Origin of the sequence: Rhodovulum sp. 12E13, from assembly GCF_003340565.1 — a bacterium.
In the GTDB taxonomy this organism is placed as follows: domain Bacteria; phylum Pseudomonadota; class Alphaproteobacteria; order Rhodobacterales; family Rhodobacteraceae; genus HLUCCA09.
Map to the genome: position 1 here is coordinate 112,200 of NZ_QPLK01000004.1, position 114,029 is coordinate 226,228.

General features: G+C 70.5%; 100 protein-coding genes, 1 tRNA gene and 5 pseudogenes (2 of these 106 cut by a window edge). 78 read left to right on the forward strand and 28 right to left on the reverse strand.

Translation table 11 applies throughout. The features are described 5' to 3' along the window. Positions 1–721 carry the 3' portion of a dTDP-4-dehydrorhamnose reductase gene (rfbD, locus tag DLJ49_RS05045; RefSeq protein WP_115392440.1) on the forward strand. Its footprint begins 146 nt before the window's first position, so the window shows 721 of its 867 coding nt (coding positions 147–867); its start codon lies beyond the left edge, outside the window; its stop codon occupies positions 719–721. Then, positions 718–1,587: a glucose-1-phosphate thymidylyltransferase RfbA gene (gene rfbA, locus DLJ49_RS05050; RefSeq protein ID WP_115392441.1), complete on the forward strand. Its 870-nt coding sequence runs from the start codon at positions 718–720 to the stop codon at positions 1,585–1,587. The genes rfbD and rfbA overlap by 4 nt, the downstream gene beginning before the upstream one ends. 21 nt (positions 1,588–1,608) lie before the next feature. On the opposite strand, the gene DLJ49_RS22790 is transcribed toward rfbA, so the two are convergent. The 5 genes from DLJ49_RS22790 to DLJ49_RS05075 are packed head-to-tail and all read right to left on the reverse strand — an operon-like array spanning position 1,609 to position 5,352. Next, positions 1,609–3,429 carry a DUF4384 domain-containing protein gene (locus DLJ49_RS22790; RefSeq protein ID WP_115392442.1) on the reverse strand — a complete coding sequence of 607 codons (1,821 nt, stop codon included), beginning with the start codon at positions 3,427–3,429 and terminating at the stop codon, positions 1,609–1,611. Beyond that, the gene (locus DLJ49_RS05060) at positions 3,426–3,836 is read right to left on the reverse strand and encodes a biopolymer transporter ExbD (RefSeq protein ID WP_115392443.1); all 411 of its coding nucleotides are present in this window, start codon (positions 3,834–3,836) and stop codon (positions 3,426–3,428) included. Before DLJ49_RS05060 ends, DLJ49_RS22790 begins: the two co-directional genes overlap by 4 nt. A gap of 11 nt (positions 3,837–3,847) precedes the next feature. Beyond that, the gene (locus DLJ49_RS05065; RefSeq protein ID WP_115392444.1) at positions 3,848–4,285 is read right to left on the reverse strand and encodes an ExbD/TolR family protein; all 438 of its coding nucleotides are present in this window, start codon (positions 4,283–4,285) and stop codon (positions 3,848–3,850) included. Position 4,286: 1 nt separating this feature from the next. Continuing rightward, a complete protein-coding gene (locus DLJ49_RS05070; RefSeq protein ID WP_115392445.1) occupies positions 4,287–4,910 on the reverse strand; it encodes a MotA/TolQ/ExbB proton channel family protein in 624 nt (207 codons plus the stop codon). Positions 4,911–4,914: 4 nt separating this feature from the next. Then, positions 4,915–5,352 (reverse strand): hypothetical protein, encoded by a 438-nt coding sequence (locus DLJ49_RS05075; protein WP_369932488.1) that lies wholly within the window; start codon positions 5,350–5,352, stop codon positions 4,915–4,917. Positions 5,353–5,627: 275 nt separating this feature from the next. On the opposite strand from DLJ49_RS05075, the gene tssA reads away from it, so the two are divergent. From tssA to DLJ49_RS05170, 19 genes are all read left to right on the forward strand, one after another. After that, complete coding sequence (gene tssA, locus DLJ49_RS05080; RefSeq protein WP_115392446.1) at positions 5,628–6,671, forward strand: type VI secretion system protein TssA; 1,044 nt, start codon at positions 5,628–5,630, stop codon at positions 6,669–6,671. Positions 6,672–6,733: 62 nt separating this feature from the next. Next, positions 6,734–7,252 (forward strand): type VI secretion system contractile sheath small subunit, encoded by a 519-nt coding sequence (gene tssB, locus DLJ49_RS05085; RefSeq protein WP_115392447.1) that lies wholly within the window; start codon positions 6,734–6,736, stop codon positions 7,250–7,252. A 5-nt stretch (positions 7,253–7,257) separates the two neighbouring features. Continuing rightward, positions 7,258–8,754 (forward strand): type VI secretion system contractile sheath large subunit, encoded by a 1,497-nt coding sequence (gene tssC, locus DLJ49_RS05090; protein WP_115392569.1) that lies wholly within the window; start codon positions 7,258–7,260, stop codon positions 8,752–8,754. Between the two features lie 83 nt (positions 8,755–8,837). Next, the gene (locus tag DLJ49_RS05095) at positions 8,838–9,344 is read left to right on the forward strand and encodes an Hcp family type VI secretion system effector (protein ID WP_115392448.1); all 507 of its coding nucleotides are present in this window, start codon (positions 8,838–8,840) and stop codon (positions 9,342–9,344) included. Positions 9,345–9,429: 85 nt separating this feature from the next. Then, positions 9,430–10,260: a type VI secretion system accessory protein TagJ gene (locus DLJ49_RS05100; protein WP_115392449.1), complete on the forward strand. Its 831-nt coding sequence runs from the start codon at positions 9,430–9,432 to the stop codon at positions 10,258–10,260. Next, complete coding sequence (gene tssE / locus DLJ49_RS05105) at positions 10,253–10,750, forward strand: type VI secretion system baseplate subunit TssE (RefSeq protein ID WP_115392570.1); 498 nt, start codon at positions 10,253–10,255, stop codon at positions 10,748–10,750. Before DLJ49_RS05100 ends, tssE begins: the two co-directional genes overlap by 8 nt. Then, positions 10,750–12,639: a type VI secretion system baseplate subunit TssF gene (tssF, locus tag DLJ49_RS05110; RefSeq protein ID WP_115392450.1), complete on the forward strand. Its 1,890-nt coding sequence runs from the start codon at positions 10,750–10,752 to the stop codon at positions 12,637–12,639. The genes tssE and tssF overlap by 1 nt, the downstream gene beginning before the upstream one ends. Next, positions 12,603–13,637: a type VI secretion system baseplate subunit TssG gene (gene tssG, locus DLJ49_RS05115; RefSeq protein ID WP_115392451.1), complete on the forward strand. Its 1,035-nt coding sequence runs from the start codon at positions 12,603–12,605 to the stop codon at positions 13,635–13,637. Before tssF ends, tssG begins: the two co-directional genes overlap by 37 nt. 16 nt (positions 13,638–13,653) lie before the next feature. After that, positions 13,654–16,359, forward strand: coding sequence for a type VI secretion system ATPase TssH (gene tssH, locus DLJ49_RS05120; protein WP_115392452.1), 2,706 nt, complete (start codon positions 13,654–13,656; stop codon positions 16,357–16,359). A 9-nt stretch (positions 16,360–16,368) separates the two neighbouring features. Further along, positions 16,369–17,592 carry a hypothetical protein gene (locus DLJ49_RS05125; protein ID WP_147277262.1) on the forward strand — a complete coding sequence of 408 codons (1,224 nt, stop codon included), beginning with the start codon at positions 16,369–16,371 and terminating at the stop codon, positions 17,590–17,592. 205 nt (positions 17,593–17,797) lie between these two features. Further along, positions 17,798–19,765, forward strand: coding sequence for a type VI secretion system Vgr family protein (locus tag DLJ49_RS05130; RefSeq protein ID WP_115392454.1), 1,968 nt, complete (start codon positions 17,798–17,800; stop codon positions 19,763–19,765). A gap of 10 nt (positions 19,766–19,775) precedes the next feature. Continuing rightward, entirely contained in the window at positions 19,776–20,384 is a 609-nt protein-coding gene (locus tag DLJ49_RS05135; RefSeq protein ID WP_115392455.1) for a DUF6931 family protein, read from the forward strand. Between the two features lies 1 nt (position 20,385). Beyond that, the gene (locus DLJ49_RS05140) at positions 20,386–20,694 is read left to right on the forward strand and encodes a PAAR domain-containing protein (RefSeq protein ID WP_115392456.1); all 309 of its coding nucleotides are present in this window, start codon (positions 20,386–20,388) and stop codon (positions 20,692–20,694) included. A gap of 7 nt (positions 20,695–20,701) precedes the next feature. After that, positions 20,702–22,126 carry a type VI secretion system-associated FHA domain protein TagH gene (gene tagH / locus DLJ49_RS05145; protein ID WP_115392457.1) on the forward strand — a complete coding sequence of 475 codons (1,425 nt, stop codon included), beginning with the start codon at positions 20,702–20,704 and terminating at the stop codon, positions 22,124–22,126. A 62-nt stretch (positions 22,127–22,188) separates the two neighbouring features. Further along, positions 22,189–23,529, forward strand: a complete 1,341-nt coding sequence (gene tssK / locus DLJ49_RS05150; RefSeq protein WP_115392458.1) for a type VI secretion system baseplate subunit TssK — start codon at positions 22,189–22,191, stop codon at positions 23,527–23,529. 16 nt (positions 23,530–23,545) lie between these two features. Then, positions 23,546–25,018, forward strand: a complete 1,473-nt coding sequence (tssL, locus tag DLJ49_RS05155; RefSeq protein WP_115392459.1) for a type VI secretion system protein TssL, long form — start codon at positions 23,546–23,548, stop codon at positions 25,016–25,018. Continuing rightward, positions 25,018–28,587 (forward strand): type VI secretion system membrane subunit TssM, encoded by a 3,570-nt coding sequence (gene tssM / locus DLJ49_RS05160; RefSeq protein WP_115392460.1) that lies wholly within the window; start codon positions 25,018–25,020, stop codon positions 28,585–28,587. Before tssL ends, tssM begins: the two co-directional genes overlap by 1 nt. 11 nt (positions 28,588–28,598) lie before the next feature. Further along, a complete protein-coding gene (tagF, locus tag DLJ49_RS05165; protein ID WP_158547394.1) occupies positions 28,599–29,294 on the forward strand; it encodes a type VI secretion system-associated protein TagF in 696 nt (231 codons plus the stop codon). After that, positions 29,291–30,013, forward strand: coding sequence for a PP2C family protein-serine/threonine phosphatase (locus DLJ49_RS05170; protein ID WP_115392462.1), 723 nt, complete (start codon positions 29,291–29,293; stop codon positions 30,011–30,013). Before tagF ends, DLJ49_RS05170 begins: the two co-directional genes overlap by 4 nt. A 10-nt stretch (positions 30,014–30,023) precedes the next feature. On the opposite strand, the gene DLJ49_RS05175 is transcribed toward DLJ49_RS05170, so the two are convergent. Together DLJ49_RS05175 and DLJ49_RS05180 are read right to left on the reverse strand one after the other, a co-directional pair. Further along, positions 30,024–32,207 carry a serine/threonine protein kinase gene (locus DLJ49_RS05175; RefSeq protein WP_115392463.1) on the reverse strand — a complete coding sequence of 728 codons (2,184 nt, stop codon included), beginning with the start codon at positions 32,205–32,207 and terminating at the stop codon, positions 30,024–30,026. A gap of 5 nt (positions 32,208–32,212) precedes the next feature. Then, positions 32,213–32,785, reverse strand: a complete 573-nt coding sequence (locus DLJ49_RS05180; RefSeq protein ID WP_115392464.1) for an OmpA family protein — start codon at positions 32,783–32,785, stop codon at positions 32,213–32,215. 173 nt (positions 32,786–32,958) lie between these two features. Between DLJ49_RS05180 and DLJ49_RS05185 the strand changes: the two genes are divergently transcribed. Beyond that, positions 32,959–33,822 carry a M15 family metallopeptidase gene (locus DLJ49_RS05185; protein WP_115392571.1) on the forward strand — a complete coding sequence of 288 codons (864 nt, stop codon included), beginning with the start codon at positions 32,959–32,961 and terminating at the stop codon, positions 33,820–33,822. A gap of 7 nt (positions 33,823–33,829) precedes the next feature. On the opposite strand, the gene DLJ49_RS05190 is transcribed toward DLJ49_RS05185, so the two are convergent. From DLJ49_RS05190 to fghA, 4 genes are all read right to left on the reverse strand, one after another. After that, positions 33,830–35,794 carry a caspase family protein gene (locus tag DLJ49_RS05190; RefSeq protein WP_233488750.1) on the reverse strand — a complete coding sequence of 655 codons (1,965 nt, stop codon included), beginning with the start codon at positions 35,792–35,794 and terminating at the stop codon, positions 33,830–33,832. 38 nt (positions 35,795–35,832) lie between these two features. Then, positions 35,833–41,175, reverse strand: coding sequence for a two-partner secretion domain-containing protein (locus tag DLJ49_RS05195; RefSeq protein WP_115392465.1), 5,343 nt, complete (start codon positions 41,173–41,175; stop codon positions 35,833–35,835). Beyond that, positions 41,120–42,835 (reverse strand): ShlB/FhaC/HecB family hemolysin secretion/activation protein, encoded by a 1,716-nt coding sequence (locus DLJ49_RS05200; protein ID WP_158547395.1) that lies wholly within the window; start codon positions 42,833–42,835, stop codon positions 41,120–41,122. The genes DLJ49_RS05195 and DLJ49_RS05200 overlap by 56 nt, the downstream gene beginning before the upstream one ends. Before the next feature lie 127 nt (positions 42,836–42,962). Then, the gene (gene fghA / locus DLJ49_RS05205) at positions 42,963–43,793 is read right to left on the reverse strand and encodes an S-formylglutathione hydrolase (protein WP_115392573.1); all 831 of its coding nucleotides are present in this window, start codon (positions 43,791–43,793) and stop codon (positions 42,963–42,965) included. Between the two features lie 175 nt (positions 43,794–43,968). Between fghA and DLJ49_RS05210 the strand changes: the two genes are divergently transcribed. Continuing rightward, entirely contained in the window at positions 43,969–45,252 is a 1,284-nt protein-coding gene (locus DLJ49_RS05210; RefSeq protein ID WP_233488752.1) for a UbiA family prenyltransferase, read from the forward strand. Between the two features lie 4 nt (positions 45,253–45,256). On the opposite strand, the gene DLJ49_RS05215 is transcribed toward DLJ49_RS05210, so the two are convergent. Continuing rightward, complete coding sequence (locus DLJ49_RS05215; RefSeq protein ID WP_115392468.1) at positions 45,257–46,105, reverse strand: LOG family protein; 849 nt, start codon at positions 46,103–46,105, stop codon at positions 45,257–45,259. A gap of 72 nt (positions 46,106–46,177) precedes the next feature. On the opposite strand from DLJ49_RS05215, the gene dapD reads away from it, so the two are divergent. Then, complete coding sequence (gene dapD / locus DLJ49_RS05220) at positions 46,178–47,008, forward strand: 2,3,4,5-tetrahydropyridine-2,6-dicarboxylate N-succinyltransferase (protein ID WP_115392469.1); 831 nt, start codon at positions 46,178–46,180, stop codon at positions 47,006–47,008. A gap of 99 nt (positions 47,009–47,107) precedes the next feature. Here dapD and ppsR read toward each other — a convergent pair whose 3' ends face one another. Together ppsR and DLJ49_RS05230 are read right to left on the reverse strand one after the other, a co-directional pair. Further along, complete coding sequence (gene ppsR, locus DLJ49_RS05225; RefSeq protein ID WP_115392470.1) at positions 47,108–48,520, reverse strand: transcriptional regulator PpsR; 1,413 nt, start codon at positions 48,518–48,520, stop codon at positions 47,108–47,110. Further along, the gene (locus tag DLJ49_RS05230) at positions 48,517–49,212 is read right to left on the reverse strand and encodes a cobalamin B12-binding domain-containing protein (RefSeq protein ID WP_147277263.1); all 696 of its coding nucleotides are present in this window, start codon (positions 49,210–49,212) and stop codon (positions 48,517–48,519) included. Before DLJ49_RS05230 ends, ppsR begins: the two co-directional genes overlap by 4 nt. Before the next feature lie 467 nt (positions 49,213–49,679). Between DLJ49_RS05230 and bchF the strand changes: the two genes are divergently transcribed. The 17 genes from bchF (at position 49,680) to DLJ49_RS05315 (ending at position 68,109) form a co-directional block, all read left to right on the forward strand. Then, positions 49,680–50,228 (forward strand): 2-vinyl bacteriochlorophyllide hydratase, encoded by a 549-nt coding sequence (gene bchF, locus DLJ49_RS05235; protein ID WP_115392472.1) that lies wholly within the window; start codon positions 49,680–49,682, stop codon positions 50,226–50,228. Beyond that, positions 50,225–51,508: a ferredoxin:protochlorophyllide reductase (ATP-dependent) subunit N gene (locus tag DLJ49_RS05240; RefSeq protein WP_115392473.1), complete on the forward strand. Its 1,284-nt coding sequence runs from the start codon at positions 50,225–50,227 to the stop codon at positions 51,506–51,508. The genes bchF and DLJ49_RS05240 overlap by 4 nt, the downstream gene beginning before the upstream one ends. Positions 51,509–51,578: 70 nt before the next feature. Next, complete coding sequence (gene bchB / locus DLJ49_RS05245) at positions 51,579–53,186, forward strand: ferredoxin:protochlorophyllide reductase (ATP-dependent) subunit B (RefSeq protein ID WP_115392474.1); 1,608 nt, start codon at positions 51,579–51,581, stop codon at positions 53,184–53,186. Then, positions 53,176–56,736 carry a magnesium chelatase subunit H gene (locus DLJ49_RS05250; protein ID WP_115392475.1) on the forward strand — a complete coding sequence of 1,187 codons (3,561 nt, stop codon included), beginning with the start codon at positions 53,176–53,178 and terminating at the stop codon, positions 56,734–56,736. The genes bchB and DLJ49_RS05250 overlap by 11 nt, the downstream gene beginning before the upstream one ends. 241 nt (positions 56,737–56,977) lie before the next feature. Next, positions 56,978–57,796: a ferredoxin:protochlorophyllide reductase (ATP-dependent) iron-sulfur ATP-binding protein gene (gene bchL / locus DLJ49_RS05255; RefSeq protein ID WP_233488773.1), complete on the forward strand. Its 819-nt coding sequence runs from the start codon at positions 56,978–56,980 to the stop codon at positions 57,794–57,796. Then, positions 57,796–58,536 carry a magnesium protoporphyrin IX methyltransferase gene (gene bchM, locus DLJ49_RS05260; RefSeq protein WP_115392476.1) on the forward strand — a complete coding sequence of 247 codons (741 nt, stop codon included), beginning with the start codon at positions 57,796–57,798 and terminating at the stop codon, positions 58,534–58,536. The genes bchL and bchM overlap by 1 nt, the downstream gene beginning before the upstream one ends. Further along, the gene (locus DLJ49_RS05265) at positions 58,533–59,957 is read left to right on the forward strand and encodes a PucC family protein (protein WP_115392477.1); all 1,425 of its coding nucleotides are present in this window, start codon (positions 58,533–58,535) and stop codon (positions 59,955–59,957) included. The genes bchM and DLJ49_RS05265 overlap by 4 nt, the downstream gene beginning before the upstream one ends. Before the next feature lie 79 nt (positions 59,958–60,036). Next, the gene (gene puhA, locus DLJ49_RS05270) at positions 60,037–60,813 is read left to right on the forward strand and encodes a photosynthetic reaction center subunit H (RefSeq protein ID WP_115392478.1); all 777 of its coding nucleotides are present in this window, start codon (positions 60,037–60,039) and stop codon (positions 60,811–60,813) included. An 80-nt stretch (positions 60,814–60,893) separates the two neighbouring features. After that, positions 60,894–61,562, forward strand: a complete 669-nt coding sequence (gene puhB / locus DLJ49_RS05275) for a photosynthetic complex putative assembly protein PuhB (RefSeq protein ID WP_369932489.1) — start codon at positions 60,894–60,896, stop codon at positions 61,560–61,562. Positions 61,563–61,574: 12 nt separating this feature from the next. Then, positions 61,575–62,078: a photosynthetic complex assembly protein PuhC gene (gene puhC, locus DLJ49_RS05280; RefSeq protein ID WP_115392479.1), complete on the forward strand. Its 504-nt coding sequence runs from the start codon at positions 61,575–61,577 to the stop codon at positions 62,076–62,078. A 66-nt stretch (positions 62,079–62,144) separates the two neighbouring features. Then, positions 62,145–62,441, forward strand: a complete 297-nt coding sequence (locus DLJ49_RS05285; RefSeq protein ID WP_115392480.1) for a hypothetical protein — start codon at positions 62,145–62,147, stop codon at positions 62,439–62,441. Beyond that, positions 62,438–63,601 (forward strand): magnesium-protoporphyrin IX monomethyl ester (oxidative) cyclase, encoded by a 1,164-nt coding sequence (acsF, locus tag DLJ49_RS05290; protein WP_115392481.1) that lies wholly within the window; start codon positions 62,438–62,440, stop codon positions 63,599–63,601. Before DLJ49_RS05285 ends, acsF begins: the two co-directional genes overlap by 4 nt. A gap of 80 nt (positions 63,602–63,681) precedes the next feature. Next, positions 63,682–64,500 (forward strand): putative photosynthetic complex assembly protein PuhE, encoded by an 819-nt coding sequence (gene puhE / locus DLJ49_RS05295; RefSeq protein WP_115392482.1) that lies wholly within the window; start codon positions 63,682–63,684, stop codon positions 64,498–64,500. Positions 64,501–64,520: 20 nt separating this feature from the next. After that, positions 64,521–65,732 carry a 5-aminolevulinate synthase gene (gene hemA, locus DLJ49_RS05300; protein ID WP_115392483.1) on the forward strand — a complete coding sequence of 404 codons (1,212 nt, stop codon included), beginning with the start codon at positions 64,521–64,523 and terminating at the stop codon, positions 65,730–65,732. A gap of 148 nt (positions 65,733–65,880) precedes the next feature. Then, positions 65,881–66,375: a plastocyanin/azurin family copper-binding protein gene (locus DLJ49_RS05305; protein ID WP_115392484.1), complete on the forward strand. Its 495-nt coding sequence runs from the start codon at positions 65,881–65,883 to the stop codon at positions 66,373–66,375. A gap of 193 nt (positions 66,376–66,568) precedes the next feature. Continuing rightward, positions 66,569–67,024 carry a c-type cytochrome gene (locus tag DLJ49_RS05310; protein WP_115392485.1) on the forward strand — a complete coding sequence of 152 codons (456 nt, stop codon included), beginning with the start codon at positions 66,569–66,571 and terminating at the stop codon, positions 67,022–67,024. Positions 67,025–67,170: 146 nt separating this feature from the next. Then, complete coding sequence (locus tag DLJ49_RS05315) at positions 67,171–68,109, forward strand: calcium/sodium antiporter (RefSeq protein ID WP_115392486.1); 939 nt, start codon at positions 67,171–67,173, stop codon at positions 68,107–68,109. 1 nt (position 68,110) lies between these two features. On the opposite strand, the gene bchO is transcribed toward DLJ49_RS05315, so the two are convergent. From bchO to crtA, 4 genes are all read right to left on the reverse strand, one after another. Next, positions 68,111–68,977 carry an alpha/beta fold hydrolase BchO gene (bchO, locus tag DLJ49_RS05320; protein WP_233488754.1) on the reverse strand — a complete coding sequence of 289 codons (867 nt, stop codon included), beginning with the start codon at positions 68,975–68,977 and terminating at the stop codon, positions 68,111–68,113. Positions 68,978–68,987: 10 nt separating this feature from the next. Next, entirely contained in the window at positions 68,988–70,664 is a 1,677-nt protein-coding gene (locus tag DLJ49_RS05325) for a magnesium chelatase subunit D (RefSeq protein WP_115392488.1), read from the reverse strand. Positions 70,665–70,797: 133 nt separating this feature from the next. Then, complete coding sequence (bchI, locus tag DLJ49_RS05330) at positions 70,798–71,760, reverse strand: magnesium chelatase ATPase subunit I (RefSeq protein ID WP_233488774.1); 963 nt, start codon at positions 71,758–71,760, stop codon at positions 70,798–70,800. Positions 71,761–71,834: 74 nt separating this feature from the next. Then, positions 71,835–72,602, reverse strand: coding sequence for a spheroidene monooxygenase (gene crtA, locus DLJ49_RS05335; protein WP_233488756.1), 768 nt, complete (start codon positions 72,600–72,602; stop codon positions 71,835–71,837). A gap of 100 nt (positions 72,603–72,702) precedes the next feature. Between crtA and DLJ49_RS05340 the strand changes: the two genes are divergently transcribed. The 11 genes from DLJ49_RS05340 to DLJ49_RS05390 all read left to right on the forward strand — a co-directional run bounded on the left by DLJ49_RS05340 (position 72,703) and on the right by DLJ49_RS05390 (position 83,722). Next, complete coding sequence (locus DLJ49_RS05340) at positions 72,703–74,313, forward strand: phytoene desaturase (protein WP_115392490.1); 1,611 nt, start codon at positions 72,703–72,705, stop codon at positions 74,311–74,313. Then, complete coding sequence (crtB, locus tag DLJ49_RS05345) at positions 74,310–75,491, forward strand: 15-cis-phytoene synthase (RefSeq protein ID WP_115392491.1); 1,182 nt, start codon at positions 74,310–74,312, stop codon at positions 75,489–75,491. The genes DLJ49_RS05340 and crtB overlap by 4 nt, the downstream gene beginning before the upstream one ends. A gap of 66 nt (positions 75,492–75,557) precedes the next feature. Further along, a complete protein-coding gene (locus tag DLJ49_RS05350; RefSeq protein ID WP_115392492.1) occupies positions 75,558–76,034 on the forward strand; it encodes a tryptophan-rich sensory protein TspO in 477 nt (158 codons plus the stop codon). A 70-nt stretch (positions 76,035–76,104) separates the two neighbouring features. Next, entirely contained in the window at positions 76,105–76,776 is a 672-nt protein-coding gene (locus tag DLJ49_RS05355; RefSeq protein WP_115392493.1) for a PAQR family membrane homeostasis protein TrhA, read from the forward strand. Positions 76,777–77,173: 397 nt separating this feature from the next. Continuing rightward, positions 77,174–77,247 (forward strand) — tRNA-Cys (locus DLJ49_RS05360). Between the two features lie 815 nt (positions 77,248–78,062). Further along, on the forward strand, positions 78,063–78,206 hold the full coding sequence (locus DLJ49_RS21670) for a hypothetical protein (protein ID WP_158547396.1): 144 nt from the start codon (positions 78,063–78,065) through the stop codon (positions 78,204–78,206). Positions 78,207–78,210: 4 nt separating this feature from the next. After that, the gene (locus DLJ49_RS05370) at positions 78,211–78,618 is read left to right on the forward strand and encodes a serine hydrolase (RefSeq protein WP_115392495.1); all 408 of its coding nucleotides are present in this window, start codon (positions 78,211–78,213) and stop codon (positions 78,616–78,618) included. A gap of 389 nt (positions 78,619–79,007) precedes the next feature. After that, a complete protein-coding gene (locus DLJ49_RS05375; protein WP_115392496.1) occupies positions 79,008–80,876 on the forward strand; it encodes an SLC13 family permease in 1,869 nt (622 codons plus the stop codon). After that, complete coding sequence (locus tag DLJ49_RS22340) at positions 80,873–81,175, forward strand: alpha/beta hydrolase (protein WP_233488758.1); 303 nt, start codon at positions 80,873–80,875, stop codon at positions 81,173–81,175. The genes DLJ49_RS05375 and DLJ49_RS22340 overlap by 4 nt, the downstream gene beginning before the upstream one ends. A gap of 327 nt (positions 81,176–81,502) precedes the next feature. Next, positions 81,503–82,822: a glycine cleavage T C-terminal barrel domain-containing protein gene (locus tag DLJ49_RS05385; protein WP_115392577.1), complete on the forward strand. Its 1,320-nt coding sequence runs from the start codon at positions 81,503–81,505 to the stop codon at positions 82,820–82,822. Positions 82,823–82,825: 3 nt separating this feature from the next. Further along, entirely contained in the window at positions 82,826–83,722 is an 897-nt protein-coding gene (locus tag DLJ49_RS05390) for a methylenetetrahydrofolate reductase (protein WP_115392497.1), read from the forward strand. Between the two features lie 18 nt (positions 83,723–83,740). Here the strand turns inward: DLJ49_RS05390 and DLJ49_RS22345 are convergent, their stop codons facing one another. The 3 genes and pseudogenes from DLJ49_RS22345 to DLJ49_RS05400 form a co-directional block, all read right to left on the reverse strand. After that, positions 83,741–83,959 carry a hypothetical protein gene (locus tag DLJ49_RS22345; RefSeq protein WP_147277264.1) on the reverse strand — a complete coding sequence of 73 codons (219 nt, stop codon included), beginning with the start codon at positions 83,957–83,959 and terminating at the stop codon, positions 83,741–83,743. A 248-nt stretch (positions 83,960–84,207) separates the two neighbouring features. Next, positions 84,208–84,309, reverse strand: a pseudogene (locus tag DLJ49_RS22715) (CocE/NonD family hydrolase C-terminal non-catalytic domain-containing protein); the annotation flags it as partial. Positions 84,310–84,367: 58 nt separating this feature from the next. Beyond that, a complete protein-coding gene (locus DLJ49_RS05400) occupies positions 84,368–85,681 on the reverse strand; it encodes an ATP-grasp domain-containing protein (protein ID WP_115392498.1) in 1,314 nt (437 codons plus the stop codon). A gap of 336 nt (positions 85,682–86,017) precedes the next feature. Here DLJ49_RS05400 and DLJ49_RS05405 point away from each other — a divergent pair. Then, positions 86,018–86,359, forward strand: a pseudogene (locus DLJ49_RS05405) (AraC family transcriptional regulator ligand-binding domain-containing protein); the annotation flags it as partial. Between the two features lie 75 nt (positions 86,360–86,434). On the opposite strand, the gene DLJ49_RS22830 reads toward DLJ49_RS05405, so the two are convergent. Beyond that, positions 86,435–87,211, reverse strand: a complete 777-nt coding sequence (locus tag DLJ49_RS22830) for a DUF302 domain-containing protein (RefSeq protein WP_369932492.1) — start codon at positions 87,209–87,211, stop codon at positions 86,435–86,437. A 379-nt stretch (positions 87,212–87,590) separates the two neighbouring features. Here DLJ49_RS22830 and DLJ49_RS05415 point away from each other — a divergent pair, with 379 nt between their 5' ends. Beyond that, on the forward strand, positions 87,591–88,025 hold the full coding sequence (locus DLJ49_RS05415; RefSeq protein WP_158547397.1) for a DoxX family protein: 435 nt from the start codon (positions 87,591–87,593) through the stop codon (positions 88,023–88,025). A gap of 60 nt (positions 88,026–88,085) precedes the next feature. On the opposite strand, the gene DLJ49_RS05420 is transcribed toward DLJ49_RS05415, so the two are convergent. Continuing rightward, positions 88,086–88,652: a carboxymuconolactone decarboxylase family protein gene (locus DLJ49_RS05420; protein ID WP_115392501.1), complete on the reverse strand. Its 567-nt coding sequence runs from the start codon at positions 88,650–88,652 to the stop codon at positions 88,086–88,088. 96 nt (positions 88,653–88,748) lie between these two features. Here DLJ49_RS05420 and DLJ49_RS05425 point away from each other — a divergent pair, with 96 nt between their 5' ends. Together DLJ49_RS05425 and DLJ49_RS05430 are read left to right on the forward strand one after the other, a co-directional pair. Beyond that, positions 88,749–89,375, forward strand: a complete 627-nt coding sequence (locus DLJ49_RS05425) for a TetR/AcrR family transcriptional regulator (RefSeq protein ID WP_115392502.1) — start codon at positions 88,749–88,751, stop codon at positions 89,373–89,375. Positions 89,376–89,482: 107 nt separating this feature from the next. Beyond that, positions 89,483–89,863, forward strand: a complete 381-nt coding sequence (locus DLJ49_RS05430) for a hypothetical protein (protein WP_115392503.1) — start codon at positions 89,483–89,485, stop codon at positions 89,861–89,863. Positions 89,864–89,875: 12 nt separating this feature from the next. Here DLJ49_RS05430 and DLJ49_RS05435 read toward each other — a convergent pair whose 3' ends face one another. Continuing rightward, the gene (locus DLJ49_RS05435) at positions 89,876–90,862 is read right to left on the reverse strand and encodes a YeeE/YedE thiosulfate transporter family protein (RefSeq protein WP_158547398.1); all 987 of its coding nucleotides are present in this window, start codon (positions 90,860–90,862) and stop codon (positions 89,876–89,878) included. A gap of 520 nt (positions 90,863–91,382) precedes the next feature. Between DLJ49_RS05435 and DLJ49_RS05440 the strand changes: the two genes are divergently transcribed. The 5 genes and pseudogenes from DLJ49_RS05440 (at position 91,383) to DLJ49_RS05455 (ending at position 95,289) form a co-directional block, all read left to right on the forward strand. After that, positions 91,383–92,126 carry an acetoacetate decarboxylase gene (locus DLJ49_RS05440; protein WP_115392505.1) on the forward strand — a complete coding sequence of 248 codons (744 nt, stop codon included), beginning with the start codon at positions 91,383–91,385 and terminating at the stop codon, positions 92,124–92,126. Positions 92,127–92,142: 16 nt separating this feature from the next. Next, positions 92,143–92,535, forward strand: a pseudogene (locus DLJ49_RS22720) (NAD(P)/FAD-dependent oxidoreductase); the annotation flags it as partial. A gap of 133 nt (positions 92,536–92,668) precedes the next feature. Beyond that, entirely contained in the window at positions 92,669–93,415 is a 747-nt protein-coding gene (locus tag DLJ49_RS22725; RefSeq protein ID WP_255566553.1) for an NAD(P)/FAD-dependent oxidoreductase, read from the forward strand. A 24-nt stretch (positions 93,416–93,439) separates the two neighbouring features. Further along, positions 93,440–94,231: a 3-hydroxybutyrate dehydrogenase gene (locus tag DLJ49_RS05450; protein ID WP_115392506.1), complete on the forward strand. Its 792-nt coding sequence runs from the start codon at positions 93,440–93,442 to the stop codon at positions 94,229–94,231. After that, the gene (locus DLJ49_RS05455; RefSeq protein WP_115392507.1) at positions 94,228–95,289 is read left to right on the forward strand and encodes a patatin-like phospholipase family protein; all 1,062 of its coding nucleotides are present in this window, start codon (positions 94,228–94,230) and stop codon (positions 95,287–95,289) included. Before DLJ49_RS05450 ends, DLJ49_RS05455 begins: the two co-directional genes overlap by 4 nt. 18 nt (positions 95,290–95,307) lie before the next feature. Here DLJ49_RS05455 and DLJ49_RS05460 read toward each other — a convergent pair whose 3' ends face one another. After that, positions 95,308–96,594, reverse strand: coding sequence for an alpha/beta hydrolase (locus tag DLJ49_RS05460; protein ID WP_115392508.1), 1,287 nt, complete (start codon positions 96,592–96,594; stop codon positions 95,308–95,310). Between the two features lie 170 nt (positions 96,595–96,764). Here DLJ49_RS05460 and DLJ49_RS05465 point away from each other — a divergent pair, with 170 nt between their 5' ends. After that, positions 96,765–97,253, forward strand: a complete 489-nt coding sequence (locus tag DLJ49_RS05465) for a PAS domain S-box protein (RefSeq protein WP_158547399.1) — start codon at positions 96,765–96,767, stop codon at positions 97,251–97,253. Between the two features lie 60 nt (positions 97,254–97,313). Here DLJ49_RS05465 and DLJ49_RS05470 read toward each other — a convergent pair. Then, positions 97,314–97,727: pseudogene (locus DLJ49_RS05470) on the reverse strand (IS1634 family transposase); the annotation flags it as partial. Positions 97,728–97,730: 3 nt separating this feature from the next. Here DLJ49_RS05470 and DLJ49_RS05475 point away from each other — a divergent pair. The 3 genes and pseudogenes from DLJ49_RS05475 to DLJ49_RS05485 all read left to right on the forward strand — a co-directional run. Beyond that, positions 97,731–98,204, forward strand: a pseudogene (locus DLJ49_RS05475) (IS21 family transposase); the annotation flags it as partial. Between the two features lie 16 nt (positions 98,205–98,220). Continuing rightward, complete coding sequence (locus DLJ49_RS22030) at positions 98,221–98,418, forward strand: hypothetical protein (RefSeq protein ID WP_199533304.1); 198 nt, start codon at positions 98,221–98,223, stop codon at positions 98,416–98,418. Between the two features lie 58 nt (positions 98,419–98,476). Continuing rightward, a complete protein-coding gene (locus DLJ49_RS05485; protein ID WP_115392511.1) occupies positions 98,477–99,907 on the forward strand; it encodes a glycosyltransferase family 39 protein in 1,431 nt (476 codons plus the stop codon). Positions 99,908–99,928: 21 nt separating this feature from the next. Here DLJ49_RS05485 and crtC read toward each other — a convergent pair whose 3' ends face one another. Next, on the reverse strand, positions 99,929–100,798 hold the full coding sequence (gene crtC, locus DLJ49_RS05490) for a carotenoid 1,2-hydratase (RefSeq protein ID WP_115392579.1): 870 nt from the start codon (positions 100,796–100,798) through the stop codon (positions 99,929–99,931). Further along, positions 100,687–102,321, reverse strand: coding sequence for a 1-hydroxycarotenoid 3,4-desaturase CrtD (crtD, locus tag DLJ49_RS05495; protein WP_369932490.1), 1,635 nt, complete (start codon positions 102,319–102,321; stop codon positions 100,687–100,689). Before crtD ends, crtC begins: the two co-directional genes overlap by 112 nt. A 157-nt stretch (positions 102,322–102,478) precedes the next feature. Here crtD and DLJ49_RS05500 point away from each other — a divergent pair, with 157 nt between their 5' ends. From DLJ49_RS05500 to dxs, 13 genes are all read left to right on the forward strand, one after another. Next, entirely contained in the window at positions 102,479–103,357 is an 879-nt protein-coding gene (locus tag DLJ49_RS05500; protein ID WP_115392513.1) for a polyprenyl synthetase family protein, read from the forward strand. Between the two features lie 70 nt (positions 103,358–103,427). Continuing rightward, positions 103,428–104,594, forward strand: coding sequence for a methyltransferase (locus DLJ49_RS05505; protein WP_115392580.1), 1,167 nt, complete (start codon positions 103,428–103,430; stop codon positions 104,592–104,594). 124 nt (positions 104,595–104,718) lie between these two features. Next, on the forward strand, positions 104,719–105,657 hold the full coding sequence (gene bchC, locus DLJ49_RS05510; protein ID WP_115392514.1) for a chlorophyll synthesis pathway protein BchC: 939 nt from the start codon (positions 104,719–104,721) through the stop codon (positions 105,655–105,657). Beyond that, the gene (locus DLJ49_RS05515; RefSeq protein WP_115392515.1) at positions 105,654–106,655 is read left to right on the forward strand and encodes a chlorophyllide a reductase iron protein subunit X; all 1,002 of its coding nucleotides are present in this window, start codon (positions 105,654–105,656) and stop codon (positions 106,653–106,655) included. Before bchC ends, DLJ49_RS05515 begins: the two co-directional genes overlap by 4 nt. Positions 106,656–106,738: 83 nt before the next feature. Further along, positions 106,739–108,319: a chlorophyllide a reductase subunit Y gene (gene bchY / locus DLJ49_RS05520; RefSeq protein ID WP_115392516.1), complete on the forward strand. Its 1,581-nt coding sequence runs from the start codon at positions 106,739–106,741 to the stop codon at positions 108,317–108,319. Between the two features lie 91 nt (positions 108,320–108,410). After that, on the forward strand, positions 108,411–109,925 hold the full coding sequence (gene bchZ, locus DLJ49_RS05525) for a chlorophyllide a reductase subunit Z (RefSeq protein ID WP_115392517.1): 1,515 nt from the start codon (positions 108,411–108,413) through the stop codon (positions 109,923–109,925). Beyond that, positions 109,922–110,185, forward strand: coding sequence for a cytochrome PufQ (gene pufQ, locus DLJ49_RS05530; protein WP_199533305.1), 264 nt, complete (start codon positions 109,922–109,924; stop codon positions 110,183–110,185). Before bchZ ends, pufQ begins: the two co-directional genes overlap by 4 nt. Before the next feature lie 160 nt (positions 110,186–110,345). Further along, on the forward strand, positions 110,346–110,495 hold the full coding sequence (gene pufB / locus DLJ49_RS05535; protein WP_115392518.1) for a light-harvesting antenna LH1, beta subunit: 150 nt from the start codon (positions 110,346–110,348) through the stop codon (positions 110,493–110,495). 13 nt (positions 110,496–110,508) lie between these two features. After that, positions 110,509–110,691, forward strand: coding sequence for a light-harvesting antenna LH1, alpha subunit (gene pufA, locus DLJ49_RS05540; RefSeq protein ID WP_115392519.1), 183 nt, complete (start codon positions 110,509–110,511; stop codon positions 110,689–110,691). Between the two features lie 129 nt (positions 110,692–110,820). Then, complete coding sequence (gene pufL, locus DLJ49_RS05545) at positions 110,821–111,669, forward strand: photosynthetic reaction center subunit L (RefSeq protein ID WP_115392520.1); 849 nt, start codon at positions 110,821–110,823, stop codon at positions 111,667–111,669. Beyond that, entirely contained in the window at positions 111,662–112,594 is a 933-nt protein-coding gene (pufM, locus tag DLJ49_RS05550; protein ID WP_115392521.1) for a photosynthetic reaction center subunit M, read from the forward strand. The genes pufL and pufM overlap by 8 nt, the downstream gene beginning before the upstream one ends. Positions 112,595–112,604: 10 nt before the next feature. Further along, the gene (gene pufX, locus DLJ49_RS05555) at positions 112,605–112,841 is read left to right on the forward strand and encodes an RC-LH1 core complex protein PufX (protein WP_115392522.1); all 237 of its coding nucleotides are present in this window, start codon (positions 112,605–112,607) and stop codon (positions 112,839–112,841) included. Positions 112,842–113,122: 281 nt separating this feature from the next. After that, positions 113,123–114,029, forward strand: partial view of a 1-deoxy-D-xylulose-5-phosphate synthase gene (gene dxs / locus DLJ49_RS05560; RefSeq protein WP_115392523.1) — the 5' portion only. 1,007 nt of this gene lie beyond the right edge of the window; only the first 907 of its 1,914 coding nucleotides appear in the window; the start codon lies at positions 113,123–113,125; its stop codon lies off the right edge, out of view.

Below are 114,029 nucleotides of genomic sequence, written 5' to 3' on the forward strand. Positions count from 1 at the left end.
GAGCGGGGCCGACGCCGTCGTCAACGCGGCCGCCTACACCGCCGTCGACCGCGCCGAGGACGAGGCGGCGCTGGCCCTCGCCGTCAACGGCACCGCACCGGGGCTGATCGCGCAAGCCTGCGCCGCTGCCCGCCTGCCGATGGTGCATATCTCGACGGACTACGTGTTCGACGGCTCGACCTCGGCGCCGAGAGCGCCGGGTGCGCCCACCGCCCCGCTCGGCGCCTACGGGCGGACGAAGCTCGCGGGGGAGGAAGCGGTGCGCTCGGCAGGCGGGGTGCACGCGATCCTGCGCACGTCTTGGGTGTTCTCGCCCCATGGCGGCAACTTCTTGAAGACGATGCTGCGGCTTTCGGAGTCGCGCGACGCGCTGCGCATCGTCTCCGACCAGGTGGGCGGGCCGACGCCGGCGCGCGCCATCGCGCGGGCCTGCCTGACCATCGCCGAGCGTCTGGCCGCCGACCCGGCGCTCGCGGGAACCTACCACTTCTCCGGGGCGCCCGACGTGAGCTGGGCCGAGTTCGCCCGCGAGATCTTCGCGCAGGCAGGGCGGGACGTGACGGTGAGCGACATCCCGACCGCGGACTACCCGACTCCGGCGGCGCGCCCCCTCAACTCCCGGCTCGACTGCGCGACGACGCAGACCGCCTTCGGCCTCGAGCGCCCCGACTGGCGTGCGGGGCTCTCCGAAACGCTTGCCCGGCTGGAGGCACGGTCATGACGCGCAAGGGCATCATCCTGGCCGGCGGCTCGGGCACGCGGCTCTACCCGGTGACGCTGGCTGTGTCGAAACAGCTCCTGCCGCTCTACGACAAGCCGATGATCTACTACCCGCTCTCGGTGCTGATGCTGGCGGGCATTCGCGAGATCGCGGTCATCACCACCCCCCACGATCAGGCGCAGTTCCGCCGCCTGATGGGCGACGGCAGCCAGTGGGGCCTGTCGCTGACATGGATCGAGCAGCCCTCGCCCGACGGGCTGGCGCAGGCCTACCTGCTGGCCGAGTCGTTCCTCGCCGGTGCGCCCTCGGCGATGGTGCTGGGCGACAACATCTTCTTCGGCCACGGTCTGCCTGAGATGATGGCGCGGGCCGATGCGCGCGACGGGGGCGGCACCGTCTTCGGCTACCGCGTGGCCGATCCCGAGCGCTACGGCGTGGTCGATTTCGACGGCGAGCGCGTGCGCGCGATCATGGAAAAGCCCGCGCGGCCGCCGTCGAACTTCGCGGTGACGGGGCTCTACTTCCTCGATGGAACGGCGCCCGCGCGGGCCCGGCAGGTGCGCCCCTCGCCGCGCGGCGAACTCGAGATCACGAGCCTGCTCGAGAGCTACCTCGCCGAGGGCGCCCTGACCGTCGAGCGGATGGGGCGCGGCTACGCCTGGCTCGACACCGGCACCCACGCCTCGCTGCTCGATGCCGGAAATTTCGTGCGCACGCTGGAAGAGCGGCAGGGCCTGCAGACCGGCTCGCCCGAGGAGATCGCGTGGGGGAAGGGCTGGATCGACCGCGGCACGCTGGCGGACGCGGCCGAGCGCTTCGGCAAGACCGCCTACGGGCGCTACCTGCGCGGGTTGCTGGGCGAGTGAGCGCCCCCGTCTGGGCCGCGTCTAGGACGGCCGCGTGATCACGAGGAAATAGACCCATTCGCCGCGGAACGCGGGGTCGAGCCTGCGTGCCTCCGCGATCCGCCGCGAGAGATCGGCAAGGTAGGGGGCGGCGGGCTCGACCAGCGGGCGTGGCGCATCGAAGAGCGGGGCGGAGGCGGCGAGGGCCACCACGATCTCCTGCCCGAAGGGCGGGCCGATCTCCAGCCGCAGGCCCGACGTGCCGTCATCCGCGCCGCCGATCGTCTGAACGCTGCCGGCCTCTGCGCGACGGAGCGGGACGGCCTCGTTGGGTCTCAGGTGCACGACCCGGCCCGCCGCATCGAAGTAGTCCACGTAAACATAGGCGTCGTAGTCGGGGGCGGCGAGTTCCAGCTCCAGCGTCTCGCCCGCAGCGAAGGCGAATTCGCGCACATGGGTATCCTCGCCCACGAGGCGGGGGTCGAGCGCCTGGTCGGTCGATTGCGGCAGGCCGGCGGCGGCGATGGCCGAGAGAACATCGCATTGCGGGCGGGGCAGCACGCGCAGGTTGGGCTGCACCGGGATGTCGGCGCCCATCTCGGCCCGGAGCGCGGCGAGCACAGGGGCGGCGGCGCCCTCCTCCGGCACGTGGCCGTGCAACTCGAGCGTGCCGGTCTCGGGGACGAAACGGGCCTGCAGGCGGGCGCAGGGCACCCCGCCCAGCAGCCCGGCCAGCCCATCGCGGATATCGGCCTCGGGCGCGAGCGTGTCTGGCGCCATGAAGCTCTGCAACGCGGCCAGCGACACGGGGTCGGAGATGTCGGCGAAGCCCTCGATCGCGGTTCGGGCGCGCTGCCGCGCGACCGGAGCGGCGCCAGGCGGGGCGGGGCGCGGCGTCGGCGCCGCGGCCGCGAGCGCGGCGGCGTCGGGTGTTGTGGCAGGCAGCGTTGCGGCGTCCGTTTCGGCGGTCGCAAGCGGGGAAGAGCGAGGCGCGGCGGGGCGGGGCGGACCGGCCAACGGCTCGGCCTCGAGGAGAGGCGCGGCGGGGGCGTCCGCCGGTGCGGTCGGGGAGGGACGCGGTAAGGTCAGAGGCACCGTGGCGGCCGGAGAAGGGACGGCCGCGAGCAGGACGCCCTCGGGCGCGGCGCTGCCGATGGCGGCGAAGGCGGGCGCGGCCGTGTCGACCCGTGCCGCAGGACGCGTCGCAGCCGCCAGTGCGTCGGCCTGCGGCAGCGCCGCGGTCAGGCCGGTCGCCGGCGTCGGCGAGGGTGGCAGGCGCGTCGCCGCCGGCGCGGCCTCAGCGAGCGGCGCAACCGGAACGCCCTCGGGCACCACGCTCGGCCCGACCGGCGAGGCGGCGTCGGCCGGACGGGCCGGCGGGCCCTGCGTCGCGACGGGGGTAACGGGTGCGGGGAGCGCCGCCGGCCGGTCGGGCGCGGGCGGGACCGCAGGCCGTGCCGCCGCGACCGGAGCCTGCGTGGGCGCAAGGGCCTGCGCCTGCGTAGATGGCGCGTCGATGCGCCCCGGCGCGGGGAAAGCGGCCGCGAGGGCGATGGCGGGCGCATTGGCGGCGGCGCGCGTTTCGGCCCGTGGCAGGGCGGCGCGCGCCTCGGTGCGCGGAACGACACCGGCGGCGAGGCCCTGCCCTTCGGCGGCGTGCTCGGGGGCGGCGTCGGTGTCGGGTGCAGCCCTCGCGGCCTCGGCGCGGTCGACGGCGGCGGTCGCAAGGGCGAGGCGTGCCTCTTGCGGGTGCTGGTCCTCCCCCGGGGTCGGGCGCACGGCCAGCCAGACAAGGCCCGCCCCGGCCCCGTGCAGGGCGATCGAGGCGGCGAGGCCCGCGGCGGCGAGCGTGGCGCGCTTCATCGCGCGCCCGCGTCGGGCGTGACGACCAGAGCCGCGTCGCGCGCCCCCAGCGCCTCGAGCCGCGCCACCAGCGGCAGGACATGGCGCAGCTCGGCCTCTCGGTGGGCGTTGACGCGGAAGAAGAGGCCCGGCCGGGCATCGAGCCGGGCGGCCACGGCGCCGTCGAGCCCGGCGGCCGCGATCTCCACCCCGTCGAGCGCGAGCGCCCCGTCGGCGGCGACCGAGAGCGTCGCGCCACCGCCGGGCATGTCCGCTCCGGCCAGAGCCTCGGGGGGCGTCACCTCGAATGGCGCGGTCGCGTCCATCCGACCGGCAAGCAGGAAGAAGACGAGCAGGAAGAAGGCAACGTCGATCAGCGGCACGATGGTGTCGGGGCGTGGCCGGGCCGGGGGGCGGGGTATGCGCATCGGCCCGCCCCCTAGCGCGCTTCGAGGCGGAGAACGCGCATGTCGGGCAGGCCGGCGCGCGCGCCCGCGTCCATTACCGAGACGAGGGCCTGCACCGGCGCGGCACCCGAGGGCAGCACGAGCACCTGCGCCCGCTCGGCGGCTGCCTCGGTCAGCGCGGCGTCGAGCGCCGGGCCGTGGAGGGCGCGCCCCGCGACCGCGGGCACCCCGTCGGCGCCGATGCGGATCAGCCGGGTCGGCCCCGGTGGCGCGTCGGGCTCGGCGGCGGCGGTCTCCTCGGGGGCGACGGCGGGGATCATGTCGAGGTCGAGATAGGTCGAGGTGACCATGAAGAAGACGAGCAGGATGAACAGCACGTCGATCATCGGGGCGAGCGAGATGACCGAGCGCAGCGGCCGCGGCCGGGGCAGGACCACCGGCAGCGCGTCGGAGGGAGGCGGCGCGCGCATCTCAGGCGGAGCGCTGCGCGTCCTCGACCAGCATCAACTCGCTGACCGACGCCTCTATGGCCTGCGCGCCCGCCTCGGCGCGGGCGGCGAGCAGCGCGGCCCCGACCGCGGCGGGGATCGCCACGAGCAGGCCGGCGGCGGTGGTCAGCAGCGCCTCCCAGATGCCGCCGGCGAGGATCGAGGCGTTGGCGGCGCCCTGGGCCAGCTCGAGCTCGCGGAAGGCGCGGATCATGCCGAGGACAGTGCCGAGCAGGCCCAGCAGCGGCGCGATCATCGCGATCAGCTCGAGCAGGCGCAGCCAGCTCGACATCCTTGCCAGCTCCTCGGCGCCGCGGGCGACGGTGGCGGTGACGAGGGCCGGGCCGCGCCGCCCCTCGGCCAGCCGCTCCATGGTGTAGAGCATCACGCGGTCGGCCGGGGCGCGGCCAGACCGCAAGAGGCCCAGCGCCTCGCCCTGTCGCCCCTCGGCCCAGGCGCGCAGGGCGGCGGCGCGCTCCTCGGCACCGCCGCGCACCGGGGCGAGTTGCAGCGCCTTGGCGACGATCAGCGCGAGCGACAGGACCGAGAGTGCGGCCAGAACCGCGAGGACGGGGCCGCCCGCGCCGATCTCTCCCAGCCCGCCCACGCGGCTACTTCACCAGGTCCGCGTCGGCCCGGCTTTCCAGCGTGACGAGGGGAAAGCAGTCGGTCTCGCCCGCATCCTGCAGGCGGCAGGCGGTGATGTCGTGCAGCAGGATCTCGGAGATGTCGCCGCAGGCAAGGCCGGGAATCTCGAACAGCTTCAGCGTGGTGCGGGCGACCGGCAGGGGCGCGGCATCGACCGCCAGAAGGCTGTCGATCACGCCGCCCCCGTCGAGCACGGCGAGCGACATCTCGAACCCTTCGAACGTGTCGCCGGTTCCGTTTCGGAACAGGAAGTAGGCACGACAGCCGCCTTCCTCGGCCGGCTCGGTCTTGTTCAGCTCGACGATCAGGCCGCCCTGTTGCTGTGCCGCGACGGGCGCGGTGCCCACGGCCATGAGGATGGCAGCGGCGAGCGCGGCGGCTGGGGCGGCAGATGGCGGCATCGAGATCCTTTCAGGTCGCGGCGATCGCAGGGGACGGGGTGCGAGCGACCGCGGCGGACCCTTCGGAAGGGCTGCGCAATGATCGGTCCGACGGCCCCCGCGAAAGTGATGGAACGAAACGCCCAGACGGCAGTCAAGGCAATTTTTTGTTTGAAACGTGGCGTCAGGGGGTGTTTGCTGAAGCGGCTGGGAGCGCGCGCCCGGCCGCGACGGGGCTCGGAAATTTCGGCCGACCTTCCGCGTGTCGGGGACAGGGCACGGGACGGACAGGATCAATGGAAGTCGACGCCTATCTCGAGCCGATCACGGAGACGGCCCCGAGCGGGTTGAACCTCGAATACGAGACCGTCTTCGTCGATATGGAACTCGCGGCCCAGTACGGCGAGGAGCGGCAGGTCGGCGACTCGGTGCTCGAGGCGGAGGAGCCCGACTTCGGCGACCTTGCCGCCAAGGCGCGGGCCGTTCTCGCCGAGAGCCACGACATCCGTGCCGCCGTCTTCCTCGCAGAGTCTGCGCTGCACACCGGTGGCCTGTCGGCCTTCGCCGATGCGCTGGGGCTGGTACGCGGCTATCTCGAACGGTGGTGGGACACGTGTCACCCGCAGCTCGACGAAGACGACGGCGACGCCACGATGCGGATCAACGCGGTGCAGGGCCTCGCCGACCCGAGGCGGCTGGTGCGCGCGCTGCGCCGCACCGGGCTGACGGACAGCCGCGCCTTCGGCCGGGTTTCGCTGCGCGAGGTCGAGATTGCAGAGGGGCGGGCAGATCCGCCGCCGGGCTTCGACGGCGTGACCGACCCGGCGGCCGTCTCGGCCGCGTTCCAGGACAGCGACACCGCCGCTCTGGCCGAAATGTCGGCGGCGGTGGCGACGGCGCGCGAGCATCTCTCCGCCATCGAGGCGGTCTTCGCGGACAAGACTCCGGGCGACGCGCCCCAGCTCGACCGGCTGGCCGACACGCTGAGGGCGATCGGTGCCACCTATGCCCGGTTCGGGGCGGGCGATGCCGGAGCGGAGGCACCCGAAGTCGGGCCGGTGGCGAACGACGGCGCCGCCCCGGCGCCGGCCGTCGCCGCGGCTGGCGGCGGGGCGGTGGCGCCGGGGGCGATCCACTCGCCCGACGACGTGGTGCGCGCCCTCGACGCGATCATGAACTACTACGCCCGCAGCGAGCCTTCGAGTCCGCTGCCGATCCTGCTGGGGCGGGCGCGGCGGCTGGTCAGCGCCGACTTCCTGACCATCGTGCGCGACATGGCTCCGGACGGGATGGACGATGTGCGCCGCATCGGCGGGCTGAGAGACGATGACGACGACTGAGACGCGAGCAGGCGCCGCGCGGCGTCCGGCACGACGCCGCATGGCCTGAGAAGGAGCGAGAAATGGCGGACAGTTCACAGAAGTTCATTGCGCGCAACCGCGCACCGCGGGTGCAGATCGAATACGACGTCGAGCTCTACGGCGCGCAGAAGAAGGTGCAGCTGCCGTTCGTGATGGGCGTTATGGCCGATCTCGCCGGCAAGTCGGAGGTGGAGCAGCCCGCCGTCGCCGACCGCAAGTTCCTCGAGATCGACGTCGACAACTTCGACAGCCGGATGAAGTCGATGGCGCCGCGCGCCTCCTTCAGCGTGCCCAACACGCTGACCGGCGAGGGCAACCTTGCCGTCGACATCACCTTCGAGAGCATGGACGACTTCTCGCCCGCCGCCATCGCCCGCAAGGTCGAGCCCTTGCGCGAGCTGCTCGAGGCGCGCGAACAGCTCGCCAACCTGATGACCTACATGGACGGCAAGACCGGCGCCGAAGACCTTATTTCGCGCATCATGGCCGACCCGGCGCTGCTCAAGACGCTGGCGGCGCAGCCCAAGCCGCAGGGCGACGCCGAGACGGCAGAGGAGTGACCGAGATGCCAGAAGAAAAGACCGACGTCGCCCCGCAGCACGCTGAAAGTGCCTTCGGCTCCTCCGAGTTCGAGGCGCTTCTCAACAAGGAGTTCCGGCCGAAATCGGACCAGGCCAGGACCGCGGTGCAGAGCGCCGTGCGCACGCTGGCCGAGCAGGCGCTCGAGAATACCGCCCTGATCTCCGACGATTCGCTGCGGACGATCGAGGGGATCATCGGCGAGATCGACAAGAAGCTGACCGAGCAGATCAATCTGATCCTGCACCACGAGGATTACCAGCAGCTCGAGAGCGCGTGGCGCGGGCTGCACTATCTCGTCAACAACACCGAGACCGACGAGATGCTGAAGATCCGCGTCATGAACATCTCGAAGAAGGAGATGCACAAGACGCTGCGCAAGTTCAAGGGCACCGCCTGGGACCAGTCGCCGATCTTCAAGAAGGTCTACGAGGAGGAGTTCGGCCAGTTCGGCGGCGAGCCCTACGGCGCTCTCGTGGCCGATTACCACTTCGACCATTCGCCGCCCGACGTCGAGCTTCTGGGCGAGATGTCGAAGATCGCCGCCGCCGCCCACGCGCCGCTCATCACCGGCGCCAAGCCCACGCTCTTCCAGATGGACTCGTGGTCGGAACTCGCCAACCCTCGCGACCTGACCAAGATTTTCCAGACGCCGGAATACGCCGCCTGGCGCAGCCTGCGCGAGAGCGAGGACGCCAAGTATGTCGGGCTGGCGATGCCGCGCTTCCTCGGCCGGCTGCCCTACGGCTCCAAGACCGACCCGGTAGAGGAATTCGCCTTCGAGGAGGATACAGAGGGCGCCGACAGCGGCAAGTATTCGTGGGTCAACGCGGCCTATGGCATGGCCACCAACATCACCCGCTCGTTCAAGGAATACGGATGGTGCTCGCGCATCCGGGGGGTGGAATCGGGCGGCGCGCTGTCGAACCTGCCCAGTCACACCTTTCCCACCGACGATGGCGGGGTGGATCAGAAATGCCCGACCGAGATCGCCATCTCGGACCGGCGCGAGGCGGAACTGGCCAAGAACGGGATGATGCCGCTGATCCACCGCAAGAATTCCGACGAGGCGGTGTTCATCGGTGCGCAGTCGCTGCACAAGCCGGCCGAATACGACGATCCCGACGCCACGGCCAACGCCAACCTCGCGGCGCGGCTGCCCTACCTCTTCGCGACCTGCCGTTTCGCGCACTACCTGAAGTGCATGGTCCGCGACAAGATCGGCTCCTTCAAGAGCCGGACGGCCATGGAGGAATGGCTGCAGGAGTGGATCAACAACTACGTCGACTTCAATGCCGACATCTCGGCCGAGTCCGAGAAGGCGCGCAAGCCGCTCGCCGCGGCCGAGGTGGTGGTCGAGGACGTCGAGGGCAACCCCGGCTATTACACGTCGAAATTTTTTCTAAAGCCCCATTACCAGCTCGAAGGACTGTCAGTCTCGCTGAGGCTGACCTCGACGCTGCCCTCGGAGAAGGGCGGTTGAGGCGCGGCTTCTGATCCGGCCGTCATTCCGCGGCCACCCCACCACTTCGGGCCTGACGGCCCGGCCCGGACAAGGAGAGAACCGTGGCGGAGAATACATTCATCCAGATCGAGGGCATCGAAGGCGAGGCCACCGAGGATAACCATGCGGGCTGGGTGCCCCTGAAGAGCATCGAATGGGGCATGGAGCGGACGGTCGACATGACCGACCTGACCACCAAGCAGCGCGGCTACGCCAACACCAACTTCGACAAGGTGTCGCTGACGAGCGACCTGAGCAAGGCGTCGGCCAAGATCTGCACGTATGTGGCCAGTGGCAAGGTCACCAAGGAGGCGGTGATCCACCTGTGCCGGTCGGGCGACGACGCCGGCAAGGGTATGGAGCCCTACCTGATCATCAAGCTCGGCAACTGCATGATCGACAGCTACTCGGTCTCGGGCGGGGAAGAGTCGCTCCCCGAAGAGTCCTGGACGCTCGCCTATCGCAGTATCGTCATCGAGTACAAGGAAGCCGACTACAAGACGGGCAAGCTCACCAAGGCCGACGAGTTCAAGTGGAACCTCGAGAAGGGCAACGTCAGCACGGGCTGACGTCGCCCTCTCGCCGTGCGGCCCGCGCCCCGACGCCTGATGGGGGTGGGCCGCCCACCCTTGATCCCGAGCGGGAGGTTCGCGCATGACGCCCGAAGAGCACCTGAAGGCGGGCGACCTGGAGGCGACCCTGCGGACGCTGCAGGAGCAGGTCCGCAAGAAGCCCGCCGACGCCCGGCTGCGGGTCTTCCTGTTCCAGTTGTTGTGCGTGCGGGGCGAGTGGCAGCGTGCCATCGCGCAGTTGAAGGTTGCTGCCGAACTCGACGCGGGCGCCACGATGATGGCACGCGCCTACCGCGAGGCCATCGTCTGCGAAGTCTACCGCGAGAAGGTCTTCGCCGGGGAGAAGGCGCCGCTGGTCTTCGGCGAGCCCGAGGAATGGCTGGCGCTGCTGATCGAGGCGCAGAAGCTGATGGGGCAGGGCGAGGGTGCCCGCGCCGCCGAATTGCGCGCACGCGCCTTCGAGGCGGCTCCTGCGGCCGCCGGTACGCTCGACGGCGCCCCGTTTGCCTGGGTCGCCGATGCCGACTCGCGTCTCGGACCCGTGCTCGAGGTGGTGGTGAACGGCCGGTATTTCTGGTTGCCCTTCGCGCAGATCGACACGCTCACGGCCGAGGCGCCGACCGACCTGCGCGACGCGGTCTGGACGGCGGCGACCCTGACGCTGGTCAACGGTGGCGAGGTGGCGGCGCTGATCCCCACGCGCTATGCCGGGACGACGGCCGAGGGGTCCGATGCCGAGCGGCTTGCGCGGGCCACCCGCTGGGCCGATCTCGGCCACGACTGCTTCGCCGGGATCGGGCAGCGGGTGCTGGCGACCGACCGGGGAGACGTGGCGCTGCTGGACATGCGGTCGCTTGCGCTCGGCGCGCAGCCCGCCGCGGCCGAGGCCGAGGGCGCGCCCGGCCATGTCTGATCGCACGGTGGCAGAACGGCTCCAGCCCTCGCTGCTGGACAGGCTGACCGACGAGGCGCCCGGCGAGCAGACGGAGACGCGCGCCTCGCGGGTGATAGACGTCGCCCGCCTGCGCGATATCGTGCAGCGGGATCTTGCCTGGCTTCTCAACACCCAGGCCAACACCGATCTCTACGAGACCGGGCACACGCCCAACGCGGCGCGATCGGTGCTGAATTACGGGGTGCGGCCGACCTCGGGCGACTATTCCACGATCTATCGGGCCGAGGAGATCCGCCGCGCCATCCTGAAGGCGATAGAGACGTTCGAGCCGAGGCTGGTAAAAGGCTCGACCACGGTCGAATTGCGCCCGACCGAGCGGGGCGGCGAGATGTATATCGCCTTCGACATCCGCTCGGATCTCTGGGCGCACCCGATGCCGCTCGAGCTCTACCTGCGCAGCCGGGTCGATCTCACGACCGGCGAGGTCGAGATGGAGCGGGCAAGCTGATGGATACGCGCCTTCTCTCGCACTACGAGGCCGAGCTCGCCTATCTGCGCGACATGGGGGGCGAGTTCGCCCGCGCCTATCCGAAGATCGCCGCGCGCCTCGGGATGGAGGGGATCGAGGTCATCGACCCCTACGTCGAGCGGCTGCTTGAGGGGGCGGCGTTCCTTGCCGCGCGGGTGCAGCTCGAACTCGACCTGCAGGTGCCCGAGATCACGAGCCATCTGCTCGAGATCGTCTACCCGCATTACCTCTGCCCGGTGCCGTCGATGATGATCGCGGCCTTCGAACCCGAGAAAGGCGGATCGGGGCTGAAGGCCGGACACCTGCTGCCGCGCCAGACGGTGCTGCGCTCGCGCCCCGGAGAGGATCAGCAAACCGCCTGCGAGTTCCGCACCGCCGCCGACGTCACGCTTTGGCCCCTGGAGATTGCCGAGGCCGAGTACATCGACGGCCGCGGCGCGCTGGTCGCGGCGGGACTGGCGCGAGACCTCGACGCGCGCGCGGGCATACGGCTGCGGCTGCGGCGCACAGATGGCGACCCGATCGCGGCGCTGCCGCTCGACCGGCTGACCCTGTTCCTCGACCCGGAAGGCGGTGCGCCGTGGTCGCTGCACGAATTGCTCTGCACGCAGGCGAACGGACTGACCGCGCGGTCGACCGACCCGCGCGCCGAATGGCGCGTGATGCTGCCCGACGGCGCCGTGGTGCCGAGAGGCTTCGAGCCGGAGGAGGCGCTGTTGCCGTTGCCGCGGCGCTCGTTCGACGGCTACCGACTGCTCCAGGAATATTTCGCGATGCCCGAGCGGTTCCTCTTCGTCGAGCTGCGGGGCCTCGCGCCCGGGTTGGCGAAGGCCGAGGGCGATGCGGTCGACATCTACATCCTGCTGCGGGAGGGCGACCGCGAGGTCCAGCCGGCGATCAAGCCCGACGCCTTCACGCTCAACGCCGTTCCGGCCGTCAACCTGTTTCCCAAACGCTGCGACCGGGTGCTGATGCGCGCGACGGACACCGAGGTGCATGTCGTGCCCGACCGGACGGCGGGCCTCGACTACGAGATCCACACGATCACCGGGGTGCAGGGCATCCGCAACGACGGCGGCGAGGACATCGCGTTCCTGCCGTTCTACTCGGATACCGCGTTCACCGCGGCGGGCGAAAGCTGGGCCGCCTATTACACGGTGATGCGGAGGATGCGTCAGCGCAGCGAGAAGGAGCAGCTGCGCGGCCTGCGCACGTCCTACCTTGGCTCCGAGGTCTACCTGACGCTGGTCGACCGCCGGCAGGCGCCGTTTCCGGCGGCGATCGACCAGCTCTCGGTGCAGGCGATGTGCTCCAACCGCGACTTGCCGATGCTGCTGGCCACCGGCGATGGCGAGACGTTCCAGTTGGCGCAGGGCGGACCGGTGAGGCGGGTGCGCCTGCCCGTTGCGCCCACCCGGCCGCGGCCGACACTGGCGCAGGGCGACAGGGCGTGGCGGCTGATCAGTCACCTCAGCCTCAACTACCTTTCGATCGCCGAAACCGGCGAGCGCGCGGGCGACGGGCGCGCCGCCGAGGCGCTGCGCGAGCTCGTCAGCCTCTACGCGCCGCTCGGCAACCGGGTGATGGAAAAACAGCTGGAAGGGATCGTGTCGGTCGACAGCCGGCCCATCGTGCGCCGCATGGCCGACGAGGTGCTCTCGACCGCGGTGCGCGGCATCGAGATCCGGCTGGGGCTCGACGAAAGCTGCTTCGAGGGCACCAGCGTCTACGTTCTGGGCGCGGTGCTCGAGCGGTTTTTCCGCAAGTATGTCTCGATCAACTCGTTCACCGAGACGGTGCTGACAACCGACAGACGGGGAGAGATTGCAAGGTGGCGACCGGCGACCGGCCTCGGCCGAACGATCTGAGCCTGCACGACAATCTCGTGGCGCGGCCGCTGGAGCATCACCTGTTCCAGGCGCTGCGCATCGTCGAGGCACACCATGCCGACGCGCCGCGCATCGGCGAGGCCCGCCGCCCCCGCGAAGAGAGGGTGCGGCTGGGGCAGGAGGCCGAGCTCGCCTTCCCGCCCTCGACCATCGCCGCCTACCGGCCGGCCGAGGGGGGGCGGCCGGGAAAGCTCGTCAACCGCTCCTTCGGGTTCTTCGGTCCGAACGGCCCGCTGCCCCTGCACCTGACCGAATACGCTCGCAACCGGCAGCGCAACGCGCGTGACGGCACCCTCGTCGCCTTCGCCGACATGCTGACCCACCGCTTTCTCGCGCTGTTCTACCGGGCGTGGCGCGAGGGGCAGCCGGCGGCGAGTCATGACCGCGCCGAGGATAGCCTGGCCGAGAAGGTGTCGGCGCTCGCGGGCTATCGCGGTGCGGGCTTCGAGGGGCGCGACCGTGTGCCCGCGAACCTGCGCCGCCACTTCGCCGGGCACCTCGCGCTGGGGCCGCGCCCGCCCGAGGGGCTGGTGGCCATCCTGTCGGACCATTTCGGCGTGCCGGTGACGCTTCAGGAGTTCGTGGGCACCTGGCTCGAGCTCGAGCCGGATGACCGCTGGCAGCTCGGCCGTCCGGCAGGGCTGGGGCGCACGACCAGCGTGGGCGACCGGGTCTGGTCGCGCAGCGCCAAGTTCCGCCTGCGGATCGGCCCGCTTTCCCGCACGCAATACGAGAGCCTGCTGCCCGGCGGCGCAGGGATCGCCTGCCTGCACGACATCGTGCGCAGCTACGTGGGCGACGTGCTCGACTACGACGTGAACCTCGTCCTCGCGGGCAGGGACGTGCCGCGCGCCGCGCTCGACGGCGAGACGCGCCTTGGCCAGACGAGCTGGTCGCGGGGCCGCGACGACGGCGACGGCCCGCCGCGCCCCGACGCGGCCGATCTCTTCATCCATCCCGACCGGACAGCGGCCTGAAAGGACGAGTGACCCCATGACCGAGATCAGCCGTGTCGCCCTGTTCGGAAAGCTGAACAAGCTGGGCTACCAGGCCGTCGAGGGCGCGACGGTGTTCTGCAAGATGCGGGGCAATCCCTATGTCGAGCTGCCCCACTGGCTGCACCAGATCCTCAACGGGCAGGACAGCGACCTGCACCGCATCGTGGATCACTACGACCTCGATCCGGGCAGGATCGCGGCCGAGCTGACCGCGGCGCTCGACAGGCTGCCGCGGGGGGCGTCGTCGATCTCCGACCTGTCGGAGCATCTTCTCGACGCGATGGAGCGGGGATGGGTCTGGGGCTCGCTGCTCTATTCCTCGAGCCAGGTGCGCACGGGCCACCTGCTGCTGGGCATGCTCAAGACGCCGGCGCTGCGCAACATCCTCTCCGGGCTGTCGCCCGAACTGGCCCGGATCGGCCCCGACGATCTGGCCGACAGCTTCGCCAGGGCCACGAGCGGCTCGCCCGAGGAAGCGATGGGCGCGCAGGACGGCTCGCGCACCGGCGGCGGGGCGGAACCCGGCGAGGCGTCTTCGGCCATGCGGCCCGCGCAGATGGGCACGGGAGAGGCGCTGGCGCAATACTGCACCGACCTGACGGCGCAGGCGCGGGCGGGCGAGATCGACCCCATCGTGGGCCGCGACGAAGAGATCCGGCAGATCGTCGACGTGCTGCTGCGGCGGCGGCAGAACAACCCGATCCTCACCGGCGAGGCGGGGGTGGGCAAGACGGCGGTGGTCGAGGGCTTCGCCCTGCGCATCGCGCGGGGCGACGTGCCGCCGAGCCTGAAAGACGTGCGGCTGCTCGCGCTCGATGTCGGCCTCCTGCAGGCGGGCGCCAGCATGAAGGGCGAGTTCGAGCAGCGGCTGCGGCAGGTGATCGACGAGGTTCAGGCCAGCCCCGAACCCATCGTGATGTTCGTCGACGAGACGCACACCCTGGTCGGCGCGGGCGGCGCGGCGGGCACCGGCGACGCGGCCAACCTCCTGAAGCCGGCGCTGGCGCGCGGCACCCTGCGCACCATCGGCGCGACGACCTGGGCGGAATACAAGAAATACATCGAGAAGGACCCGGCCCTGACCCGCCGGTTCCAGGTGGTCCATGTCGACGAGCCCGACATCCCCAAGGCGGTGCTGATGATGCGGGGCATCGCCTCGATGCTGGAGACGCACCACCGCGTGCAGGTGCTCGACGAGGCGATCGAGGCCGCCGTGTCGCTGTCTGCCCGCTACATCCCGGCGCGGCAATTGCCGGACAAGTCGGTGAGCCTGCTCGACACCGCCTGCGCCCGCGTCGCCGTCAGCCAGCACGCGGTGCCGGCCGAGCTTGACGACAGCCGGCGGCGGCTGGAGGCGCTGGCGACCGAGCTGGAGATCATCGCGCGCGACGAGACGGCGGGCTACGACGTGACGGCGCGGCGCGAGGCCATCGAAGCGGCGCGCGAGGCCGAGGAGGCCCGCAGGGCCGATCTGACCGCGCGGTGGGAGGGCGAGAAGCGCGTCGTCGACGAGATCCTGGCGCTGCGCGCCAGGCTGCGCGGCGAGGCGGGCATCGTCGAGGGCTCGGAGATCGGCGTGCCGGGCGAGGACGGCTCGCTGGGCGAGACCGAGCGTGCGGCACTGCTGGAGACGCTGAAGGAGAAGAACGCAGAGCTGACCGCGCTGCAGGGCGACAGCCCGCTGATCCTGCCGATCGTCGACCGTCAGGCGGTGGCGAGCGTGGTCGGCGACTGGACGGGCATCCCCGTCGGCCGGATGGTGAAGGACGAGCTGGAGACGGTGCTCAACCTCGAGCAACGCATGGCGCAGCGCGTGATCGGGCAGGATCACGCGATGAAGATGATCGCCAAGCGCATCCAGACCAGCCGCGCCGGCCTCGACAACCCCAACAAGCCCATCGGGGTGTTCATGCTCGCGGGCACGTCCGGCGTCGGCAAGACCGAGACGGCGCTGGCGCTGGCCGAGGTGCTCTATGGTGGCGAGCAGAACGTCATCACCATCAACATGAGCGAGTACCAGGAGGCGCACACCGTCAGCTCGCTCAAGGGCGCGCCGCCGGGCTATGTCGGCTACGGCGAGGGCGGCGTGCTGACCGAGGCCGTGCGGCGCAAGCCCTACTCGGTCGTCCTGCTCGACGAGGTGGAAAAGGCCCACCCCGACGTGCACGAGATCTTCTTCCAGGTCTTCGACAAGGGCCAGATGGAGGACGGCGAGGGCCGGCTGATCGACTTCAAGAACACGCTGATCCTGCTGACGACCAACGCCGGTACCGAGCTGATCACCGACCTGTGCGCCGACCCCGAACTGATGCCCGAGCCCGAGGGCATCGCCACGGCCCTGCGCGAGCCGCTGCTCAGGATCTTTCCGCCCGCGCTGCTCGGGCGTCTCGTGGTGATCCCCTATTACCCGCTGAGCCCCGAGATGATCGGCAGGATCACCGTGCTGCAGCTCGACAGGATCAAGAAGCGCGTGACCGAGACGCACGGCGTGCCCTTCCACTACACCGACGCGGTGGTCGAGGAGATCGTCTCGCGCTGCCAGGAGCTGGAGAGCGGCGGGCGCATGATCGACGCCATCGTCACCAACACGATGCTGCCCGACATTTCGGCCGAGTTCCTGCGACGGATGATGGAGGGGCGGCACGTCGCGAAAGTCGGGATCGACGCGAGGAACGGCGACTTCGTGTATTCCTTCGAATAGGAGACGGCAATGGGAACGACAAAAATTCCTCTTTGCACGGCTGACATCCGGCGAGAGTTGAAGTCGAAGGTCAAGCTCAAGAACACGGCGCTGCCCAAGGACACCAAGTTCAACCTTTACCTCGAGGTGTCAGACGATCTCGCCAAGAAGATCGAGCTCGACGCGGTTCTCGCGGGAAAGATCTTCAGGGACGTGTCGAAGATCTACAAGGAGACGGTCGCCGAGCTGGCGAAGCTTGCGACCGAGATTGACGACAATTTTCTCAAACCGCCTCTGAAGCCTGCCGACTACCCAAAGAAGGAATGGGCGAAGCGGGCGCCGGACATCTTCACCCAGGCCCAGGCCGAGATGCTGGTCCAGGCCAAGAAGCATATCCAGAAATGGCAGCAGGTCCGAAAGGACCGCACGAAATACGTGGTCAAGGCCAGCGCGAAGGTGACGGTCGGCACGCTCGGGGTCGCCACGGCGACGCTGGGCACCGTCGTCTCGAGCGCCGGGGTGGCGACCACCGGCGGCGCGGCCATCCCCGGCCTCGTCGCCGCGATCTACGTCAACGCCAAGGCCATCGCTCAACTCGGAAAGGTGATCAACCGGCTGCGCCGTGACGTCGACGCAGCCGAGAAAGACCTCAGGAACGACCTCCGCACGATCTACAGCGCGTACATGAAGAACGGCAAGGCGGCGGTGGTCGGCAAGGAACTGGGCAAGGCGGCGGTCGAACAGTTCGTTGCGGCGACGCTGCCCAGCATTTCAAGCGCCGAGAACGGCCTTTCGGACTTCAAGGGAAAGCTCGACGGAATCGACATCAAGCTGTCGGAGATGGGAATCAAGCTCAACAAGATCCTCGATCAGCAGCTCGAGCTCCAGAAGAAGATCGACGTCAAGAAGAAGAAGCTCCGGCAGGGCAAATACAAGTCGAAGAAGCTGCCCAAGCTCGAGACGTCCGTCGACAAGCTGGCGGACGAGGTCAACCGGCTTCTGGCCGAGATCCCGGAGGCGGACAGGAAGATCACCAAGGGTCGAAACCGCTACAACACGATATACAAGCCGCAGGTCAAGAACCTGAAGGACAAGAAGCCGGGATGGGTCGACTACGCACAGATGTCGATGAAGCTGGGCGACCTCGCTCTCGGGGCCGGTTTCACCGATTTCGGAGCGGCCGACAGCATCCTCGTTCTGGTCGACAGCATCGGAACGGAGGTGGACGATGTCCTGGTGGAGCAACTCCTCTAGGCGGTCGGGCCCCGCGGCGGCATGGTCGTGGCGGGCCGCTCGACGGGAGTGAAGGATGTGCGGGGCGCGAGGCGACGGCGGCCCGCAGCGAAGACCATGATTTTGACGTGTGCGACGACGACGACAGGATGGACAACGACCTCGCGGCCCTTCCGGCCGATTTGTGACCGGCAGGGCCCTGTGCCCGCGCGCCGAAGGAGCGACGATGGAGAAGAGGAGTTCCCTCACCTGGATCACCGGTGACTTCGTCAAGGCCGACGAGGACATCGACCTGCGGCGCGCCGTGGTGCGCGAGGCCCTCGGCCGTCTGACCGAGGCGACGGTCGAGTTCCTCTGGAAGACCGACGAAGAGCCGCTGTCCACCTTCCTCGGCAAGCGGATGACCCTGCACGTGGCCGGACAGACCGAGAGCGGCCCAGACCGGCTGTTCACCGGAACGATCGTCTCCGTCGAGACGCTGGGCCTGCGACGGGGCAAGGGGCATTACGTGGCCGAGCTGCGGCCGCGGCTGTGGATGCTGACCCGCCGCCGCAACAGCCGCGTGTTCCAGGACACGAGTACCCCGCAGATCATCCAGACCATCCTCGAGGAGCACGGGCTTACCCAGAAGGACATCAGACTTAACGCGCAATACCGGGCTCGTCCCACCTGCGTGCAGTATCAGGAGACCGACTTCGACTTCATCAGCCGGCTGATGGAGCAGGAGGGGATCTACTACTACTTCGATCACTCCGAGGCCGAGGGCAAGGACGAGAAGGTCGTCCTTTGCGACGGAAGCGGCTCGCACGGGCCGGTGCCGGTCGAGGCGGACCTGCCCTACATGAAGCGCGACGCATCTGCCTCCCTGCGCGGCGACCACATCGCCGAGTGGGCGAAGCTGCAGACGGTGCAATCGACGCGGGTCACGCTGTCAGACCTCGACTACCGGTTGTCGGACACGATGGTCGAGCGAAGCGAGATCGAGATGGGCGAGCGCGCGCTCGTGCAGAAGGGCGAGATCTTCATGCATCCCGGCCGGTTCACCACGCTCGGGCGCGATCATGGGGAGAGCGCGCAGGACAGCGAGTCGGGCAAGGACAGGGCGCGCGTCTGGATGGAGTCTCTCGCCGCTCGCCACGACGTGCGCCGGGGCGCGGGCACCGTGCGTCATCTCGGCACCGGCTACCGCTTCTTCGTTCACGCCGAGGAGGTCGGCGCCGACGATCTCGAGCGCGACGAGTTTCTCGTGGTCGACGCGGTGCACTACCTTCAGGAGTCGGCCGGCTACGAAGAGGTGCCGATCCGCCGCGATCTCGTGAGCGAGCGGGTCCGGCTGCCCGAAGACAACCGTGACGTCTATTCGTCGACGTTCACCGCGATCAAGGTGGCCACGCCGTTCCGCTCGCCGCCCGTCACGCCGTGGCCGCGGATCGTCGGCCCCCAGACCGCCACGGTGGTGGGGCAGGGCGACATCCACTCCGATGCGCTCGGCCGCATCCGCGTGCGCTTTCACTGGTCGCGAAAGCCCAACGGCGACCCGCTTCCCGCCCAGCCGGATGTCGACGATCACGCCTCGTGCTGGGTGCGCGTGGTCACGCCCTGGGCCGGTCAGGATTACGGCTTCGTGGCGCTGCCACGGGTGGGGATGGAGGCGGTCATCGCCTTCGAGGATGGCGACCCCGACCGTCCGATCTGCACCGGCATGGTCTATAACGGCACCCGGAAGCAGCCCTACGATTACGGGACATCCGAGAACTGGACGCAGATCGGCCTGCGCTCGAACTCGTCGCCCGATGGCGGCGGTTTCAACGAACTGATGTTCGACGACAAGGCCGGGAGCGAACGTGTCTACCTGCAGGCGCAGAAGGATTACGAGGAACTCGTCAAGAACGACGCGACGGTGCAGATCGACAACAATCTCGCGCACACGGTCAAGCAGGACGAGACGCGCGAGGTGACGAGCGGCAACCTCTCGGTCGACGTGAAGGCGGGAACCGCGACCCTGAAGGCCGCCCAGAAGATCGAGCTCGTCTGCGGGCAGAGCAAGATCACCATGACCCCGTCGAAGATCGCCATCGAGTCGACCATGATACAGATCAAGGGATCGGCCATGGCCCAGATGAAGGCAGGCTTTACCGACGTGGTCGGGAACACGACGCTCATCCTCAAGGGCGGGATCACCAAGATCAACTGATGGCGGCACGATGAGTGGACGGTTCGACAACATGACGAAGGCGGCGAAGGAGCCCGCGGCGAAGCTCCTGTCGCTCGCGAACCTCGATCTCGAGTCGCCCGTCGATGCGCCGCCGACCGCTCCGGTCGACGTCGTTCTCGCCGGATTGGAGCAACGGGGCGCCGTGATCGACCAGCTCAAGCTGATGGCGGTCGCGCTTCCCCCGCGCGAGCGGGTGTGGTGGGCCTGCCTTGCCGCGCGCGACATGGTCGGCTCCGGCGATGCGCGCATGACGCCCGCGCTGAAGGCCGCCGAGGCGTGGGTGGTGCGGCCGACCGACGAGAATCGCGAGGCGGCACGGGCGTCGCTCGACCACGCGAGGGTGGACGACGACACCGTGCTCTGTGCCGAGGCCGTGCTCTATGCCGACGGCACGCTCGGCCCCGGCGACCTCGCCGAGCACCCCGCACCCGCGGGCGCGTGCGAGGTCCTGGCCTTCGTGATGAACCTCAAGGCGATGGGAGAGCACGAGGGCGACCCGATGGCCTATGGCCGGGTGCTGGTCGATCGTGCGGTGGACATTGCCCGTGGCGGCAACGGGCGGATCGCGGCGCCCCGCGGCGCGTCGGAGGAGGTGTGACATGACGTTTCCCCAGGCCAGGATCACCGACCTGCACGGCTGCCTCCTGCCCGCGCCGCCCCCCGCTCCGCCGGCTCCGCCGCCGGGCGTGCCGACGCCGATCGCCGCGGGGTTTCCCACGGTTCTGGTGGGCGGGTTGCCCGCGGCGCGGGTCACCGACATGACGGCGGCCGCGCCGCCCCATCCGATCGTCAAGGGATCGGCCACGGTGCTGATCGGCAACCTGCCGGCCGCGCGGGTGACGGACACCTGCGCCTGCGGCGGCTTCATCATCCCGCCCTGCATGCCGACCGTGCTGGTGGGGGGCTGACGGCGGAATGGCGGTGCGGCTGAAATTCCAGTCTTCCGGGGCGATACCGGGCGACGGGCGCCCGGTGGCGATGCGGGGTGGCAGCCTGACGGTCGGGCGCGGCCCTGCAAACGACCTCGTGCTGCCCGACCCGGAAAGGACCCTGTCGAAGAGCCATTTCGTGATCGAGGCGCAGGGCGGCGAGGTCGTGGTCGTCGACCTGTCGACCAACGGCACGTTCCTCAACTACTCGCGCATCCCGCTCGGTCGCACGCCGACGCCGCTCAACGACGGCGACGTGCTGTCGGCCGGGCCGTACGAGCTGGTGGTCGAGATCGCGGCCGACGCGCCCGAGCCCGGCCTCGCCGCTCCCGTCGCGCAGGAGGCGGTGTCGTTCGGCTCGGCCGAGGCCGCACCCGACCCCGCGCACCTGCTCGACGCCCCCGCGCCCGAGGGCGACTTCCTCGACGACCTGCTCGGCGCGGAGGGGCCGGTCGGCCCGTCGGGGCTGAACATCCCCGACCCGATCGACGAGCTGCTGCCCCCGGAGGAGGATCGCACGTCGCCGCTCGACGACGAAATCGCCCCGCCAGAGGAGCCGGGGGGCGACTCGCCGCTGCTGCACGGGGCGTCGGTGTCGGACAGCTATCGCAGCGGCGGCGGCATTGGCGGCGGCATTGGTGGCGGGGGCATCATCCCCGACGACTGGGATGCCGACCCCTTCGGCGAGGACGAGCCGCTTGCTCCGCCGGTGCCGCCGCGGCCCGGCGCCCCGCCTGCGGAAGCGGCGCCGCAGGACTCGCAACCGGCACCGCAGCCGGCCTCGCCGCCTGCCGCGGCGCAACAGCCGCGCACCCTCGCCCCGGGCGGGGCGCGGGAGACGGCGGCGCGCGCCTTCCTCGAGGCGCTCGATGTCGCCGAGTTGTCGGTGCCCGACGACCAGCTCGTGCCGACCATGGAGCGGATGGGGCGGGTGATGCGCGCGATGATCGCCGGGCTGCGCGAGGTGCTGATGACCCGCACCTCGATCAAGAACGAGTTCCGCATCGACCAGACGATGATCTCGGCCCAGGGCAACAACCCGCTGAAGTTCTCGGTCAGCCCCGACCAGGCGGTGGAGGCGCTCGTGCGGCCCCGCGCCCGCGGCTATCTCGATGCCGAGGCCGCCACCAACGAGGCGCTGCGCGACATCAAGGCCCATGAGGTTGCGATGGTCACGGGGATGGAGGCGGCGCTGAAGGGCGTTCTGGCCCGGCTCGACCCGGCGGCCCTGGCCGGCCAGATCGAGAGTTCCGGCAATCTCGGCAGCGTCTTCAAGGGCAAGAAGGCCCGCTACTGGGAGGTCTACGAGAAGATGTATGCCGAGATTTCCGACCAGGCCGAGAACGACTTTCACGAGCTCTTCAGCCGCGAATTCGCCCGTGCCTACAAGGAGCAGCTGAAAAAGCTCTGACCCCCTGCCGGCGCCTTCGGGGCCGCGGCAGGCAACGACGAAAGAAAGACGGAGGGGCGTTCTTGTCCTGGGACAGCAAGGTGCTTTGGACTGAGGGGCTGTTCATGCAGCCCCACCACTTTCAGCAGGCCGACCGCTACCACGAGGCGCTGGTGGCGGGCCTCGCACGGCGGGTGGCGCCCTATGCCTGGGGGGTCAGCGACCTCGCCATCGACGAGGCCGCGCTCAAGGTGGGCCAGTTCGCGCTGAAGCACGCCGCCGGGCTGACGCAGGACGGCGCGGTGTTCCGCATCCCCGCCGCCGACGACCATCCGCCGGCGCTGGTCGTCCCGCCCACGATAAAGGAATGCGTGGTGCTCCTGACCGTGCCGCAGCGGCGCGAGGGCGCGGCAGAGGTCGACCTGTCGGGCGCCGAGCAGTCGGTCAGCCGCCTGCGCCCCGCCGAGCAGGACGTGGTCGACGTGATGAGCCAGCAGAGGAAACCCGCGACGGTCGGCGTGGGCAAGCTGCGGCTGCAATTCGCGCTCGCCGTCGACGACCTGTCGGACAAGCTCGCCATTCCGATCGCGCGCATCATCGAGGTGCGCCCCGACAAGGAGATCGTTCTCGACCGCGCCTTCGTGCCCTCGGCGCTCGACGTGCGCGCCGCGGAGCCGCTGTCTGGCTTTCTCGAAGAACTCGAGGGGCTGATGTCGCACCGGATGCAGGCGCTGGCCGGGCGGCTGGAAGAGGGCGGCGGGGCGCGCGGCGTGGCCGAGGTGCAGGACGTGCTGCTTCTGCAGTTGCTCAACCGGTCGATCCCGCTTTTCCGCCATTTCCGAACGATCGAGAACCTGCACCCGGAGACGGCGTTCCGTGCCTGTGCCGCGCTGGCGGGCGAACTGGCCACCTTCATGGCCGACGACAAGCGCCCCCCCGAGCTGCCGCCCTACCGCCACGACGACCTGACCGACACATTCGCGCCGGTGATCCGGGTGCTTCGGCGCTACCTCAGCTCGGTGCTCGAGCAGACGGCGGTGGCGATCCCGCTCGAGCCGCGCAAATACGGCATCTCGGTGGGCGTCATCGCCGACCGCAAGCTGCTCGGCACGGCCGGCTTCGTTCTGGCGGTGTCGGCCGACATCCCGGCCGAGGACGTGCGCCGCCACTTCGCCGGGCAGGCCAAGATCGGGCCGGTGGAAGAAATCCGGCAACTGGTCAACTCGGCCCTGCCCGGAATCGCGCTGCGGCCCCTGCCCGTGGCGCCGCGCCAGATCCCCTATCATGCGGGGGTGGTGTATTTCGAACTCGACCAGAACAACCCGGCGTGGAAGCGGATGACCACGTCGGGCGGGATCGCGGTGCATGTCTCGGGCCAGTATCCCGGGCTGAAGATGGAACTCTGGGCGATCCGCACCAGCTGACGCGAGGGCCTTGGCCATGGCGAGCGACGATCCATTCCGCGAGGACGACGGCGACCGGACGGTGATCCGCCCCAATCCCGGCGGGCGGCGCACCGCGCCCGCTCCCCCCTCCCCCGCCGCCCCCGCACCCGCCGCTGCCGACCCCTTCGCCGAGGCGCCTCGGGCCGTGCCCGCCGCGCCGCCCGGGCCGCAGGGCGGCGGCGAGGCGCAGGCGGGCGCCGTCGACGCCTTCGGCGTGCCGGTGACGGCGCCCGCGGGGCAGCCTGGGCGGGCGGCGGGCGAGGATGCCGACGAGGTCGTGCTGACCGGCATGAACCGTCTCAACGCCTGCGCCGCACCGCTCTTCGCGCTCGCCTCACGCATCCGCAACCGGGCGCAGCACCTCGACCCCGAGAAGCTGCGGCAGAGCGTGGTGGCCGAGATCCGCGCCTTCGAGAACCGCGCGTTGCAGGCGGGCATCCCCGCCCAGACGGTCAAGGTGGCGCGCTACGCGCTCTGCGCGCTTCTCGACGACGTCGTGCTCAACACGCCCTGGGGCGGGCAGTCGAGCTGGGGGTTGCAGAGCATGGTCGGTACGTTCCACCGCGAGACGGTGGGCGGCGACCGCTTCTACGACCTGCTCGCCCGGCTGGAAAAGCAGCCGGCCGAGAACCTGGAGATGCTCGAATTCCTCTACATGTGCCTGTCGCTCGGCTTCGAGGGGCGGCTTCGGGTCGAACAGAACGGCGCCGACAAGCACCTGCGCATCCGCCAGGGCCTCGCCCGGCTGATCCGGGCGCAGCGCGGACCGGTCGAGCGCGACCTGTCGCCGAGATGGAAGGGCGTCGACCGGCCGTTCAGGGCGCTTTCGGCGTGGCGGCTCGTCTACATCGCGCTCGGCGTGACCGGGCTGATCCTGATCGCGCAGTTCGCAACGTTGTCGAGCCTTCTGGCCAATCGCACCGAGAACCTGGTCGGCCGCCTCGCGGTGATCGACGCCGGCCCGCCCGCGCAGCTCCAGCGGCGGGCGCCGCCGCCGCCGCCCGCGCCGGCGCCGCCGACCGACCAGCAGCAGCTCGAAAAGGTGGCCGCCTTCCTTCAGCCCGAGATCGACGAGGGCATCGTCACGGTCTTTCGCGATGGCAACGTGCTGACGATCCGTGTCGCGGGGTCGGGCATGTTCGCCTCGGCGTCCGACCGGCTGGACCCCGTCTTCGCGCCAAAGATCGATCGCATCACCGAGGCGCTGAACGCCGAGCGCGGCCTGGTGATCGTGGTCGGCCACACCGACAACGTGCCCACCTCGACCGCGCGCTGGCCGTCGAACATGGCGCTGTCGCTGGCGCGTGCAAAGACCGTGATGGCGAAGATGGCCGAGAGGATGGACGACCCCGCGCGCCTGTCGGCCGAGGGCCGCGCCGACAGCGACCCGATCGCCGACAACGCCACGCGCGAGGGGCGCGCCGCGAACCGCCGCATAGAGATATTGCTGGTCAGGGAGGCTTCGTGATGATCCGCCGTGTTCTGCGCCTCGTCTTCCTGTCGGTCTATTCCGCGCTGTTCTTCTGCGCGGCGGTTCTGGCGGGCCTGCTGCTCTACTTCGGGCCGTTCCTGTCGACGGAGGGCTGGGCGCCCTTCGACACGCTGGCCTCGCGCCTGCTCGGGGCGGGCGCGATCCTTCTCGTCTTCTTCCTGATCGCGCTGACCGTCTTCTTCCTGCGGCGCCGCCGAGAGCGGAAGATGACGGAGGAGATCGTCGAGAGCGTCGACACGGGAGGCGAGGGCGCCGTCGCGGCGGGCGAGATCGACGAGCTTCGCGGCAAGCTGAAGGCGGCGATGGCCGCCCTGCGCAAGTCGAAGAACGGGCGCAGGCACCTGGCCGAGCTGCCGTGGTACGTGATGATCGGCCCGCCCGGCGCCGGCAAGACGACCGCCATCGTCAATTCGGGCCTCCAGTTTCCGCTCGCCGACGAAATCGGCAAGACGGCGGTGGGCGGCGTCGGCGGCACCCGCAACTGCGACTGGTGGTTCACCGACCGGGCCGTGCTGATCGACACCGCCGGCCGATACACCACGCAGGAAAGCGACGCCGAGCTCGACAATGCCGCGTGGCTGGGCTTTCTCGGCCTGCTGAAGAAACACCGCAAGCGCCAGCCGATCAACGGCGCGATGGTGGCGATCAGCCTGTCGGACCTGTTGATGTCCGACGAGCGGACGCGGGCCGAGCATGCCCGCGCCGTGCGCCGCCGCCTCAACGAGCTGCGCGAGAAGCTGGGCGTGCGCTTTCCGGTCTACGTGCTGTTCACCAAGGCCGACCTGATCGCGGGCTTCACCGAGTTCCACGACACGCTCGGCAAGGAGGAGCGCGAGCAGGTCTGGGGCTTTACCCTGCCGCTCGACGCCGCCAACGCCGAGGTGCCGCCGGTGGGGCGCTTCGACGAGGAGTTTGCCGCGCTCCTCGCTCAGCTCAACGCGCAGCTGCTCGAGAAGATGACGGCCGAGACCGATCACCAGCGGCGCTCGCTGATCGCGGGGTTCCCGGGACAGGTCGCCTCGCTCCGCCGGGTGGCACGCGACTTCCTGACCGAGACCTTCCAGGACAACCGCTACGAGGCGCGGCACCAGTTGCGCGGCGTCTACCTCACCTCCGGCACGCAGGAGGGCACCCCGATCGACCGGCTGATGCTGTCGATGGCGCGCACCTTCGGCATCGGGCGGCAGGCCATCGGCACCGGGCGCGGCACGGGGCGGTCGTTCTTCCTGACCCGCCTGTTCGAGGAGGTGATCTTTCCCGAGGCCGGCCTCGTCTCGGCCGACGACAAGGTGGAGCGGCGCTACCGCGTGACCAAGTGGGGCGCCGTGGCGGCGACCGTGCTGGTCGCCGCCACGCTCGGCACGCTGCTGACGCGCTCCTATTTCGGCAACGCGGCGCTGGTGGCGGAAGCGCAGGAGGCCGCGGCCGGCTACACCCGGGCCGCCGCCGTTCTGCCGCCCAGCCCCGTGGGCGACACCGACCTGCCGCCCATCGTCGAGGCGCTGAACGTCCTGCGCGACATGCCGGCGAACCCGGCCGTCGACACGCCCGAGCCCGAGGGGCGCCTGCGGTGGGGCCTCTACCAGGGCGAAGTGATCGGCACCTCGGCGGCGCAGACCTACCGAGCCGCGCTCAACCAGCGGTTCCTGCCGCGGCTGCTGCTGCGGCTCGAGGAGCAGATCACGGCAAACGTCAACGAGCCCGACGTGCTCTACGAGGCGCTGAAGGTCTACATGATGCTCGGCCTCGAGGGGCCGATGAACGCCGACCTCGTCAAGGCGTGGATGGCGGTCGACTGGCAGGTGTCGTTTCCCGGGCCGCAGCGCGAGGCGTTCCGCGCCGACCTTTCGGGGCATCTCGACGCCCTGCTGGGCCAGCCGATGCAGAAGATCGAGCTCAACGGCCCGCTGGTGGAGCAGGTTCAGGCCATCCTTGCCGAGATGCCGCTGGCGCAACGGGTCTACAACGGCATCCTCGGCTCGGACGCGGCGACCTCGCTGCCCCAGTGGCGCCTGACCGACGTGGGGGGGCCGGCCATCGGGCGCGTCTTCATCCGCTCGTCAGGCAAGGCGCTGAACGACGGGATCGAGGGCATCTTCACCCATCGCGGCTTCAACGACGTGTTCCTCGGCGAGGCGCTGGGCGTGGCCGAGCGCATCCAGCGCGACAGCTGGGTGCTGGGGCCGCGCGGCGAGTCGGAGCAGTCGGAACTGGCGCTCGCCCGTCTCAGCCGCGACGTGCTCGATCTCTACTACAACGACTACATCAGCCGCTACGACACGTTGCTCGGCGACATCGACATCGTGCCGCTGGAAAGCCTCGCCCATGCCGTCGAGGTGACGAACGTGCTGTCGGGGCCGACATCGCCGATCGTGAACGTGCTCGACGCGGTGGCGCAGGAGACGCGGCTGACCGAGCGGGGCGGCGCCCTCGGCGAATCCGAGCTGGGACAGGCCGCGCAGAACATCGTCGGCATCGAGGCCGAGGGTGCGCTGTCGATCCAGGAGCGCCTCCTGCTCGAGGCGCTGGCCCGCACCGCCCAGGCCGAGGGTGGCCCGCCCCCCGCGCCGCCCGGCACCTTCGTGGAAGAGCGGTTCGCCTGGCTGCACGCCCTGACCGAGCGCGCCAACGGCCAGCCCTCGCAGCTCGACGAGCTGATGGGGCGGCTGACCGAGGTCTACCAGGAGCTGAACCGGATGAGCTTTGCAGGGGTCACGGGCCCCGATGGCGGCGGCGCGCTCGTGCGCTTCCAGGAACTCGCCGCCCGCATCGACGGGCCGGTGCCGCGCTGGGCCTCGCAGATCGCCGCCGGCTCGTCCGGAATCACGGCCGAGGGCACGCGCGCCGCCTTCGACGCGCGGTGGAAGGCCAGCGTGCTGCCGTTCTGCCAGCAGGTGACCGAGAACCGCTACCCGTTCAACCGGCGCGCGCAGGCCGACGTGTCGATGACCGACTTCACCCGCCTGTTCGGCCCATCGGGCCTGATCGACGCGTTCTTCCAGGAGAACCTCGTCGAGCACGTCGACCGGAGCACAAGGCCGTGGACGTGGCGCAGCGCCAACGGCACCGACCTCGGCATCTCGCAACAGGTGCTCGAGGAGCTGCAGCACGCCCACGACATCAAGGAGGCGTTCTTTCCAGGCGGTGGCGGCGCCAACGTGCAGTTCCAGATCACGCCCGAGGCGCTCGACCCCTCGGCCGAGGCGATGACGCTCGAGATCGACGGACAGTCGGTGTCGTTCGCCCATCGCGGCGGTCTGCCCACGCCGCTCGCGGTGCGCTGGCCGGGGCCGGTGGGCCTGGCTCGCGTGGTGTTCGAGCCACCCACAGGCACCACCGAGAACGTGCTGTCGCGCGACGGGCCGTGGGCGGCGTTCCGGCTGTTCGACGCGGCCGAGGTGCGCAACACCAACGTTGCCGACCGCAAGCGCGTGATCTTCAACGTGGGCGGCCGCATCGCGATCTTCCAGATGCAGACGGGCTCGGTGCTCAACCCTTTCGCCCTGCCCGCGCTGGCGCAGTTCAGCTGCCCGGGATCGTTCTGAGGGCCGGGCGGGTGGAGGCGGCCCCCGGCACGGCCTTCGGGGCCTATGGCAAGATCCCGGGCCTCGGCGATTTCTTCCGGCTCAGCGCGCCGCCCGGCTTCGTCGAGCCGTGGGATGCCTTCCTGCAGCGCACGATCATCGAGGCGCGGGCGGCGCTGGGCGAGGGCTTCGACGCGGCGTTCATGTCGGCGCCGATCTGGCGGTTCACGCTTGCCGCCGGCCTCGCCGGGCCGCGCCCGGTCATGGGCGTCGTGATGCCCTCGGTCGATCGGGTGGGGCGGCGCTTTCCCCTGACGCTCGTGGTGCCGCTCGACGAGCGGGCCGCCCCGGCGGCGAGCCATTTCCGCGAGGGCCCGCTGTTCGTGCGCATGGAGACGCTGGCGCTCGCCATGCTCGACGACGGCGCCTCGCGCCCCGCGCTGGAGGAGGGGCTGGCCGCGCTGACCCCGCCCGCCCCAGCGCCCGACCCGGTGCTGCGGGCCGACGCGGGCACCCTGGTGCTGAGCCAGGGCCAGGGGCTTGAGGGGGCCTGCGCCGACGTGGCGGGCGGCCTGATTGCAGCGCGCCATGCCCGTCCCTCGCTCTGGTCGACCGAGGTCGGCGGCGTGCCGCGCCTGATGGTGGCCGAGGGTCTGCCGGGCCCGCGCGAGCAGGTGGCGCTGATCACGCTTCACGCCGCACTCTGGACGGAGGCCCGCCCGCTGTGAGCCTCGGAGACCGCGCCCGCTATTCCGCACGCACCCATGTCGGCCATACCCGCGCCGTGAACGAGGACGCGATCCTGTCGCTGCCCGAGCAGTCACTCTGGGTCGTGGCCGATGGCATGGGCGGGCACGAGGCCGGCGACTATGCCAGCCGCATGATCTGCGACATGGTGGCGACGATGCCGCCCGAGAGCCCGCCCGCCGACCGGCTGCGCCTGCTCCGCGACCTGATCGGCCGCGCGCACGACGAGATCCGCGCCGAGAGCGCGCGGCGCGGCGGCGCGACCATCGGCGCGACGGTGGTGGCGATGACCATGGCGCAGGAGCATTTCGCCTGCCTCTGGGCCGGCGACAGCCGCCTCTATCGCCTGCGTGGCGGCGAGATCGACATGCTGACCGAGGATCATTCGCTGGTCGCGGGCCTCGTCGCCTCGGGCACGCTCGGCTGGGATGAGGCCGAGCGGCACCCGCAAGCGAACACGATCACCCGCGCAGTGGGCGTGGGCGACGCGCTGGAGCTCGACAAGGTGACCGGCGCGCTCGCCCCCGGCGATCGCTTCCTGCTATGCTCCGACGGGCTGACCAAGTATGCCACATTCGCCATGTTGCGGCGCATCCTGTCGGAGGCGCCGATCGAGACGGTGGCCGACCGTCTGGTGCAGCTGGCGCTCGACGGCGGCGGTGCCGACAACATCAGCGTGATCGTGGTCGACGCGGTCTAGGGCCGTTGCCCTAGTTCTCGGCGGTGACGAACAGGCGGGAGTCGAGCGAGGTGACGCGCGCTTCGCCGTTGCGCTGCCCGTCGGTCAGCGCCTGCACGTAGCCCGGCCCCGACTCGGTCGTCGGTCGCATCGCGTCGAACAGCGGCGCGGTGGAGCGGATGGCGACGATCTTGCTCGTGCCGAGCGCCCGGTCGTCGACGCGGAAGGCGAGCTGCCCGGTGCCCTCGGCCTCGCTCAGCGGGTAGGAGAGGCGCACCGTCACCGCGCCCTCTCGCCCCTCGCGCAGGCTGGCGACGGCGTTGTCGGGTCGGTTGAGGTTGGGCAGCAGGTGAAAGACGTTGCCCGACACGTCGAGGAACGACACCGAGAGGTAGCCATCGGTCACGTCCGCCGGCAGCACCACGTCGATCACCGGGTTCTCGCCGACGAGAAAGGTGTCGCCCGCCTCCTGCCCCGGCGCCGCGCCTTCGGAAAAGCGGAAGGCAAGGCCGCCCGGCGGCGCCTCGGGCAGGTGCGGCTCGATCTCGCACAGGGCCTCGTTGAGCACCTGCGCCTCGATCTCGACCGGCCGGGGCGAGGCGGCGGCCGAGAGCGTCTCGCGCAGGGCCTCGCGCGTGGCGGGTGAGGCGACGCTGCCGGTCACCGCCACCGCCTGCCCAGGGCCGTAGCCCGTGGCGGGCGGATCGACCAGCGCGAGCGGGCCGCAATGGGAGAACTCGGCCAGGATGGCGCGAAGGGGCTCCACGGCCAGGAAGGGCGGCGTATAGGCGATGTCGACCGTGCCGGTCAGCGCGCCGGGCAGGCCGGGGGCGAGCGCGGCGCGCACCGCGTCGACGGCGGCGCGCTCGGCCCCGGTGCCGGTGACGCGCGCCGCATCGCCCGACAGAGCGACGCTATAGGTATCGAGCGGCTCGAGGATGTCGACCAGCGCCAGAACGTCGGCCCCCCAGCTCGGCGCGATGGGCCCGCGTGCGAGCGCCAGATCGGCGGTGCCGCCCTCTGCCGCCGCGCGGCCCGACAGCGCCTGAAGCACCTCCTCGGAGGGGACGTGCCCCGCGGCGTCCAGCGCGCCCGCCTCGCCGCGGTCGAGCGTCAGCTCGTAGGGCGCGACCTCGGGCAGGCGGGAGCCGCCGACCATGCCGGCCGCCCACAGGCCGGCGCCCACGGCGAGCAGCAGCGCGGCGGCGAGCCCGGCGAAGAGGGGCGCCCGCGAGCGGCCCGGCCTCGACTCCCCGGGCGGGGGAACAGATGGCGCCGGTCGCTCGGCCACGCCGGCGATCTCCTCGCGCGGTCGCGCGGCGGGCGAAAACACCGTGCGGTCGGCATCGTCGTCCGCCTCGGTTGCCGGCCCGGGGGAACCGCCGCCGGCATCCATGGCCGCGATCACCTCGGCCGCCGTCTGGAAGCGGCGGGCGGGGTCGGGGTCGGACATTCGGGCGATCAGCCCGCGCAGCGGCTCGGGCACGCCCTCGAGATCGAGCGGCTGCCCCTTCTTCTCGATCGTCTCCATCGGCGAGCGGCCCATGTCGGGCCGGGCGCCGCGGAAGCAGGCCAGCAGAAGCGCGCCGAGCGCGTAGATGTCGCTGCGCGCGTCGGTCCTGCCGGCCAGCTGCTCGGGCGCGGCGTAGGCGTATTTCCCGGCGAAGTCGTTGCCAACGATGGTCTCGGCGCCTGGGTTCGTATCCCTGGCGATGCCGAAGTCGATGATGACCGCCTGCGCCGGGTCGCCGTCACGAAGAATGATGTTGTCGGGCGACAGGTCGCGGTGGACGATGTTGCGCGCATGCGCCGCCTGCAGGCCACCCGCCACCCGGCGGCAGACGAGCAGCAGGTCGTCGGCCGCCATCGGCCCCTCGCGCATAAGCCGGTCGAGGCCGGGACCGTCGATATAGTCCATCAGCAGGTAGACGTGGCCGTCGGCGGTCCGGTGGTTCTCGGAATAGCGCACCACGGCCTCGTGGCGCACCTCGCGGATCTCTTCCTCGCGGGTCAGAAGCGCAAGATAATCCATGTTGCCGGCGAATTCGGGGCGCAGCACCTTGATGGCTACCGGCCGGCCCGAGATCTCGCTGCGGGCGCGGTAGACGGTGCTGGTGCCGCCCCGGCCCAGAACCGCCTCGATGCGGTAGGTGTTGTTGACCACGTCGCCGGGGCGGAACAGGTCGTCCGCGTGCGGGGCGTCCGCCTCGGACATGTCGCTCAGCCGAGCGCCTGGAACTCGACGCGGCGGTTGACGTCGCTGCGCGGATCGTCCTCGTCGTAGGGCGCGGTCTCGCCCATGCCGATCGCCTGGAGCCGGTCGGCGGCGATGCCGCACTCGTCGACGAGGTGGCGCTTCACCTCCTCGGCGCGCAGCTGCGACAGCGTCTTGTTGTAGTCCGCCGAGCCCGAGGCGTCGGTGTGGCCGATGATCTGGAACACGGAGACGTTGATGCCCTTCATCACCTCGCAGACGGCCGCAAGCTGCGGCTTCTGGTCGTCGCGCAGGGCGGCGCTGTCGAAGTCGAAGGCAATGCGCACATTCACCTGGTCCTCCGGCGCGACTGGCTGATAGGTGGCGCTCGTGACTTCCGTCGCGGCGTCGCTCTCGGTCTGCGCGGCGGCGGAGTCGCCACCGGTGGTCGGCACGACGACGAGGCCGCGTGTCTTCTGTTTCTGGAAGGCGTTCTGCATTTCTTCGGCCGTCATCGAGCCGTCATCCTGCGCCAGCGCGGGAGCGGCGGCGATAGAGAGGGCGAAAAGGGCAAGGGAGGCCAAGCGCGTCGGTGTCATGGGATCGCCTTTCCGGCACTGTTCGCGGACACGAAGAGGCTAGCCCAGCCCCACCGCCCTCACAATCGATTTGACGCGGACGTCGCCACGATCGGGCGGGAAGAGGCTTGATCGGGCCGGCCACGACCCACATAATCTTCGGTACCATCGCCCTCGAAGCGAGCGCTCCCCTGATGCGCCTACTCCCCGCCATCGTCATCGCCCTGGCCATCGTGCTGGCGCCCGTCCTGTGGGTGGTGCTGCCGCGCGTCCTGCCGGGCGACGAGACGGGCCTGGGGCCGGCGATCGACTCGGGCGCGCGCATCGAGATCGAGATGCTGAACCAGCAGGTCGAGGACCTGCGAATGCGCGTGGAGGAACTGGGAAACGCCCTGCGCGAGGTGGCGAGCCGACCGGCCGCGCCGAGCTACCAGCCCCAGGTCGCCGCGCCAGCCACGCCGCAGGCACTGCCCGACGCGCCCTTCGACGCCGACGGGAACAACCGGATCATCGACGCCTACGCGCAGGTGGTGCTGATCGCCAACCGTCGCGAGGTGAACGAGGGGCTGCAGATCGCGGGCGCGCGCTGGCTGCGCGACCAGTTCGGCCTGCCGCGCGAGAATCTCGACCAGACCTGCCGGGAAATGACCAACCAGCGCCTCGCCGCCAAGCTGGTGACAGAGGAGGTGGGGCCGATCCGCGTGCGGATGTTGCGGCCGGCGATCGACTCGCTGCGCACCGTGTTCGAGCGGATCGAGGCGACCGACCCCGATCTCTACGCCCGGATCAACACCGCCGGGTCGCTCTGCGTGCGGGCGATCCGGGGCGTGGCGGGGCGCGCCTCGACGCATGCCTACGGCCTCGCCGTCGACCTCAACATCGACGGCGCGCTCGACACGCTGGGTGACGGCAAGACGCAGCTGGGGCTGACCATCCTGGCCGACTTCTTCAAGGAGGAGGGCTGGGTGTGGGGCGCGTCGTGGCGGCGGGAGGACTCGATGCATTTCGAGGTCAGTCGCCAGAAGCTCGAAGAGTGGATCGCCGAGGGGAAGCTCTAGGCGGCGGTCAGCTGCCCAGCACCTCGGCCACGAAACCGCCGTTGCGCCATGCCTCGAGCGCCGCCCGCATGGCGGGGCCAGCGAGGCCGTCGATGGCCCCGGCGTAGAGGCCCGCCTGCGCCAGCCGCCCCTGCACCGCGCGGATCGTCTCGGGCGACCATGCGTCCGCGTTCTGCGTCAGTTGCGCCAGCGCCTGTCCATCGTCCGAGGCGGCGCCGCGCAGCAGCATGTCGGCGGCACGGCCGGCGTCCCGGCCCACGCCGCGGCCCTCGTCGAGCAGGATGGCGGCGGCGAGAAAGCCGCGGGGCTCGCCCAGCTGCGCGGCGCGGCGGAACCAGCCCAGCGCCTCGGCCTCGCGCCCCTCGCCCAGCGCGCCGTCCTGCGCAAGCACGCCGAGGTTGTAGGTGGCGATGGCCGATCCGCCGTCGGCCGCCTGCCGGAACAGAGCCACCGCGCGCGCGGGGTCTGCCGGCACGACCTGGCCGTTGAACAGCGCCACGGCAAGGTTGATCGCGCCGTCGGCGCTGCCCCCCTCGGCCGCCCGCTCGTAGAGCGCGAGCGCGCCCTGCGGGTCGCGCGGCACGCCGTCACCCGTCTCCATCAGCAGGCCCAGCGAGACCAGCGCGCGCAAATCGCCCCGTTCCGCCGCCTGCCGGTAAAGCGCCACGGCCTCGTCACGCGCGCCCGCCGCCGCCTTGGCCCGCGCGAGCAGCGCGACGTAGTGCGGCAGGTCGGGGAACCGGTCGACCGCCCGCTCACAGGCCGCCACCGCTTGCGCCGCCGTCGCCTCGAGCCGCGCGAAGGGCACGCCGGCGGTGTTCGCCGTGGCGTCGCGCGGATGGGTGGCGAGCTCTTCGCAGAGCCGTCCGTCGCCCATCTCGGCCTCGGCGGGCAGGGCGGCGGCCAGCGCCTCGGCCGCGGCACGGTGGCGCCCGTCGGGATAGAGCTCGAGGTAGTAGTCGGCCAGCTGCCGCAGCCGCGTGCGCTGCGCCAGCAGCCACAGCTGATCGCCCTCGGGGTCGGTCTCGGTCAGGCTGCGCCGCAGCGTGGGGGCCGCCGCGTCGGGCTCGTTCAGAAGGGCGAGCACGTCGCGGGCATGGGCGCCGCCGGGGTAACGCTCGACATAGAGCGCCATCAGGTTGGGGTCGCCCGTGCGCGCGGCCACCTGGTATAGCAGCGTCTCGGGCGAGGCCGCGGGCACCCCTTCGCGGAAGGCGAACTGCCGGGTGAGCGACGAGTTCTCCCACGGGATCTGCTGCCCTCCCGACGCGGCGATCACGTCGCGCCGCACGGCGATCATCATGTCGGTCAGCGATTGCGCGGGCGTGTGGATGTGGCTGAGCAGCGCCTCGGTGAAGGTGCCGTTGCGGCCGTCGCCGTCGAAGGCCACCGCGCCCGGCTGCGTGGCGTAGGAGATGAAGAAGTCGGCCCCGGTGCCGACCCGCGCCAACCCCCCGCCGATGCCCCCCGGGCTTTCCAGCCCGAGCGGGTTGTCGCGGCAGGCGTCGAGAAGGACCATGCGGATGCCCGGCGCCTGCTCGAGCGCCGTGATCACGTCGGCCAGCGGAACGGTCTGCGCGACGATCTCCTCCGCAGTGGCGGGCTGCAGGTCGGTCGGTACGAGGAAGTTCTCGCCGCCGACCGAGAAGGCGTGCCCGGCATAGTAGAACAGCGCCACGTCCGAGGTGGCGGCGGCCTCGGCGAAGCGGCCCAGGGCGTCGTCGGTCTGCGCCTGTGTCGCGTCGGTCACGGTGATGACGTCGAAGCCGAGGTCGCCGAGCGCGGTCGAGATGTCTTCCGCGTCGTTCAGCGGGTTGGTGAGGGCCGGCACCGCCGTGTAGCTGCCATTGCCGATCACCAGCGCCACGCGCCCCTCGGCCAGTGCCGGCAGGGTGGCGAGCGCGAGCACAAGTGCCGCCGCCGCGACCCGTAGCGGCGCCCCCATCCAGCCCGTGATTCCCGCCCGTCCCATGCGGCCTTGATAGCGCAGGGGCGGGCGGCGGCCCAAGCTCAGAGACCGACCGCGCGTTGCAGTTCGAGATCGACCGCGTCGATTGCGGCGAGCACCGTTCGGGCCTGCGCGCGGTAGGCGCCGGCGAGATCGGGGTCGTCGGCGCGGATCAGCGTGATCGCCTTGGTCACCTCTGCCTCGGCGGTCCGGAGCGCGGCGCGCGCCGCGCCAAGCGCCTCGGTCTCGATCTCGCGGCGCCGGGCAGGGTCGGTCACGCCGGCGAGGCGCTGCTCGGCCTGACGGCGCGCGCCGTCTATGCCCTGCCGCGCTACCTCGATCGAGGCCGAGACCGCCTCCATCGCCTCCGGCAGCTCCAGCACAGAGGGGTCGAGGGCGGCGGCGTAACGCTCGAGCGCCTCCGAGATGCAGCCAAGGAAGTCGGTCACCTGGTCCTCGCCCTGCCTGCATGCGGCAGCGGCCAGCGCCAGCTCGTCGGAGGCGCGCGTGATGGCGGCCAGGGTCGTCTCGGCCACCTCGAGCGAGCCGGTGACGCTCCGGGCCGATCCGGTGCCGAAGGCGAAGGCGCCCCCGCCCCCGGCTCCCTGTGCGGCAGGGGACAGGATCGAGGGCGTCTCGGCGTCGGCCGGGTTGGGTGGCGGCACGGTGACAAGGGGCGGCCGCTCGGGCGATGTCTCGGGCGAGGGCCCGGGGTCGGGCGGGTCGAGTGGCGGCACGACCGCGAGCGTGCCGGTGCCGTAGGCGATCTCGTAGTTTGGCAGGCCGCGCCCCTGCTCCGTCCCCGGGATCACGCCGATGGGAAAGGGGCTGCCGGCAGCGGATGCGTCTGCACTTGCGCCGGGGCTCTCGAGGCCGACGAACGTTACGGTATCGTCATTGCGCAGCCCCTGCGCGGTGAACTCGGTCCCCGCGAACGACAGCGTCACGCCCTCTGTCTTGGTCAGGTCGTCGGGGGTGATGGCGAGGGGGGCCCGAGCCACCTCGAGGGTGCCCTCCTCGATCTCGAGGGCGTAATTGTCGGCCTCCGGCCCCGACAGCGCGGCGTCCACGAGGATGGCGAAGGTGCCGGCGGGGGCGGTCACCACCGCGCCGTCGCTCGACAGCGTGACGGTCAGCACGTCGCCCGGCAGCAACTCCCCCTCGACGGCGAAGGCGAACTGGTCGAGCGCGAATCCGGGATCGCCGTAAACCTTGAACTGGTCCGATGCGATTACCGTCAGCGGCCGTGCGGTCACCTCGACGGCGGTCGGCGCATAGACGACATGGAAGACGGTGCCGGCACTGCCGGGTGCCTGCCGGCTGGGGAAGGTCACGCCGGGGGTCTGTCCTGCGGGCAGGGGCGGCAGGGCGAGGGTGCCGAAGACCGCAGACTCAGGGAGCGTCTCACCGCCCGGGCCGAAGACGTAGGTGCCGGGCCCGCCGACGAGCGTGCCGGTGGCGTCGGCCTCGGTGTCGCCGAACGCGACCCCGCCGGGAAAGTCGCCCACGATGGCGAACACGACCGGGTCGATGGTGTAGAGTTGCGGATACCGCGCCTCGCCCCCCGCATCGCCGGTCGTGCCGGGCGCCCAGGTGGTGGCGAAGTCCCACCCGGCGAGGCCGGAGAACGTCGTGGTGCCCTGCAACTCGGCCGTGGTCAGGCCGGTGCCGCCGGCCGAGGTGGCCAGCCCGCTCGTCTCGACGTCCCAGTAGGCGCCCGAGACGCCGCCGCCCGGGACCTCGCCCGCGAATCCGCCGATCAGGGGCGATCCGCCGGAGGCGGTGACGGCGCCGGTCGAGTAGCTGTCGGTCACCGTGGTGCTCGACACGTCTCTTCCGACGAAACCGCCGGCGGCGCCCCCGGTCGCATCGCCGAGCGCGACGGCGCCTCTGGCATAACTGTTCGACACGGTGCCGAAGTTGAGGCCGGTATGGCCGCCGGCCAACAGGTCGAAACCCGCGATGCTGCCGCCGTCGCCCGAAACGGCGCCGGTCGCCGCGCTGCGCTCGATGAGGCCCGTATTCGTCCCGGCGAAGCCGCCGAGCGTGGCGAAGTTCACCCCGTCCTCGTCGATGTCGGAGGCCGGCCCGGAAAAGCTCACCGCCCCGTCGGCGCGGGCGTCGATGATGTCGCCCGTGTTCTCGCCCACGAAGCCGCCGAAGGCGCTGCCTTCGTGGAACGGGGCATCGCCCGAATAGGCCACGGCACCCAGGGCGCGCGAGGCCGCGACCGACCCCGCGTTGCGGCCCACGAGGCCGCCCGCGACGGCGTTGGAGCCCGACGCGAGCGTGATGTCCGTAGTCGCTGTCACGTCCGTGATCGTCCCGCCCGACAGGTTGAAGCCGACCGCGCCGCCCACTTCGTCGTCGAACCACGTCTCGCCGCCGGACTCGGGCACTCCGCCGCGGGGCGGGCCGGAAACCGCGATGCTGCCCGCGGCGGAAGATGACGAAAGGGTGCCCGCGTTCGCGCCGACAAGGCCGCCCGCCGCGACCGGAGCGAGGTCGGACGCCTCGGCGCCGCCCGTGACCGACAGCGCCACCTCGGTCGATACGCCCTCGAGCGTGCCCAGGTTGAACCCGACGGCGCCGCCGAGTTCGGCGTAGTTCGCCGCGCCCGCGTGCGGGCTGCCGCCCGGGAACAGGGGCAAGGGCAACGGCGGCCCGTCCCCATCGTTGCCCGGAGGCGGCGGCGGAGGTGGGGGTGGGGGTGGAGGCGCCACATCGACGAGAGACAGAGCGCCCGAAAAGGAGCTGGCCGAGAGCGCCCCGCCGGCCGCGAGCTCTCCCAGAAGGCCGCCGGCGAACATGGACTGGGTGAACGGCGCGAGCGTCCCGTCGAACGACAGACCGCCCGAGACGGTCACGCCCGAGATCGCGGTCGGCCCTATGGCGCGGGCGGCGAGGCCGCCGGCGAAGGCGACGGGGGCGGTGGCGAAGTCGATGTCGGCCAGAGTCAGGTTGCTGACGGTGGCGCCGTCCAGCCCGCCGAACATGCCGACCACCGGGTCGAGCGACAGGTCGCGCGCGTCGAGGCCGGGCTCGCGGATGGTCAGCCCCGAGACGGTGAAGCCGCGCCCGTCGAGGCTGCCCGAAAAGTAGGGCACCGAGACGGATGCGAAATCCTCGATCGAGCCGAGCGCGCCGATCGGCCGCCAGCCGAGCGCGACCGAGCCGAAATCATTCCATCCGGCGCTGCCCGAGGCGTCGATGTCGGCGCCGAGGGCGAAGCTTGCGGTCGAGAACTCGCCCCAGCCCGCGCCCTGGAGGCCGAAGGCGTCGACGATCACGTAAGGGTCGGCCGCGCTGCCCGTGCCGCCCGTGGCGCGGAGGAACGACGCCTCGCCGGTACGCAGGCGGAAGTCGTCCGCGGCGAAGGCGGGCAGGGGGCCGAGCTGGGTCCACGTGCCGAGATCGAGCGAGAAGACGTCGACATCGACCGCACCCGTGGCCGAGATGCCCCCCGGGGCCTCGAGGGCGAGGCGGCCCGATGGCGCAAGCACGTCGCCATCGAGCCGGATCTGGCCGGTCGGATCGACAAGGCCCGCGGCTAGCAGCACCGCCTGGTCGTTGCCGGGGATGGCGGCCACGATATCTCCGGTCGTCTCGATCCGCCGATCCGCGAAAACGCTCGTGTCGGGCCCCTCGATGTCGCCGTTGAGGATGGCGTCGCGCGCCGCGTCGGCGAACACCCGGCCGCTGCCGGGCGAGCGGATGTCGCCGTCGATCACGATATCGCGCCCCGCGAACAGGTCGACGGCGGGCGTCTCGGTGCCGAGCATCGAGATGGTCGAGCGCAGGCTGATGTCGCGCGCCGCGTCGAGGATCAGGGTGAAAGAGCTCGACCACTCGATGTCGCCGGCCACGGTGATGTCGCCCGCATCCGAGCCGAGGTCGAGGTCGAACGGCATCGCGTTGATCTCGTCCAGGCCTGCCGTCTTGACGGTCACGGCGGTGGTGGCGAGCAGCGTCTCGATCTGTTCGGTCGTGTAGATGCCGGGGGTGACGCCTGGCGCGCAGCTGCCCGGCGCGAAATCGCACACCAGCACGTCGGTCGGGTCGAGCAGGAAGGTGCCCCCGGCGCCCAGCGGGGCCGAGGTGTCGACCGCACCGGCGAAGCGCAGGGCCCCGGGGCTCGACGCCTCCACGAATCCGCCGTCGCCCTCCGCGGAGCCGCCACGCGCGGTGAGCAGGCCGAACACGCTCGCCTCGGTATCGGCCCAGAGCACGATCGAGCCGCCATCGCCCGCCTCGGTCGCGTCGGCGCTGACGACCGCACCGGCGTCCATCGCAAGGCTCTCGGCGCGCGGCAGGGGGCCCTGGCCCTGGATGTCGCCGCCGATCCGCACCCGGCCGCCGCCGCCCGGCCCGTCAGCCCGGATCTCGGCGCCGAGCGCGAGCTCGATCCGCTCGCCCGTGACGAGGATCTCGCCTCCCTGCGGCCGCACGGCCGGGCGGGGCGACGCCTCGACCAGCACGCGCGAGGGAGCGGCGCCGGCATCGACGCGGCCCGTCGCCCGCACGGTGCCGCCCGGGCCGCCGCCCAGCACGATGGCGCCCGACCGGCCCGACACGCTGCGTGCCTCGGTCACGCCCGACAGGTTGACTACCCGCCGCGCTGCATTGCGCGCGGTCGCGGCCGAGATCTCGACCCGTCCGCCATCGGCCGAGACGCGGCCGGCCTGCTCGATCAGCACCTCATCGTCGGTATCCGACGGCAGTGCGATCTGCAGGAAGCCGTCGCCTGTCAGGTCGAGCGTGGCGCGCTCGCCCGCGCCGAGGCCGATCCGCCCCATCGGCGCGGAGATCGTGCCGGTATTCGTGACCTTGCCGCCCAGGAGCGCCGCGAAGCCGCCCTGCGCCACGGCGATCGTGCCGTGGTTGGCCACGGCCGCCGACGAGCCGGCGCCGGAGAATCGCAGGCGCCCGGCCTCGAAATCGCCGTTGGCGATGTCGAGCGTCGAGGCCACGAAGCTGCCCGTCTCGACCCGCCCCGACGGGCCGACCACGACGCCGTGCGGGTTGACGAGGATGACCTGCCCGTCGCCCGTCACCGTGCCGTCGATGCGGCTGCCGAGGGGGCCCGTCACCCGGTTCAGCACGGCCGAGTCCGCCCCCGGCTGGGCGAAGTCGACCGCCCCGCCCGCGTCGACGCTGAAGCCGTTCCACTCGACGATGGCGCGCGGCGTCGTCTGGGTGATCTGCATGCGCCCGGCGCCGGGCGTGGCGATCGACGCGCCGCCCGAGACGACGGTGCCGCCGGTCGGCAGCTCCTGCGCCAGCGTCGGCAGCGGGCAGAGCGCGGTCGTCAGCAGCGCCGTGCAGAGGCGCAGCCGGCGGCAGCGGCGGTCAGAAGCGATAGCTCGCAGCGATGGAGAGCGCCGTCCGGTCGTCCTCGTCGTCATCGCGCACTCCCCTTCCCAGCTCGATCCGCAGGGCTGCGTTCGAGAAGCTGTCGTCGAACGGCGTGAACAGGTCGAGGCCCACGCCGAAGGCCGAGGCGGCGGTGGTCTCGCGCTGGCCCGGACCCGGCTCTGCCAGCGTGACGGCCCCGGTGGCCGCGAACGCGTAGGGCGACAGGCCGAGCGGCAGGCCGCCCGCCTCGGTCACCCATTCGCGGGCGACCTCGCCCCGCAGCACCCAGCCCGAGTCGCCGGTCAGCGTGCCGGTGTCGAGCGGCGAGATCTCGCGCTCGGTGGCGATTCCGAATTGCTCCGCCACCGCAAGCGGCTCGCCGAACGAGGTCTGGGCGCGGCCGTTCACGGTGAGTGCCCACGCCTCGCCCAGCGGCGCCCGGTAGCGGCCCGACAGCACGAGCTTGGCGAAGTCGGCGTCGGTGCCGGGACGCGAGAGCGGCACTGCGCCCGTATCGTCGGCCGAACGCGCGCCGCAGCAGTCGAGGCCGAACGACAGTTCGCTCCCCACCTCGATCGTCGCGTTCGTCTCAGTCTGCCAGAAGGCGTCGGCCGCCAGCCGCAGGATGCGCAGATCGTCCTCGTAGACCGGGATGGCCCCCGCCGCCGTGTCGACGTCGAGCCGGTCGCGCTGGGCGTCGAACGACAGCCGCGTGGTCAGGTTGAAATCGCGCGAGCGCACCCAGGGGTAGAACAGCCGCACCGAGCTGCGCTCGAACTCGCTGGGAATGTCGGGGTCGATCTCTTCGGGATTGGTCTGGCTGATCGTGTGCTCGAGATTCAGCGTCAGCCCGTCGGTGCCGAGTGGCACGACCGCGCCGAAGCTGAGCGTGCGCAGCACCGGCTCGGCCGCGAAATCGCCCTCCGGGTGACCCGAGAGGCGCGCGTAGAGCGACTCGCCGAAGCCGAGAAGGCCGTTCAACTCCACCCCGGTGTCGAACTTCCAGCCGCCGAGGCTGTCGGACAGCGAGTTGTCGAGGCCGGCAAAGCCCGTCACCCCGCGATACTCCGGGTCGAGGATCACCACCGTGCCGCCGGGCGAGGCGCCGGCCTGGAGGGCTGAGCCGAGCGCGACGCCGTAGGTGTCGCCCGCGAGCAGGATCTGGCGCTCGAGTTCCGAAAGGGTCAGGCCGCGGCGGCCCACCAGCGGGTCGGTCAGCGCCGCGAGGCGGTCGCGCACCGGGGCGGGCGCGGCCCGCAGGTCGACCGATTCCACGAAGCCGTCCACCACCTGAAGCCGCAGCGTGCCGCCGTCGACCAGCCGTTGCCGGGGCAGCACGACGCGGGCGAGCACGTAGCCCTCGTTGGCATAGGCCTGCTCGAGCTCGGCCGCTGCCTCGAACAGCTCCGATGCGCGGATGCGCCCCGCCGTCAGCCGCTGGCGGAGCGCCTCGGTCGGCACCTCCATCCCCGGCAGGGTGCCCTCGACCGCGACGTCGCCCACCAGGATCGTCAGCCGCTCAGCGCCCGCCGGCGCCGCGAGGCCGGGCGCGCCGGAAAACACAAGCGCGCCGCGCAGCGGCTGCGTCGGCGGCACCGCCTCTGCCGGCGTCACCTGGCTGGCGGTCTGCGCGAGGGCGGCAGACGCCGCCGAGAGGCCCGCGAAAATGGCCGCCGCGAAACGGAACTTGGGCTGGCGCGAAGTGGCCACGGGCGATCTCCCAGAGGGGGTGGGAACAGGCGCATGCAGGCACATCGGGTGCCGCCACGCAAGCCGCGAGCCGACCCGGCGCCGGATTGCCGGAACCGCTGCGGCAGCCCTGCATCCTTACATGGGGTCAGAGGCCGAGCGCCTCGGCGTGGAAGTCGACGTGATCGCCCATGAAGGTCGAGATGAAGAAGTAGGAGTGATCGTAGCCCGCCTGCAGCCGGAACTCGCCCGGCTGGCGGCGGGCGGCCATCGCCTCGGCCAGCGCCTCGGGCTTGAGCGTGTCGATGAACTGGTCGGCCGTGCCCTGGTCGACCAGCACAGGCGCGTCTATGCCGCGGGTGCGCATCTGCAGGGTTGCGTCATGGCGCTCCCATGCCGCTTCGTCGTCGCCGAGATAGGCCGAGAGCTGCTTGCGCCCCCAGTCCGACGTGGAGGGGTGGGCGATGGGCGCGAAGGCCGAGACCGACAGGAACCGGCCGGGATGCGCCGCCGCTATGGTCAGGGCGCCGTGCCCGCCCATCGAGTGCCCGCAGATCGCCTGCCGGCCGAGATCGACCGGGAACTCGGCGCCGAGCAGTTCGGTGAGATCCTTCGTGACATAGCTCCACATCGAGTAGTGCGGCGCCCAGGGCGCCTCTGTCGCGTCGACGTAGAAGCCCGCACCCTTGCCGAGGTTGTAGGCCTCGTCGTCGGCGACCTGATCGCCCCTGGGCGAAGTGTCGGGAAAGACCACCGCGAGGCCCGCGCGCGCGGCATGCGCCTGAGCGCCCGCCTTCACCATCGCGTTCTCGTGGGTGCAGGTGAGGCCAGAGAGATACCACAATAGTGGCACCGGCCCGTCCTCGGCCTGCGGCGGAAGGTAGAGGCCAAAGGTCATCTCGCAGCCCGTGCTCGCGGCGTCGTGGGCGAAGACGCCCTGCGCGCCGCCGAAGCACCTGTTCTCGGAAACGGTCCGCATAGAGCCCTCCTCGTGCCGGTCGATCTCGACGCCGCCTGCCATGGATCGCGGGCCCGGGCAAGGCGAGCGGCGTTGCGCCGGTGGCCCACCTCGTGCGCCATTCGCCCGACTTTCGGCTACAGGCCGCCCCCCGGTGCCGCTAAGGTCGCCCGCAGCGGAAAAGTGCGAGGGGAACGTGGAACAGGGTCTGGCCGAGGCGGAGACGGGGCAGGGCGCCGCGCTCGTGGTGCCGCTCGAGGGTGTGCTGTGCCGCACCAGCCTCGCCACAGAGCGGCTGGTGCAGGGGGTCGCGGCCGACCCGCTCGGGGCGCTGAGAGGTCGGTCGCGCAGGCGGCCGCTGCCCCCCGAGGCGCTGCCGCTCGACGCAGGGGCGCTCGAGCGGGTGCGGGCGGCCCGCGCCGAGGGGCGCCGCACCATCCTCGTCACGGCGGCCGACCACGAACAGGCGCGGGCCGTCGCCGACGGGCTCGGGCTGTTCGACGCCGTGGTGGCCGACGCGCCCGAAGGCGCCGATCGTGCAGCCCGCCTCGCCGAGGCGGCCGGGCCCGGGCCCGAGGTGCTGCCCGCGCGCGCCAGGGCCAGCCTGTCGGCCGGGGCGGTGGTGCGCGCGATGCGGCCGCACCAATGGTCGAAGAACCTGCTGATCTTCCTGCCACTTCTGGCCGCGCACGACGTAGCGGGCATCGGTGCGGCGCTCGCGGCCTTCGTCGCCTTTTCGCTTACCGCCTCGTCGGTCTACGTGCTGAACGACATCGCCGATCTCGCCGCCGATCGCGCCCATCCGCGCAAGCGGCACCGGCCCTTCGCGGCCGGCGAGGTGGCCGTGGGCGCCGGTCTGGCCGTCGCGGCCGCGCTGCTCGCCCTCGCCGCGGCGGTGGCGCTCGCCTTCACGCCGCCCGTCTTTTCTCTCGTGCTCGTGCTCTACTATGTCGCGACGTTCGCCTATTCCTTCTGGCTGAAGCGCAGGCTCGTCATCGACGTGATCACCCTGGCCGGCCTCTACACGATCCGGATCGTCGCGGGGGCGGCCGCCTGCGCCATTGCGCTCTCGCCGTGGATGCTCGGCTTTTCGATGTTCCTCTTCCTCGCCCTCGCGGCGGTGAAACGGCAGGCGGAGCTGGTCGACATGCTGGCCGAGGGGAAGGAGGAGCGCGCGGGCCGGGGCTACGTGCCCGACGACCTGCCGGTGATCCGCGCGATGGCGCTGGCGGCGGGCTATTCCGCGGTGCTCGTCTTCGCGCTCTACGTCTCGTCGGACGAGGTGACGGCGCTCTACACGCGGCCCGAGGCGCTGTGGCTCGTCTGCCCGCTGCTGCTCTACTGGATCAGCCGGATGGTCATGGTCACCCACCGGGGGCGGATGGACGACGATCCGATCGTTTTTGCCGCGACCGACAAGGTAAGCCTCGCGGTGGTGGTCGTGGGCGCGGCGATCTTCGTGGGCGCGAGCCTTGGCTGACGCCTCAGCGCCCGGGGATGGCGGCGCGCTTGATGCCCGCGGTCTCCCAGCTGCGCATCGCCTTGAGCGCGTCGTCGGCCGTCTCGACGAATCGGAAGAGCGAGAGATCGTCGGCCGAGATCGTGCCGGCCTCGACCAGCGCGTCGAAGTCGATCACCCGCCGCCAGAACGCCTCGCCGAAAAGCAGGAACGGCACCTGCTCCATCCGGCCGGTCTGGATGAGCGTGAGGGCCTCGAACGTCTCGTCGAGCGTGCCGAAGCCGCCGGGAAAGACCGCGATGGCGGCGGCCCGCATCAGGAAGTGCATCTTGCGGATGCCGAAATAGTGGAAGTTGAAGCACAGTTCGGGCGTCACGTATTCGTTCGGGGCCTGCTCGTGCGGCAGCACGATCGACAGCCCGATCGAGCGGCCGCCGGCCTCGGCCGCGCCGCGGTTGCCGGCCTCCATCACGCCGGGGCCGCCGCCGGTGCAGATCACCCAGTCGCGCCCGCCGCGCGCCACCGATTCCTCGGTGACGGCGCGGGCGAAGCGGCGTGCCTCGTCGTAGAAGTGGCTCAAGGCGCCCATGGTGCCCGGCGCGGCGTCGGGCGCGGCCGCGGCGGGCCGGGGGATGCGCGCACCACCGAACAGCACGACGGTCGAATCGATCCCGGCCTCGGCCATCAGCAGCTCGGTCTTGAGCAGCTCCAGCTGCAGCCGCACGGGGCGCAGCTCGTCGCGGTAGATGAATTCCTCGTCGGCGAAGGCGAGCCGGTAGGCCGGCGAGCGTGTCTGCTCGGTATTGGGGACGCCGCGGGCGACCTCGCTGTCCTCGTGGGCGTCGCGGAAGCCGCGGTGCCGTTCCTCGCGCATGATGCCTCCGATTGCGCCTGCCCCGCGGTCCGTCTATAGCCCGCCGAAGCACCAGACCAGAGGGGGCGTGCGATGTCCAACACCGCCGAGCTGGAAGCCGCGATCGAGGCCGCGTGGGAGACGCGCGACACGATCACGCCCGCCACCAAGGGCGACACGCGCAACGCCATCGAGGCGACGCTCGGCGCGCTCGATTCGGGCCGTCTGCGCGTGGCAGAACGGGGCGACGACGGGCAATGGCACGTCAACCAGTGGGCCAAGAAGGCCGTGCTGCTGGGCTTTCGGCTGCGCGACATGCACCAGCAATCGGGCGGGCCGCAGGGCGGTGCCTGGTGGGACAAGGTCGACAGCAAGTTCGCCGGCTGGGGCGACCCCGAATGGAAGGCGGCAGGCTTTCGTGCGGTGCCCAACTGCGTCGTGCGGCGCTCGGCCTACATCGCGCCGGGCGTGGTGCTGATGCCGTCCTTCGTCAATCTCGGCGCCTATGTCGACGAGGGCACGATGGTCGACACCTGGGCGACCGTGGGGTCGTGCGCGCAGATCGGCAGGAACGTCCACCTGTCGGGCGGCGTCGGCATTGGCGGGGTTCTGGAGCCGATGCAGGCCAACCCCACGATCATCGAGGACAACTGCTTCATCGGCGCCCGGTCGGAAGTGGTCGAGGGCTGCATCGTGCGCGAGGGCTCGGTCCTGGGGATGGGCGTGTTCATCGGCCAGTCGACCAAGATCGTCGATCGCGAGAGCGGCGAGGTCTTCATGGGCGAGGTGCCGCCCTACTCGGTGGTCGTGTCGGGGTCGATGCCGTCGAAGAACGGGGTCAACCTTTACTGCGCGGTGATCGTGAAGCGCGTGGACGAACGCACGCGCGCCAAGGTCGGCATCAACGAGTTGCTGCGCGACTGACCTTGCGCCGCCGGGTGCAAAAGGGCCGGCCGGCCCGAATGCAGGCCAGGGTGGTCAGGCGGACCAAGCTCCTGGGGAGGCCATCGGTGCCGGTTCCGGTCACTCCTCGCGGGAGAGCAGTCCGTACTTGCGCAGCTTGACGTAAAGCGACTGCCGCGAGAGCCCCAGCATCTCGGCCGCCGCAACGCGATTGTTGCGCGTGAGCTCCACCGCCGTTTCGATGCACATCTTCTCGACGACATCGGTCGTTTCGGCAACGATGTCCTTCAGCGTGGCCGAGCCGACCAGCTCCATCACCGAGCGCATCGCATCGTCGCTCACCCCAACGCCCGGCTTGCGCATCGCCTCGGCACGGCTCGCGTCGCGGATGACGAAGACGAAGGCCGGGTGCGAGCGGTCGGCGAGGTAGGTGGCCGAGATCTCGACCGAGACGGACGAGCCGTACTCGCTGGCGAGCTTGGTGGCATACATCCGCATCTGTCCGGCGCGCTCGGCGTTCTCGAGAAGCACCTTGAGATCGACCGCCCCGCGCGAGAGGAACTGCGCGAGGCTGCGGCCCTTGACCGACGAGACATGGGCGGCGTCGGCAAGCCCGAGGAAAGCGTCGTTGGCCGCGCGGATCACGCCATCGGCATCGGTGAAGACGATCCCGTCGACCCCCTCGACGAACAGACCGTGAAGATCGCTTGCGAGGCTGCCGAGCGTCACCGGCGCGTCATCTTCCGCGCCGAGGCGGACGAGGAGCATGCGCTCGCCCGCCGCGCGGAAGGCGAAGGGGTTGAGCGACACGGTCGTTCCTGTGCGCTTGATTCGGGCGGTGACGGGGCCGGCGCCCTCTGTGATCGCGGCGCTCGTGAGCGTCTCGACGAACTCGCCGCGCTTCTTGCCCTCGAACTCGGTGGCGAAGGTCGTGCCCACGGCCTCGTCGCGCGACAGGTCGAGCAGGTCCGCGGCGGCGGCGTTGGCGTCGGTGATGCGCCCGGTTCCGATCGAGACGAAGACGAGCGGCTCGGTGGTCACTTCCATCAGCACGCCGTAGCGCGTGTCAAAATCGCGCTGGACCTCGTAATCCTGCTCGAGCGCGAGCTGCGCCTTGACGAGCTGCTCCTGCATCTCGGCGATGGGCCGCAGGTCGCGGCCGAGCATCAGCACCGTGCCGTCCGGCCCGATCCGGTGGAACGAGTAGCGGATCGGAAATTCCACCCCGCCGCGCCCGACATGGTTGAGCTCGACGCCCGACACGCCCTTGCCGCCGTCGCGCAGGGCGGCGAGCCTCTCATCGACCTTGGTCACGCTGTCCTGGGCGAGGGTGTCGCGGATATCGGCACCTTCCCACGCTTCGGCCTCGGAGAGCTGGGCGCTCTCCGGGTTGCGAAGGACCGAGAGGATCTTGCCTTCTGCCGAAACGACCACCGAGAGATCCGAGGCGGTGGCGATGATCTCGCCGAGGATATCCGGTGCGATCAGCGGGATCGACCCTGGCGTCCAGTATGTCGTCCCGCCCGAGCTCACGCTCCCGTAGGCACCCGTTCGGGCTGCCCCCTCGCGGCTGCCCGGCCCGCCTTCGGGGACGGTCCGGCGCTTGCTGATGTCGTAAGGCCGCAAAGCTTCAGAGCCTCCTCAGGGTCCGACGTGACGAAATCCGCACCGATGAGCGCGGGCGCGTCGGGATTCTGGTTCAGTATTTCGCCCCCGAGAACGACGTAGGGCGCCGGACCTACACCCGATCGAATCGAATGTATGAGCGTGGTGAGAAATTCAAGGTCTTCGTTGCCCGCAGCCGACAAGGCGACCATGTCGACATGCTGCGCCCGGACGATCTGGCCCACGGTGCGCGCGTCCTGCCCGAGCGAGAGACGCACCAGTGCGCCGAGCCGTCGAAAGCGTGACATCGCCACCATCGCCCCGAGGGTGTGGTGCGCGCCCTCGGCGACGAGGAGCAGCACCTCGGGCGCGTCGAGGCAAAAGGGTGCCTCGGGCCGCGGCGCCTCGATCTCGCGCAGCCAGCCCTGCAGCCGGGCCACCGCGATCGACACCTCCACGAAGCTGTGCCCGCTTTGCGCCCAGGCATCGCCGAAGCGGCGGGCGACTGCGGGGATCCATTCGTCCACCAGCCGCTGACGATCGAGTCCGTCGGCGAGCAGGGCACGCAATTGCCGCTCCCCCTCCGCCCGGTCGGGCGACAGCACCGCCGTGGCGATCATGGCGAGCACCTGGGCCTCGCGGCCCTGCACGGAAATTCCGGCGCCGAAGTCGGCCCCCGCCCTGACGCCTGCCCCCGGCGTGGCCGCGCCATGGCCCTGCCCCTTCGTCGTGGCGTGAGTCGGCCCGTGATCGCCGGGTCCGCCAGGTTCGCAGCCATCGTTCAGCATATGTCGGGTCCTCGCTGGCTCCATGGGCGGTCGTGCGCGGAGGCGACCGTGCCCCAAAACTTTCCCGTTTCGGCGCCAAGTTGTCAAATCAAACTGACAGAGGGGCCTGTCGCGCCGCGCCTGGCGCGTGGGGTGCAAGACTGAAGTGCTAAGAAAACAAAGGCGGGACGGGGCAGGATGCCGCAGCGCCCCCCGGTGGGGCCGCGTCCTTCTGTAAACTGCAAGACTGTAAGTTTTAATTGACACCCGGGCTGGGCGTTCCATACTCCCTTCCACGAACGGCGCCAGGGAGGGCCCAGATGCAAGCGAGTCGCCACGACAAGGCGCGCCACGAAAGGCCGGCCGACGGTCAGCTCTACACGCCCGAGCAGCGCGCCCGGCGCGACGCCACGAAGTGGACGCTGGTGCAGGGTGTGCTCGCGCCGCTGCAGTTCGTGGTGTTTGCAGTCTCGCTGGCGCTGGTCGTCCGCTATCTCGCCACCGGCGAGGGCTATGTCGCGGCCACGGTCTCGATCCTCGTCAAGACCGGCGTGCTCTACACGATCATGGTCACCGGCGCGATCTGGGAAAAGGTCGTGTTCGGCCAGTACCTTCTGGCGCCCGCCTTCTTCTGGGAAGACGTCGTCAGCTTCGGCGTCATCGCCCTGCACACCCTCTACGTCTACGCCGTGCTCTTCGCCGACTGGGGGTCGCGCGTCGAGATGTGGATCGCGCTCGCCGCCTATGCCGCCTACGTGGTCAACGCCGTCCAGTTCGTCTGGAAGCTGCGCCAGGCCCGCCTGTCTGCCGAGCGCGCCGACCGCGCCGCCGCCGCCAAAGCCACCGAACCGACGGAGCTCCCCGCATGACCGAGCACCGGATGCCGCTGACCGGCGGCTGCACCGACACGCCGATTCTCAAGCAGCGCGGCCAGCGCGAGGTCTTCTGCGGCCTGACGGGAATCATCTGGCTGCACCGCAAGATGCAGGACGCCTTCTTCCTCGTCGTGGGCTCGCGCACCTGCGCGCACCTGCTGCAGTCGGCCGCCGGCGTGATGATCTTCGCCGAGCCGCGCTTCGGCACCGCCATCCTCGAGGAAAAGGATCTCGCGGGCATGGCCTGCGCCAACGAGGAGCTCGACCGCGAGGTGGCCCGCCTGCTCGAGCGCCGCCCCGACATCCGCCAGCTCTTCCTCGTGGGCTCCTGCCCCTCCGAGGTCATCAAGCTCGACCTCGCCAAGGCCGCCGAGCGCCTCTCGAAGGAGCACGCGCCGCATGTGCGGGTGCTCAACTACTCGGGCTCCGGCATAGAGACGACCTTCACCCAGGGCGAGGACGCCTGCCTCGCCTCGATGGTGCCCGAACTGGGCGCCACCGACCGCCGCAACCTGCTGCTGGTGGGCGCCCTGCCCGACGTGGTCGAGGACCAGATGAAGAAGCTGGTGGGCGATCTCGGCATCGACGACGTGCAGGTCCTGCCGGCGCCGCGCTCCGACGCCTACCCCGAGGTCGGGCCGAATACCGTCTTCGCCCTCACCCAGCCCTTCCTGTCCGACACCGCCGCCGCCCTGCAGCGCCGCGGGGCCCGGCACATCCCCGCGCCCTTCCCCTTCGGCGAGGAGGGCACCACCGCCTGGCTCGCCGCGCTGGCCGAGGAATTCGGCGTCGGCCGCGACCGCTTCGAGCAGGTCACCGCCGCCCCCCGCGCCCGTGCCCGCAAGGCGATCGCCGCGCAGGCGGCCGAGCTGTCCGACAAGTCGGTCTTCTTCTTCCCCGACAGCCAGCTCGAGATCCCGCTCGCGCGCTTCCTCACCCGCGAATGCGGCATGCGCGCCGAAGAGGTCGGCAGCCCCTACATCCACAAGGAGATCCACGGCCCCGACCTCGCCCTGATGGAGCAGGGTCCGACGCTGTCCGAGGGGCAGGACGTCGACCTGCAGCTCGACCGCTGCCGCGCCGCGCGCCCCGACCTAACGGTCTGCGGCCTCGGCCTCGCCAACCCGCTCGAGGCGGAAGGGCTCTCCACCAAGTGGGCGATCGAGCTCGTCTTCACGCCGGTCCATTTCTACGAGCAGGCGGGCGATCTCGCGGGCCTGTTCTCGCGCCCGCTGCGCCGCCGCGCCGCGCTCAAGCTGGAGGCGGCCCGATGACCCCGGCCCCCTCCATCATCTTGGTTCAAATACTCCGGGGGTCCGGGGGCAGCGCCCCCGGAGGTCGCCAATGAAGCTCACCGTCTGGACATACGAGGGCCCGCCGCATGTGGGCGCCATGCGCGTCGCCACCGGCATGCGCGATCTGCACTACGTGCTGCACGCGCCGCAGGGCGACACCTATGCCGACCTGCTGTTCACCATGATCGAGCGGCGCAACCACCGCCCGCCCGTCACCTACACCACCTTCCAGGCGCAGGACCTCGGCTCCGATACCGCCAACCTCTTCAAGACCGCCGCGCAGGACGCCTACGACCGGTTCCGCCCGCAGGCGATCATCGTCGGCGCCTCCTGCACCGCCGAGCTGATCCAGGACGACCCCGCGGGGCTGGCCGAGACGATGGGCCTGCCGGTGCCGGTCATCCCGCTCGAGCTGCCGTCCTACTCCCGCAAGGAGAATTTCGGCGCCGACGAGACGTTCTTCCAGATCGTCCGGCACCTCGCGAAGCCGGTCGAGAAGACCGCCCGCGTCACCGCCAACATCCTCGGACCGACCGGCCTCGGCTTCCGGCACCGCGACGATGTCGAGGAGATCACGGGCCTGCTCGCCGATCTGGGCGTCGAGGTGAACGTGGTCGCGCCGATGGACGCCACGCCCGCCGACATCGCCCGCCTCGGCGCCGCCCATTTCAACGTGCTGCTCTATCCCGAGACGGGCGAGGCCGCGGCGCGCTGGCTGTCGCGCGAGCACGGCCAGCCCTGGACGAAGACGATCCCCATCGGCACCGGCGCGACGCGCGACTTCGTCGCCGAGGTGGCCGAGATCGCGGGCGTGCGCCCCGAGGCCGACGAGAGCCGCCTGCGCTTTCCCTGGTGGTCGAAGTCGGTGGACAGCACCTACCTGACCGGCAAGCGCGTGTTCCTCTTCGGCGACGCGACGCACGTGAAGGCGATGGCCCGCGTGGCGCGCGACGAGATGGGCTTCGAGGTGGTGGGCCTCGGCTGCTACAACCGCGAGTTCGCCCGCGACATCCGCGCGCTGGCCAAGGATTACGGCGTCGAGGCGCTGATCACCGACGACTACCTCGAGGTCGAGCGGCGGATCGAGGATCTCGCGCCCGAGATGATCCTCGGCACGCAGATGGAGCGCCATATCGGCAAGCGCCTCGGCATCCCCTGCGCCGTGATCTCCGCCCCCGTCCACGTGCAGGACTTTCCCGCCCGCTACTCGCCCGTGATGGGCTTCGAGGGCGCGAACGTGCTGTTCGACACGCTGGTGCACCCGCTGGTCATGGGGCTCGAGGAGCACCTGCTGGCGATGTTCCGCGAGGATTTCGAGTTCCACGACGAGGCCGGCCCGAGCCACCACGGTGGCAAGGCCACCCGGCGGGCCGAGGCGCCCGGCGGAGAGGATGGGGGGCCAGCCCCCCAGACCCCCCGGAGTATTTCCGCCAAGATGATGGGGGAAGACGCGGCCCCGGCCGAGGGCGCGCCCGCTCCGGCGGCCGGATCGGACGTGGTGACGTGGCTCGCGGACGCCGAGCGGGAACTCAGGAAGATCCCCTTCTTCGTGCGCGGCAAGGCCAAGCGGAACACCGAGAAGTACGCCGCCGAGCGCGGCGTGACCGAGATCAGCGTCGACACCCTCTACGAGGCCAAGGCCCATTATGCGAGATGACGGCTACATCCCCGGCTACCGCTTCGCGGTGATCACGCTGGACGCCCACGCGGCTGGCCCCGCCGCCCGCGTGGCCGACCGTCTGTGCGAGGATTTCCCGGGGCTGTCCGTGTCGATCCATGCCGCCGCCGAGTGGGCCGAGAACCCCGAGGCGCTGGAGGAGGCGAAGCTCGCCATCCGGCACGCCGACATCGTGGTGTGCAACCTGCTGTTCATCGAGGAGCACATCAACGCGGTCCTGCCCGAGCTCAAGGCACGGCGCGACGATCTCGACGCGCTGATCGGGGTGATCGCCGATCCGGCGATCGTGAACCTCACGAAGATGGGCACGCTCGACATGAGCCAGCCCGCCTCCGGCGCGATGAAGCTGCTCAAGAAGCTGAAGCCCAAGACGAAGCGGTCGTCGTCGGGCGAGGCGTCGATGAAGATCCTGCGGAAGCTGCCGCAGATCCTGCGCTACCTGCCCGGAAAGGCCCAGGACCTGCGCGCCTACTTCCTGACCATGCAGTACTGGCTGGGCGGGTCGGACGACAATATCCGCGAGATGGTGCGCTTCCTCGTCTCGCGGTATGCCGACAACGCCGAGTGGAACAAGGTCGAGGCGGCCGCCCCGATCGACTACCCCGACGTGGCGCTCTACCACCCCGACCTGCCGGGCCAGAAGATCACGACCGATCCGGCCGCGCTGCCGCGGCCCGAGGGGGCGACGGCCACGGTCGGGCTGGTGATGCTGCGCTCCTACATCCTCGCCTCGGACTGCGCGCATTACGATGCGGTGATCCGGGCGCTCGAGGCGAAGGGGCTGGCGGTGCTGCCGGCCTTCGCGGGCGGGCTCGACGCGCGACCGGCGGTGGAGAGGTTCTTCACCGACGCCGCGGGGCACTCGAAGATCGACACGCTGATCTCGCTGACCGGGTTCTCGCTCGTCGGCGGGCCCGCCTACAACGACAGCGAGGCGGCGGTCGAGATGCTCGAGGGCCTCGACGTGCCGTACGTCGCCGCGCATCCGCTGGAGTTCCAGACGCTGGGGCAGTGGGCCTCGTCGGCGGGCGGGCTCGGCCCCGTCGAGACGACGATGCTGATCGCCCTGCCCGAGATCGACGGGGCGACCTGCCCGACCGTCTATGGCGGGCGGCACGGCGCCGAGGGCTGCCAGGGCTGCCAGTATGCGTGCCCCTGCCAGACGGAGACCAAGGCGATGGCGCCCTGCCGCGAGCGGATCGACAGCCTGGTGGAGAAGGTCGACCGGCTGGCGCGGCTGCGGGGCAAGGGCAACGCCGACAAGAAGGTGGCCGCGGTGCTGTTCGGCTTCCCGCCCAACGCGGGCGCGGTGGGGACCGCCGCATATCTGTCTGTGTTCGAGAGCCTGCACAACACGCTGAAGCGGATGAAGGCCGAGGGCTACACGGTCGAGGTGCCCGAGACGGTCGACGACCTGCGCCGCGCGGTCCTGGAGGGCAACGCCAAGCAATACGGGCAGGAGGCGAATGTCGCCGCCCACATCGACGCCGAGACCATCGTCAAGCAGACGCCGCCGCTCAAGGCCGTCGAGCAGGTCTGGGGGCCGGCGCCCGGGCGCATCCAGTCGGACGGGCGGGGCGTCTACGTGCTCGGGGCCCATTTCGGCAACGTGTTCGTCGGCGTGCAGCCCGCCTTCGGCTACGAGGGCGACCCGATGCGCCTTCTGTTCGAGAAGGGCTTCGCGCCGACGCATGCCTTCGTCACCTTCTACCTGTGGCTGCGCAATACCTTCGGCGCCGACGCGGTGCTGCATTTCGGCATGCACGGGGCGCTCGAGTTCATGCCGGGCAAGCAGGCGGGCCTCGGCGCGCGCGACTGGCCCGACCGGCTGATCGGCGAGATGCCGAACGTCTATCTCTACGCCTCCAACAACCCCTCCGAGGCGTCGCTCGCCAAGCGCCGATCGGGCGCGGTGACGGTGACGCACCTGACGCCGCCGCTCGCGGCCTCGGGCCTCTACAAGGGCCTTTCGGAGCTGAAGGACTCGGTGGGCCGCTGGCGCGAGATGGAGCCGCAGGACCCGCGGAGGGAAGAACTGGAGCGGCTGATCGCCGACCAGGCCGAGGCGGTGGACATGGGCGGCGAGAGCCCCGACCGGCTGTGGATCAAGCTCCTGGAGACCGAGGACGCGCTGATCCCCGACGGGCTGCACGTTGTGGGCCGGCCGATGAGCGCCGAGGCGCGGGCCGAGCACCTCTCGACGATGGCCGACCAGTCGGAAGAGGTGCGGGAACGGGTCGATCGCCTCTTGCAGGAGGATCACGAACTGCCCGCGCTGATGCGCGCCCTGTCGGGGCGCTATATCGCGCCGGTGCCGGGGGGCGACCTGATCCGCTCGCCCGAGGTGCTGCCGACGGGGCGCAACATACACGCCTTCGACCCGTTCCGGATGCCCACCGCCTTCGCGCTGTCGGAAGGGGCCAAGCAGGCCGACCTGCTGCTGCAGACCCACCCGACGCTGCCGCGCTCGATCGCGCTGGTGCTCTGGGGGTCGGACAACATCAAGTCGGACGGCACGCCGATCGCGCAGGCGCTGGCGCTGATGGGCGCGAAGCCCCGGTTCGACGGCTACGGGCGGCTGTCGGGCGCCGACCTGATCCCTCTGGAAGAGCTCGGCCGGCCGCGCATCGACGTGGTGATGACGCTCTCGGGCATCTTCCGCGACCTGCTGCCCCTGCAGACGAAGCTGCTGGCCGAGGCCGCGTGGAAGTGCGCCACAGCCGACGAGGCCCCCGAGATGAACTTCGTCCGTGCCCATTCGCTGGCCTATGCCGAGAAGATGGGCTGCGACATGGAGGAGGCGAGCTTGCGCGTCTTCTCCAACGCCGAGGGCGCCTACGGCTCGAACGTGAACGGTCTGATCGACTCGGGCGCCTGGGACGAGGAGGACGAACTCGCCGACGCCTACGAGAAGCGCAAGAGCTTCGCCTACGGGCTGAACGGCAAGTCGAAGGCCAACCCCGCGCTCCTGAAGGAGACGCTGAAGGACGTCGAGGTGGCCTACCAGAACCTCGAGTCTGTCGAGCTGGGCGTCACGACGGTCGACCACTACTTCGACACGCTCGGCGGCATCAGCCGCGCGGTGAAGCGTGCCAAGGGCGAGGAGGCCGCTGTCTATATCGGCGACCAGACCCGCGGTGCGGCCAAGGTGCGCACGCTGCAGGACCAGGTGGCGCTCGAGACGCGCTCGCGCTCGCTGAACCCCAAGTGGTTCGAGGGGATGCTGCGCCACGGCCACGAGGGCGTGCGCCAGATCGAGGCGCAGGTGACCAACACGCTCGGCTGGTCGGCGACGACCGGTCAGGTCGAGCCCTGGGTCTACCAGCGGATCTCGGAGACCTTCGTGCTGGACGAGGCGATGCGCCGGAGGCTCGCCGAGATGAACCCGCAGGCCAGCGCGCGCATGGCGAGCCGGCTGCTGGAGGCGCACGACCGGAACTACTGGCAGCCCGACGAGGCGACGCTCGCCGCCCTGCAGGACGCGGCCGACGAGCTCGAGGACCGGCTGGAAGGGATCGCCGCGGAATGAGCCCGCGCCGTCCATACGCCTGTGCCAGCCGAGAGGCCGGGAGCGGGGGGCCAGCCCCCCGGACCCCCCGGAGTATTTGGACCAAGATGATGGGGGCGACAGGAGCCCCGTCGGAAGGAGGACGCGCATGAGCCCCTATGACGATCCCAGACAGCCGCCGGCCGCCCGCCGCGTCGCCACGCCGCCTGTCCTGAAAGGCGAGGACGGGGAGGGCTCTGTCCAGGTGCACCAGGACCCGTCGATGAAGATCGAGGGGGCGAAGGTGTTCTCCGTCTACGGCAAGGGGGGGATCGGCAAGTCGACGACCTCGTCGAACCTGTCGGTCGCCTTCTCGATGCTCGGCAAGCGGGTGCTGCAGATCGGCTGCGACCCCAAGCACGACTCGACCTTCACCCTGACGGGCCGGCTGCAGGAGACGGTGATCGACATCCTCAAGGACGTCGACTTCCACACCGAGGAACTGCGCCCCGAGGATTTCGTCACCGAGGGCTTCAACGGCGTGCAATGCGTCGAGGCCGGCGGGCCGCCCGCGGGCACCGGCTGCGGCGGCTACGTGGTGGGGCAGACGGTGAAGCTGCTGAAGCAGCACCACATGCTCGAGGATACCGACGTGGTGATCTTCGACGTGCTCGGCGATGTCGTGTGCGGCGGCTTCGCCGCGCCGCTGCAGCACGCCGACCGGGCGGTGATCGTGACCGCCAACGACTTCGATTCGATCTACGCGATGAACCGGATCATCGCCGCCGTGCAGGCGAAGTCGAAGAACTACAACGTGCGGCTGGCCGGCTGCGTCGCCAACCGCTCGCGCGAGACCAACGAGGTGGATCGCTATTGCGAGACGGTGGGCTTCAGGCGGATCGCGCACATGCCCGACGTCGATGCGATCCGCCGCTCGCGGCTGAAGAAGAAGACGCTGTTCGAGATGCCCGACGAGGAGGACATCGTGCAGTGCCGGGCCGAGTATATCCGGCTGGCCGAGACGCTGTGGAACGGCACCGAGCCGCTGGCGCCCGCGCCCCTGGAAGATCGCCACATCTTCGAGCTTCTGGGCTTCGACTGATGCGGGCGCCCGCGCATATCCTTCCCGGCTCCGGTCAGGACGGGCCGTCGGCCGAGGCCGGCGGCTACGAGGGCACGCGCGCCCGCGTCGAGCACTACTTCGACCGGACGGCGACCCGCGTGTGGGAGCGGCTGACCTCGGACGCGCCGGTGAGCCGGGTGCGGCAGACGGTGCGCGAGGGCCGCGACCGGATGCGCGAAGCGATGCTGTCGCGCCTGCCGGCGGACCTGAGCGGCGCGCGGGTGCTCGATGCAGGCTGCGGCGCGGGGCAGATGACGGCGGAGCTGGCGGCGCGGGGCGCCCATGTCACCGCCGTCGACATCTCGCCGGCGCTGGTGGAGATCGCGCGCAGGCGGCTGCCGCGCGACATGGAACGGCGCGTGACCTTCGCGGCGGGCGACATGCTCGACCCCGTGCACGGGGCGCACGACTACGTCGTCGCCATGGACAGCCTGATCTACTACGACGCGCCCACGATCGCCGCCGCGGTCGACCGGCTGCTCGGGCGCATCTCGGGGGCCATCGTCTTCACCGTCGCGCCGCGCACGCCGCTGCTGATGGCGATGTGGCAGGCGGGCAAGCTCTTCCCGCGCGCCGACCGCTCGCCCGTCATGGTGCCGCATTCGCCCGCGCGCCTCGCCGCCGCCATGGCCGAGGCGGGCATTCCCGCGCGGCTGAAGGAGATCGAGCGGGTCGCCCGCGGCTTCTACATCTCGACCTGCCTGGAGGTGGCGCGATGAACACCGCACCGCTCCTCAAGCGACTGACGGTGAAATACCTGCCCTTCGCCGACGCGGGGTCCGAAGGGTTCCCGCTCTCCGAGATCCTGCGGCTGTCGCTGTTCCAGATCTCGGTCGGCATGGCCACGGTCATGCTGCTGGGCACGCTGAACCGGGTGATGATCGTCGAGCTCTACGTGCCGGCGATGATCGTGGCGGCGATGATCGCCCTGCCGGTGCTGATCGCGCCGTTCCGGGCGTTGCTCGGCTTCCGCTCCGACACGCACAGGAGCGCGATCGGCTGGAAGCGGGTGCCGTTCATCTGGTTCGGCTCGCTCTGGCAGTTCGGCGGCCTGGCGATCATGCCCTTCGCGCTGCTCGTGCTGGGCGGCGACACGCTCTACGACTTTCCCTACGACGGCGAGATCCTGGCCGCGCTGGCCTTCCTGATGACCGGCCTGGGCATCTCGATGACGCAGACCGCGGGCCTCGCGCTCGCCTCCGACCGGGCGAGCGACGAGACGCGGCCCCGGGTGGTGGCGCTGCTCTACGTGATGTTCCTGGTGGGCATGGGCGTCTCGGCGCTGGTGATCGGCTGGTTCCTGCGCGACTTCACGCCGCTCAAGCTGATCCAGGTCGTCCAGGGGGCGGCCGTGGTCACCGTGCTGCTCAACGTCGTGGCGCTGTGGAAGCAGGAGCAGGTGCGCCCGATGAGCCGCGAGGAGCGCGCGGCACCGCGGCCGCTCTTCCGCGATGCCTGGGCCGATTTCATGGCCGGGGGGCAGGCGGGGCGGCTGATCGCCGTGGTGGCGCTCGGCACGCTCGCCTTCAACATGCAGGACGTTCTGCTGGAGCCCTACGGCGGCGAGATCCTCGGCCTGTCTGTCTCGGCCACCACGTTGCTGACGGCGGCATGGGCAGCGGGCGCGCTCGTGGCCTTCGCGCAGTCGGCCAGATGGCTGGCGCAGGGGCGCGACCCCTACCGCATCGCCGCCGTGGGGCTGCTCGCCGGCATCGTCGCCTTCTCGGCGGTGATCTTCGCCGCCCCCCTCGACTCGGCGCCGCTGTTCTTCGCGGGCGCCGCCTGCATCGGCTTCGGCGGCGGGCTCTTCGCCGTGTCGACCCTGACCGCGGCGATGACGATGCCCGCCACCGGCACGGCCGGTCGCGGTCTTGCGCTCGGCGCCTGGGGCGCGGCGCAGGCCACCGCCGCGGGCGTGGCCATCTTCACGGGCGGCACCATCCGCGACGCGGTCGCCGCCACATCGCTCCCCGACACGCTCGGGCCCGCCACCGGCTACAGCATGGTCTACCACGTCGAGATCGCCCTGCTGTTCGCCACCCTCGCCGTCCTCGGCCCGCTGGTAAAGCTGGGGACCTACCGCAAACCGGAAACGGAAACCACCAAGCCGGGCATCGGCCTCGCCGAGCTGCCCACCTGAACCCCAACGGGCGGGGCCCCGCCCGACAACCAACCGCCCGGGCGGGACGCCGCCCGACAACCCCTCGGAGGACCCTCACATGGTTGGCGTCAACTTCTTCGGAAATTTCGATCTGGCGAGCCTTTCGATATGGCTCTTCTGGCTCTTCTTCGCGCTGCTGATCTACTACCTGCAGACCGAGAACATGCGCGAGGGCTACCCCCTCGAAGACGAGGACGGCGCTGCAGCCGCCAACCAGGGCCCCTTCCCGGTGCCCGCGCCCAAGACCCGCATCCTGCCCCACGGCGGCGGCGAGTGGACGGTGCCCTCGCAAGAGGTGGAAGACGCGCACCGCCGCACCGACCTTGCGCTCGAGCGGACGTCGCCGATGGGCGGCTACCCGTTGCGGCCCACGGGCGACCCGATGGACGACGGCGTGGGCCCGGCCTCTTGGGCGGTGCGCGAGGACAAGCCCGAGCTCGACGGCAAGGGCTACCCCAAGATCGTGCCGATGTCGTCGCACGACACGTTCATGGTCTCGGCCGGGCGCGACCCGCGCGGCCTGCCCGTGATGGGTCGTGACAAGGAAGTGGCCGGCACCGTGTCGGACCTGTGGATCGACGAGCCCGAGCAGCTCGTCCGCTACATCGAGGTCGATGTCGATGGCGCGGGCAAGCGTCTGGTTCCGATCCAGCTCGCGGTCATCAAGCGCGGCCACGTCATGGTCCGCTCGCTGGTGAAGGAGCGCTTCGCCGGCATCCCGGCGCTCAAGTCCGACACGCAGATCACCAAGCTCGAGGAAGACAAGGTCTCGGCCTTCGTCGCCGCCGGCAGTCTCTACGGCGCCGGTCGCGAGCCCGTGATGGAAGTGCTCTGACGACACAAACGACGACAGGGCCGGGCCTCGCCAGCCCGGCCCCGCCGGCCCCGGCCGGTCATGATGAGGGAACCGGACAGATGATGGACCACGACCACGACGATTTCGCCTTCGAGCATTCCCACGGGCTTCCCGAGCCGCTGCCTCCGGGCGAGGACATGCTCTGGCAGGGCAAGCCGAACGCGTGGCGGCTCGCCGTCGAGAGCCTGCTGCTCAAGTGGGTGATCGGCTACTTCGCCCTTCTCACCGTCTGGCGCGTGGTCTCGGCCCTGGCCGACCACCCTGCCGGCGTCGCCTTCGCCTCGGCCGTGCCGCCGATCGTGCTCGGCCTCGCCGCCGTGGGCCTGCTCTACGGCTTCTCGTGGCTGCAGGCGCGGCAGGCGGTCTACACCGTCACCACCTCGCGGGTGATCCTGCGCACCGGCGCGGCGCTGCAGGTGACGCTGCAGATGCCCTATTCGAAGATCGAGAACATCGCGCTCGACCTGCGCAAGACCGGCACCGGCACCATCGCCTTCGAGCCCGCCAAGGATGGCGGCGCGCAGCTGTCGTACCTGGTGCTCTGGCCGCATGTCCGCCCGTGGCACGCCCGCCTGCCCCAGCCCGCCTTCCGCTGCATTCCCGATGCGCAACACGTCGCCGAGATCCTCGCCGAGGCGGCCGAGGGCAAGCTTGCCCAGCCGCAGATCGCCCGCGCCGAGGGCGCGCCCGCCCGGCCCGCCGGCGCCGGGCCGGTGCCCGCCGAGTAAGGAGACCCCGAGATGTCCGACACACCGCTTTCCCGAGAGAAGCCCCTCAACGCGGCGCAGCGCGCCAACCCCGAGCTGGTCAACCGCGACCGCGAGATGATCCCGCCCGTGCTGCTCAAGGCGATGGCGATCCTCGCGCTGTCGTCGCTGGCGATCACCACCTACGCCGTCGTGACAGACCGCCCGCTCGTCGGCCAGCCGCTGCCCTCGGAAGAGGTCCGCAGCCGGCAGGTCATCCTCGACGGCGACAAGTATGGCGGCGTCGTGGTGAAGGCGGGCGACGGTGCGGTCATGGCCGACCTCGGCCCCGACGAGGCCGGGTTCATCTCGGTCATCTGGCGGGGGATGAACCGCACCCGCATGCAGCACGGGGTCGCGGAGACGCTGCCGCTCAGACTCGTAGAGTTCGAGAATGGACGTCTCGCCATCTTCGACGACGAGACCGGGTGGTCGGTCGAGCTCGCCTCCTTCGGCGACGCCAACCGCGCCTCCTTCGCCGCGCTTTTCGACAAGTGACCGGCAACCGCAACCGCTCCGCCGTCTAGCCAGCGGCGGGGCCACAACCCCAAAGGGAACCAGGGAATGGGATTTCTGACCAAGGAGAAGGAGACGGCGCCCTGCACCGTCGAGGTCTCGCACAAGTTCGAGAGCCTGCACGCGCATGTGCGGTTCGACAACGGGGCCGTCGTGCACCCCGGCGACGAGGTGGTCGTCCAGGGCCCCGAGATCATGGCGCCGTATGGCGAAGTGGTGACGGAGAGCCGCACCGCCATCATCTGGCGCGCCTCGACGGTCGAGCGGATGTGGACGCGCCTGACCGGCGACATGGAATTCATGGAGCTCTGCGAGTTCTCGTTCTCGGAGGAGGTGACGCTATGAACGACGGATCCCGCATCGAGGCCGAGGGCGCCGCCCCGGCCGCCCGCGCCACGCACAGCGCCGACGCCACGACCGTCGAGGAGGGGCTCGCCATCCAGGAGCGGCAGGCCGTCACCGACAGCGAGGCCGCGACCGCGGTGGCGATGCAGAACACGCTGCTCACCCCGCGCTTCTACACCACCGATTTCGACGAGCTCGACGCCATCGACGTCAGCCATATCCGCGACGAGTGGGACCCGCTCATCGAGGAGATGAAGAGCGACCCCAACAAGGGCCACTTCCGCAAGACCGAGGACTGGGACCACGTCGACTGGGAGGGGATGGACCCGGAGCTGAAGAAGGAGTTCATCGACTTCCTCATCTCGTCGTGCACCGCCGAGTTCTCGGGCTGCGTGCTCTACAAGGAGATGAAGCGGCGCGGCAACAACAAGGACGTGGTGGAGCTGTTCCAGTACATGGCGCGCGACGAGGCGCGGCACGCGGGCTTCATCAACGACGCGCTGCGCGAGGCGGGCATCGCGGTGAACCTCGGCTTCCTGACCCAGAAGAAGAAGTACACCTACTTCCGGCCGAAGTTCATCTACTACGCCACCTATCTCAGCGAGAAGATCGGCTACGCCCGCTACATCACGATCTTCCGCCACCTCGAGAAGCACCCCGAGCACCGGTTCCACCCGATCTTCAAGTGGTTCGAGGAATGGTGCGGCGACGAGTTCCGCCACGGCGAGGCCTTCGCCATGCTGATGAAGACCGACCCCAAGCTGACCTCGGGCGTGAACGTGCTGTGGATCAAGTTCTTCCTGACGGCCGTCTACGCCACGATGCACGTGCGCGACCACCAGCGGCCGGCCTTCCACGCCGCCCTGGGCGTCGACCCCGACGAGTACGGCCACGAAGTGTTCCGCAAGACCAGCGAGCTGTCGAAGCAGATCTTCCCCATCACGCTCGACATCGACCACCCGCGCTGGGCGCGGGGGCTCAAGGCGCTCCAGAAGGCGTCGGTCGACATCGACGCGGCGAAGAAAGCGGGGGGCCTCGGCGGCTTCCTCGGCCGGATGTGGGGCTCGACACGGGCGGCACTCGCCTTCGCCAGCCTCTACACGATCCCGGCCAAGAAGCACCGGGTGCCGAAGGTGACGCGCCTCCAGCCGGCCTACTGACCGAAGCCGGACGGGCCGGGGGGCCAGCCCCCCGGACCCCCCGGGATACTTGGAGCAAGAAGAAGGACGGGACCCGTTCCGTGACCGAACCCTGGATCGCAACACTGATCGCGCTCTTCGCGTGGTGGTTCTCCACCGGGGCGATCCTCGCCGTGGTGAAGCGGGCCGACGCGGGCGGGCGCAAGAGCCATCTCTGGGCGGTGCTGCTGGCGCTGCCGGTCCTCGTGCTGGGGGCTGGCCTGTTCGTCGACACGCTGCACCGGACCGAGCCCTTCGCCGTCTTCGCGGCCTTTCTCGCGGCGCTGATGATCTGGGGATGGATCGAGATGGCGTTCCTGTGCGGGATCGTCACGGGCCCCAACCGCGCGCTCACGCCCGAAGGGGTGAGCGGGTGGGAGCGGTTCCGGCGGGCCTGGTGGGCGGTGGCGTGGCACGAGCTGCTGCTGTTCGCGGCGCTCCTGGCGATGGGCTGGGCGGCGCAGGGGGCGGCGAACCCGTTCGGCTTCGTCACCTTCGCGGTTCTGTTCGGCGCGCGCATCTCGGCCAAGCTGAACCTGTTCTGGGGCGTGCCGCGTATCAACACCGAGTTCCTGCCCCAGGCCATCGCCTATCTGCCCACTCACTTCCGCGTCGGCCGGCCGAACGCGATCTACCCCGTGACGGTCGCCATGCTGGCCGTGGCGACTGCGCTGCTGGTGCGCGAGATCGGCGCGGCGGACGCGGCGCACGCGGCGCTGGGCTGGACGCTCGCCGCCGCCATCGCCGGCCTCGCCCTGATCGAGCACCTGCTGATGGTGGTGCCGCTGCCCGACCAGAAACTCTGGCGCTGGATGCTGCCCGAGCCGCGCGACGCGCTGACGCAAACCCAGACCAGCCGGCCCAGAGAGCCGGCGGAATAAGACGAACGAAGGGACCAGCCATGGATTACGATAGCCTGTTCCGCGAGCAGCTCGACGCGCTGAAGGACGAGGGCAACTACCGCATCTTCGCGGAGCTCGAGCGGCAGTGCGGCGCCTTTCCCCGGGCCGGGCACCGGGGCGAGGGCCCCGAGCGCGTGACGGTGTGGTGCTCGAACGACTATCTGGGAATGGGCCAGCACCCCGTGACCGTGGGCCGCATGGTCGAGACGGTGCAGGAGTGCGGCACCGGTGCCGGCGGCACGCGCAACATCTCGGGCACCAACGCCCACCATGTCGCGCTGGAGCAGGAGATCGCCGACCTGCACGGCAAGGAGGCGGCGCTGCTGTTCACCTCGGGCTACGTGTCGAACTGGGCGTCTCTCTCGACGCTCGGGAGCCGACTGAAGGGGGCGGTGATCCTGTCGGATTCGCTCAACCATGCGTCGATGATCGAGGGAATCCGCCACTCCCGCGCCGAAAAGGTGATCTGGAAGCACAACGACGCCGACGATCTCGACCGGCACCTGTCGCGGCTGGACCCGGCGCGGCCGCGGATCGTGGCCTTCGAATCGGTCTATTCGATGGATGGCGACATCTGCCCGATGGCCGAGATCGTCGAGGTCGCCGAGAAGCACGGCGCGATGACCTATCTCGACGAGGTCCACGCGGTGGGGATGTACGGCCCCCGCGGCGGCGGCATCAGCGAACAGGAGGGGCTGGCGCACCGCATCGACCTGATCGAGGGCACGCTGGGCAAGGCCTATGGCTGCGTCGGCGGCTACATCTCGGGCTCGGCGGCGCTCTGCGACTTCGTCCGCTCCTTTGCCAGCGGGTTCATCTTCACGACGGCACTCCCGCCGGCGGTGGCCGCGGCCGCCAGGGCCTCGATCGCGCATCTCAAGAACTCCGAGATCGAGCGGATGGGGCAGCGCGACCGGGTGCGCAAGCTGCGCGCAAGGCTCGACGCCGCCGGCATTCCGCACATGGCCAACGACAGCCACATCGTGCCGGTGCCCGTGGGTGACCCGGTGAAGTGCCGGCTGATCTCGGACATCCTGCTGCGCGAGCACGGCATCTACGTGCAGCCGATCAACTACCCCACCGTGCCGAAGGGAACCGAGCGGCTGCGCTTCACGCCCTCGCCGCACCACACCGACGCCGATATCGATCACCTCGTGACCGCGCTCGGCGAATTGTGGAGCCAGTGCGCGCTGGCCCGGCAGGTGGCGTGACCGGGCAGACTGTCGCAGCCGGTGGCCAGGTCGGGCCGCACGGCTAGCCTCCCGCGCATGCGCCGGGGCCGACGGCCCGGCCTCACAGACGAACCGCGCCGTACCCCGAACGGGGCGCGGCGCGTTCCTTTTGCACGGGAGAGCTGACATGAAGATGACCCGCCGAGAGAACCTCGCCCTGATTGGCGCCACCGCGGCTGCCACCGCCCTGCCGGGCGCCGGTGCCGCGCAGGAGGAAGGCACCGTTCACGTGGTGGAAATGCTGACGCGCGATCCCGAGACGGGCGAAAACCAGGTGTTCAGGCCGGCGCTCCTGCGGGTGCAGCCCGGTGACACGGTCCGCTTTGTCTCCGAGCAGCCGGGGCACAACAGCCAGTCGAACGAAGATCTGATCCCCGAGGGGGGCGAAACCTGGGAAGGCCGGATCAACCAGGATGTCGAGGTGACGCTCGAGACCGAGGGCACCTATCCCTACTATTGCCTGCCTCACCAGACCGCCGGCATGGTCGGCCTGATCCTCGTGGGCGACTTCACGTCGAACTACGAGGCCGCGAAGGAGGGCCGGTTCCGCGGCCGGGCACGCCAGCGCTACGAGGACCTGTTCGCGCAGGCCGACGAGATCCGGGCCGAGGAAGGCCTCTGATCGCGCCCGCCAAGGGACAGCAACGGGGCGCCTGCGGGCGCCCCGTTGCTGTCACGGCGCCCGCGGGTTCGCCGCGCGCCCGGTTTCGAGGCAAGCCGTGTGCCGCGGTGTGCAATAGAGGCTTTACCTCGGTCGCCGGAGCGGTAGGTTGGCGCGCACAGCCGAGCAAGCAGCCAGACTGAGAGGTCGACCCATGAAAGCCACGTTCGCCGCCAGCCTCGCGCTGGCGTCCCTGATCGCAGCCCCCGCTCTCGCCCAGGATCCTTCGGGTGACGCCGAGTCGGGTGCCGCCCTGTTCGAGCGCCAGTGCATCACCTGCCATGTCGTGGTGAACGACGAGGGCGAGACGCTCGCGGGCCGTAACGCGCGCACCGGCCCCAACCTGTGGGAGATCGCGGGCCGCACTGCGGGCACCGTGGACGGCTTCCGCTATTCCAACGGCCTTGAGGCGCTCAACGAGATGGGCGTCCAATGGACCGAGGAGAATTTCGTCGGTTACGTCCAGGACCCCACCCCGTGGATCCGCGAGACGGCCGACAGCAACCGCCTGCGCGGCTCGATGACGTGGAAGGTGCGCTCGGAGGAAGAGGCGCACGACCTCTACGCCTACCTCTACTCGCTGGCCCCGCCCGAAGGCGAGGGCAGCTGAGCCCGCGTCGCCCCGGCACTGGCACGAGTAGAAAGGCCGCCGGACCATCCGGCGGCCTTTTTGCGTCGGGCTCTTGACCGCGGGCCGGCGCGCGCCGACATGCCACGCTCCCGCGAGGGATGTCCCCTCGCGCCAGGGTGCCTGTCATGGCCAATCTTCTCGTCGCGGGCGGCCTCGTCGCCCTGCTCGTCGGCGGCGACCTGCTGGTGCGGGGCGCGGTCGGCGTCGCGCAGCGGCTGAATGTGCCGCCCCTCGTCATCGGTCTCACGCTCGTCGGCTTCGGCACGTCGGCGCCGGAACTCGCCACCTCGCTGCAGGCGGCCCTCGGCGGCGCGCCCGGCATCGCCGCCGGCAACGTCGTCGGCTCGAACGTGGCCAACGTGCTCTTGATCCTCGGCCTTGCCGCCCTGATCCGGCCGATCGCGGTCGACGGCCCCGCCTTTCGCCGCGACGGCTCGGCGCTGGTGCTGGCCACCCTGCTCGGTATCGTGCTGATGCTGACCGGCACGCTCGAGCGGTGGCACGGCGCCGTGCTGGCGGCGGGTCTCGCGGCCTTCCTCTTCGCCACGTTCCGCCGCCCCGGCCCGGTGGCCGCGACCGAGGCCCACGACGTGGTCGAGACGGCCGACAGCAGGCCGCCGCTCTGGCGGGCGGTCCTGTTCTTCGCCGTGGGCCTTGCGCTGGTCCTGGGCGGCGCGCGGGCGCTTGTGACGGGCGGGGTCGAGATCGCGGCCGCGCTCGGGGTCAGCGAGACGGTGATCGGGCTGACGATCGTCGCCGTCGGCACCTCGCTGCCCGAACTCGTGACCTCGGTGATCGCCGCGCGGCGTGGCGAGGGTGATGTCGCCTTCGGCAACGTCGTGGGGTCCAACATCTTCAACCTGCTCGGCATCCTCGGGGTGACGGCGCTGGTGACGCCGCTGCCGGTCGACGCGCGCATCCTGCAGGTCGATGTCTGGGCGATGGCCGCCGCGACGGCGCTGCTGGTGGCCGCCGCGGTGACGGGCTGGCGCGTGACTCGGGCCGAGGGGGCGGGGCTGCTGGCGCTCTACGCGGGCTATCTCGGGCTGACGGTGGCGCTCTGACTCACAGGTGGCGCTTGAGGAAGGCGTCGACCCGCGCAGCGACCTCCTCGGGCGCCTCCTCGTGGGCGAGGTGGCCGACCCCCGGCAGCGTCACGGCCTCGGCCCGTGGCATCTTCCGCGCGGCGCGCTCCGACGTCTCGGGCGACACCGCCCGGTCGCCCTCCGCCGCGAGCAGCAGCGTCGGCACGGCGGTCCGGCTCAGGGCGGCGCGCAGCCGGTCGAGGCGCCACTGGGCCATCATCGTCAACGTGCCGTCGACATGGCGCGCGTCGGAGACGCAGGCGCGATAGAGCGCGAGCCCGAGGTCGTCGAGCCGGCTGCCCGTTCCCTCGATCAGCCGCTGCACCGTGTTGGGCTGGGCGAGCCGCGCCATCGTGGGCGCGACCAGCGGGTTGAGCGCCAGCGCCTTGGCCATCATCGGAAACAGGAACCCCGCCGCACCGTCGAAATTGTCGAGCGCGGCGTTGATCCCCACCACGGCGGCGGGCGGCGACCCGGCGATCTGCGCCATCCGCAGCGCCAGCGCCCCCCCGGCCGAGTGCCCCACGATTGCCGCCGGGCGCTCGCCGCGCTTCTCCAGCAGCGTCTCGAGGTCGGCCGCCATCAGATCCAGGCTGGAGCGTTGCAGGGCGCCGAGCCGGGTGAAGCCATGGCCCGGCAGGTCGGGTGCCACCACCCGCCAGCGCCGCGCCAGAAGGGGGGCGAGGTCGCGCCAGCTATGCGTCGCGCCCCCCGCCCCGTGCAGCAACAGCAGCACCGGCGCCGCCGCCGGCCCCAGCGCCTGCACGTGCCAGCGATGCGGCCGCGCCTGGGCGAAGGCCGAATGCTCGGCGTTGGGCCAGGTCTCGGCGTAGCGCGCCCAGTCCACTCCGCCGGCCTCAGGCGTCGAGCGTGGCCGAGACGGCCTTCGACAGCCGGCTGGCATCGGCCCGCGGCAGCGCGAGGTAGGGCGCCCCCATCTCGGCCGCCAGCGCCTCGAGCGGGCGCTGCGGCCGCGGTGACATGTCGATCACCAGGCCGGGGATCGCCTGCGCCCGGATCGCGCGGGCGAGGCGCGTTGCGTCTTCCCCGGCCTGCCCGCGGTTCGCCGTGCCATCGAGCGCGATGTTGGCCCGCCCGTCGGTGATGAGCGCCAGGGTCGGCGTCATGCCGCGCCCCTGCGCCGCGCGTGCCAGATCCATCGCCGCCGAGAGGCCCGCGGCGAGCGGCGTGCCGCCTCCGCCGGGCAGGGCGGCGAGCCGCCGCTTGGTCTGCACGAGGCTGCGGGTGGGCGGCAGCAGCACCTCCGCCCCCTCGCCGCGGAACGCCACCAGCGCCACGTGGTCGCGCCGCGCGTAGGCCTCGCCCAGCAGAAGCTCCACCGCGCCCTTCGCTTCCGCGAGCCGTGTCATGGCGGCCGAGCCGGACGCGTCGACCACGAAGATCAGGAGGCGGTCGGATTGCTCCTGATAGCGCTTGGTGCGGATGTCGCCCTGCCGCACGTGCAGCCGCTGGTCGGTCGCCGCGCTCTTGCGGCGCACGGGCTGCCACGGGGCGGCGGCGCGCAGCGTCGAGATCAGGTCGACCCGGCTCTGCCCGTCGAGGCGGCCGGGCCGCGGTGGCAGCGGCCGCCCCCGGCGGTTGCCCTTGCGCCCCGCTCCGCTGCCCGACGCGCCGGCGGCAACCCGCGGCGCGCGGCCTGCCGCCAGCTTTTCCAGCAGGTCCCGCGGCAGGGCGGCGGCGGCGGCCTCGAGCAGGATCTCCTCGGGCAGGCGCAGTTCCTGCTCGCTCTCCTCGCCGCGCTCGCCTTCGTCGGGCTGTTGCTCCGGCGGCGGGGGCGGCTCGGGCGCGTCGGGTTCGTCGTCCTCGGCCGCCGGCATCCGCGTGGCCCGGGGGGCGAGCACCAGCTCCACCGCGGCAGACAGGTCCTCCGTCGCCACCGTCTCCCGCCCCGAGAGCGCGGCATGGGCGCGGGCGGCGCGCAGCGCGAAGAGCGGGGCGCGCAGCGAGGCGATGCCCAGCCGCACCGCCACCGCCGTCAGGTCGGCCAGCGCGGCGTCGGGCGCGGCGGGCAGGGCGCGCAGCGGGTTGCCGACCCGAACGCTGCCCGGCTCGATCGCGGCCGTCCCGGCCAGAGCGACCCCGTCGAGGTCCACGTGCAGCGCCAGCCGGTCGGTCAGCGCCTCGGGCAGCGCCTCCTCCGGCTCCGCCCCTTCGTCGAGCGCGATGAGCGTGTGCCCGTCATGGGCGTCGAGAACGGCGCCGAGGCGGGCGGCGAGGCCGGGCGGGCACCGCTCGGCCATCGGCAGCACCACCGCGCAGGGGCGCGAGAGCACCCCCTCCTGCCATACCACCTTGCCCGCGCCGAGCGTTGCCGACAGGTCCACCCCGCCAAAAAGCTGCTCGTCGGCGATCTGCGGGTGGATCTTGCGCCGTGGCAGCGGCAGCGCGGCCAGCGCCGCCACGAACCGCTCGCGCACCGGCCCCGAACGGGCCCGGAGCCAGAGGCCCCCCAGCCCGCCGGGATCGACCGCCAGCAGGCGCAGCGAAAGATCGGCGCGCTCCCACGGGGTCATGCCGGCCCGCACCTCCCATCATCTTGGCCCAAATACTCCGGGGGGGGCGGCCCGGAACGGGCCGACGGGGGCAGCGCCCCCAGTCCCCCGCCGCCAGCGGCGCTGCCGGCCGGGCCCGGAGCGATTCCAGCCATCATGCCCCCAGCACCTCGTCGATCACCCGCAGCACCCGTGCCGTGCTTCCCGCCTCGTCGAGCGGGTCGCGGCGCAGGCGGTGGCGCAGTGACGAGGGCGCCACCGCGCGCACCTGCGCCACGCCCACCTCGCGTGCCTCCTCGAAGGCCGCGAGAGCCCGGGCCGCGCGCAGGAGCGTCAGCTCGCCCCGCAGGCCGTCGGCGCCGAGCGCCACGCAGAGCTCTGCGCAGGCGCGCAGCGTCTCGTCCGGCGTCTCCATGCCGCCCACGCGGTCCTTCGCGGCGACGATCCGCTCTCGCAGCTTCGCGTCCTCGGTGCCCCAATGGTCGAGGAAAGCGGCCGCGTCGGTCTCGTAAGCGTCGCGCCGGCGGATCACCTCGATCCGCTGGTCGATCTCCGAGGGCGAGGCGACCTCGACCGACAGGCCGAACCGGTCGAGCAACTGCGGCCGCAGCTCTCCCTCCTCCGGGTTGCCCGAGCCCACCAGCACGAACCGCGCCGGGTGGCGGATCGACAGGCCCTCGCGCTCCACGACATTCTCGCCCGACTGGGCGACATCGAGCAGCAGGTCGACGATGTGATCCTCCAGGAGGTTCACCTCGTCGATGTAGAGGTAGCCGCGGTTCGCGCGCGCCAGCAGCCCCGGCTCGAACGCCTTCTCGCCCTTGGTCAGCGCCTTCTCGATGTCGAGCGCGCCCACCACCCGGTCCTCCGTCACGCCCAGAGGCAGGTCGACCACCGGCGTCGGCTTTTTCACCAGTCGGTGAGAGTGCACCTCGGCCCAGTCGGGGATGTCGTGCTCGGACGGCGAGTTGACCGGGCAGCCCTCGACCGCCTCGATCTCGGGCAGAAGTGCGGCGAGCGCGCGCACCGCGGTCGACTTGCCGGTGCCGCGGTCGCCGAAGACGAGCACGCCGCCGATCTTGGGGTCGACGGCGGTCAGCACCATCGCCTGCTTCATCTCCTCCTGTCCGACGATCGCGGAGAAGGGGAAGGGGGAGGGGCGTGTGGTGGCTCTCACGGGGGTCTGATCCGTCATTGTGCGATGTCCAGTGTCTGCAGCGGGTCGCCGCCGTTCCACGTACCCGCCGAGCCGAGGATGCGGAAGCGGGCGTACAGTTCCTCGCGGAACCAGTTCCCCTCGCGCACCGCGCGGATCGCCTCGGCGTGCAGCGTGCCGCGGGCGTGCGCGAATGCGTGCATCGTGTCGGTATCCGGCCAGATCGAGAATGTGACCTGCTGAACCAGGGGCACCTCGCCGATGCCGATGCGGAAGACGACGTTCGGGTCGTCCATGATCGCGCGGTTCAGGCTGGGCGTGCGCTTCCAGAACTGCATCGCGACCTTCGGCTTGACCGTGGCGCGGGTCAGGATGGCCACGGGGCCGCCCCGGGCAGGCTCGCCCGACACCGTGAAGGGCTCGACTCCCGCCCACTTTCCGCGGGCCGAGGTGGGCGCGAGGAACACCGTGAAGGTCTCTTCGGCCATCTTCGCCCAGCTGGTGAAGGGGCGGCATTCCGCCACGCGGGCGCGGGCGGTCGCCTCGTCGGGCCAGGTGGCCAGGATCGCGGCGACGGCTGTGTTGGGGATGGGCACGAAGCCCTGGTTCGCGCCCGAGCCGCAGAGCTTCCATGCGCCGATATCCGGCACCTTCGGCAGCGAGAAACGCGCCGCGCCCATCTGGGTAAAGGCCCAGAGGCGCGCCCAGACAGGGCCGAAGCGGTGGAAGGTCAGCGTGACGCAGGCGCCGGCATGGGGGGCGTGCGAGTCGCGGGCGAAGGCCGTATCGGAACTGTCCAGCAAAGCTGACACTCCTGTATCTTGATCCAGTCAAATTGGACACTTGCACCATGGCAGCTAAATCGAGATTGTAAAGCAAACTAGACAGCGGTAGCCTTGACCCATGGCAAAAGACCTCACCTCGCCCGTCCTCGTCCCCGATCTCGGCCTCGCGCACGACCAGCGCCCCCATGCGCTTGTGATCGGCGCGGGTCTGGGCGGGCTTGCCTCGGCCATGCGGCTCGGCGCCAAGGGCTATCGCGTGACCGTGCTCGACAGGCTCGACCGCGTGGGCGGCCGCGGCTCGTCGATCACGAAAGAGGGCCACCGATTCGATCTTGGGCCGACCATCGTCACCGTGCCTGACGTTTACGAGAAGCTGTGGGCGGCCTGCGGGCGCGACTTCCACGCCGATGTCGACCTGCGCGCGCTCGATCCCTTCTACACGATCCGCTGGCCGGATGGAGAGACCTTCACCGCCCGCTCCGACACCGACGCGATGGTCGCGGAGGTCCGCCGTCTCTCGCCGCGCGACGTCGACGGCTACAAGCAGTTCCTGCGCGACAGCCGCGCCCGCTACGTCGTGGGCTACGAGGGCATGGTGCGCAAGCCGATGCACCGCGCGTGGGAAACGATCAAGGTGCTGCCCACCTTCGGCGTGCTCAGGGCCGATCGCTCGATCCTCGGCCATGCCAAGGCCCGGGTGAAGGACGAGCGGCTGCGCATGGCGCTGTCGTTCCACCCGCTCTTCATCGGCGGCGACCCGATGCACGTGACGTCGATGTACGCGCTCGTCAGCCACCTCGAGAAGGAATACGGCGTGCACTACGCCATCGGCGGCGTGCAGGCGATCGCCGACGCCATGGCCGGCGTGATCGAGGATCAGGGCGGCGCGATCCATCTCGGGGTCGAGGTCGACGAGATTCTGGTCGAGGGCGAGGGGCGCACCGCCCGCGCCAGGGGCGCCCGGCTGGCCGACGGCACGGTGGTCGCCTCGGACATCGTCGTGTCCAACGGCGATTCGGGGCACACCTACACGCATCTTCTGCGCAACCTGCGCCGCTGGCGGTGGACCGACCGCGCGATGAAGAAGCGGCGTTGGTCGATGGGCCTGTTCGTCTGGTACTTCGGCACGAAGGGCACGGCGGGGATGTGGGGCGACGTGGGCCACCACACCATTCTCGCCGGGCCGCGCTACGAGGGGCTTCTGCGCGACATCTTCATCCGCGGCCACCTCGCCGACGACATGAGCCTCTACCTCCACCGTCCGAGCGTGACCGACCCGAGCGTGGCACCCGAGGGGGGCGACACCTTCTACGCCCTCTCGCCGGTGCCGCATCTGGGCCACGACGACCCGGTGGACTGGGCCGCGGAGGCCGACCGCTACAAGGAAAAGGTCGCCGCCAATCTCGAACGCGCGATCCCCGGCTTCCGCGAGCGGATCTCGGCCGAGGTGACGTTCACGCCCGAGGATTTCCGCGACCGCTACCTGTCGCCCAACGGCTCGGGCTTCTCGCTCGAACCGCGCATCCTGCAATCGGCGTGGTTCCGCCCGCACAACGTGAGCGAAGAGGCGCAGGGCCTCTTCCTCGTGGGCGCGGGCACCCACCCCGGCGCGGGCGTGCCGGGCGTCGTCTCGTCGGCCGACGTTCTGGCGCAGGTCGTGCCCGACCCCGAGCGCCTCTCGCCCCGCGCCGCCGCCCCTTCCACCCCGCAGAGGATGGCCGCCGAATGAGCCCGACCGACGCCACCGCCGCCGACCTGCCCCGCGACCGGGCGCTCCCCGCCGACGTGACGCCGCTGCCCGCCCGAGGGCGACCGCGGCCGATCCACGGCATCGACCCCGACGATCTGGCGGCCTGCGAGGCGTCGATCCGCACCGGCTCGTTCTCGTTCCATGCCGCCTCGCGGCTGATGCCGGCGCGCTATCGGGCGCCGGCCATGGCCCTCTACGCCTTCTGCCGGCTGGCCGACGATTCGGTCGATCTGCAGGACGAGAAGACGGCCGCGGTGCTGCGCCTCGGCGAGCGGCTCGACCGTGCCTATGCCGGCCGGCCCGAGAACGCCCCCGAGGATCGCGCCTTCACCGCGATGGTCGAGGCGACCGGCCTGCCGCGCGCCCTGCCCGAGGCACTGCTCGAGGGGCTGGCGTGGGACGCGATGGAGCGCCGCTACGCCACCCTGTCGGAGCTGCGCGCCTATTCGGCCCGCGTCGCCTCGACCGTTGGCGCGATGATGGCCGTCATCATGGGCGTGCGCGACCGCCACGCGCTCGCCCGCGCCTGCGACCTGGGCGTGGCGATGCAGCTGACCAACATCGCCCGCGACGTGGGCGAAGACGCGCGCGCGCACCGCATCTACCTGCCGACCGAGTGGCTGGAAGATGCACGCATCGCCGAGGTCAACTTCCTGCGCGAGCCGATGCCCTCCGACGCGGTGCGCGACATGGTCAAGCGCCTGCTCGCCGAGGCGCGGCGCCTCTACCTGCGGGGCGAGGCGGGCATTCCCCGCCTGCCCTTCGCCTGCCGCCCCGGCATCTTCGCCGCCCGGCACATCTACGACGGGATCGGCACGGAGGTCGCGCGCGCGGGCTACGACTCGGTCTCGACGCGGGCGCACACAAGCCCTGCGCAGAAGGTCGGCTGGCTGATGCTGTCGGGGGCGCGCGCGGTCACCAGCGCGGCGATGCCCTGCCCGGCGGTGCTCTACGCCGCGCCGCTCGACGAGACGGCGTTCCTGGTAGAGGCGGCCGCGCGCGAGCCGAGCGGCGACGGGGCGTGGGGCGAGGGGCGCGCCGGCGAGCTCGTGGCTCTGTTCGCCGAGCTCAAGGCGCGCGATGCCGCCCGCCGCGGCGCGATGCGCCCCGGCCCGTCGCGGATGCGGGGCGGCGCGGTGCGCATCGCCGCCGAGTAGCGGGCCCGCGGCCACGAACCGCGCGAGATATTGGAACTTCACGCTCCGTCGGCTACTTTCCGATCCATGGATTGGGCGTTGTTCGGCATCTTCCTTCTCGGCTGCATGGCGGCCGGCTCGACCGGGGCGATCTTCGCGCCCGACGACTGGTATCGCAAACAGCTGCTCAAGCCGAGCTGGACGCCGCCCGACTGGCTGTTCCCGCTGGCCTGGACGACGCTCTACATCCTGATCGCGCTGGCCGCGACGCGGGTGGCCCGGCTCCCCGGCGCGGAATACGCGATCGGCCTCTGGGCGGTGCAAATGACGCTCAACGCGCTGTGGTCGCCGATCTTCTTCGGCGTCCGCCGTATCCGCGCCGCACTGGTCGCCGTGGGGGCGCTGTGGCTCGCCGTGTTCGCCACGATGGTCGCCCTTTTCAGGCTCGACTGGCTCGCGGGGTTGATGTTCGTACCCTACATCGCGTGGGTATCGGTCGCCTTTTCGCTCAACTTCTGGATCTGGCGGAACAACGAGGACACCTACGCCCAGCCCGCCGGATGACCGCCGGCGCGGGTGGGGGCGTGGCTCCGACCGGCTTTCCGCACCGACCGCTCGCTGTTAGACTTCCGTCATGTCTCAGGCCCTGATCTCCCGCGCAGGCTACAGCCGCGCCGAGCACGTGTCGGACGTGGTCGTGCACCTTGTCGCGCTCGCGGCCGCGCTCGCGGGCGTGCCGGTGCTCATCGCGCTCGCGGTGATCTGGCACGGCAACGTGTCGGCGGTGACCGCGATCTCTGTCTACGGCGTGACGCTGATCGCCATGATCGGCTGCTCGGCGCTTTACAACGCGTTTCCGCGAGCGGGGCTTTCGTGGCTCTATCGGCGGCTCGACCATGCGGCGATCTACTTCAAGATCGCGGGCACCTACACGCCGTTCACCCTGCTGTCGGGTCAGGGCGGGTGGCTGCTGACCGGCCTGTGGGGCGCGGCGCTCGCGGGCTCGGGCCTGCGCGCCTTTGCCTCGGGCCGGTGGAAATGGGTGGCGTTCGGTCTCTACCTCGCCATGGGGTGGGCGGCGGTGCTGGTGGGCTGGCCGATGCTGGCGGCGCTCTCGGCCCCCGTACTGGGGCTGATGCTGACGGGCGGCATCCTCTACACCGTCGGCACCGTGTTCCTTCTGTGGGAGCGGCTGCCGTTCCACAACACGATCTGGCACGTCTTCGTCATGTCTGCGACGGCCGTGTTCTTCGTGGCGGTGACGCTGCACCTGTCGGACTCGGCGGTGCTGGCGGCCACGCCATAGGGGGCTGCCCCAGCCGTTCTGGTTCGTGTGTTCTTGCCCGGTTGATCTTGCCAGCGCGGCCGCCTGCTCGAGCCGATCGGCAACATCCCGCCCGCCGAAGCGGAACCCCGCTTCCATGCCCGGTCCAACGAGCTCGCCATGGTGGCGTGACACAAACAAATCAGCCTCCGGTAAGCCCGGCGTGGTTCATGGTGGCAGACGGGAGAGCAGGTGGGCGGAACTCGGTCGGATCGAAGCGGCGCATTGCGGGTCTCCTCGGCGGGCTCGGGCCTCCGAGGTTACCCGACTGGCGCCCAAGAACAGAGCGCGAACCAACACGGTTTGCGGACACCGCCCGCACTTACGCTCAAACACCAGCTTGCGAAGGTTCAAACGGCATGGCACACCTACCCGCCAGGGCGAGTTGGCGGAGTGGTTACGCAGCGGATTGCAAATCCGTGTACACCGGTTCGATTCCGGTACTCGCCTCCACCTGATTTCACTGGGTTTTTCGGCATCGAGCGCCCTCGCGGGAGGCGCGAACGCCCGCGCTTTGAACCTCGGTTCGAACCCCGGTTTGAACCGCCTCCAGACCGACTCGGCCGCGCGTCGGGACAGGCATCCTGCCGATCCCACGAAGCTCGGGGGGCCATCAGATGGGCGCTTTCGTCCGGTCACCATAACGGTGGTAAGACCGCATGTCCTTCTGCGGCAGGCGCGTGACGGAGTGGTTCGCCCTACACTCGGCTTGCTGGTCTTGCCCAGCACGGCGGTGCCCTCCATGAAGCAGGGCGTTTCAGGGTGGTCACGTGGGGCTCTCCCCGGTGTGACGACGGCCCAGGGAGAGCGGAGTTCGGCGACAGGGGTATGACGCCCTGGGAAGCGGAGCGGTCAGATGGAGAGCGGCGGTGCCCCGCTGTCCGTCAGGGGGACCGCGGCGCTTGCCCCAGAAGCCGGTCGGCGACCGGTGGCGGCCTCAACAAATGGTGCGGCCGCGAACGCCCCGCCCCGACCGGCGCTGCACGATCTCGAGGGCGTCGGGCACAGAAAGCGCCAGGCAGTCACGCGCACGAAGCCATGCCACCACCGCGCCACGCTCGGCGCGCCATGCCCGCCGTCGACCGCCCGGTGACCTCCAGGGGGCGTCCGGATCGAAGTGGAGGTTTCGGCACCGGTCATGCCTCGCGCGCCTCGATGCTCGCCCTGCGGCCGGATGCGTCGAAGACCGCCCGGGTGTTCGTCCCCGGCATCGACACCGATCCGGGGCGGCCGCCGACCGGGCGCGCGTCCATCCCGAGCGGGTCACCATGGAGCTGTCGGGCCACGTCGTCCTGGTGGTGCACGACCGCGAGGCGCTGGGCGACGGCGGCGTGCCCGGCGGTGTCTCCGTCGCCGTCTCCGGCCACTCGCACAAGCCGTCGGCCGGGGCCGGCCTCCGGTCAGCCGGGTGACGCGATGCGCGCGGCCCGCCTCCTCGCCGCGGCGTGCCTCGTCCTCGCCGCCGCGGCGCCGGCGCGGGCGGAGGAGCCGATGGGGCTGACCGCCCGCCTCGGCGCGACGCTGGACGCGTTCCGCGCGGACTACGGCTTTCCCGGCGCGACGGCCGCCCTCGCCCTGCCGGACGGACGGCTCGTGACGGCCGCGACGGGCTTCGCCGACGTCGAGGCGGGGCGCGAGATGACCCCCGGCACGCGGATGCTGGCCGCGAGCATCGGCAAGACGGTCGTCGCGGCCACCGTGGCGTGTGCGGGCGGCTATCGCACCACCCGAAACTTCATCAACAGGGCCTACCTCGTGGCGGGCAAGCTCAGGCACCTGCCGGAGTCCCCCTGCACAACAAAATCTCGGATGGTCCTCGCCTGACGCAGTACAGAGACGCCCACACAACCCGGGAAGAAGCCAAGATTATAGCAGGCTCGCTCGGAGCGCCCTCATGTGCCCGTCCCTGGGCGCCGAGCGGTTGTCGCGGCAAAGTGCCCGGGTCTCGGCCTGTCGCGGCACTGGCTATCGGGCGTGGCAGGCGGCAGTCTCGGTCCATGCCGGGATGGCCGTCTCGGGCCGGACCGCTCGTCCGGTCCCGGATCGCGCTATCGGAACACCGAAAAGCAGCCATGCCTTCCGGCGCGTGCGCATGACCGGCAGGGGATGTGCCGGGCATCCGTCGTCTCTGCATGAAAACCTTGTTCCCCCGCGCCGCTTGGCCGACAAACGAGGGACGAGCCCAGCGCCGTCACGTCATCGGGCAGGTATGCATGACCGCCGACCAGATGCTGATTTCCGCCATTCTGGTCGCCACGATGGCTCTGTTCCTGTGGGGCCGGTTCCGGCACGACGTCGTCGCCCTGGCGGCGCTGATGGCCTGTGTCGTCGCGGGGCTGGTGCCGGCAGACGAGGCCTTCGCCGGGTTCGGCCACCCGGCCGTGATCACGGTGGCCTGCGTGCTGATCCTCAGCCGGGGGCTGCAGGACACGGGGGCCGTCGACTGGCTGGCGCGCAGCGTCCTGCCGCGCGAAGCGGGGCGGCTGACGAGCATGGCGGCGCTGATGGGGCTGGGCGCGGCCATGTCGGGGTTCATGAACAACGTGGGCGCGATGGCGCTGCTGATGCCGGTCGCGGTGCAGCTTGCGGACCGGCTGGAGCTGTCGCCCGGGCAGGTCCTGATGCCGCTGGCCTTCGGCACCATCCTCGGGGGCATGACGACGCTGATCGGCACGCCGCCCAACCTGATCGTCTCGGGCTTCCGGGCCGAGGCGGGGCTCGGCCAGTTCGCGATCTTCGACTTCGCGCCCGTCGGGGTCGCCGTGGCTACGGCCGGGGTGATCCTCGTCGCGTTGGTCGGCTGGCGGCTCGTCCCCGCGCGCAAATCGGCGACCGAGGCCGGCTTCGACACGGGCGCCTATTTCACGGAACTGCGCGTGCCGGAAGGCAGCAAGGCGGCCGGTCTCACCTTGCGGGCCTTCGAGCGCGAGATCGAGGACAGCGACGTGCAGATCGTCGGCCTGATCCGCAACGACGTCTACCTGACCGCACCGCATGGCGGCAGGCACATCCGCGCCGACGATGTCCTGGTGCTTCAGGCAGAGGTGGATGCGCTGGCAGAGGCGCTGTCGGTATTCGACATCGAGCTGGAACAGTCGATCGTGGGGCCGGACGAGACGGCCGGCGGCAACGGCGACGACGATGTGGCAGAGCGCGCAGGGGGCGCGGCGGCCCGTAGCGAGGCCGACACCCACAAGCACGACGGCGCAGACCGCGCGGCCAGCCGCGACATCGTGCTGCGCGAACTGGCGGTTCTTCCGGGGTCGAGCCTTGTGGGTCGCTCGGCGAGGCAGATGCACCTGCGCGCGCGCTACGGGCTCAACCTGCTCGCGGTGTCGCGCGAGGGGACTCCCCCGCGCTCCGGCCTTCGCAATGCAGAGCTGAAATCAGGCGACCTGCTCCTCGTCCAGGGCCCGGTCGAGGCCGTGGCCGAGTTCGTCAGCGACACGGGCTGCGTGCCGCTGGGGGCGCGCGACCTGCGCATTCCGGACAAGCGCATGGCCCTGATCGCCGCCGCGATCATGCTGGGGGCGATCGCGCTGGTGACGCTGGGCGCGCTGCCGGCGGCGGCCGCCTTCGCGCTCGGCGTGCTGGCGTCGATGGTGGCGGGCACGGTGCCGCTTCGGCAGATCTACACCTCCGTCGACTGGCCGGTGATCGTGCTTCTGGCGGCGCTGATCCCGGTGGCCGGCGCGATGCAATCCACGGGCGCCGCGGAACTGCTGGCGCGGGTTCTCGTCGATACGGTGGCCCGGGGCGACGCGGTGGCCGCTCTGGTCGTGGTGCTGGTCACGACGATGTTCCTGTCGGACGTGATGAACAACGCCGCCACCGCCGCCGTGCTGTGCCCGATCGCGCTCGGCATCTCGGCGACGCTGGGCGTCAATCCCGACACGTTCCTGATGGCCGTCGCGATCGGTGCCTCCTGCGCGTTCCTCACCCCGATCGGCCACCAGAACAACACCCTGATCCTCGGGCCCGGCGGATTCCGCTTTGGCGATTACTGGAAGCTCGGCCTGCCGCTTGAGGTGCTCGTCGTCGCCGTGAGCGTGCCACTGCTGCTGCTCGTCTGGCCGCTGTGATCTCTCGACACCCGGGACGGGACACCTACTACACCCACGACGAGGCCGACCTGTACTGGAGCGTTCCCGACCTGGCGGACGTTATCATCGAAACGGACCGGCGTTTCGGGGGCGGCGTCAATGTCATCGGCCACAGTCTCGGAGCCCGCGGCGCGGTGCTCACCCTTTACGAGGTCGCCAACAGAATGCAGGGCATCCGTCTCGGCCAGATCGTCCTGCTGGCGCCGGGCATGGATTTCGAGGTCTTCCAGCGCATGCTGCCGCGGATACTGCCGATCTTGGAGGGCATCACCGTCTAGGTTGCAGCCAACGACCGCCCCCTTGCGCTATCGGTTCAACTGCATGGTTATCCCCGCCTGGGCGAGACGGGGAACGATGTCGCGAGCCTCGACGGCGTCGAGGTCATCGATCTCGGCAACCTCCCGGCGGGCAGCCCGACTGGTCACCTTTACCACATCCACAGCGAAGCTGTAGGCACCGACCTCAGCCAGCTTCTCAACGACGGGATCCGTGCGGCGGACCGGCCCGGCCTGCTTCAGGTGGGCACCAACTGTCCGTCGTCTGCTCCTTGCGAACGGGTTTTCCCCACAGGCATCATCGGGGCGAGTCGGCAAGGGAGGTTCGCCATGAAGACCGTTACTCGAGCGCATCCCAACGTGCCCGGCATCGATCAATCCGACCGGCTCGTACCCCGCAACCTGCGGCAGTCGGGGCCGACGCCGGTGCAGATGCTGATCTCGACCCGGGTGCGGAAGTCGCCGTTCTGGCACCTTTCGGTCGAGGCGGGATGCTGGCGAGCCACGGTCTACAACCGAATGTATCATCCGCGTGGCTACGTGAAACCCGAGGACGGCGGGGCGATGGCCGAGTACGACGCGCTGGTCAACCGCGTGACGCTCTGGAACGTAGCGGTGGAGCGCCAGATCCGCGTTCGCGGCCCGGATGCTGAAGCCTTCGTAAATCGCGTCATCACGCGGGATGCCACCAAGATCGAGCCGATGCACGGCAAGTACTGCATTCTCTGCAACGAGAAGGGCGGCATCGTGAACGATCCGGTGCTGCTGCGGCTCTCGGAAGAGGAGTTCTGGTTCTCTGCGTCTGACAGCGACCTCCTGCTGTGGCTGCAGGGGGTCAATGTGGGCCTCCGTCACGATGTCGACATCGCGGAGCTGGACGTGGCGCCGCTCCAGGTTCAGGGGCCGTGGTCCGAGGAGTTCATGGCCGATCTCTTCGGAGCGGCGATCCACGACATGCCCTATTACGGGCTGATGGAAACAGAGTTGGCGGGTTGCCCCGTACTCGTCAGCCAGACCGGGTTCTCCGGCGAGAAGGGCTACGAGGTGTTTGTCCGCGACTCCTCGCTCAATGCCGAAGCAGTCTGGTACGCGCTGCGCGGCCAGGGTGCCCGCTACGGGCTTCGGGTGATCGCGCCAGCGCATCACCGCCGGATTGCCGCCGGGATACTCTCGTGGGGGCAGGACATGGACATCGAGACCTCGCCCTTCCAGGTGAACCTGGCCTACCAGGTTCCGCGCAGGAAGGAGGCCGACTATATCGGTCGCGATGCGCTCGAGGCGCAAAGGGCGGCGATCGACGAGGGGCGCGCGCCCTTCCGACTCAAGCTCGTCGGGCTGGCCATGGGCGGAAATCCGATCACCGATTACGCGCCCGACTTCTGGCTGATCGACACACCCGATGGCGAGCGGGTGGGCTACGTCACCTCGCCCTGGTGGTCGCCGGAGCTGGGGCATAACATCGCCTTGGGCTACGTCCCTTGGGAGATGTCGGTGCTTGGCACGGCGTTCCGGGTCGAGTTGCCCGAGGCCTACACCGAGACCTCGGGCGAGCCGGTGGACGCCGAAGTGGTCGCCGTGCCGTTCCGCCCCTCGGCGACCCCGAGTGCGCGGGAACGGGCGCGCGCCGCGGGTCGCGACTGGGCGCCCTGAGCCATGGATGTGGCCCGGCTCACCCAACCGACCGACGCGCTGTTGCAGCGTCTCTTCGAGTCGAACGGCGCCGTGCCGCTCAGTTTCGAGCTCTTTCCGCCACGGACGGAGGCGCGCCACGCGGCACTGCGAGAGACGGTGAAACGGCTTGCCCCAGTGGCCGAGGACGGGTTCTCGGTGACCATGGGCGCGGGCGGGACCACCCGCACCGGCACCCACGCGACTGCCGTCGAGGTGGCGCACCTCGGCGAGCGGCCAGTGACCGCCCATCTCACCGCACTCGGCCTGACGGAGGCGGACGCGCTCGAGGCGGCCGAGGAACTGTGGGAGGCCGGGATCACGCGGATCCTCGCGCTGCGGGGAGATCGGCCACGTGCGACGGCCGGGCCGCTGCCGCCGGGCTTCGTGCATTCGAGCGAGCTCGTGGCGGCACTCGCCGCGCGGCATCCCTTCGAGATCGCCGTGGCCGCCTATCCCGAGAAGCACCCCGAGGCGGAAACCCTGTCGGAGGACATCGACTACCTGAAGGAAAAGGTCGATGCCGGCGCCTCCCGTGCCTATTGCCAGTTCGTGCTGGACCCGGCCGCCTATGGCCGGTTTCTCGAGGCCTGCGCACAGCACGGCATCGACGTGCCGATCATCCCCGGGCTGATGCCGCTCGAGGGCTGGACGCGGCTGCGCAGCTTCGCTCGCGCCAATGGCGCCCGCGTTCCAGACTGGCTGGAGCGTCTGTTCGTCCAGGGCGAGGACACGCCCGAGCTGATGCCCCATCTCGCAGCGGTAGCCACGCTCGAACAGGCGCGCCGGCTGATCGCATTTGGCGCGCCGGCCCTGCACGTCTATTGCATGAATCGCTGGCCACTGGCGCTGGCGCTGGCCCGGCTGCTCGGGCACCGATGAAAGGGTGCAAGCGACGGGTCAGACGACGTCCTGCGGCAACGAGACGTTCCAAGCCCGGCAGAATACCCGTCCCCCGCCCTTGTAGACGTCGAGATCGCGGCAGACATGGAATGCCGGCGGCGTTGATGTCAGGATGGTGCGCGTATCGGTGCGCACCGCCCAGTCCCGCGCTGCAGGCGCCGGACCGCGCGCGTCTCGCCGCGCGAGCGAAAATCGTCGCCTTCCGAGGAATACCATTCGGTCGTCCGGTTCGCGACCTCGAGGGTGACCTCCTCCAGGCGACAGACGCCGTTGTCGTCGATCACTTCCAGCGTCGGCGATCCTCGGCAAGGTCGCGGTGGACCAGCCAGTTGTGGTGATCGGAGTCGATCGTCCGCCGCGGCATCGACACGGTTCCCTCGGTCGGGCCAAAGGCGCGCGGTGTCCGGTCGTCGGGGCGGGGCGCGCACCGGCAGGTCGATCGCGCCCGCGCGCGGGTAGACCGTCAGGCAGGCGGGCGCCGGCGAGGGCCATGCAAGCGGCCAGTACAGTGTCGAAAGCGACAGCCGCAGCCGGTGCCCTGTCGGAAACGCTTGGGCGATGGGGATCCGGAAGGTCCCGTCTTACCGGGCCGCGTGGCAAGACTGTCCTGCACTACCTGCTCGTTCATTCTTCGGGCTCGTCCGGCAGCGCGGTGCGGATATCCATCTCCTCCCAGAGGCGCCTGAAATCGGCGTGCAGCGCCGCCCGGCTTTGCGCGCCCATGAAGATCGCGCCCAACTCGTGGCTGTACTCGTCGTAATGGTGATCCTCGCCCAGCCGCATCCCCTGTTCCACATGGAGCTGTATCTCGGTGCCCGGATGGCGCGACTCCAGCGCGCGAAGCTCCGCCTCTGTCGGGGCGTGCGTGACGATCTCGTCGTCGGAATGGCCGTAGAGCCGCGGCATGTACTTGGCGGCATAACGGAAACGGCCGCGTCGCGCCGGGTAATCCGGCTTCCGCCCCAGAGCCACGTCGATCATCACCTCCTTGTGCGGCACCCCCGCGACCTTGTCGAAGAGCGGGCTGTGCGACTTCGAGATGCGCACGTTGATCTCCAGCAGTGACAGGCTGTCGTCGCCCGAATGGTAGAAGAACTCCATATTGAACGGCGTGTCGTCGAGCCCGATCTGCGCCAGAACCTTGGCGGCCGAGGCCGTCATGCGGGCCTTGACCGACGCGGGCAGTGCCGAGGGGTACTCGTAGCGTTCGAGGCTCGATCGATGCGGCCCCCGGATCGAGTCGACGATACCGTAGACCTCGGTCTTTCCCTCGAAGACGTAGCCCTCAAGCGTGCACTGGCGGCCCCGCGAAATGATCTCCTCGGCAATGCACTGTGCGGCCCCGGCCTCCGAGATCTCGTCGGGCAGGTCGGCATACCCCATCAGCACCTCGAGCGGCTCGGCGAAGCGGTGGATGCCATCCCGGATCGCGGTTAACGCACGGTCGTAATCGGCGCGTCCGTCGACCCGGAATCCCAGAAGCGAGGAATGTGCGGTCACCGGCTTGAGCCAGAAGGGATAGTCGAGCGGCGGCCGCGCGGGATCGGCCGCGAAGGGATCGACCATCTCGAAGCGCGGGACCTCGTCCGGCAGAACCTTGGCTTGCTCGATACGGCTCCAGTACTTGTGCTGGCAGCGCAGCACGCTCTCGACGCTCGGCCCGCGAAGACCGAACTCGCGCCTCAGGATCGGGACCATCACGATAGATGGGAAATCCCAGTAACTGACGATGGCATCGATGGGTCCATCGAATTCCCTCAGGATCGCCCGCCCCTTGTCCAGCAATGCCGGCATGTCGAACCGCGGAGCGTAGCAAATCTCGCGGCGCTCGTAGAGCGGGTGAAACGCATACCGCTCGGCGTCCCGGACGCTCTGAAGGAGCCGCAGATTGAACGGCTCGAGCCCGGCAACGAAGATGTTCTTCCGACGCTCTTCCACGCGGATCCTCCTGCCCAAAACCGTTCCATAGCGCACCTCGGAGGTCAAACCTTGTGCGGGATATCCGCGGCTTCAGAGTTGTCCGGCGACCAAGAGGAGGTCCAGCTACCACAAGAAGGAAAACGCTGGAGGCAATGCGACGAACTCCCGCTTCGGTGAAGGATTTCCGATGTTGATCCTGACGCTCACCGAAAACGACGACCACTTCACGCCGTGACGGCAGATCGAGGCGCTTCTGCGCGGCCACCGACTGACCGCGGACGCGGTCTTTGTGCCCACGTCCGGGCCGAGTAGGCTCGGTCGATGGGGTATGCCACCTCCCTCTTCGCGCGGAAGATGGTCGCCGCGGCCGGAGACGCAATCGACGGCGCCGCGGCCCTTTGGGCGGCCGGCGTCGATCCCGATGGCCCGTCGGACCCGAAGGCCATGATCCCGGCGAATACATATTACGAGATGCTGGAGCAGATCGCGGCCCGGATCGACGCGACCGATCTGCCGGTGCGGGTCGGCGCCTCGATGCGCTGCGACGAATACGGCGCGCTGGGTGTTGCCTGGAAGGCAGCCCCGAACCTGCTCGGCTCGCTCGGCCGCGTCGAACGCTATGACCGCCTCTGCACGACGCTCGTGCCGCAGGATGGGGGCGATGTGCGCGGGCGCGGCGGCGCGATGGGCCGGCAAGGTCGCCGCCATGCGATCCGCTCGCGGCGACCGCCAGCGCGGTGGCAGGGCCGGCCGATGGCGAGGCAGGTTGCCCTATCTCGATGTGGCGCGTTCCGCGATCGCGGAAAACCGATCGTCAAGCTCTTCTGCCATCCGGGCCAGCGCATCGCCCCCCTCGGCGCTGTAGGGCGCGAAGACGAAGCTCGGCTCCTTCCAGCTGAGGGTGGCGGTTCCGTCGGCGTTCTCGGTCACGTAGAAGCGGATCGGAGCCTCGATCATCGCGGCCGTGCTCTGCTCGAGGATCCGGACTGCGAAATCGTTGTTGAAGACGCCGACCACGCGGTTTTCAGGGATCTCGATGCCCCGCTGACGCGCCATTGCCGTCGGCCCGGCCTGCGTGACGACCCCCATCCGTTCCTCCGGCACGGCCTCGAGGAGCCGCTCGAGCAGCTCCGCGTGGGACATGTCGGTCTCGACGACCTGCCACCCGGGCCGGGGCTGCACCTCGGCGGCCGCCGCACCGCCGAGCGCAAGCGTCGTGACCAACAGCAAGAATGATCCTGTCTTCAGCATCTCGATCTCCCTCGATGGGGTGGTGGCAATCCATGGCGCCCTGTGCCGGCCGTCGTGCGACACAACAGCGGCGGCGGGCGCAGGCGTGATCGGCGTTGGGCGCAGGCCCTGCGTCGTACCCACATGAGGGCCCACATGAGGGCGGCACCCTCCCACGCCAACCCTCGGCGCCCCATTTCCGGCACCAGACAGGCCTCTTCGAATATCGTTGCGCCTTCCATTGCGGTCGTGTGGACGAATTTTGCACACGCCATTACCGGCGGCCAATTCGGGCGTGAGCCAAGTGCACCCAATCATTTTAACTTCACCCTGCGGTTCGGGGGGGTCGAATGCAATTCACGCCGGATCACGATGACGCGCGGTGGCGCACCGCACGAGCGCGGCGGGGCGCAGGCCGACAAGCACGTCCACAAGGGTTTTGCGACTCCCAGCGGGAGCGGGCCCCTGCATTGTTTCATTTGCTGCGCCACGAATGTGCACTGGCTTCATCATTCGCGGTGCGCCCGTTGATCGACGAATCTCGTTATCGCTCTGAGGCGAATGACATTTTACGACTCCCTTGCGCGCTCCAGGCCTCCGCAATTCTCACACCCGGTCACGGAACGCGAATGGGGCCTCGTTGGCGAAGCCCCCGGGCGCGATGTCTGTCGGGCGAACGTCAGAAAGGAGTCCTGCCATGACCGACAACGTCACTGCGACCGCTTCCGCCAACGAGTCCGGTGCAGTCCTCGCCGCGGCGGCCGACTGGGCGCTGCGCGCCGCTTTCGCCGGCGTCTTCGTCTTCCACGGCGTATCGAAGTTCATGAACCTCGAGGGCGGTGCCCAGATGATGGGTCAGCCCGTCCTGATCTGGGCGCTCGTGGCTTTCGCCGAATTGGCCGGCGGCGTCGGTCTGCTGGCCGGCCGCGCGATCCCGGGCAGCATCGGCGATGCGGTGACGCGCCTTTCGGGTGCGGCCGTCGTGCCGGTGATGCTCGGCGCCATCGCCATGGTCCATTGGGGGCGGTGGAATTTCGCGCCGTCCGAGAGCCATCCGATGGGGGGCATGGAGTTCCAGGTGGTGCTGCTCGCGATCGGCCTGTTCTACGCGCTGCGCGGCAACCGGGCTTGACGGCGCCGATCGCGGCGCGGGAAGGGCTCCGCCCCGGTTCGAGCCGGGGCGGGCCGCTCGTCAGGCCGGCTCGAACGGGGCGAACATGTCGTCGACCGGGGTCGCGGCGAGATGGTTCACGTAGTTCGAGAAGGTCTTGCAGGCGATCGCGAGAACGACGCCGAGGACCTGCCTTTCGCCGTATCCCGCCGCGAGAAAGGCGTCGACTGCCGCCTTGCCCGGGTTGCCGCGCGAGACGACCATCGCCTCGGTGAAGGTGGCGACGGCCTGCAGGTCCGGGTCCGGCAACGGTCGGCCATCGCGCAGGGCGGCAAGCGAGCGGGCCGGCACGCCCGACGTCTTCTCGGCGATCATCGAGTGGGCGGCGGTGCAGTAGTGGCATCCGTTCACCCGGCTGATCGTCAGAAAGACCGTCTCCTGTTCGGCGGGGGAGAAGCCCGATTGCGTCCGGAAGTCGTCGTAGGTGCGCAGGTAGCCGTCGAGCACCGGGGGCAACTTGGCCATGTAGGTGTACATGTTGGGCAGGAAGCCGAGCTTTTGCCTGGCGCCGGCCATGAGCGCATGGGCCTCGCCGTCGGCATCGTCGGGGTCGGCGGGCGCGATGTGGAACAGGGGGGCACGTGCCATGAACGTCTCCTCTATTTCAGAACATTCGTTCCGTAAATTGCCGCGGTCGTGCGATCCACCTATTTTCGGAATGCTTGTTTCAAAACGGGGTGATCCATGGCGGAGGCACGGGCGCGCGGCCGGCCGAGAGGGTTCGACGAGGGCCGGGCCCTCGACGCGGCGGTGCGGCTGTTCCGGGCAGAGGGCTACGACGGCGCCCCGGTGGACCGGCTGTGCCGCGAGATGCGGGTGCCGCGTGCTACGCTCTACGACCTGTTCGGTGGCAAGGAGGGGCTGTTTCTGGCGGCGGTCGCCCGCTACGCCGATACGCGGATCGCGCCGGTCCTCGCCGCGCTGGGGCCCTCCGGGACGTTGCGCGACGATCTCGCGGCCTTCTACGATGCGGTGCTTGCGCTCGCCACCGCGGATCCAGAGGCGCCGGGCTGCCTCGTCTCCTGCGCCCTGGCTGATGCGGCGGGCTCGAATACGGGCTTCCGGGCCGAGCTCGCGGCGCGCTACGCCGCGATGGAGGGTCGGATCGCGGCACGACTGATGGCCGCCGGATGGGACGTGCAGGCCGCGACGCCGCCACAGGCGGCGGCCGCGCTCGCCGCATCGATCGCCCGCGGCCTCATGCTTGCCGCGCGCTCGGGCACGGAAGCGGCGCAGTTGCGCCCGACTGCCGAGGCGGCCGTCGGCGCGCTTCTCGCGCTCCATCCCGAGGGGGCGCCCGGCCACGGTTGAGCGGGCCGCTCGCGCCCGGTCACGATCCTGTTCGCGGCGTGGCGCGGGCACTATTTGGCTGCAAGGCTCTCCCCTGTGCCTGCATCAACGATCCATCGGAGACCGCCATGCCCCTCGCCAGACGAGACCTCCTCCTGCCCGCCGGTGTCGCTGCGGCCCTGATCGCGGCCACCCTCCTGGGCGTCACGGAAGCGCTCGGCGCGCACCCGTTCTGGGCGGTGCAGACCGGCGCGATCGGCGCGGCCGGCGGCGCGGCGATCTTCATCGGCCTGCGCCGCGCAGGCGTGCGGCCAGCTCCTGTCATGTGGCTTGGCGGCGCGGCGCTGGTCGGCGCGGCGCTCGCCGCCCATTTCGGCAAGGCCGCCTTCGTCGCCTCCTTCGCCGAGAACGCGCTTGCGGGGCGCGCGTGGTATCTGGGCTGGTTCGCCGTCGCAGGCGCGGCCTGCCTTGCCCTTTCCGGCGCCCTCGCCCACGTCCTGCGGCGCTGAGCGAAGCGGCGGTCAAGGAACGGCGCGGCAGACATCCGCCTCGCAGCTGACGCCCGGCAGACGCGCCCCGGCCCGGCGCATCGCCGCGAGCGTCAGGAGAATGCCGCCCACGATGGCGAGCCAGGCCGGCAGGGCATGGGGCGACAGCGACGGCAGGCCGAACAGGATCAGCCCGTCGTTGCCGCCGGGGATAAGGGCCGCGCCCGCCCCCATCGTCGCGCCGGCGGCGAGGTGCCGGAGGGCGGCGCGGGGCCTCGGGCGGCGCAGCCGGAAGCTGCCGCGCAAGGCGGCCGAGCCCGCCATGCCGGCGACGGCCGCACCGGAAAGCAGCCAGAGCAGCCCCGTCGCGCCGCAGGTTGTGCTCGCCCCGGCCTGCGCCGTGCACAGCGCCGTCGAGGTGAACGACCACGGCGCCCCCGCGAGCAGGAGCGCGGCGTAGGCGGCGGCCATCACCAGCACGGCGAGCGAGAGCGGCCAGGCCGCCGCCCCGCCGGGGCCGAGCCCGTCGCGCCGCAGGCGACGGGCGAGGCGGAGCCCCTCCGCGCCGATCCAGACGAGCGCCGGCAGCGCCAGCCAGCCCGGCAGGGCGGCCGCCTGGTCCGGCGGTTGCGCCGCGGGGGCGGCATGGGCGAGCGCGGCCATGCCGGCGAGCCAGCCCAGGGGCGCGAAGGCCATCGCCACGTGCCCCTCGGCGAGCCGCGCGAAGGTCGAGAGCGCGCAGGCCCCGTTCATCGCCGCGCCGATGCCGAAGAGCAGACCGCCCGCCACCGCGATCCAGTCGAACGAAAAGCGCGCGAGCGGCGCGGCGTGGCCGGCCGCCGCGGCGAGAGCGAGGAGACTCGTCGTCCAGAACGACGCCTTGAGGAAGGACCACAGGATGTGACCGCGCCGCGTGGTGAGAACTTCGGCGACGGCGCGCACCGTGCACAACCCGCCCCGGTGCGCCGCCGCGCCGAGGAGGGCGGCGACGGCGAGCGCGAGCGCCAGTCCCGCCGTCACGCCGCGCCCCTTGCGGATCGTCCGCTCGGGCGATCCGGCTCGGCCGGTATGCGGGGCGGTGGGCTCTGCATGGCGATGGCTCCTTTCCTGCACGCAGTATGGGGGCTGCGGGGCACCGGGGCAGCGACGCTGAAACGCGCCGCCCGGGATCGTGAGCCGGGGTGATCCGCCGCGGCCGGGCGCGGCGACGGGCGGTGCGGTTGCCGCGACGGCCCGCAATATGCGCCGTTGCCGAAGGGGAAGATCGTGCCGACCGCCCGGGACACCTGTCGGGGACAGGGGGCAGCGGCGTCGCGGGGCGGCCGACGGCGCGAGCTTAGGCGGCGGGAGGGTGTTCGAGCCAATCATCTCGGGTCACGATCCCGCGGCGGCGGCGTGCGCTCGGCGTGATGTTTCAGGCCGTGGCGCGGGCGTGACGAGAGTTGTGTGGCCTGACCCGCCGACGGCGCGTTAGCGACACCCACGGCACGGAGCCTCGAGGCCGCCCGCCACGCCTCACCGAAAGCCACAGGGACCGGACATGACCGAAGACGAGATCCTCGACCGCGCGAGCATGCCGCCGGGCAATCCGAGCTACCCCTTCGGGCCCTACCGCTTCGTGGACCGCCAATACTTCATGGTGATCTACGAAACCGACCCGGAGGCGATCCGTGCCTGGCTGCCCGCGCCGCTGGAGCCCGACGGTTCCGGCACCGTCGTCTACGAGTGGATCGACATGCCCGACAGTTCCGGCTTCGGCAGCTACCGCGAGTCGGGCCTCGTCATCCCCGCCATGCTGGAAGGGCGGCCGGTCAACTACACCGCGATGATGTTCCTGAACGACGAGCCGCCGATCACCGCGGGGCGCGAGATCTGGGGCTTTCCGAAGCGCTGGGGCGAGCCCACGCTCGACGTGCGCGCCGACACGCTGACCGGCACGCTCGCCTATTCCGGCGAGCGGGTGGCGATGGGCACGATGGCCTACAAGCCCGAGCGGCTGGAATGCGACCCCGAAGCCTGCGTGCGGCGACTGGCCAAGACCACCGTGAATCTCAAGCTGCTGCCCTGCGTCACGGGCCGGCCGCTGGCGGCGCAGCTCGTCGCCTTCGAGATGACCGACATCCGGCTGAAGGGCATCTGGCGTGGCCCGGCGCGGCTGCACCTCGTGCCCCATGTCCACGCGCCCGTGGCCGACCTGCCGGTGCGCCGCGTGGTCGAAGGCCAGCACGTCATCGCCGACATGACGCTGCCCTACGGCCGTGTCGTGCACGATTACCTCGCCTGACCGCAAGGAGCCCGCCATGACCGACCGCCAGGCCGCCCTGCCGCCGCGCGATGCCGAAACCGCGGCCCGCCCCCGCGTCGTGATCGTCGGCGCAGGGTTCGCGGGCCTTTCGGCCGCCCGGGCGCTGGCCCGCGCGCCGGTCGATCTCACGATGGTCGACCGGCACAACTACCATCTCTTCCAGCCGCTGCTCTACCAGGTGGCGACGGCCGCGCTGACGCCGGCCGAGATTGCCGAGCCGATCCGCGGCGTCCTTCGCGACCAGGACAACGCCCGCGTGTTCATGGACGAGGTGACGGGAATCGACACCGAGGACCGGTGCGTCCGGACCAAACGTCACGCGCGCATCCCTTACGACACGCTCGTCCTCGCCACCGGCGCGCGGCACTCGTATTTCGGCAACGATCACTGGGCGGCCCACGCGCCCGGCCTCAAGACGATCGACGACGCCTTCCACCTGCGCCAGCGCATCCTGTCGGCCTTCGAGAAGGCCGAGATGGCCGAGCGCGCCGAGGACCGCGCGGCGCTGCTGGCCGACGGGGGTGGAACTGGCCGGCGCGATCGCCGAGCTCGCCCGTTCCGTCGCCCGCGACTTCCGCCACATCGACGCGACGAGTGCGCGGGTGGTGCTGGTGGAAGCCGGGCCGCGGGTGCTCTCGACCTTCCATCCCAAACTGTCGGAGCGGGCCCGGCGCGACCTCGAAGAGCTGGGCGTCGAGGTGCGCACCGGGGGCCGGGTGACCGAGATCGCCCCCGGCGTGGCCAGGATCGGCGAGGAGCGCATCGCGGCGGGCACGATGATCTGGGCCGCCGGCGTGCAGGCCTCGCCGGCCGCGCGCTGGCTCGGCGTGGAGGCGGGCCGGGGCGGGCACGTCCCCGTCGGCCCCGACCTGACGGTGCCGGGCCATCCCGAGATCTACGCCATCGGAGACACCGCCGCGCATGTGCCGGACGGGGCGGAGCGGCCGCTGCCCGGGGTGGCGCCGGTGGCCAAGCAGATGGGCGCCCATGTCGGCCGGCGCATCGCCCGGGCCGCCAGGGGCAAGCCGGAGGGCGGGCCGTTCCGCTTTCGCGGCCGCGGCGCGATGGCCACGATCGGGCGCAATCGCGCCATCGCCCAGATGGGGCGGCTCCGGGTCCGCGGCTTTCCGGGCTGGATGCTCTGGGGCCTCGCCCATGTCTATTTCCTGATCGGCTTCCGCAACCGGCTCGCCGTGCTGATGAACTGGACCTGGGCCTACGCCACCTGGCAGCGCGGCGTGCGCCTGATCACCGGCGCGCAGATCTGACCTTTCACCGAAGGAGACAAGGGAATGACCGATCGAGAAGGACGGGGCGCCGCCCTCGTCACCGGCTCGTCGAGCGGCATCGGCCTCGGCATCGCCGAGGCGCTCGCCGCCGCCGGCCACGACGTGATGCTCAACGGCCTCGACCCCGAGACGGAGGTGGCGCCGGAGCGCGACCGGCTGGCCGAGGCCCACGGCGTGCGCACCGCCTATGCCCGCGCCGACCTGACGGACCTGCGGGCGGTGGACGACCTCGTGGGCGAGGCGGAAGACCGGCTGGGGCCGCTCGCCGTTCTGGTCAACAATGCCGGCGTGCAGCACGTCGCCCCCATCGCGGAGTTCCAGGACGACAAGTGGGAGCTGATCCTCGCGCTCAACCTCTCCGCCGCCTTCCGGGCGATCCGCGCGGTGGTGCCGGGGATGACCGCGCGCGGCCACGGCCGGATCGTCAACGTCGCCTCGGCGCACGGCCTTGTCGCCTCGCCCGGCAAGGCGGCCTACGTCGCGGCCAAGCACGGTCTCCTCGGCCTGACCAAGACCGCGGCGCTGGAGACGGCCGAGCACGGGGTGACCGTCAACGCGATCTGCCCCGGCTACGTCTGGACGCCGCTGGTGGAGAGCCAGATCCCCGACACGGCGAAGGCGCGCGGCATGACCGAGGAGGAGGTGAAGCGCGACGTCCTGCTCGCCGCCCAGCCCACGCGCGACTTCGTCACCACGGCGCAGGTCGGCGCGCTCGCAGCCTTCCTGTGCTCCGGGGCGGCCGCCCAGATCACCGGCGCGGCGCTGCCCGTCGACGGCGGGTGGACGGCGCAATGACCACCCCCCGCAGGAAGAAGACCGAGCCGAAGCCCGTGAACCTCGCGCTGCAGGGGGGCGGCGCGCATGGCGCCTTCACCTGGGGCGTGCTCGACCGGCTGCTGGAGGACGGGCGGCTGCAGATCGCCGGCATCTCCGGCACCTCGGCCGGCGCCTTCAACGCCGTCGCGGTGGCCGCCGGGATGACGGAGGACGGACCGGACGGCGCGCGCGCCCGGCTGGAGGGGTTCTGGAGGTCGGTGTCGAAGGCGGCGCGCTTCAGCCCCGTCCAGCGCTCGCCGTGGGACGTGTGGCTGGGCAACTGGAGCCTCGATCACAACCCCGCCTACCTCGCCTTCGACGCGATCAGCCGCATGGCCTCGCCCTACCAGGTCAACCCGATGAACATGAACCCGCTGCGCGACATCCTCGAGGCGGCGGTGGATTTCGAGAGCGTGCGCGCCTGCGACGCCTTCGGGCTGTTCATCTCGGCCACCAACGTCGAGACCGGGCGGGTCACGGTGTTCCCGCGCGAGCATCTGACCGCCGACATGGTGATGGCCTCGGCCTGCCTGCCCTTCCTGCACCAAGCGGTGGTGATCGACGGCGTGCCCTACTGGGACGGCGGCTACATGGGCAATCCCGCGCTCTTCCCCTTCCACGGCGAGACCGGCACCGACGACGTGGTGGTGGTGCAGATCAATCCGATCGAGCGGCGCGGCGTGCCGCGCACCCCCCAGGAGATCCAGAACCGGCTCAACGAGATCGCCTTCAACGGCAGCCTGCTGAAGGAGTTGCGCGCGATCGACTTCGTCGACCGCCTGATCGACGAGGGCGTGCTCTCGACCGATCACTACAGCAAGGTGCTGGTGCATATCGTCGAGAACCAGGAGGCGCTGAAACCCCTCGGCGCGTCCTCGAAGATGAACGCGGAATGGGCGTTCCTCACGCATCTGCGCGATCTCGGCCGGCAGACCGCGGCCGACTGGCTCGACGCCACGTGGGACGCGATCGGCGCGCGCTCCAGCGTCGATCTGCGCGCCATGTTCCAGGGGATCGGCCCGCGCCACCGGGGCTGAGGGCCGCCGCGCCCGGCCTCAGTCGCCGGGCGCGGGGCCGCGCGGCTCGGGCGGGGCCGGGTAGTCGCGGTGGAGCGACCAGAAATTGACGTCGAGCCGGCGCATCGGGCGCAGCTCGCCGCCCGGCGGCGCGCGGTGGCGCAGGGCGAGAACGATATCCGAGACCACCGCCGGGTTGTCGCGGAAGTAGGTGTGCCCGAGCGCGGGCCGCGCCTCCTCCACGCCGATGAAATGGACATTGCCGATGCGCGAGAAGGTCTCGCGCAACGGCTCGGTCAGATCCTCCGGGCGGATCCGCCCGAAGCGTTGGCCCGAGAGCAGCGTCTGCGCCAGCCCCAGCGGCCCGTCGCCCGGATTGATGTAGACGTTGATCCGGTCCAGCGCCGGGCCGAACTGCTCGGCCACCAGCCGCTGCTGCATGATCCCGAAATCGAGATCGGGGGCCGACAGGATCAGCGTGCCGAGCTTGAGCGAGCGCCGCGGAACCCGGCCCGCGGCCCGCTCGGCGATGGCCAGCTCGCGCAGCGCGCTGGTGGCCACGTCGGTGCCGCGGCTGTGGGCGATCACGTTGATCCGGTCGAGCCCCGGCGTGGCGGCGCGCATGCGCAGCGTCTGCTTGAGGTGGAAGATGGTGAACTCGCCCGCCTCCCGGTCGCGGAAATAGCCGAAGAACCCGGTATTGCCCGAGGGCCAGGAATAGAGCAGCGGCAGGCCCGGTCGCCCGGCCCAGTGCCAGAGATTGGCCAGCGTGCCCTGCGCCTCCTCGAAGGTCGTGGCCACGCCGTGGACGTAGACCGTCACCTCCCGCCGCTCGGTGCGGGCGAGGGCGGCGGCGATCTCGGCGCGGAACGCGGCAGCCTGCGCCTCCCAGGCGGCTTGCGCCTCGGGCAGCGTGCGCACCCGGCCATCGACCACGTCGAAGGGCAGGGGCGTGGGCGGGAAGCGCACCCTCTCCGTCACCGCGACCGGCCGGAGAGGGATCGCGCCCTGCTCGCCCCCGCCGCCGCTGCGCGCGACGAGGGCCAGCCAGTCGAGCCCCTCGCCGAACTGGACCGTCGCCTTGCCGAAGGTCATCTCGGCCGAGCGGCCAGAGCCGTAGGGGTGCGCCGGCGGCGCCCCGTCGAGGCGCGCGCGGTCTGTCACGAACCAGATTTCGGGCTGAACGGTGCGCGCCGACGGCGCCACCTCGGCGGCGGGATAGCCCGCCGGGCCAGCATGGACGTTGGGCTTGTCTGCCAGTTGCGGGCCGCTACAGGCAGCGAGCAGGAGGAGCCACGCAAGAGCAAGACGAAACAGGCGGATCATGCGGCGCTCCTTGTCCGAAGGGTGGCGGGGGCGAAGGATGGCGGGAACAGCGTTTCGGATCGGGCAGCTCGGGGCCAGAAAGGCCACCGTCCCTCACGCAGCTTTGAGCACGGATGCCGTTCCGGACGCGACGGCGCGATCACGATGTGATACCCCGACCGCGATACGGCGTGAGCATCCCTTGGGGGCACGGCATGGATCTCTCCGCGCCCGTCGGCCACCCGGCCGCCGAGCTTCTGGCCGAGAATTTCGACCCGGCGGTGCTGATCGACGCGGGCAGCGGGCGGTTCCTCGCCGCCAACGGCGCGGCGCGCGAACTGCTCGGCTTCTCCAGCGAGGAGCTGGCCGACATGACGCCGGCCGACATCCACCCCCACGAGATCGCCCGCCTCGAGGGCTTCATGGCCAATGTCCGTCGCGAAGGGCGCTGGAGCTCCGACGAGCTGTCCTGCCGCACGCGCGACGGGCGGACCGTGCCGGCGCTCCTGCGCGCGCGCATGATGGGCCGCGAGGATGGGGGCGACGCGGTGCTCATCGTCATCCGCGACCAGCGCGAGCGGCAACTGGCAGCGCTCGGCCTCGGTCAGCTCGCCGCCGGCGAGACACTCCTTCATCGCGACGAGCCCGGCGGGCATGGCTCCCTGGAGTTCGACAGCTGAGCCGATAAGCAATTGATACTGTTGACGCGGAGATCGCGTTTTTGGTGACGACAGGATACGTCAGGCGGGTTTCGGCAGGTTCAAGGCTTCGAACAGGTCGAGTTGCTCCGGTGTTGTCTTGCTGGTGCCGTTGAAGGTGCGGTCGCCGATGTGGGCAGTTTGCTTCTGGATGCGCGCGAGCAGATCGAGCGCCGTGCGCGGGCTGGCGGCGTGCCCTTTCGCCTTCAGTCGCATGCGCATCACGCGGTAGAGGACGAGAGCGAGGAAGCAGATCAGGGCGTGGGCCCGGATGCGATCGGGCAGACGGTGGTGGACGGGGGCGATCTCGATGTCGGATTTCAGCACGCGGAAGCCGCGCTCGGTAACGGCGAGGGCGCGGTAGCGGGAGACAGCCTCGGTGGCGGTCAGGTCGGGCGCGTTGGTGATCATCGCGAGCTTGCCGTCGTAAAGCTCGGCCGCGGCGAGGGCGGTCTCGGCCTGATCCGCGAGACCGTCGACGTCCGCGTCGCCGAGCGCACCGTCGAGGTCTTCCACTGCGGCGGGCGCGTCGCGAGCCACGCGCTCTCCCCCGGGCGCCGCGGCCACGTCACCATCTCCGAGCACATGCCGAGCGCGCATCGCCGCTTCGGGGAATGGACGCCCGCGCGCCTGATGGCCTCGGCCGAGAAGGTCGGGCCGTCCACGGCCTGCTCGTGCGCCGCGGTGATGGCGGCGCGCCCCCATCCCGAGCAGGGCTTCCGAACCTGCCTCGGCGTGCTGGCGTTGGTGAAGACCTACGGTGCCGCACGCGTCGACGCCGCCTGCCGCCGCGGCCTAGACATCCGCGCCCACTCCGTCGCCTCCATCCGCTCGATCCTCAGGAACGGCCTCGACCGCGCCCTCCTCGAGGATGCGCCGGAAGCCTCGCCCATCCGCCACGGCAACATCCGCGGCCAGCGCCATTACCACTGAGAAGGAGATCGCCCCCGTGCTCGCCCATCCCACCAGCGACAAGCTCATCGCCCTCGGCCTCGCCGGCATGGCCAAAGCCCTCGACGAGCAGCGATGCTCGGCCGTCGCCGACAGCCCTCTTGTGAAGAGAGATCAGCATGCTCGCCCCCCGTCCCGAACCTCACTCAAGGTCGAGCGTGCCACGAACAGCGCCCGCCGACGAGGGTCGATGTGATCATCCGGGATGGGACAACTAGCCTCACTCGCAGCCTCGGCGATTTTATTGGCTTCGAATGGAGAACCCCCTCGTCAAATCGGTCGGTCTGACCTTCGCTGTCGTAATTGCGGCCTTTGCGGTGCGCGCCTTCTGGATCGGCCATCCGGTTTTGTGGAATGACGAACTGTTCACGATCGTCTATGCTCGGGAGAGCTACGACTATCTGGTGTCGCTCACCCGCTCAAGCGACATTCATCCGCCGTTGTTCTACCTTGTCGTCAAGGGCGTCGCGGAACTCTTCGGAGAAGGAGACGGAACTGGTCTGCGCCTGATTTCGGCCTCTGCCGCTGCGCTTTCGGTTGGTCTCCTCTTTTTGTTTGTCCGGCCAAGGTTCGGCCTTGGTGTCGCGCTCCTTGCGGCCCTGTTCTTCGTTTTCTTGCCGGTCAGCGTCCATTACGGGCGCGAATTGCGAACTTATGCTTTTCTCGCGCTTTCCCTTCTCGCCGCGATCCTCTGTTTCATCCAAGCCCTTTCCGACGATCGCTCCAGACGGGAGCGGCGGATGTTCGCGGCAGGTTACATGGCCGCTCTCGCTGTCAGTTTTCACCTCCACTACTCCGCTGCCGTGTACTTCGTGCTTTTCGGGGCGGCTTCGCTCGCCGTGTGGGGGATCGACAGAGACGCTGGAAAGGTGCGGATGGCGATGGGCGCGACCGTGCTGGCAGGCATACTCTGCCTGCCGCAGGCCTTCCACTTCGTCTGGGCGCGCACGCAAGTGACCGGCGATTTCTGGATCGCGCCAACCACGCTGCGGACCTTTTACTCAGTCTCGCTGGGGGCCTATCCCTTTCCGGCATGGGCAAAGCCGGTGGTCTACCTGTTGTATCTCTTCGGCGCATGGCAGCTGTGGCAGCTCGATCGCAAGGTCGCCGCAGTCGCCTTCTGCTTTCTTGTCGGGGGGCCGCTTCTTGTCGCGCTGATCGGCGTGTTCACCCCCGCCTACCTCGTGCGAACGATCCAAGCCTTCACGGTTCTTTCGCCGCTTCTGCTGGCGCTCGCCGTGTGCGCGCTTCCCAGGCTTGCGCGGGCGCCGGTTGTCGCGGCCCTCGCTGCGGTGCATGTCGTAGCGATCCTGCCGTCGTATCCGTCAGAAAAACAGCCACTCGCTGTCGACGAAATCACGGCGCTGTTCGGCGATACCCGGCCCGATGTCGTCTATTATCATGCTCCTCTCGCGCGGCAGTTCGACGTTCGCGGCGTGTCCACGGACGGCTGGCATACCGTCCGCCTCGAGGACCGCGGGGGCCTCGACGAGATCGAGACGCGGCTGTCCAGCTGCTCGGTGACTCTGCCATGCAGGTCAATCGCTGTCGTGATGGAGCGGGCCCCGCGCTTTCAGAAGGAGGACGGTCGCATATGGATGGAGCGGATGGACGCGCTGGCCGCCGAGCATGGCGCGGACCTCGACACCGATCGGTCCGGCATGCGCGTGCTGCTTTTCGAGTAGTTCGCTTTGGACGCGCCGCATTCAGCCGTGCGGCGTCCATCGGGGGCGACGGGGGACCTTGACGGCGAGCATGGGCTTGAGCAGCGGCGAGGCGAAGCGGTCGAGGTCGAGCGCCTCGTGCACGCCCACGGTGCGCTCGCCGTGCACGACCGTCTCGACCGCCGAGCGGCAGTAGAACGGCGCGTCGAGCATCGCCTTGACTTGTCTCGGCCTGGTGCCGGGGTCGGCGCGGGTCTCGCGTCGCACCGTCCAGAGCGAGCGGCGGAAGGGGGTGCGCGGCGGCGCCTCGACCACCTGCGCGCCGTCTTTCTCGAAGGAGACGGCGACGCCCAGTTCGGTGCCGTCGCGCCTTGCGGCGTCGTAGAAGGTGAGCGCGCCGCGGCGCGTGGGATAGCGGCCCCATGTCCAGAAGCTGAAATCCTGCTCGAGCGCGCGGGTGCCGAAATTGGCGTCGAAATAGCCGTGGCCCGACCACGACCAGCCCGGGCGCTCCAGCGCCACCTCGATCCGCGCGTCGGGGGCGAAGGGGCGCCAGACATGGGTGCCCTCCTCGGTCAGCGGCAGCTCGACCGAGGTGACCGCCTCGGGGTGGACCGTCACGCGGCCCTTCAGGCGGTGCAGGTGCGGCCAGCTCATCTCGTCGATGTCGACCACGAGCGCGTCGTCCTCCCATCGCATCGAGGAGGGGCCGATATGGATGGCGTCCCGTTCCAGCCGCAGCGCCTGCTGGCCACGGTCGGTCATCGTCCAGCGGCCGCCACGCCCGTAGGTGGCGACGTTCAGGCAGCAGTGGTCGGCGGGGTTCTTCCGCCCCGACCAGCGGTACCAGGGCGAGAAGACGGAGCCGATGAAGGCGATGATCGAGATCGCGCGGCTGCCGTCGTCGGAGATGCCGTCGAGATACCACCAGGCGTAGCCGTTCGGGGGGACGTGGAGGTCGAAGTTCGGTCGCTCAGAATCGCCGCGGCCGCGTGCCGGCCGGAGAGGGTGGCCATCGGGATGCCCGCCCCCGGATGCGCCCCGCCCCCCGCGAGGATCAGCCCCGGCACCGATGTCTGCGCCGTCGGGCGCGAGAAGGCCGCCAGCATCCCGTGCGGGCTCCGCCCGTAGAGGGAGCCGTCCGATCCGGGGAAGAGGCGATGAAAGCCCGCCTGGGTCGTCAGCGCGTCGCGCGTCGGGATCGGTGAGAAGGTCAGCCCGGAGCGGGCGAGGCGCCCCCATGTGCGTGTCAGACAAGTCTCGATCTCCTCGTCGCTCTGGTCGCGGGCGCCGGTGGGCGGCGCGTTCATGATGGTCTCGAAGCGCTCGAGCGTCCCGGGCGGGGGCGGGCCGCCGCCCCGATCCTCGGCGCAGACGTAGATCGTCGGGTCCAGGGGCATCGCCCCCTTCTCGACGGGGCCGAATTCCGCTCGCGGGTCGTCGCCGAAGAAGACGTTGTGATAGGCGAGTTCCGGCCCGTGCGGCACGGCCGCGAAGGCGAGGACGTGGGCCGAGAGCGAGCGCGGCGCGACCGCCTTTTTCGGCACGGCCCGTTCGGGAGCGGGGCCGAGCAGGCCCGCGTGGAGGGCCTTGGGGTCGCCCGCGTGCACGACGTGGGCGCAGGCGATGCGCTCGCCCGAGCCCGTCACCACGGCGGCGGTGCGCCCGCCCTGAACCTCGATATGCGCGGCCGGGGTGCCGTAGGCGATCTCTGCGCCGAGCCTCTCGGCCAGCGCGGCCATCGCCTCTGCCAGCTTGTGCATTCCGCCCGACACGCGCCAGACGCCCGAGGCCTCGGCATGCCAGATCAGGCCGAGCACGGCGGGCGAGCGGTAGGGCGAGCCGCCGACATAGGTGGCGTAACGCCCGAAGAGCTGCCGCAGGCGCGGCTCGCGGAACTGTCCGCGCAGGGCGGTTGCGAGCGAGCCGAACCCCATGTCGGCGATCAGGCGGGGACGGCGCAGCACATGGGCGGCCAGCGTGCCGAGAGAGGGGGCGGCCGCCTGCATCATCGGCACGTCGAACGCCTCGAACAGCCGCTGCGCGCGCGCCGAGAAGGCCCGGAAATCGGCCTCGGCCCGCGCGCCGCCCCAGGCGCGGACGGCCTCGGCCGATCGCTCGGCGTCGTCCCAGAGATCGAGCACCGAGCCGTCGGTCCAGAAGTGGCGGGCGAGCAGGCGCTCGCGCTCCAGCGTCACATGGTCGTCGAGGCGGGTGCCGGCGGCGGCGAAGAGCTCGTCGAAGACATGGCGCATCGTCAGCACCGTGGGGCCGGCATCGACCGGGCCGGCGCGGGAGGGCAGGGTGCGCATCTTGCCGCCGGGATGGTCGTGCGCCTCGATCACGCGCACCGCGCGCCCCGCGGCCGCGAGGCGGATGGCGGTGGCGAGCCCGCCCATGCCCGCCCCGATCACGACGATCCGATCCTGCGCCACAAGACCTCCCCGAAAAAGTGTCAACTTAGATTGACTCGATTCAGCCAGTATGTCCATTCTTATGGACAATTGCAGGTGTCTAGTCTAGTTGACAACCTGTCCCGCCCCGGGCCTCTGCATCGTCCTCGGGCCGCCGCATCGAGAAGGAGCCGCCGCCATGACGCTGACCCCCCGCATCGAGGCCGCCATGGCGCGGGCCATCACCATCGGGCAGGCCCGGGTCGCCGGCGCCCCGCCAGGGCTCGCCTCCGCGCTCGACTACGCCGTGACGCCCGGTGGTGCGCGTATCCGCCCGACGATCTGCCTGTCGGTGGCGATGGCCTGCGGCGACGACATCCCCGAGATGTCCGATGCCGCCGCCTCGGCGCTCGAGCTGATTCACTGCGCCAGCCTCGTGCACGACGACATGCCCTGCTTCGACGATGCCGACCTGCGCCGCGGCAAGCCCGCCGTGCACAAGGCCTATGGCGAGCCGCTGGCGTTGCTGACGGGCGACTCGCTGATCGTGCTCGCCTTCGAGGTGCTGGCCCGCGAGGCGCATCGCGACCCGCGGCGCTCGGCCGACCTCGTGGTGCACCTCGCGCAGCGCACCGGCATGCCGGGTGGCATCTGCGCGGGGCAGGGCTGGGAGAGCGAGGAAAAGATCGACCTGCGCGCCTACCACATGGCCAAGACGGGCGCGCTGTTCATGGCCGCCACGCAGATGGGCGCCATCGCCGCGGGGCAGGATCCCGAGCCGTGGGAGGAGCTGGGCGCCCGCATCGGCGAGGCGTTCCAGGTGGCCGACGACCTGCGCGACGCGCTGCTGGACACCGAGGCGCTGGGCAAGCCCGCCGCGCAGGACGTGGCGCATGGTCGCCCCTCGGCGGTGACCGAGCTGGGCGTCGACGGCGCGATCAGGCGGCTGAAGGACATCCTGTCGGGCGCGATCGCCTCGATCCCCTCGTGCCCGGGCGAGGCGGCGCTGGCGCAGATGGTCAACAAGACGGCCGAGCGGCTGGTGCCGACCCAGGCCGCGGCCCGCGCGGCCCGCTGAGGGGGCAGGCGTGAGCGCGACCGACACCGACACCGACACCGACACGCGCCAGCCAGGCGAGGTCCGGCCGATGGCGCAGGACGATCCCGAACAAGGCCCGGAGCGCGCTCCCGCGCGGCGGCCGCTGTCGCTCGGCGCGCGCTGGCGGCGCTGGCGCAATGCGCGCGTGGCCTCGCCCGGTTTCCAGAGCTGGGCCTCGGCCAACCCGTTGACCCGCCGCACAGCAAGGGTCGACGGGGAGCGCCTGTTCGATCTCGTGGCGGGCTTCGTGCATTCGCAGGTTCTGTTCACGCTGGTCGAGCTCGATCTTCTGAGCGAGCTCTCCGACGCGCCGCGATCGGCCGCCGATCTCGCCCGCCGCCACCGGATCGACCCGCAGCGGATGGAGGCGCTGCTGAGGGCGGGCACCGCGCTGGGCCTGCTCGAGCGCGCGTGGGATGGCTACCAGACCGCGCGGCTGGGCGCGGCGGCCATCGGCGTGCCGGGACTGGCCGACATGATCCGCCACCATTCCGTCTTCTACCGAGACATGGCCGACCCGCTCGCGCTTTTGCGCGACGAGGCCGAGACCGAGCTGTCTCATTTCTGGCCCTACGTCTTCGGGGGCGGCATGCCCTCCGACGTCGCGGCCCGCTATTCCGAGCTGATGGCCGAGAGCCAGGGGCTGGTGGCGGAGGAGACGCTGCGCGCCGTCGACTTCCGCGGCATCCGCCGGCTGATGGACGTAGGCGGCGGCACCGGCGCGTTTCTCACCGCGCTCGGCCGAGCGGTGCCGGAACCGGACCTCGTGTTGTTCGATCTGCCCGAGGTCGCCCCCGGGGCGCGCGCGCGGTTTGACGCGGCGGGGCTGTCGGGCCGCGTGACCATCGTGCCCGGCTCGTTCCGCACGGACGCTCTGCCGCAGGGGGCCGACGCGATCAGCCTCGTGCGGGTGCTCTACGATCACGCCGACGAGACGGTGGCCGCCCTGCTTGCCGCCGTGCGCGAGGCGCTGCCCCCCGGCGGCCGCCTGATCGTGTCGGAGCCGATGACAGGCGCGGCCAGGCCAGAGCGGGCCGGTGACGTCTACTTCGCCTTCTACTGCATGGCGATGCGCACCGGCCGAGCCCGCTCGCCCCGCGAGATCGCCCGCCTGATGGCCGCCGCCGGCTTCGAGGGCGTGGCCCGGCGCCCCACCGCGCGCCCCTTTGTCACCTCGGTCGTCGAGGGGCGAAAGCCGGTGCGACACGAGGCCTGAATGTCTAGTGGCGGAAGTCTGTCCATTTCTGTTGACACAGATAGGTGTCAGTCTAAACTTACACCAACGCTGCCCAACGCCGTGACTCAGTGGGTCTGAGTCGCCCGCCAAGGAGGAGACAGTCGTGCAGACCAAGGCCGTGATCCTCGAACGCGCTGAAACGCTCGACCTCGGAGAGGTGGAGCTGTCCGAGCCGGGCAAGGGCGACCTGCTGATCCGGATCGACCATTCCGGCATCTCCACCGGGACGGAAAAGCTCTTCTATACCGGGCAGATGCCGCCGTTTCCGGGCATGGGCTATCCGCTGATCCCCGGCTACGAGGCGGCCGGCGAGGTGATCGAGGCCGACCGCGACACCGGGTTCAAGCCCGGCGACTATGTGTTCGTGCCCGGCGCCAACTGCTACGGCGAGGTGCGGGGCCTGTTTGGCGGCGCCGCGCGGATGCTCGTGAGCCAGGCCGACCGCGTCACCCGGATCGACCGCGGGTGGGGCGCCGAGGGGGCGCTGCTCGCGCTCGCCGCCACCGCGCGTCACGCCATGGCGGGCCTCAACAAGGAGATGCCCGACCTCGTGGTGGGCCACGGCGTGCTCGGCCGCCTGCTCGCGCGGCTGGCCATCGCCGCCGGGTCGGAGCCGCCCGTGGTGTGGGAGATCGACGCCGACCGCGCCACGGGCGCGATGGGCTACGATGTCGTTCACCCCGACGACGATACCCGCCGCGACTATCGCTCGATCTACGACGCCAGCGGCAACGGCGCCCTGCTCGACACGCTGATCGGGCGGATCGCCAGGGGAGGCGAAGTGGTGCTCGCCGGCTTCTACACCGCGCCGCTCAGCTTCGCCTTTCCACCTGCGTTCATGAAGGAGGCCCGGCTGCGGATCGCGGCCGAGTGGACGCATGACGACCTCGCCGCCACCCGCGCGCTGGTCGAAGCCGGGGCCCTCTCCCTGGGTGGCCTCATCACCCACAGGGCAAAGGCGGAACAGGCGCCCCAGGCCTATGCCACGGCGTTCAACGATCCCGCCTGCCTGAAAATGATTCTGGACTGGAGCGCGACATGAAGGACATCCCGAATCTCAAGGATTTCGACAAGCGCCTGCGTGACGAGGCGGCCGAAGAGCCCTCGCTCGAGGTGCCCTCGGAGGAGCCGACCAAACACACGCAGATCATCGCGATCTACGGCAAGGGCGGCATCGGCAAGTCGTTCACGCTGGCCAATCTCAGCCACATGATGGCCGAGCAGGGCAAGCGCGTGCTGCTGATCGGCTGCGACCCCAAGTCGGACACGACCTCGCTGCTGTTCGGCGGCAAGGCCTGCCCGACGATCATCGAGACCTCGACGGCCAAGAAGCTGGCCGGCGAGGAGGTGAAGATTGGCGATGTCTGCTTCAAGCGCGGCGGCGTCTTCGCGATGGAGCTCGGCGGGCCCGAAGTGGGCCGCGGCTGCGGCGGGCGCGGCATCATCCACGGCTTCGAACTGCTGGAGAAGCTTGGCTTCCACGACTGGGATTTCGACTACGTGCTGCTCGACTTCCTGGGCGACGTGGTCTGCGGCGGCTTCGGCCTGCCGATCGCCCGCGACATGGCGCAGAAGGTGATCGTGGTGGGCTCGAACGACCTGCAGAGCCTCTATGTCGCCAACAACGTCTGCTCGGCGGTGCAGTATTTCCGCAAGCTCGGCGGCAACGTGGGCGTGGCCGGCATGGTCATCAACAAGGACGACGGCACGGGCCAGGCCCAGGCCTTCGCCGAGCGGGTCGACATCCCGGTGCTGGCCTCGATCCCCGCCGACGACGACCTGCGCCGCAAGTCGGCCTCCTACGAGATCGTGGGCACCGACGCGACCCAGTGGGGCGCGCTCTTCGCCGAACTGGCCGAGAACGTGGCCGGCGCCCCTCCGACCCACCCCACGCCGCTCAGCCAGGACGACCTGATCGGACTGTTCGACGGCAAGGACACCGGTGCCGACTTCGTGCTGGAGCCGGCCACCGACGAGGACATGCGCGGCAAGAACGCCAAGCCGAAGGAGAGCTTGGAGGTCGTCTATGACGATGCGTGAGGCGCTTGCGGTCGATGGCGGGAGCGAGGGGCCAGCCCCTCGCGCTCCCCGGAGTATTTCCACCAAGATGATGGGGAGGGGTCATGTCGGGTGAGGTGACCTACGACGATGCCGCGGAGGCCCGGGTCGATATCGGGCAGGAGCGGCAGGCGCATGGCGCCGAGACCGGCGAGGCGCCGGTTCTGCAGGACGGCATGGGGTGCCACGCCGGCGCAGAGGAAATGGAGAAGGCGGCCCGGATGGCGGGCAAGTCGGAGATCCTCGACCAGTATGCGAAGGACTATCCGCAGGGGCCGCACGACAAGCCGCAATCGATGTGCCCGGCCTTCGGATCGCTCCGGGTGGGCCTGCGGATGCGGCGCGTGGCCACCGTGCTGTCGGGCTCGGCGTGCTGCGTCTACGGCCTGACCTTCGTCAGCCACTTCTACGGGGCGCGGCGCTCGGTCGGCTACGTGCCGTTCAGCTCCGAGACGCTGGTGACCGGAAAGCTCTACGAGGATATCCGCGACGCCGTCCACCAGATGGCCGACCCCGACAAGTACGACGCGATCGTGGTGACGAACCTCTGCGTGCCCACCGCGTCGGGCGTGCCGCTCAGGCTCCTGCCCGACGAGATCGACGGGGTGCGGGTCGTTGGCATCGACGTGCCGGGCTTCGGAATTCCGACGCACGCCGAGGCGAAGGACGTGCTGGCCGGCGCGATGCTGAACTACGCCCGGAAGGAGATCGAGGCCGGGCCCGTGCCCGCCCCCGAGGCCGGCGTGTCGGACCGGCCCACCGTCTCGATGCTGGGCGAGATGTTCCCGGCAGACCCGATGATCATCGGCCAGCTTCTCGCGCCCTTGGGCCTCGCTGCCGGCCCGACCGTGCCGTGCCGCGAGTGGCGCGAGCTCTACGCCGCGCTCGATTGCGGGGCGGTGGCGGCGATCCACCCGTTCTACACCGCCGCGATGCGCGAGTTCGAGGCGGCCGGCCGGCCCATCGTGCCTTCGGCGCCCGTCGGTCACGACGGCACGGCCGACTGGCTGGCGCGCATCGGCGACGCCTTCGGCCTGGCCGCCGACAAGGTGGCGGCGGCGCAGAACCAGTTCCTGCCCGCGATCAGGGCGGCCCTCGGGGGCACGCGGATCGACGGGACGATCACGCTGTCGGGCTACGAGGGCTCGGAGCTCCTCGTGGCGCGCCTGCTCGTCGAAAGCGGGGCGGAGGTGCCCTATGTCGGCACCGCCTGCCCCCGCACGGCCATGTCCGACCCCGACCGCGAGTGGCTCGAGGCGAGGGGCACCAAGGTCGTCTACCGCGCCTCGCTCGAGGACGATTGCGCGGCGATGGAGGCGATCAGGCCCGACCTCGCCATCGGCACGACGCCCGTGGTGCAAAAGGCCAAGGAGCTTGCCGTTCCCGGCCTCTACTTCACCAACCTCATCTCGGCGCGCCCCCTCATGGGGCCGGCGGGCGCGGGCAGCCTTGCCCAGGTGGTCAACGCCGCCATCGCCAACAAGGACCGGATGGACGGGATGAAGGAGTTCTTCGAGGGCGTGGGCCACGGCGACACCGCGGGGGTGTGGGAAGGCGATCCGAACCTGCGCCCCGATTTCCGCGCCGCCTACCAGAAGAAGCTCGAGAAGAAGGCGCGCGCCGAGAAGGCGCAGGAGATGATCTGATGCATCGCACCCTGCTTCTTCTTGCTCGAAATATCCCGGGGAGCGCGAGGGGCTGGCCCCTCGCTCCCGCCCTCACGAGGGGAGCGATCGGATGCTAGTTCAGGACCATGACCGCGCGGGCGGCTACTGGGGGGCGGTCTACGCCTTCACCGCCGTCAAGGGGATGCAGGTGGTGATCGACGGGCCCGTGGGGTGCGAGAACCTGCCGGTGACGTCGGTCCTCCACTACACCGACGGCCTGCCGCCGCACGAATTGCCCATCGTCACCACCGGCCTCGGCGAGGAGGAGCTGGGCCGCGAGGGCACGGAAGGTGCCATGAAGCGGGCCTGGGGCACGCTCGACCCGGCCCTGCCGGCCGTCGTCGTGACCGGCTCCATCGCCGAGATGATCGGCGGGGGCGTGACGCCGCAGGGCACCAACATCCAGCGTTTCCTGCCCCGCACCATCGACGAGGACCAGTGGGAAGCCGCCGACCGGGCCATGACCTGGCTCTTCACCGAGTACGGCATGACCAAGGGCCGGATGCCGCCCGAGAAGAAGCGCGAGGAGGGCGCCGCGCCCCGCGTCAACATCCTCGGGCCGATGTACGGCACCTTCAACATGCCCTCCGACCTCGCCGAGATCCGCCGTCTGATCGAGGGGATCGGCGCCGAGGTGAACATGGTGATGCCGCTGGGCGCCCACCTTGCCGAGATGCGCAACCTCGTGAACGCCGACGTGAACGTGGTGATGTACCGCGAGTTCGGCCGCGGCCTCGCCGAGGTGCTTGGCAAGCCGTACCTTCAGGCGCCGATCGGGATCGACTCCACCACCCGCTTCCTGCGCAAGCTCGGCGAGCTCACCGGGCTCGATCCCGAGCCCTTCATCGAGCGCGAGAAGCATTCGACGATCAAGCCCGTCTGGGATCTCTGGCGCTCGGTGACGCAGGACTTCTTCGCCACCGCCTCCTTCGGGATCGTGGCCAACGAGACCTATGCGCGCGGCGTGCGCCACTACCTGGAGCACGATCTCGGCTTCCCCTGCGACTTCGCCCATGCGCGCGTCGCGGGGCGCAAGCCCAACAACGACCAGGTGCGCGCGGATATCCACCGCAAGCGGCCGCTGATCGTGATGGGCTCGATCAACGAGAAGATGTATCTCGCCGAGACCAAGGGCGGGCACGGGCCGCAGCCCGCATTCATCCCCGCGTCGTTCCCCGGCGCGGCGATCCGGCGGGCCACCGGCACGCCCTTCATGGGGTATGCCGGCGCGACCTACCTGCTGCAGGAGGTCTGCAACGGCCTCTTCGACGCGCTGTTCCACATCCTGCCGCTGGGCAGCGAGATGGACGAGGCCAGCGCCACGCCCACCCGCCTGCGCCGCGACTTCCCCTGGGATGACGACGCGCAGGCGCTGCTCGACCGGATCGTGGAAGAGCACCCCGTTCTCACCCGCATCTCCGCCGCCAAGACGCTGCGCGACGCCGCCGAGGCGGCGGCGCTCGAAGCGGGCGCGGAGCGCGTCCAGATCGACACCGTCCGCAAGCTCGCGCCCGCGGGCTTCGCCACCGACCAGGCGACGCCGGACGGGGCCGATGAGCCCACCCTCAAGGGAGAAACCGCATGACGGATCACACGACGGACCTGCCGCTCGAGCCGCGCCGGCCCGAGCCGTCCCGCTACGCCACCCGGGCGCGCGGAATGCCGGCCGCGCCGCGGCGGGAATTCTACGCCTATTTCGCCCTGATCTTCCTGGCGACGCTGCCGCTGGCCTTCGTGACGTGGACCCTCTCCGCGCTGCGCCAGTTCAAGCTGCCCGAGAAGGGGCCGATCGCCAAGGCGTGGAGCCAGGCGCGGATCATCACGCCGATGATCTTCTCCGCGTGAGGGCACGAGATACGCGCCCCGGACCCGCCGCATCGCGCGGGTCCGGGGCGTGCACGCAATTCGCCTCGGCCAAGCGCCTGGGTGGATACCAAGCGGGGGCCGAGCCCCCGCAACCCGGCCGCGGGGTGCGCGGCGCAGTCTGAGTTTTCGGAGGAAACACATGGCTGACAATAGCGACCTGTCCTTTACGGGTCTTACCGACGACCAGGCGCAGGAACTGCACAGCGTCTACATGCAGGGCCTCTGGCTCTTCTCGGCCGTCGCCGTCGTCGCCCACCTGGCGACCTTCATCTGGCGCCCCTGGTTCTGAGGAGGGATCGATCATGGCACAATTCTACAAGATCTGGCTCGTTTTCGATCCGCGCCGCGTGTTCGTGGCCCAGGGCGTGTTCCTGTTCCTGCTCGCGGCGATGATCCACCTCGTGCTGCTGTCCACCGACCGGTACAACTGGTTCGAGGTGGCGGCCGCGAAGTACGGCGCACCCGCCGCAGCGGCGTCCGAGTAATCGGCTCCGCCCGTTCCGGGCGGCCGGCGCACGGGCCGCCCGGAGCACTCTTTCACCGACGGCAGGCCAGGCCCGCGCGCGCCCTTGCGCGCGGGGGGTCGGGGTCCGCCGCCAAACCGGAGTAAGAAGATGGCTTTGCTCACCTTCGAACGAAAATATCGCGTGCCAGGGGGCACGCTCATCGGCGGCGACCTGTTCGATTTCTGGGTCGGGCCGTTCTATGTCGGGTTCTTCGGCGTCACGACGATCTTCTTCTCGGCGCTCGGCACGATCCTGATCTTCTGGAGCACGGCGGTCGACGGGGTCTGGAACCCCTGGCTGATCTCGATCGAGCCGCCCGATCTGTCGTATGGCCTCGGCTTCGCGCCGCTGCAGGAGGGGGGCTTCTGGCAGATCATAACGATCTGCGCGACCGGCGCCTTCCTGAGCTGGATGCTGCGCGAGGTGGAGATCTGCCGCAAGCTGGGCATCGGCTATCACGTGCCCTTCGCCTTCGGCGTCGCGATCTTCGCCTACGTCACCCTCGTCATCATCCGCCCCGTGCTGATGGGCGCGTGGGGCCACGGCTTCCCCTACGGGATCTGGACCCACCTCGATTGGGTCTCGAACGTCGGCTACCAGTACGGCAACTTCCACTACAATCCGGCGCACATGATCGCGATCACGTTCTTCTTCGCGACCACTCTCGCCCTCGCCCTGCACGGCGGCCTGATCCTCTCGGCGGTCAACCCCAAGAAGGGCACCGAGATGAAGACGCCCGACCACGAAGACACCTACTTCCGCGATTTCATCGGCTACTCGGTGGGGACGCTGGGGATCCACCGTCTCGGCCTGCTTCTGGCGCTCAATGCCGGCTTCTGGTCGGCCGTCTGTATCGTGATCTCCGGCACCGTCTGGTTCGACCAGTGGATCGCCTGGTGGGATTGGTACGTGTTCCTCCCCTGGTGGGGCGACATTCCTGGAGGCGTCAATGGCTGAGTATCAGAACATCTTCACCCAGGTTCAGGTGCGTGGCGAACCCGAGTTCGGCATGGCCGGGTCGGGCGACGACTTCGACATCGACGAACGGGTAGGCCGACCGGGCTTCTCCAACCTTCTGGGGTGGTTCGGCAACGCCCAGCTGGGTCCGATCTACCTGGGCTCGTTCGGGGTGGTCTCGCTGGTGACGGGCACGCTGGCCTTCGTGCTGATCGGCCTGAGCTACTGGGACCAGGCGGGCTACAACCCGGCCGTGTTCCTGCGGGATCTCTTCTACTTCTCGCTGGAGCCGCCCGCGCCGGAATACGGCCTGTCGATCCCGCCGCTCGGCGAGGGCCTCGGCTTCCTCGTGGTGGGCTTCCTGCTGCTGGTCAGCGTGATGTCGTGGTGGATCCGCTCCTACCTGCTCGCCGAGCAACTGGGGATGGGCAAGCACATCGCCTGGGCGTTCCTGTCGGCGATCTGGCTGTTCCTCGTGCTCGGCCTGATCCGGCCGATCCTGATGGGCAGCTGGTCGGAGGCGGTGCCCTACGGCATCTTCACCCACCTCGACTGGACGAACAACTTCTCGCTCCGCTACGGGAACCTGTTCTACAACCCGTTCCACGCCCTCTCGATCGTGTTCCTCTACGGCTCGACCCTGCTGTTCGCCATGCACGGCGCCACGATCCTTGCCGTCTCCCGCTTCGGCGGCGACCGCGAGATCGAGCAGATCGTCGACCGCGGGACGGCGGCCGAGCGTGCGGCGCTGTTCTGGCGCTGGACCATGGGCTTCAACGCCACGATGGAGGGCATCCACCGCTGGGCGTGGTGGTTCGCGGTGCTGACGACGCTCACGGGCGGCATCGGCATCCTGATCACCGGCACGGTCGTGGACGACTGGTACGCCTGGGCGCAGGTCCACGGCTACGCCCCGATGAACTGAGGAGAGCGTGATGTCCGACAAACCGACCCGTCCGATCTTCGGCGAGCGCCGCGAGCCGTCCCTGTTCCAGGAAGGCGCCATGCTCATGGCAAAGGGTGCCGGCTACGGCGCGGCGGTCTTCTTCGGGGCGATGGCGATCATCTTCATCCTCATCGCCATCGGTGCGACCCTGCCTCCCGAGAGCAAGGAGGCGCCCGACCCGTCCTTCGGGGCGATCGAGGCGCCGGCCGAGACGCGGGCCGCCTGACGCCCCGCGGAACGAGATCCGGGCCGCAACGTCGGCCCGGGCATCGGCCGCCCCTCCCCCCCGGTGGGGCGGCCGGTCCAGAGACCCGGCGCGCGGCGCCACCGCAGACGCTCCGCCGCCGACAGCCCGTTCGGGCCGCCCACATGGCCCGGGCACGGGGGTCCCACCCCCGGTTCCCTTCCTGTTGGCTACAGGACACTGGCGCCGCGCGGGCCGCGGCCAGCAGGTCAGAGCCTGTGCGGCGCCCTTTCGGATTCGCATCGTGACCGGAGGAGAGAGCGATGTCTGACCGCCCCCATACCCCCACGCTCGACCGTGTCGCCGGGCCCGCCGACCTCAAGGCGCTGACCGATCGGGACCTCGGGCGATTGGCCGACGAACTGCGCGCCGAGACGATCTCGGCGGTGTCGGAGACGGGCGGCCATCTCGGCTCCTCGCTCGGCGTCGTCGAGCTGACGGTCGCGATCCACGCCGTGTTCGACACGCCCAAGGACAAGCTGGTCTGGGATGTCGGCCACCAGTGCTACCCTCACAAGATCCTCACCGGCCGCCGCGGGCGCATCCGTACCCTGCGGCAGGAGGGCGGGCTGTCGGGATTCACCAAGCGATCGGAATCGGTCTACGACCCGTTCGGCGCGGCGCATTCCTCGACCTCGATCTCGGCGGCGCTCGGTTTCACCGTGGCGCGCGACATGGGCCAGCCGACCGGCGACGCGGTGGCGGTGATCGGAGACGGCTCGATCAGCGCGGGCATGGCCTACGAGGCGCTCAACAATGCCGGCCACGAGGGCCGGCGGATGTTCGTCATCCTCAACGACAACGAGATGTCGATCGCGCCCCCAGTCGGTGCGATGTCGCGATACCTCTCTGGCCTCTACGGCACGCCCTTCGCGAAGATGGCCGAGGGCTTCGAATCGGCGCTTCCCGGGCCCTTCCGCGACGGTGCCCGTCGCGCGCGCCAGCTTGTCAGCGGCTCGGCCCACACGGGCGGCACGCTCTTCGAGGAGCTGGGCTTCACCTATATCGGCCCGGTCGACGGGCACGACATGGACGGCTTGCTGATGGTGCTGCGCGCGGCCAGGGCGCGGGCAACGGGGCCGGTGCTCATCCACGCGCTGACGAAGAAGGGCAAGGGCTATGCCCCGGCCGAGACCTCGGCCGACAAGTATCACGGCGTGGCGAAGTTCG

Excerpts from the sequence above, each read along its gene's own strand:
- rfbA (WP_115392441.1), top strand. The coding sequence starts at position 718 with ATGACGCGCAAGGGCATCATCCTGGCCGGCGGCTCGGGCACGCGGCTC.
- DLJ49_RS22790 (WP_115392442.1), bottom strand. The coding sequence starts at position 3,429 with ATGAAGCGCGCCACGCTCGCCGCCGCGGGCCTCGCCGCCTCGATCGCC.
- DLJ49_RS05060 (WP_115392443.1), bottom strand. The coding sequence starts at position 3,836 with ATGCGCATACCCCGCCCCCCGGCCCGGCCACGCCCCGACACCATCGTG.
- DLJ49_RS05065 (WP_115392444.1), bottom strand. The coding sequence starts at position 4,285 with ATGCGCGCGCCGCCTCCCTCCGACGCGCTGCCGGTGGTCCTGCCCCGG.
- DLJ49_RS05075 (WP_369932488.1), bottom strand. The coding sequence starts at position 5,352 with ATGCCGCCATCTGCCGCCCCAGCCGCCGCGCTCGCCGCTGCCATCCTC.
- tssA (WP_115392446.1), top strand. The coding sequence starts at position 5,628 with ATGGAAGTCGACGCCTATCTCGAGCCGATCACGGAGACGGCCCCGAGC.
- tssB (WP_115392447.1), top strand. The coding sequence starts at position 6,734 with ATGGCGGACAGTTCACAGAAGTTCATTGCGCGCAACCGCGCACCGCGG.
- tssC (WP_115392569.1), top strand. The coding sequence starts at position 7,258 with ATGCCAGAAGAAAAGACCGACGTCGCCCCGCAGCACGCTGAAAGTGCC.
- DLJ49_RS05100 (WP_115392449.1), top strand. The coding sequence starts at position 9,430 with ATGACGCCCGAAGAGCACCTGAAGGCGGGCGACCTGGAGGCGACCCTG.
- tssE (WP_115392570.1), top strand. The coding sequence starts at position 10,253 with ATGTCTGATCGCACGGTGGCAGAACGGCTCCAGCCCTCGCTGCTGGAC.
- tssF (WP_115392450.1), top strand. The coding sequence starts at position 10,750 with ATGGATACGCGCCTTCTCTCGCACTACGAGGCCGAGCTCGCCTATCTG.
- tssH (WP_115392452.1), top strand. The coding sequence starts at position 13,654 with ATGACCGAGATCAGCCGTGTCGCCCTGTTCGGAAAGCTGAACAAGCTG.
- DLJ49_RS05125 (WP_147277262.1), top strand. The coding sequence starts at position 16,369 with ATGGGAACGACAAAAATTCCTCTTTGCACGGCTGACATCCGGCGAGAG.
- DLJ49_RS05130 (WP_115392454.1), top strand. The coding sequence starts at position 17,798 with ATGGAGAAGAGGAGTTCCCTCACCTGGATCACCGGTGACTTCGTCAAG.
- DLJ49_RS05135 (WP_115392455.1), top strand. The coding sequence starts at position 19,776 with ATGAGTGGACGGTTCGACAACATGACGAAGGCGGCGAAGGAGCCCGCG.
- DLJ49_RS05140 (WP_115392456.1), top strand. The coding sequence starts at position 20,386 with ATGACGTTTCCCCAGGCCAGGATCACCGACCTGCACGGCTGCCTCCTG.
- tagH (WP_115392457.1), top strand. The coding sequence starts at position 20,702 with ATGGCGGTGCGGCTGAAATTCCAGTCTTCCGGGGCGATACCGGGCGAC.
- tssL (WP_115392459.1), top strand. The coding sequence starts at position 23,546 with ATGGCGAGCGACGATCCATTCCGCGAGGACGACGGCGACCGGACGGTG.
- tssM (WP_115392460.1), top strand. The coding sequence starts at position 25,018 with ATGATCCGCCGTGTTCTGCGCCTCGTCTTCCTGTCGGTCTATTCCGCG.
- DLJ49_RS05175 (WP_115392463.1), bottom strand. The coding sequence starts at position 32,207 with ATGTCCGAGGCGGACGCCCCGCACGCGGACGACCTGTTCCGCCCCGGC.
- DLJ49_RS05180 (WP_115392464.1), bottom strand. The coding sequence starts at position 32,785 with ATGACACCGACGCGCTTGGCCTCCCTTGCCCTTTTCGCCCTCTCTATC.
- DLJ49_RS05185 (WP_115392571.1), top strand. The coding sequence starts at position 32,959 with ATGCGCCTACTCCCCGCCATCGTCATCGCCCTGGCCATCGTGCTGGCG.
- DLJ49_RS05190 (WP_233488750.1), bottom strand. The coding sequence starts at position 35,794 with ATGGGACGGGCGGGAATCACGGGCTGGATGGGGGCGCCGCTACGGGTC.
- DLJ49_RS05195 (WP_115392465.1), bottom strand. The coding sequence starts at position 41,175 with ATGACGACGAGGACGACCGGACGGCGCTCTCCATCGCTGCGAGCTATC.
- fghA (WP_115392573.1), bottom strand. The coding sequence starts at position 43,793 with ATGCGGACCGTTTCCGAGAACAGGTGCTTCGGCGGCGCGCAGGGCGTC.
- DLJ49_RS05215 (WP_115392468.1), bottom strand. The coding sequence starts at position 46,105 with ATGCGCGAGGAACGGCACCGCGGCTTCCGCGACGCCCACGAGGACAGC.
- dapD (WP_115392469.1), top strand. The coding sequence starts at position 46,178 with ATGTCCAACACCGCCGAGCTGGAAGCCGCGATCGAGGCCGCGTGGGAG.
- DLJ49_RS05230 (WP_147277263.1), bottom strand. The coding sequence starts at position 49,212 with ATGATCGCCACGGCGGTGCTGTCGCCCGACCGGGCGGAGGGGGAGCGG.
- bchF (WP_115392472.1), top strand. The coding sequence starts at position 49,680 with ATGCAAGCGAGTCGCCACGACAAGGCGCGCCACGAAAGGCCGGCCGAC.
- DLJ49_RS05240 (WP_115392473.1), top strand. The coding sequence starts at position 50,225 with ATGACCGAGCACCGGATGCCGCTGACCGGCGGCTGCACCGACACGCCG.
- bchB (WP_115392474.1), top strand. The coding sequence starts at position 51,579 with ATGAAGCTCACCGTCTGGACATACGAGGGCCCGCCGCATGTGGGCGCC.
- DLJ49_RS05250 (WP_115392475.1), top strand. The coding sequence starts at position 53,176 with ATGCGAGATGACGGCTACATCCCCGGCTACCGCTTCGCGGTGATCACG.
- bchL (WP_233488773.1), top strand. The coding sequence starts at position 56,978 with ATGAAGATCGAGGGGGCGAAGGTGTTCTCCGTCTACGGCAAGGGGGGG.
- bchM (WP_115392476.1), top strand. The coding sequence starts at position 57,796 with ATGCGGGCGCCCGCGCATATCCTTCCCGGCTCCGGTCAGGACGGGCCG.
- DLJ49_RS05265 (WP_115392477.1), top strand. The coding sequence starts at position 58,533 with ATGAACACCGCACCGCTCCTCAAGCGACTGACGGTGAAATACCTGCCC.
- puhA (WP_115392478.1), top strand. The coding sequence starts at position 60,037 with ATGGTTGGCGTCAACTTCTTCGGAAATTTCGATCTGGCGAGCCTTTCG.
- puhB (WP_369932489.1), top strand. The coding sequence starts at position 60,894 with ATGATGGACCACGACCACGACGATTTCGCCTTCGAGCATTCCCACGGG.
- puhC (WP_115392479.1), top strand. The coding sequence starts at position 61,575 with ATGTCCGACACACCGCTTTCCCGAGAGAAGCCCCTCAACGCGGCGCAG.
- DLJ49_RS05285 (WP_115392480.1), top strand. The coding sequence starts at position 62,145 with ATGGGATTTCTGACCAAGGAGAAGGAGACGGCGCCCTGCACCGTCGAG.
- acsF (WP_115392481.1), top strand. The coding sequence starts at position 62,438 with ATGAACGACGGATCCCGCATCGAGGCCGAGGGCGCCGCCCCGGCCGCC.
- hemA (WP_115392483.1), top strand. The coding sequence starts at position 64,521 with ATGGATTACGATAGCCTGTTCCGCGAGCAGCTCGACGCGCTGAAGGAC.
- DLJ49_RS05305 (WP_115392484.1), top strand. The coding sequence starts at position 65,881 with ATGAAGATGACCCGCCGAGAGAACCTCGCCCTGATTGGCGCCACCGCG.
- DLJ49_RS05310 (WP_115392485.1), top strand. The coding sequence starts at position 66,569 with ATGAAAGCCACGTTCGCCGCCAGCCTCGCGCTGGCGTCCCTGATCGCA.
- DLJ49_RS05315 (WP_115392486.1), top strand. The coding sequence starts at position 67,171 with ATGGCCAATCTTCTCGTCGCGGGCGGCCTCGTCGCCCTGCTCGTCGGC.
- DLJ49_RS05325 (WP_115392488.1), bottom strand. The coding sequence starts at position 70,664 with ATGACCCCGTGGGAGCGCGCCGATCTTTCGCTGCGCCTGCTGGCGGTC.
- bchI (WP_233488774.1), bottom strand. The coding sequence starts at position 71,760 with ATGAAGCAGGCGATGGTGCTGACCGCCGTCGACCCCAAGATCGGCGGC.
- DLJ49_RS05340 (WP_115392490.1), top strand. The coding sequence starts at position 72,703 with ATGGCAAAAGACCTCACCTCGCCCGTCCTCGTCCCCGATCTCGGCCTC.
- crtB (WP_115392491.1), top strand. The coding sequence starts at position 74,310 with ATGAGCCCGACCGACGCCACCGCCGCCGACCTGCCCCGCGACCGGGCG.
- DLJ49_RS05350 (WP_115392492.1), top strand. The coding sequence starts at position 75,558 with ATGGATTGGGCGTTGTTCGGCATCTTCCTTCTCGGCTGCATGGCGGCC.
- DLJ49_RS05355 (WP_115392493.1), top strand. The coding sequence starts at position 76,105 with ATGTCTCAGGCCCTGATCTCCCGCGCAGGCTACAGCCGCGCCGAGCAC.
- DLJ49_RS21670 (WP_158547396.1), top strand. The coding sequence starts at position 78,063 with ATGGAGCTGTCGGGCCACGTCGTCCTGGTGGTGCACGACCGCGAGGCG.
- DLJ49_RS05370 (WP_115392495.1), top strand. The coding sequence starts at position 78,211 with ATGCGCGCGGCCCGCCTCCTCGCCGCGGCGTGCCTCGTCCTCGCCGCC.
- DLJ49_RS05375 (WP_115392496.1), top strand. The coding sequence starts at position 79,008 with ATGACCGCCGACCAGATGCTGATTTCCGCCATTCTGGTCGCCACGATG.
- DLJ49_RS05385 (WP_115392577.1), top strand. The coding sequence starts at position 81,503 with ATGAAGACCGTTACTCGAGCGCATCCCAACGTGCCCGGCATCGATCAA.
- DLJ49_RS05390 (WP_115392497.1), top strand. The coding sequence starts at position 82,826 with ATGGATGTGGCCCGGCTCACCCAACCGACCGACGCGCTGTTGCAGCGT.
- DLJ49_RS22345 (WP_147277264.1), bottom strand. The coding sequence starts at position 83,959 with ATGGTATTCCTCGGAAGGCGACGATTTTCGCTCGCGCGGCGAGACGCG.
- DLJ49_RS22830 (WP_369932492.1), bottom strand. The coding sequence starts at position 87,211 with ATGATTGGGTGCACTTGGCTCACGCCCGAATTGGCCGCCGGTAATGGC.
- DLJ49_RS05415 (WP_158547397.1), top strand. The coding sequence starts at position 87,591 with ATGACCGACAACGTCACTGCGACCGCTTCCGCCAACGAGTCCGGTGCA.
- DLJ49_RS05420 (WP_115392501.1), bottom strand. The coding sequence starts at position 88,652 with ATGGCACGTGCCCCCCTGTTCCACATCGCGCCCGCCGACCCCGACGAT.
- DLJ49_RS05425 (WP_115392502.1), top strand. The coding sequence starts at position 88,749 with ATGGCGGAGGCACGGGCGCGCGGCCGGCCGAGAGGGTTCGACGAGGGC.
- DLJ49_RS05430 (WP_115392503.1), top strand. The coding sequence starts at position 89,483 with ATGCCCCTCGCCAGACGAGACCTCCTCCTGCCCGCCGGTGTCGCTGCG.
- DLJ49_RS05440 (WP_115392505.1), top strand. The coding sequence starts at position 91,383 with ATGACCGAAGACGAGATCCTCGACCGCGCGAGCATGCCGCCGGGCAAT.
- DLJ49_RS05450 (WP_115392506.1), top strand. The coding sequence starts at position 93,440 with ATGACCGATCGAGAAGGACGGGGCGCCGCCCTCGTCACCGGCTCGTCG.
- DLJ49_RS05455 (WP_115392507.1), top strand. The coding sequence starts at position 94,228 with ATGACCACCCCCCGCAGGAAGAAGACCGAGCCGAAGCCCGTGAACCTC.
- DLJ49_RS05460 (WP_115392508.1), bottom strand. The coding sequence starts at position 96,594 with ATGATCCGCCTGTTTCGTCTTGCTCTTGCGTGGCTCCTCCTGCTCGCT.
- DLJ49_RS05485 (WP_115392511.1), top strand. The coding sequence starts at position 98,477 with ATGGAGAACCCCCTCGTCAAATCGGTCGGTCTGACCTTCGCTGTCGTA.
- DLJ49_RS05500 (WP_115392513.1), top strand. The coding sequence starts at position 102,479 with ATGACGCTGACCCCCCGCATCGAGGCCGCCATGGCGCGGGCCATCACC.
- DLJ49_RS05505 (WP_115392580.1), top strand. The coding sequence starts at position 103,428 with ATGGCGCAGGACGATCCCGAACAAGGCCCGGAGCGCGCTCCCGCGCGG.
- DLJ49_RS05515 (WP_115392515.1), top strand. The coding sequence starts at position 105,654 with ATGAAGGACATCCCGAATCTCAAGGATTTCGACAAGCGCCTGCGTGAC.
- bchY (WP_115392516.1), top strand. The coding sequence starts at position 106,739 with ATGTCGGGTGAGGTGACCTACGACGATGCCGCGGAGGCCCGGGTCGAT.
- bchZ (WP_115392517.1), top strand. The coding sequence starts at position 108,411 with ATGCTAGTTCAGGACCATGACCGCGCGGGCGGCTACTGGGGGGCGGTC.
- pufQ (WP_199533305.1), top strand. The coding sequence starts at position 109,922 with ATGACGGATCACACGACGGACCTGCCGCTCGAGCCGCGCCGGCCCGAG.
- pufB (WP_115392518.1), top strand. The coding sequence starts at position 110,346 with ATGGCTGACAATAGCGACCTGTCCTTTACGGGTCTTACCGACGACCAG.
- pufA (WP_115392519.1), top strand. The coding sequence starts at position 110,509 with ATGGCACAATTCTACAAGATCTGGCTCGTTTTCGATCCGCGCCGCGTG.
- pufL (WP_115392520.1), top strand. The coding sequence starts at position 110,821 with ATGGCTTTGCTCACCTTCGAACGAAAATATCGCGTGCCAGGGGGCACG.
- pufM (WP_115392521.1), top strand. The coding sequence starts at position 111,662 with ATGGCTGAGTATCAGAACATCTTCACCCAGGTTCAGGTGCGTGGCGAA.
- pufX (WP_115392522.1), top strand. The coding sequence starts at position 112,605 with ATGTCCGACAAACCGACCCGTCCGATCTTCGGCGAGCGCCGCGAGCCG.